Below are 115,343 nucleotides of genomic sequence, written 5' to 3' on the forward strand. Positions count from 1 at the left end.
TCAAAAGGAAAACCCCGCCGGAAATCCGACGGGGTTTGTCAGCGGTCTGAGGCCGTCCCCCGGGGCGGCCTTTCTTTGTCTCGCGCGATGCGGAATAATCCGGAAAAGAATTCAGGAACCGTCCATGTCCCCTTCCCTGCGCATCGCCCATTGTTCGGATATCCATCTCGATGGCGACAGCTACCGCGACGACATTCCGGGGGCCGAATGGTTTCGCGACGGTTTCGACCGCGCGCTGGCGGCGATCCGCGCCCACCGGCCCGACCTGATGCTGCTGGCGGGCGACCTGTTCGATTCGAATGCCGCGCCCGAAGACACGATCCGCTGGTCGATGGATATCCTTTCGGCGCAGCCCTTCCCCATCGTCATGATTCCCGGCAATCACGACTGCATGGCGGATGGCGCCATCTATCGCCGCTTCGATTTCAACGCCATCGGCAATGTGCGCATGCTCGCCGCCGAACGGGGCGAGATCGCCCGGCTCGACGATCTGGGCGTGGCGGTCTGGGGCAAGGGCATGGTCGAGCACGACCCGGCGTATTTCCCCCTCGCCGGCTGTCCCCCGCGCCCGGCGGGCTGCCGCTGGTATCTGGGCATGGGCCACGGCATCCATGTGCCGCATGCCGGCTCGACCGGCCGGTCCTCGCCGATCCACATGCGCGAGATCGAGGACAGCCCGTGCGACTACCTGGCGCTGGGGCACCACCACGCCGCGCTGGAGCTGCTGACCGACAGTACGGCTGCGGCCTATTGCGGCTCACCCACCGACACGGTGGGCCGGGGCGCGACCTATATCATCGCCGATTTACCGGAAAACGGCCGCGCCGCGGTACAGGTTCACCGGATCGACATCCCCGACTGACAATTGTCGCGGAAACCGGTTCAGCCCCCTGACCGGCGGGGATAATCGCTACGCCGCCGCCCGCGCCGGGCTTTCCTTCACGTCCTCCAGCACCATGGCGGCGCATTTCTCGCCGATCATGATGCAGGGACCGTTGGTGTTGCCCGACGTCAGGGTCGGCATGATCGAGCCGTCCGCCACCCGCAGCCCCGCGATGCCGTGCACGCGCAACCGGTCGTCGACCACCGCCATCGCGTCGCCGCCCATCTTGCAGGTGCCGACGGGGTGATAGGTGGTTTCCGCATTGTGCCGCACCCAGTCCAGCAGTTCGTCGTCGCCCTGCAAATCCGGGCCGGGCGCGATCTCGCCGCCGACGATCTCCGCCAGCGGCGACGCCGCCATCAGCTGCCGCCCGATCCGCATCGCCGCCAGCAGCCCGGTGCGGTCCATTTCGTCGGACAGGAAGTTGAAGCGGATCGCCGGCGCCTCGGCCGGGTCGGCGGATCTGATATGGATGCTGCCCCGGCTTTCCGGCCGCAGCACATTGGCGCTGAGCGTCACGCCGGGCGTCTTCGCGATGCGCCGCACCCGGTTCACCCGCTCGGTGATGAAGGGCATGACGGAAATCGTCGCATCCGGCGATTCCAGCCCCTCGCGGGTGCGGAAATACAGCCGGATCGGCACCGTCGTCTGGCCGATGAACCCCTTGCGGGTGAGCACGTACCGGATCGCCTCCCCGGCCAGCCCCAGCCCGCTGCCCTTGTCGCTGTAGACGGCGCCGCGGTCGGTGATGGCGTATTTCAGGCGCGGCGAATAATGGTCGCGCAGGTTCTCGCCGACCCCCGGCAGTTCGTGCGCCACCGCGATCCCGTGCCGGCGCAGCAGTTCCGGCTGGCCGATGCCGGACAGTTCCAGCAGCTTGGGCGAATTGATCGACCCGCCGCTGACGATCACCTCGCGCGCCGCATGGGCCTCGCGCGCCGCGCCGTCGACCGTGTAGCGGATGCCGGTGCAGCGCTTGCCCTCCAGGATCAGCGACCCCGCCATGGCGCCGGTCTCGATCGTCAGATTCGCCCGCGACCGCGCCGGGTCGAGATAGCAGTAGGCCGTGCTCTGCCGCCGTCCCTTCAGGATGGTCGCCTGCGTCATGGCGATGCCTTCCTGGCTGGCGCCGTTGTAATCGGGGTTGAAGGGAATGCCGATATTCTCCGATGCCCGGATCATCCGGTCGAACAGCGGCGTGATCCGGCCCGAATCCGTGACCTTCAGCAGCCCCTCGCGGCCGTGGAATTCATCCGCGCCGCCCTCGTAGCTTTCCATCATCCGGAACACCGGCAGCACATCCTGGTAGCTCCAGCCGCGATTGCCCAGCTGCGCCCAGTGGTCGTAATCCTGCGCCTGGCCGCGCACGAAGACCATGCCGTTGATCGAGCTGGACCCGCCCAGCATCCGCCCGCGCGGCACCTCGATATTGCGCTGGCCGCTGCTTTCCTCCGCCTCGGCGCTGTAGCACCAGTTGACCTTCGGATTGTCGATCAGCCTGGCGATCCCCGCCGGCACGCGAGACCAGAAGAAATTCGACCCCTCGGTCCCCGCCTCCAGGCACAGCACGCGGTATGCGCCGCTGGCGCTCAGCCGGTTGGCCACGACCGCCCCGGCCGACCCCGCGCCGACGACGATGTAATCATAGGTATCGGTAACCATGGCCCTGTCCGCCTCCCCTTGCGCGCCGGATCGATTGCGGAAAGGATAGGTGCGGACTGGAAACGTGTCAAAACAGGGAAGCAGGAATCAACCTATGCCGGATCGCCCCAACATCATCCTCATCACCTCCGACCAGCATCGCGGCGACTGCTTCGGCTTCGAGGGCCGGGCAATCAAGACGCCGCATCTGGACCTGATGGCGCGGCGGGGCACGCGGTTTTCCACCTGCATCACGCCGTCGGTGTTCTGCCAGCCGGCCCGCGCCTCGATCCTGACCGGGATGCTGCCCTATACCCATGGCGTCGCCGATAACGGCATCAACCTGGACCCGGCCGCCGGGGAAGCCGGGTTTGCCGGATCCCTCGCCCGCGCCGGCTACGACACCGGGTTTTTCGGCAAGGCGCATTTTTCCACCCGCGCGACCTACCAGCCGACCGACACCCCGGAATGCAAGACCGGCTCGCGATCCTATCCCGAAAACTGGAACGGCCCCTATATGGGCTTCGGCCATGTGGAGCTGATCGTGCACGGCCATCTCAGCAAGGCGCGGGCCAACCCGGCGCCGCCGGAAGGCCAGCATTACGAACGCTACCTCGCCAGCCGCCTGCCGAACGGCGAAGCCTACGGGATGTGGGCGAAGGAGCTGCCGCCGGTCACCGGCGCCGCGCAGACCTGGCATTCCGGCCTGCCGGTCAAATGGCACAGCAGCACCTGGATCGGCGACCGCGCCATCGACTGGCTGCGCAACCGGAAAAAGGACACGCCGTTCTGCACCTGGATTTCCTTCCCCGACCCGCATCACGCCTTCGACTGCCCCGAACCGTGGAGCCGCCTGCACGCGCCGGAAGCGGTCGACCTGCCCGATCACCGCACGATGGACCTCGACCGCCGCCCCTGGTGGCACCGCAAGTCGCTGGAGGGCGAACCCATCGTCGACGACCCGGAAATCCGCCAGTACCGGCTGAAGGGCCAGCGCGTGCCGCCGCAGACGGATACGCAACTGCGCGACATGACCGCGAATTACTACGGCATGATCTCGCTGATCGACCATACGGTCGGGCGGATCCTGGAAGCGCTGGCGGAAACCGGACAGGCGGAGAACACCATCGTCATCTTCACCTCCGATCACGGCGACATGCTGGGCGATCACGGGCTCTACCTGAAGGGGCCGGCCTTCTACGAAGGCGTGATGCGCGTCGGCATGATCGTGACGGGCCCCGGCATCCCCGCCGGCAAGGTCGTCGCCGACCCCGTCTCGACGCTGGACCTCGCCCCGACCTTCCACGAACTCGCCGGCCTTGCCGTGCCGCCGCATCTTCAGGGCGCGAGCCTCACCCCTTTGATCCATGGCGCTACTGGCGCGGCGCGCGAGGCCGCCTACAGCGAATGGTTCGTGCACAAGTCGCGCTTCGGCTTCGACCTGGATCTGCGCCTGGTGCGCACCGCCACCCATAAATGCACGTTCGAAATGCTGTCCGGCGCGGGGGAACTCTATGACCTGGTCAACGACCCGAAGGAGATGGACAATCTGTTCGACGATCCCGCCGGGAAGTCGGCCCGAAAGGAACTGACGGCGCTGATGCAGGCGCGACCGGGAAAAATCCTCGACTCCTTCCCGCCGCAGATCGGCATGGCGTAGCGGGACCAGCGCGATTCAGCCGGGCCGGGCTAGTTTCCGGTTGGCGCGGCGCTCGTCCAGGAACGCGCCGGCGATGCCGTAGACCACGGCGCAGAAGACGAACGCGACAAGTTCGATCGGCAGGGTGAAAACCGTGTTCAGGGCCAGTTGCGCCCCGGTCCAGCCAATGCGCGGCGCATCCAGTCCCAGCGACTCCAGCGTCATGACCGGCCAGTGCCCGTCCTGCAGCCAGGCGATGACGCGCAGGCCCAGCGGAAAGAAGCTCGAAAATACCGCGATTTTCGCGATAGACGCCACGGCGCCCGCCGCCGCTGCGCCGGCTTCATCCGCCGCCAGCCTTGCCACCGACGCCCGGAACTGCGTTGCTCGTTGTGTCAGTCTCATGTCGGCACCCTGCGGGTTTGTCGATGTCTCGAAACGAATTCCGGCGTTTCCTGTCCATCGCCACGAAGACAGGTAAACACCCATACAGGGTACAATAATACCCTGTTTTATTCTGTCAATTCTTGGTTATTTATCAGGTTTATATTTAAAATTACTGCAATAACCGTTCAAATACGGGTGGTTTTCATTATCAATTTTATCGTTACACCTGCCCGTCCCGATGCACCGCAATAACCGATTTGCCCCGCGCATGCCCCGCTTCCAGGCGGCGGATCGCCTCGGCCGTCTCGGCCAGCGGCCAGATCCGGTCGATGACCGGTGCGAACCGCCCCGCCTCGGCCAGCCCCATCAGGAACAGCAGGTCTTCCCGGCGCGCCGTCGCGATGAAGCTCTTCAGGTTCTGGCGGGTGAAGGGTGACCGGATCATCGCGCCGGCCTGCCGATGGACGCCGCCGGTCCAGCGGTCGCCGCCCGACCCGCCGACGATGACCAGCGTACCGTCCGGCGCCAGGGCGCGGCGCAGCTGCGCGACCGGCCGGTTGCCGGCGATATCGAGGATCACGTCGTAGCGCTGCGTCCCCTGCGTGAAGTCCTCGCGCGTATAGTCGATCGCATGGTCGGCGCCGAGGCCACGGACCATATCCTGTTTCGCCGGGCCGCAGACCCCGGTGACCGCCGCGCCGAATATCTTTGCCAGTTGCACCGCGAAATGGCCGACGCCGCCGGATGCGCCGGTGATCGCCACGCGCTGCCCCGCCCGGAGCCGCGCATGGTCGCGCAGCCCCTGCAGCGCGGTGCTGGCGGATACGGGGATGGCCGCCGCCTGTTCGAAGCCGAGGCCCGGCGGCAGGGGGGCGATGCGGTCCGCCCGGGCGACCGCGTATTCCGCCAGACTCCCTGTCGTGCAGGTCCCGAATACCGGATCGCCGACCCTGAAATCGCCGACCTCGGGACCGATCGCCTCGACCACTCCGGCGATATCCAGACCCGGCACCGGCGTCTTCGGCCGGCGGAGCCCGAAACCCGGCCGCACCAGCCACGGCAGCCCGGTCATCCGGCGCCGGACGCCCTGGTCCACCCCGGCGGCGTGCACGCGGATCAGCACCTCGTCCGGTTTCGGTTCGGGCCGTTCGATATCGCGGAGTTCGAGCACATCCGCCGAGCCGTAACTGTCCTGTGTAACGGCTTTCATCGGGTCACCCTGACGGGCGCGGGGCTGGAAACGACCATGCGCCGGGTCTAACCCGACAGGGCATCGAAGACAACGGGAGCGCCGCCGGTTTTTATTGCTTTTCTTACCGAAATATGTTATTATTCCTTTTTTGGATAATTAATCGGAACGGGACATGGACGCCAACACCGCACCGGAAACGCGCGAGGAGCGGTTCTGCCGCGCCTATGTGCGGCTGCCGCTGGCAATCGGGGCCGCCATCTTCGCCGGCTACGACCCCGACGAGGCGGAGGAAGCGGCGCACCGGCTGCTGACCCGCGAGGATATCCAGAACCGGATCGCCCTGCTGCGCCATGAGCAGGCCTGGCGGCAGTGCCATGACATGGATGCAATGCTGTCGAAGCTGCAGGCGCTCTACGAGAAGGCGTTGGAGGCGCAGCAATTTTCCACCGCGCTGCGCGCCCTGACGTGGCAGGCGCGGATCGCGGTGCTGGTGGACGACCGCGGTCGCGGCACGCAGCGGCGTCACGAACCGGTCGACTGCCGGGCGTGGGGCGACCTGGCGAAGCAGGTGGGCGCGGAGCCGCCGGCGCCCGACGACGCCACCGAATACGACCCCGATTCGGACGTATTCGAACCCGATCCGGAAGCCTTCGAAGTCGACGCGCGGGCATTCGAAAACCCTGTCGCACCCTGCCTCCGGGAAGGTGGGGATTTAAGTCACGAAGGATGGGAAGCGGATGATTTCCCCTCCCCCAGGATGAGGAGCGTATGCTCAGGATGTGGGACGCGGCGAAGGCCCGCAATGTTGCGGAACGCGGGACGCCGACAGAATTGCCGCCGGAGTCCCGGCCGATCCCGTTTCATGCCGGGGCCAGGACCGCATGGCCATCCGACAGCACCAGCGTATCGCGCGAAGCGACCCGTGTTTCGAAGAACACGTCGTTTCCCGCCACCCATAAACAGGTCGTCAGTTCCTCGCCGGGATAGACCGGCGCGGCGAATCCGGCGGAAAACCGTTTCAGCCGCCCGACATCGTAACCGCCCGCCGCCCGCAGCAGGACGTGACAGACATGCCCCCAGGTCGACAGCCCGTGCATGATCGGACCGTCGAACCCCTGCGCGCGCGCATCGGCGGGGGTGGAGTGGATTTTGGCCCTGCCGCCCAGCAGGCGGTAGATCAGCGCCACCTGCGGCGACGTCTTGAGCGCCACCACATGATCCGGTTTCCGGTCCGGCCGGGCCACGCGCGCCCGTGCGCCGCCGGCCGGCGCGCCCTCGATCCGGAAATCGCGCGCAAGAGAGGTCATCACGAGCCGCGCCAGGGTCCGCTCGCCGCCATCCTCGCGGATCAGCGTCTCGCTGGTCAGGATCGTGGCGTTCTGCTTCGGCTTGTCCACGGCGTCGATAATCCGGGAATCGGCCAGCAACCGGGCTTCCACGGGGAAGGCGCCGAAAAATTCCGCGCTTTGCGCCAGATGGATCAGCTTCGACCAGCCGATGCCCAGGTCCAGCAGAAACTCGATATCCCAGGTCGCCACCGTTGCGAATGTGGGAAACACCAGCAGGTCGTCTTCCAGGACAAACCGCAACTGCCGCTCATCCAGCGGCGCCATCCCCATCCCGATGCCCAGCGCATACAGGATCACCCGCTGCCGGTCGTAACGGTGCGGCTTGTCCCGCTGTTTATGGTTCAGCAGGTCCTGATAGGCAGGCGCCATGATCGTTCCCGGTTATGTGCACGATATCCGGGGCAAGCTTACGAAGCCGGAGGCCAAATGCCAATAAAAGCCGTGTGGCAGCGGTTGTGGAGATTTTCGAGTATGACGCAGCCCTCCTTGCATGTTTCCAGGACCGCATCATCTTTCTCCAATGAAGCGGTCCTGGAAACATGCAAGGTGGGGCGGCGCAGCCGGTTTCTTTGTCCCGGAAGCCAATCGAAACGCCCCGCTAGGGGAAATGATAACCGATGTTAACCGATGTTAATCCCCCCGCAAAATTTCGCCGCCGGGGCTGTGGCTGTATGTTCGGGCGGTATATAAAGGCGAACCGCAAAAACTATTCCGGCCGGCCGGGCCGGTGGAGCAGATGCCATGGATATCGAAGACCTGCCGACCCCCTCGCTGATCCTCGACCGCGCGGTCGTCACCCGCAATACGCAGCGCATGGCCGCGCGCATGGCGGAACGCGGCGTGGCGCTGCGGCCGCATTGCAAGACGGCGAAATCGGCGGCGGTGGCGAAGCTGGCGACCGCCGGGCACAGCGGCGCGATCACCGTGTCGACCCTGGCGGAGGCGGCGTATTTCCTGTCGCACGGCTTCACCGACATCGCCTATGCGGTCTGCCTGGCGCCGAACAAGGTCGCGGCGGCGGCGGCGCTGATCGCGAAGGGGGCGGATCTGACGGTGATCGTCGATTCCATCGACGCGGCGCAGGCCATCGCCGGGCATGCCGGGCCGGAGGTGTTCCGGGTGCTGGTGGAGATCGATTGCGGCGATGCCCGCACCGGGCTGCTGCCGGACGCGCCGGACCTGCTGGATATCGCGCGGATCGTCCACGATTCGCCGCGGGCGGAACTGCGCGGGGTGCTGACCCATGGCGGGCATTCCTACGGCGAGAAGGATATCGCCGGAATCCGGAAGATCGCGCGCGAGGAGCGCGAGGCGGTGACCCGCGCGGCGCGGCGGCTGCGCGATGCCGGGCTGCCCTGCCCGGTCGTCAGCGCCGGCTCCACGCCCACCGCCATGCATGGCGAAAGCTATGAGGGCATCACCGAGATGCGGCCGGGGGTGTATGTGTTCTTCGACCTGGACCAGTTGTCGCGGCAGGCCTGCGGGCCGGACGACCTGGCGCTGTCGGTGCTGGGCACGGTCATCGCCCACAACCGCCATACCGGGCAGATCGTCACCGATACCGGCGCGCTGGCCATGTCCAAGGATATCAGCGCCAATGCGCGCTGGCCCGATGCGGGCTACGGCGCCGTCTGCGACGCGCGGACGCTGGCGCCGATCGCGGGGCTGCATGTCGCCAAGGTCAGCCAGGAGCACGGCATCGTGCCGGTGACCGACCCGGCGCTCTACGACCTGCTGCCCATCGGCGCGAAAATCCGCGTGCTGCCCAACCATGCCTGCATCACGGCTTCCGCCTATCCCCATTACGAGGTGGTGGAGGGCACCGAGGTGGTGGACCGCTGGGAGCGGATCAGCGGGTGGACTCTTTCTTGACGCAAATGCGTCGTCGCAGGCACTTTGCGCCTGCTCGGGATTTGCTGTTTGTCTTACTATGTTACCGCGATAAGAGAGACCCTATTTCCACGACCAGAACTCGTTGCCCTCGGCCAGGTAGTTGCGGGCCAGCACCATCTTGTGGACCTCGGACGCGCCGTCGACCAGCCGCGCCTGCCTGGCGTAGCGGTAGATCCATTCCAGCACCGTGTCCTTGGAATAGCCGCGCGCGCCGTTCAGCTGGATCGCGGTATCGACCGCCTGGTGCAGCGTGTCGGCGACCTGAATCTTGGCCATGGAGACTTCCTTGCGGGCGAAGTCTCCCTCGTCGAGGCGCCTGGCCGCGCGCATGGTCAGCAGCCGGCCGACCTCGATGCCCATCGCGACCTCGCCCATCATCCACTGCACGCCCTCGTGCTGCGACAGTTTCATGCCGAAGCTCTCGCGCTGCTGCACATAGTCGCGGGCGATTTCCATGGCGCGCCGGGCGAGGCCGAGCCAGCGCATGCAATGGGTCAGCCGCGCGGTGCCGAGCCGGATCTGGGTCAGCTTGAGCCCGTCGCCGACCTCCATCAGGCGGTCCTCGTCGGGGATTTCGAGCCCGTCGAACTCGATCTCGCAATGGCCGCCATGTTCCTCCGGCCCCATGATCGGGATGCGGCGGACGATCCGCCAGCCGGGCTGGTCGGCATGGAACATGAAGGCGCTGAGGCCGCGGCGGTTGTCGTCGGAGGTGCGGGCGACGAGGATGAAATGCTTCGCGGCACCCGCCCCGGTGATGAACCATTTCGTACCGTGGACGACCCATTTGTCGCCCTGCTTCACGGCCTTGGTCAGCATGGCGGCGGGGTCGGAGCCGGAACCGGGCATCGGCTCGGTCATGACGAAGGAGGAGCGCACCTCGCCGCTGGCGATCGGGGCCAGCCATTTCGCCTTCTGGTCCGGCCGCGCGACCTGGCTGAGGATGCGCATGTTGCCGTCATCGGGGGCGGAGGCGTTGAAGCAGACCGGGCCGAAGATCGAGCGGTTCATCTCCTCGTAGCAGGCGGCGATATCGGTGACGCCGTAGCCCAGCCCGCCGTCCTCGACCGGCAGCGACAGCGACCACAGCCCCTCGGCCTTCGCCTTCGCCTTCAGCCGTTCCAGCGGGGCTTCGGCGATGTTTTCGTGGTCGTCGTAACTGGCCCGGTCGGATTCGAGCGGGATGATCTCGCGGTCGACGAAATCCCTGATCCGCAGGCGCATTTCCTCGACTTCGGGCGACAGGGTGAAATCCATGGGATCGTTCTCCGGTGGTGCGGGTTGGTCAGCCAGGCTGTCAGGCGATGGCGAGCGTGTGCCCGCCATCCACCGTGATGACGCTGCCGGTCATGAAGGCCGAACCGTCGCCGGCCAGCAGCAGCAGGACGCCGTCGAGGTCTTCCGGCTGGCCGAGCCGCCGCTGCGGGATCTTGCGGATCAGCGCCTTGCCGGCATCGGTTTCGAAATAGGCCTGGTTCAGCTCGGTCGCGATGTATCCGGGCGCCAGGGCGTTGACCCGGATATCGTGGCGGGCCAGCTCCAGCGCCAGCGCCCTTGTCATCTGCACCACGCCGGCCTTGCTGATGGCGTAGGTCGACAGCTGGTTCGTGACCCCCTCGCCCAGGATCGAGGCCATGTTGACGATGCTGCCGCCATGGCCCAGGCGGGTCATGTGGCGGGCGACTTCCCGGGCGACGCGCCAGGCGCCGGTCAGGTTGGTGCCGACGACCAGTTCCCAGTCGGCCTCGTCGATCTCCAGCGCCGGTTTGGCCTGCACCAGCCCCGCATTGTTGACGAGGATACCGATGGCGCCCAGTTCGACCTCGACCACCCGCACCGCCTCGGTGACGCTGGCCGGGTCGGTCACGTCGAGCGGTACCGGCAGGGCGTGGCCGTCGAACGCGGCGATCTCGGCGACGAGGCTTTCCAGCCGGTCGGTGCGCCGGGCGGCGACGGCGACCTTCGCGCCGGCCTTCGCCAGGGTGACGGCGAAATGCCGCCCGATCCCGCTCGACGCCCCGGTGACGAGGGCAACACGGTCCTGCAGGGGCTGGCTCATGACGTTCCTTTCGCGGTTTCGCGCAGGGTGAATTTCTGCACCTTGCCGGTCGATGTCTTCGGCAGCTCCCCGAATACGACACGGGTCGGGCATTTGAAATGCGCCAGATTGTCCCGGCAGTAGGCGATGACCGCCGCCTCGGTCAGCGCCGTGCCGCCGGGCTTCAGGGCAACGAAGGCGCAGGGCGTCTCGCCCCAGCGTTCATGGGGTGCGGCGACGACGGCGGCTTCCATGATGCCGGGATGCCGGTACAGCACCTCCTCCACCTCCAGGCTGGAGATGTTCTCGCCGCCGGAAATGATGATGTCCTTGGCCCGGTCCTTGATCTCGATATAACCGTCGGGATGCTTCACGGCCAGGTCGCCCGTATGCAGCCAGCCGCCGCGGAAGGCCGCTTCGGTGGCGACAGGGTTCTTCAGGTAGCCCTTCATCACCGTATTGCCGCGCAGCATCAGCTCGCCGATGGTCGCGCCGTCCGCCGGCACCGGGGACATGGTGTCGGGGTCGATGATGTCCTGCTCCTCCAGGGTCACGTAGTTCACGCCCTGGCGCGCCATCTTCGCCGCCCGTTCGCCCATCGGCAGGCCGTCCCAGTCCGGCTGCCAGGCGCAGACCGTGGACGGGCCGAAGCATTCGGTCATGCCGTACAGATGGGTCACCCGGAAGCCCAGGGCCTCCATCTGCTCGATCACCGCGCTGGGCGGCGCGGCGCCGCCGGTCGCGACCTCGACCCTGTGCCCGAAGCGGCGCTTCACCGCATCCGGCGCATGGATCAGCGCGGTCAGCACCACGGGCGCGCCGCACATATGGGTCACGCCGTGGTCTTCGATCATGGGGAAGATCAGCGCCGGGTCGACATCGCGCAGGCAGACATGGGTGCCGCCCACGGCCGTCACGCCCCAGGTATAGGTCCAGCCGTTGCAGTGGAACATCGGCAGGGTCCACAGGTAGCGCGACTCCGCGTTGACCCCGAAGGTCAGCGCGTTGCCGATGGCGTTCAGATAGGCGCCGCGATGATGGAAGACGACTCCCTTCGGATTGCCGGTCGTGCCGGAGGTGTAGTTCAGCGCGATGGAGTTCCATTCATCCGCCGGCCCTTGCCAGGGGAAGTCCGGATCGCCGCCGGCGATGAAGGTCTCGTAGTCGAGATCGCCGATCCTGCCGCCGCCTTTCGCCAGCGGGTCGTCGATATCGACCACCAGCGGCGGGCTGGCCATGCGGCCGAGCGCATCGGTGACGATGGGCGCGTACTGCCGGTCGGCGATGAAGACCTTCGCGCCGCCATGTTCCAGGATGAAGGCGACGGTCGCCGCGTCGAGCCGTGTATTGATGGTGTTCAGGACGGCGCCCAGCACCGGAACGCCGAAATGGCATTCCAGCATTTCGGGAATATTGGGCGCCATGACCGCCACGGTATCGCCGGCGCCGACGCCCCGGGCGGCGAGCGCCGATGCCAGTTGCCGGCTGCGCGTGTAAAACGCGGCGTAGCTTATCCGGCGATCGCCGTGGATTATCGCCGTTTTATGCGGATACACATGGGCGCTGCGCCGCAAAAAGCTCAACGGCGACAGCGGCGTGTAGTTTGCGGCGCCTTTTTCGAGCCCCTGTTCGAAAGGTGACGGGAAATCGTCCAATATTCACGCTCCAGTATGCATGGGTTCTTTTTGCTCGCGCAATTCCACAGGCCTCGGCTATGGTTTGTCGTGACGCCAAAAAGGTCAAGCCACGATCTAATCTGTTGGACAGGATGCCATGACCAGTATGACGAATGTTGTTGTCGCAGGCGGCGATGCGGACGCGGCTATTGCGCGTATCGAGAAGCTGACCCCTGCCGGTTATGCCGGGCTGGCCGTTTCCAACGGCCTGGATGTGTTTGAATACGTCGTCAACAGACAACCGGATCTGGTCCTGTTCGAGGGCGCGTTTTCCGATGTCGACGCCTTCGAAGTGGTCCGGAAACTCAAGCGGAGCATCGACACGCTGCATATACCGGCGATCATGCTGAACGCCGATACAACGCCTGAAATGCTCCAGGAGGGTCTCGAATCGGGACTTGGCGACATGATCGCCAGGGACACGCCGACCGATATCGTCACAGCCCGCCTGCAGCCCTTTGTCCGGCTGGCGACCATGCATGCCGAATGTATCCGCCGGGTCGCCACGGCGGAGAGTTTTCATATCCCGGTCGATCTGATGGGGATTCATAACGTCGATACGGCGGGTTGCCGGGTGCTGCTGGTCGGCGCCGAGAGTGCCGGAGTCGACAGGGTCTCGGACAACCTGCGCGATCAGGATATCAGCGTATCGCGGGAATCGAGCCAGTTCGCGGCCGGCGAACGGCTGGCGGCGGAAACCTTCGATGCGGCGATTATCGTGGCGGAAGCGCCGGCGGAAGTCGAAAAAGCCTATTTCCTTTGCGCCCATATTCGCAACAATTCCCGGTTGTTCAATCTTCCGGTCCTGCTGGCCTCGAACAGCGGCCTGGTGCCCGCGAGCGACCTGCCCTACCGCCAGGGGGCAAGCATCGCGGTTGCGCTGGACGGTAATCCCGACAATCTCGCCATATCGTTGAAATTTCTGGTTCTTCGCCAGCGCTTGCGCTGGAATCTCCACGCGCCGTTAACCGCGACGCTCACGGAAAGAACCGCCGATTCGCTGCGCGGCCTGTATTCGGGCTCCTTCCTTCGCTCCCACATGGCCCGCCAACTGGATTGGACCGGGCGCCGCCGCCGCAGCCTTTCGCTGGCCGTGTTTTCGATCCAGAACCTGGACAGCGCCGAAAGCATGTACGGCGCCGGCGCCGGCGGGCAACTGATGCAACAGGCGGCAAACTGGGTTTCCAGTCTTATCCGAATCGAGGACATGGCGGCCCGCCTGGCGCCGATAGAGATCTGCGCGGTGTTTCCGGATACCGAGGAACAGGATGCCCGACAGGCCGCCGACAGGATCGCGGGTGTCCTGCACCATTCCGAGTTCACGCTGACCGGCAGCCGGAATGCGACGACCCGCATGTGGACGCAAAGCGGCGTTGCGACGTCGGTTCCGGGCGACTCGGTCGAAGATCTCGTGGCCCGGGCGCGCGACAACCTGGCGTAAAGCCGCCACCGTATCGGCTATTGCGCTGCGACGATTGCCAGTTCCTGCAGGATCTTGCGGACTCCGGAAATCCGGGCCTTGGATAGTTGCCAGTCGGCGCCGCAAACGAGTTTGTGGTCCGGCCGGAGCTTGATTCTGGACGCGTGTTTCTGCAGATAGCCGATAAGGCCGGCCGGATTGGCAAATTCATTGTTGCGGAAGGACAGCGCCATACCCTTGGGGCCGGCATCCAGCTTATCGACGCCAGCCTGGCGGCAGAGCTGTTTTATCGTCATGATTTCCAGCAGGTTTTCGACTTCGACGGGCAGCGGTCCGAAACGGTCGACCAGTTCCGCGGCGAAGCGGTCGATTTCCGCCGGGTCGGCGCTAGTGGAAAGCCGTCGGTAAAGGCCCATCCGGACCGTCAGGTCCTCGACGTAGTTTTCCGGAATGAGCACCGATGTTCCGACGGATATCTGGGGGACCCACTCGCTTTCCGCCGCGTTGTCGCCACCCTTGGCCGAGACCACGGCCTCTTCCAGCATCCGCTGATAGAGCTCGATGCCGACCTCGCGGACATGACCGGACTGCTCCTCGCCCAGCAGATTGCCCGACCCCCTGATATCCAGGTCATGACTGGCCAGGGTGAACCCGGCGCCGAGTGTATCCAGGGTCTGCATGACCTCCAGCCGTCGCGTCGCGGCCGGCGTCAGCCGTCGGCCCGGCGGAATCGTGAAATAGCAATAGGCGCGGATCTTCGACCGGCCGACGCGTCCCCGCAACTGATACAACTGCGCCAGGCCGAACATGTCGGCCCGGTGCACGATCATCGTATTGACCCTGGGCAGGTCCAGCCCGGATTCGATGATCTGCGTGCAAAGCAGTATGTCAAACTCGCCGTCGGCAAAGGCCGTCATGACATCCTCGAGTTCCCCCGGCGACATCTGCCCGTGGGCGATCGTCACGCGTGCTTCCGGGACGATATTTTGCAGGGCCAGCCGCAACTGGCGAATATCGGACAGCCTGGGACAGACATAGAAGGTCTGACCGCCACGATGCCGTTCGCGCATGATCGCCTCGCGCAGCACCACGGGATCATGCGGCATGGTGAAGGTTCTGACCGCGAGCCTGTCCACCGGGGGCGTGGCGATTATGCTGAGTTCGCGCACCCCTGTCAGCGCCATCTGCAGCGTCCGCGGGATCGGCGTCGCCGTGAGGGTCAGCACATGGACATTTGATTTGAGCTGTTTCAGGCGTTCCTTCTGGGTCACGCCAAAGTGCTGTTCCTCATCGACGACGATCAGGCCAAGCCGGTCGAAGCGAACCGATTTGCTCAACAGCGCATGTGTCCCGACGACGATATCCAACGTGCCGTCCGCCAGCCCTTCGCGGGTCCGGTCGGCATCCTTGCCGGTAACGAAGCGCGACAATTGCCCGATCCGAACCGGCAGACCCGCGAAACGGTCCTTGAAGTTCTGGAAATGCTGGCGGGACAGCAGGGTTGTCGGCACCACAACCGCGACCTGATAGCCGCTCATGGTCGCGGCAAAGGCGGCGCGCAGGGCGATTTCCGTCTTGCCGAAGCCGACATCGCCACAGATCAACCGATCCATCGGACGGCCGGATTCCAGATCCGACAGCACGTCGTTTACGGCGCTCAATTGATCGTCGGTTTCCGCATAGGGGAAACGGGCGCAGAATTCATCGAAACTGGCCTGCTCCGCCTGGATCGTCTCGCCTTTGGAAAGCGTTCGTCCGGCGGCTATGGCGAGCAGTTCATGGGCGACCTCGCGGATATGCTCCTTGACCCGTGCCTTGCGGGCCTGCCAGGCCTGTCCGCCCAGCCGGTCGAGCTGGATATTCGATTCCTCCGACCCGTAACGGGCGAGGACTTCGATGTTTTCGACCGGAACATACAGTTTGGCCCCGCCGGCGTAGAGGACGCGCAGGCAATCATGGGATGCGGCGCCGGCCCTGACCGTTTCCAGCCCGTCGAAGCGACCGACGCCGTGATCGACATGAACGATGTAATCTCCTTCCGAAAGGCTCGATACTTCGGTCAGAAATTCCTCGCCGCGCCGCCGGCGGCGGGACGGGCGTGACAGGCGTTCGCCGAGGATATCCTGTTCGGTAATGACGACGACATCGCCGGTACTGAATCCCTTTTCGAGGTTCAGCGCCGCAAGCGAGATGGACCCCGAAGGCTGCGCCAGCAGTTCGGCCCAATCGTCAATGGTTCCGGCGGTTTCGATACCGTGCTGCTCCAGCAGCGTATTCAACCGGTCGCGTGTGCCGGCACTATGGCCCGAAATCAGTATCCGGCGCTTCTTCTCGCTCTCCAGTCGGTCGCGGACGGCATCGAACAGTCCGGCGGCATTTGCCTGTCGCGCCTGGGTGAAATCGACGATCTGGCGGGCGCCGGCATCAACGGTTGCCCCGGACTGTTCGGGCGCGGTGAATGGCGAGAATACGGCCACGATCCGTTCATTCAGGGTTTTCGACCAGCATGCCTGATCCATGAACATGCTGTCCGGCGGGACGGGCTTGTAGATCGCCGCGCCCTCCCCCGCCGCCTTTCCCCTGCCGCCGGCAGGCAGCATCGAACGGCGCGCGTCGTAGTAATCCGCGATCATCTCCATCCGTTCGGAAACGACGCTTTCCACCTCGTGATCCAGAACCACAACGGCGTCTGGCAGGTATTCGAACACCGTCTCCAGCCTGTCATGAAACAGCGGAAGCCAGTGTTCCATGCCGATATAGCGCCGTCCGGCGGTGATCGACTCGTAGAGCGGGTCCTCGCTGGAAGCGATGCCGAAAATGCTCCTGTATCCGGACCGGAAGCGCTGGATGCTGTCTTCATCCAGCAGCACTTCGCTGACGGGGCGCAGGCGGATGCCGTCCCGAACGTCTTCCGTGCGTTGCGTCATGGCGTCGAAGGCCCGGACGCCTTCCAGTTCGTCGCCAAAAAAATCCAGACGCAGCGGCGACGGCGCGCCGGGCGGATAAACGTCGACGATCCCGCCGCGAATGGCGTATTCCCCGGTTTCCCGGACGGTCGCGGCGCGGATATAGCCGTTCCGGGTAAAGTACTGCGTCAGTTCGCCGAGATCCAGGCGGTCGCCGGTATTCGCGGTCAGCGTCGATTCCCGGAATACGGCCCGTGCCGGTACGCTTTGAACGGCGGCGCTGACCGTCGTGAGCAGGATGAACGGCTGATTTATGTCGTCGCTTGCCATTCGGGTCAGCGCGTCCAGCCGCCGCGCGACGACGTCGCCGTTCGGCGAGACACGGTCATATGGCAGGCAGTCCCAGGCAGGCAGCACGAGAACATCGAGCGCCGGCGCGACAAAAGCCAGCATGTCGGACATAAGCGCCATGCCCGCATCGTCGCGCGCAATATGAATCACCTGCCGCGCGGATGCTTCACAGGCGAGTTCCGCCAGGGCGACAGCCGTGTAGCCTTCGGGCGCCCCGGCTATCGTGGTCCGACCGACCGAAAGTTTATGTTTCGAGATAACGTTCAATAGTTGCTTATGCTTAGAGTAAATTTTTTAAGAGAATTCATGAGGTCATGCTGCAGGGAACCAGGCAGGATACCGTCCTTTGCAATCCACTCATATATAACCGGGTCGTCATAGGTCAAAATTTCTTCCAGCTGGGCAAGTTCCCGATCTGAAAAGTCGTTGATACGCTGTTCGGCAAACTTGCCCAGCAGCATGTCCATTTCGCGCATACCGCGATGCCAGCATCGGAACAGAAGCTTCTTGCGGCGTGTATCCATTGAATCCGTATGCCCGGTGGGTAACGCATCGTTTCTTTCAAGGGTCGGGTATAGACTGCCGCGCAATCCCGGTAAATCAGAATGTCCGACCGCTGGCTACCGGCACGAGCACGTTTGTATTATATGGGGCGTTACCAGCGTCCGTCATCGTGACACCCCTTCAGGTCCCGGAGGACGATTTGCGTCCGGAAATTCTGTTCGATCTTTTTTCGCCGGTGACCAGCCTGCCCGGTATCGGTCCGCGCAGTGCACGGCTGGTTGAACGCCTCGCCGGACCGAATGCGGTTGACCTGCTCTGGCTGCTGCCCCGCGAGATTGTCGACCGGCGTTACAACCCAAAAATCGCAGCGGCCGTCCCGGGCCGGATCGCGACGCTGACAGTCCGCGTGGACTCCCATTTCGCGCCGCCCGTCAAAAGGCAGCCCTATCGCGTGATTTGTTCCGACGATAGCGGATATATCACCCTGATCTTTTTTCATGCGCGCGCGGACTACCTGACAAGGCAGTTGCCGGAAGGAGAGACACGGGTCATCAGCGGCCGGGTCGAGGCGTTCCGCGGTGAGATCCAGATGACCCATCCGGACCATATTACGGCGCCGGAGGATGTAGAGGCGATCATGCGCGTCGAACCGGTCTATCCCATGACGGCTAATCTGGCGCCGAAGATCCTGTCGCGGGCGATTGCCGCCATCCTTGAAAAGCTGCCTGATTTACCCGAATGGCTCGATCCCGCCTATCTGGACAGGCGGCAATGGCCCGGATGGCGCGACGCGGTGACCACGGTCCATCATCCGACGGACAGCGCGTCGCTTTCGCCGCAGACACCGGAGCGGATGCGCCTTGCCTATGACGAGTTGCTTGCCAACCAACTGGCGCTGTCGGTCATGCGGAATCGGCTGAAGCGGTCAGTTGGCCGTGCGCTGAAAGGCGACGGCGGGCTGAAGCGGAAAGTCTACCGGTCTCTCCCGTTCAAATTGACGGGCAGCCAGATTGCAGCCCTGAAAGAGATCGACGCCGACATGGCGGCGCCCGGCGCGATGCTGCGCCTGCTGCAGGGCGATGTCGGCAGCGGCAAGACGGTAGTGGCGCTTTTCGCGATGCTGAACGCTGTCGAATGCGGTGGCCAGGCAGCCATGATGGCGCCAACGGAAATCCTGGCCCGACAGCATTTCGAGACGCTGCGGGCAATGCTGGAGCCAGCCGGAGTCAGCGTTGCCCTCCTCACAGGACGCCATAAAGGCGCCGCGCGGCAGCGCATTCTGGATGCGGTCGCCACGGGGGAAACCCGGGTCATCGTCGGCACGCATGCGCTGTTCCAGGCGGATGTCGCGTTCAAGTCGCTGATGCTGGCGGTCATCGATGAGCAGCACCGGTTTGGCGTCCATCAGCGGCTAACCCTGGCGGACAAGGGGCGTGGCATCGACGTGCTGGTCATGACCGCGACACCGATCCCCCGGACGCTGACATTGACGGTTTATGGCGACATGGATGTATCGCGGTTGACAGAAAAGCCCGCCGGACGAAAACCCGTGGACACAAGGACCGTTCCGCTGTCGCGATTGCCGGAAACGATCGATGGCATCGCAAGAGCCCTGGAGCACGGCGCCAAGGTCTATTGGGTCTGTCCGCTCGTGGACGAAAGCGAGGTGCTCGACCTCGCGGCGGCGGAGGAACGCTATACGGAATTCCGGACAAGGTTCGGCGATATTGTTGCGCTGGTGCATGGCCGGATGAAACCCGTGGAAAAGGATGCGGCGATTGCCCGTTTCGTTGAAGGCGATGCGCGTATCCTGGTTGCCACGACAGTGATCGAAGTCGGCGTCGATGTTCCCGACGCGACCGTCATGGTCATCGAGCATGCCGAGCGTTTCGGTCTGGCGCAATTGCACCAGCTGCGCGGCAGAATTGGCCGTGGCGAGAAAGCATCGAATTGCCTGCTGCTCTACGGTCAGCCGGTCACGGAAACCGCGCGGTCGCGGCTGAAGATATTGCGGGAAACCGAGGATGGTTTCCGGATTGCGGAGGAGGACCTGCGGCTGCGGGGCGCCGGCGAAATGCTGGGAACGCGGCAAAGCGGCCTTCCGGAATTCAGGCTTGCGGATATTGCCCTGCATGGCGATCTTCTGGCTGCGGCCCGAGATGACGCGAACCTGATTCTGAACAGGGACCCGGATCTGAAAAGCGAACGCGGCAAGGCGCTTCGAAACCTGCTTTATCTGTTCGGGCGGGACGCGGCTATCGTCAATCTTCGATCTGGTTGAGCAGTTCCCGGCGATCCACCTTGCTTTGAAGCGACTCGATGTTTTCGTAGCGTCCCGCCGAAACAACCGGCATCGATTTTTCGCTTTCCGAGCGCCTGTCGGGCGGGGTCACGAGCCCGATGGAGATGACCATCTTCACCGCTTCCTCGACAGTCATGTGGAGAATCTGGATATCCTCGCGCGGCACATACAAAAGAAAACCGGAGGTCGGATTGGGAGTCGTCGGAATGTAGACGTTGACCACATCTTCCAGGATGAGGTTCTGGACCTCGCCTTCGGTCGTCCCCGTCAGGAACCCGATTGTCCAGACGCCGCGTCGCGGATACTCGACGAGAACCGCCTGCCGGAACGCGGTGGACTTGTCCTTGAACACCGTTTCCATGATCTGTTTGATGGCGCTGTATACCGTGCGGATGACGGGCATCCGGGCCAGTATCTGTTCGCCAAAATTGACGACCATGCGCCCCAGGAATCCCGCGGTCAGGGCGCCGATCAGGGTTATAAAAACCAGCAGGATCAGCAAGCCAAGGCCAGGCAGCCCGATACTGATACCCAACACGTCCTTAAAGTAGGTATCCGGATTCCAGCCTTGCGGAATCAGTGGAACGATATGATCGTCCACGGCGCCGACCAGCCACCATGCCAGCGCCAGCGTTACCGTCAGCGGCATTGTGACGAGAACGCCCGCGAAAAAATAGCTGCGAATTTTCGAAAGAATGCCGTAGCGACGTCTGTCCTGACGCATTTTAGCCGCTTTACGTCGGTCGGAATAGATCTTCACCACGAGTCTTTTACGTTCCTATCGAAGGTTGAATGTTCAGAGAATGGCAGTACATATGCGCCGGTAACCGAAGCATTGCAAGCATTTCAGGGATTTTCAGGCTGCTGCAACCAACGCCGCTATATTGCGGAAGCATCGCGTGCTATGACGCGCACGCATGCAGTCACACGGATCAATTCAACCGCGAATCAGGGCGGTAACCACGGCCGTGCCGCCTATCGTTCTGGATCAGGCGGATGTGGAGGCGCTGGGCCGCAGGATATTTACGGCGCGCGGCGCCACGTTCGAGCGCATGCGTCCCGTCTATGCCAATGCCGGCATCGACACGCGATATTCCTGCGTCGATCTGGACTGGTACACCCGGGAACACAGCTGGCAGGAGCGGAGCCTGCTTTATGTCGAGCATGCCCGAAAACTGGCGAAAATGGCAGCCGGCGAATGCCTGGACCGGGCGGGGCTGTCGCCGGAGGACATTGGCGGCATCGCCGTCGTATCGACAACCGGTGTCGCAACGCCGAGCCTGGATGCCCTGCTGATCGAGGACATGGCCCTGCGCCGGGACATCAGCCGGCTGCCGGTTTTCGGCCTTGGATGCGCCGGCGGAGTCATCGGCCTCAACCGGGTCGCCGAACTCGCCCGCGGGCAGCCGGGAAAAAAATGGCTGTTCATCGTGGTCGAGCTGTGCGGACTGACCTTTCGCCGCGCCGATGTGTCCAACAGCAACATCGTGGCGACCGCACTGTTCGGCGATGGCGTTGCGGCCATGGTTATCGATAGCGAAACCGATACAGGCCCCGCGGTTATCTGCGGCGGCGAGCATACCTGGCCGGAGTCGCTGGATGTCATGGGCTGGCAGATACAGGATGACGGCTTCGGCGTTCTGTTCAGCCGCGACATCCCGGATCTTGTCCGCACGGTATTCGGCGATGCACTGGCCGGCTTTCTGCGCGGTGCCGGCATGTCCCTGTCCGATTTCGCGGAAATCGTTCCCCACCCGGGCGGCGCCAAGGTTCTTACAGCGCTGGAGGAAACCATGCACCTGCCTGTCGGCAGCCTGGACTGTGCCCGGGACGTCCTGCGCGGCTACGGAAACATGTCCGCCGCCACGGTGTTTTTCGTATTGCAGCGCAGCCTGGAAAAAGCGCCGCATGGCCGACGGCTCCTGTCGGCACTCGGACCGGGATTCACGGCCGCGTTTTCGGTGCTGGAGCACTAATTACCATGTCGGGTGCGTTGGGCCTGGCGCAATGGATCGTGCTTGCGGTCGCTGTACAGCGCATTCTTGAACTGGCGCTGGCCCGCCGCAACACCGTCCGGCTGCTGGCCGCCGGCGGTATAGAGGCCGGTGCGGCGCACTATCCGGTAATCGTCCTGTTTCATGCGGCGTGGCTGGTCGCGAACTTCATTTTTCTGCCCGCGGATTCCGCGGCGAACGGGCTACTGCTCGCCGTGTTCTGTCTTCTCCAGGCCGGACGTGTCTGGGTCATCGCGAGTCTCGGGAGATACTGGACGACGCGCATCATTACGCTACCCGGTCAGCCGCTTGCGGCGCGGGGCCCCTACAGGCTGATGCGCCATCCCAACTACGCGATCGTCGCCCTGGAAATTGCCTGTTTGCCCCTGATATTCGGCGCATGGCATATCGCCATTCTCTTTACCGTCGCAAATCTGCTCATCCTGGCGTGGCGCATCCGTGTCGAGGACAGGACTTTGGCGCCGCGGCGCGGGGCGTGAATTGTTCAGGGGGCTTTTTTTGGCGCGCCGGCGCGCCACGACAATAGCCTCGCAATGTGTCCAACCGCGCGATAAAATCGGATATCTCACTTCCAGGAGTCTTCCATGACCGGCGAGCAGTTGAACACACTAGCAAAAGTCGGCTTGTTCAAAGACCTGCCCGAATCGACGCGTCAGGCACTGGAAAAGCGTTGCCGATGGCGAAACTATAGTGCGCATGAACAGATTATCGACCGACAAAGTGATACCCAGGATGTTTATTTCATCGTCCATGGCCGTGTACGGGTGGTCAATTATTCCATGTCCGGCCGCGAAATTGCGTTCGACGAGATAGAGTCCGGTTCGTATTTCGGTGAACTTGCCGCCATCGATGGCGAACCCCGTTCGGCGAACATTGTCGCCCTGGAAGCGACAACCGTGGCGATCCTGTCGAGCGAGGCATTCCGGGCGGCGCTGCAGGAAAACCCCGAACTGGCGCTGCAACTGATGTTGCGCATGTCCAGTATTATCCGGGCTTCGACGGAACGGATCATGGATCTGAGCACGCTGGGCGCGAATAACCGGATCTATGCCGAAATACTCAGACTGGCGAAAAGCGATGTCCGCGACGACAATACCGCGGTTATCACGCCGGTACCGATTCACGGCGATATCGCCAGCCGTGTCAGCACCACCCGCGAAACCGTTGCCCGCGTGTTGAGCGAATTATCCCGGCTTAATCTGGTCAAGCGGGAACGGGACAGGCTAGTCATTCTGGATCTTGAGCATCTCACGGAAATGGTCGAACAGTTTCAGGTCGAATAAGGCTTTTCTCTATGCCACGCGAATATTTTCCGTGGGAGATACCGGAATGGAACAGGCAGTATGCGTCCCAGGGTCGGCAATTCGGGAAGGTGTGGTAATCTGTCCGCTGATCCGCATCGCGCTTGCCGCTTTCGTTCTTCTTTTCACCGATATCGGGGTGGGGTCGGCGGATTCGCAGGAACAACTCGAGACGACGGCAGTCATTTCGGCCCTGGGTATCAGACCGATTGCTTCCGGTGCGCGCGTCAGGATCAGGCTCGCCGATGATTCCGATTTCAATCGCCAGCTTGCCATCGTTGCGGGCGAATCCCTGCGGGATGCGGGCTACGGCAATGACAGTACGGCGCCCCAAATCACGCTGCGGATCGAAACCAGAAATAACGCACCCGGGGTCACGGAGGACAATTCCATAGGTCGCCTGCACGCGGATAGCGGCGGCGATATCGACCTGAACGTCCGCTTGTGGTCATCCAACAGGAACAGCCTGTTGAAAAAGAACACCGGCGAAGCCGGGGGAGATCCCACTTACGTCATCCAAATGGAAGCGTATGACGAGGTCGCGGGTACGGTGGCCTGGCAGGCCGAGGCGCGTACCGACAAGGTTAACGCCAACAATATCGAAGCCGGCAGCGCCATGGTTCGACAGCTGATTGCCGTTTTCGGAAAGGCCTCTGAACCGGTATTTATTCCGTTGCCATAGGTGTTCGGGCGAATGCGGCGTTGACCTTTGCCTTAAGTCTTTCTATTTTCGCGCCGCCCAGCGGCTTTCGGGTTTGGCGGGCGCGTAGCTCAGTTGGTAGAGCATCTGACTTTTAATCAGACGGTCGTGGGTTCGAATCCCGCCGCGCTCACCAGTTAAATCAATAATTTAGACGATTCTAATAAATGCGGCGCAGCCTGTTATGGGACATTTTATGTGCAACGGCCAGTTATTCTACTTTCAAGGGTATTAATAAGTATCATTCCTGCATATAATATCCGTGCCGCAATTTAAGATAGAGGCAGCCCTGCGCATGTATCTTCCTGTGGAGACAGTTTCAGAGACCGCCGGTCTGGACGAGCAGCTTCGGGAACGCTATTCCACGAAGGCATTCCTGGAGCTTGAACAGGGAACGGTACTCGGCCGGTTCCACGATTTCTGGGCGTCGCTTCCGCAAGATGATAACGGTTTGCCAATTCTAACCGATGACATGCTGAAAGCCGGACTCCCCGGCGACGTGTTGCATTGGGTATCGCGGATAGACACCCGGCCGGAAAACCCGATGGAATATATCATGCAGGCGTGCAGCACGCGGCAGTTGCCGGAATATTGCGTCGGAGCCGCGGATACCCTGGTCATCGAAATTCCCTGTATTTTTCATGCCATACAACTGGCCATCGAGTGCCTGGCTTGCAAACATGACCGCAATGCCGCATATCATGTGATAAATCAGACGATTGGCGGCAAGCACAGCCATTATGGGCGACTTTTGCTTCCGGTTGGTGATGCCTCGGGGGGTGTTGTGGAAATTTTCCATGTCATTCGTCCTGTACAGGTGTCCCATAACGTCGAAGCCGTGGGATAATCTTCTGGATTCAATGGAATGTACGGTGTCTTAAGGCGACATGAAGAACAATCGGGAACTGATTATCAGGACCGTCTGTTTCTGTCATTCGACAAGATGTTCTCGCGCGAGAAGACGAGCGCGCTCGGCGAAATCTTCGATTACTGGAAGTTCCGGCGCAACGAACAGGTCGGCCTGCCGACAGTCGATACATTTCGCCCGAAAGATGAGATGCCATCGGGAAACTCCAGGGCCATTACCATGGTCGACGTCACCTATAGCGATCCGGCCAATTTTCTGTTTTTCAGCCACCCGCAATATACAAGGGGGTTTTTCGATCTTTCCCGGCGCCGCCTTGGAGACCACCCAAGCCTGATGAATGTGAAATCCTGCGCGGCGGATTACCTGTATTGCATGATTAGCCGCAAACCCATTTATCACGAAATTATCCAGACAATCGGGAACGCCAATCGCCACTACGTACGATTGGCGCTCCCTATTGCAGACAATTCGGGTCGGGTCGTCAATCTGGCTTATGCGATCCGCATGATAGGTTAAGGCGGACCGCTTTCAGCACGATTGGCTTCAGGCCGCGACTTCATTGGCGTGATGACGTTGCTCTTCCGATATCTGTTCGAGGATTTCCCGGCGGCATTCCCATAGCAGATCCATGTCCTGATCCGCTTCGCGACCGGGATATCGACCCTTGATAATTGCACATTTGTTGCGAAACCCGCATTCCACACCAAAATTGCGGCCCGTGGCCATGAAGGTGACGAAGTAGTCCGCAAGAAAATGTCGTACGGATAATGCACGCGCAAGGCGGCTCATGATTCCCCCCAGATTCTTGCCACGCCAGGCGGGATGGACCCAGGCGCCGCCCCCAAGGTTTACGCGGCCGCTGATCAGCGGATAGCGTTCTCCGAGGCGAACCGTGTAATGGTGAATAACGGGACGGAGATCGCCAAACAGGCGATGGGTCGCCACATAATCGCCGACGAAGTCTTCGGTGATCACAAGCCGGTCCGCCTGGCAAGCGACGATGTCGCCGGCACGATTCTTGGCGTAAAGCCAGAATGCGTTGCCGCTTTCCAGATTATTCAGTTCCGGGTCGAGGGCGCGCGAAACGCCAATCCCGCCCGGCGCGCTTTCCAGAAGTTTTCGCCAATTCCACATATTGGCGTCGGTTTCAAATGTAAGCCCGTGCATCTCCAGGCCGGTCAACATGTCGCCGACAAATGCCTGAATGTTTTCGAGATCCTGTATTCTGAGCGATGACATCTTTCTTCCCTTCTCGGTTAAATAGAATCGACGGAAAGAATCTTCGCTCTTGTGCGACAAAGACCAAGCGACAAATGGCACGTTTGGTTAATTTTTTTTAAGGTTGGAAAATAATACGCACGATACCGGCGCGATATTCTCCGCCGTAGAAGGCCGACCGGGAATTATTACAGGTGTTCCAGGACACGATACGTCTGTCGCAGCACCAGGTGCTGACAGGGTGCGTCGACCAGGCCCGCTCCGGGATACCGGCCATGGCGGACATCGGGCCGTAAATTTAAATCGGCACACGATACGGCGCCGGAAAGCCGATCCCGGGGAAGCGCCGGGACCGGTTTGGCATCCGCCGGCAAAGCTATTGAATCGTGCAGTCTTTCAGGATTTCCGGCTTGAATCGCAGGCCGTGACCCGGGGTTTCCGGCGCCGTAATCATGCCGTTTACGGGAGCCGCCCAGTCGACCCATAGGTCATCCATGAATTCCATGTTCTCGAGAATCAGTGCGTTTGGAATCGACGCCGCGACGTGAATCATCAGTTCGGGATACAGGTGCGGGGCGATGGTCATGCCCCAGGTATCGGCAATCGCCGCTGTCTTGCGCATGTCGGTCAGACCGCCGCGAACCACATCCGGCTGCAGGATCGGCAGGTTGGGGTTTTCGAAGAACGGTTTCAGATCGAATCGGGTGAAATGGCTCTCGCCGCCCACGACCCGCAGGTCCAGCTTATCGGCGATTCGGGCGTAGCCCGCAAAATCATCCGGAATTACCGGCTCTTCCAGCCAGTAAATTTCATACTCTTCCAGTTTTCGCCCCATCAGAATCGCCTTGTCTGCGGTCCAGGCCATGTTCACATCGACCATGATGTCGATTTCCGGTCCGACCGCGTCGCGCACCATTTTCACGTTGGCAACATCCTGCGCATCGGTCCAGATATGGCCGACCTGCATCTTGATCGCCTTGTAACCCTCCGAAACGAAACGCTTTGCTTTTTCCGCCATACCTTCGCCACCCATGCCGCGCCAGCAGCCAGAGCCGTATACCGGCACCTCGGTACGAAAGTTGCCCCAGAGACGATGCAGCGGCATTCCCGCCTTCTGGCCGACGAGGTCCCAGAGTGCGACATCGATAATCGAGAGGCCCAGAAGCGGTGCGCCGCCGCGGCCGTCGGCGAAGGTCGAGCGCCAGATATCGCGCCAGATACCTTCCACTTGCGTGGCGTCGCGGCCCAGTATCCGCGGCGTGATCAGTTCGGCGATGGCCGCGGCCGTGGTGCGGAATCCTTCGCGCAGGTAAAGCTGATAGCCCATGCCGACGAGGCCCGATTCGGTTTCGATCTCGACCACCAGAATCTGGCGCGGCCGGTTGAAACCGGCCTGCAGCGACGGCATCACCTTGAACGGCAGCTCCAGGAAAGTCGTGCGTACTTCCTTGATTTTCATTGTTTCCCCCTAAGGATTCTTATGTGTGGTACTCCCGCTCCGGGCGCTCCGCTCCATTACGATAAAACCGGAAGCGTCGATCCGCGCGTTGAAACTGGCGGAAACGAATGTGGATGTCTCATCTTCAGCGATTATTGCCGGGCCCGCAACGCGCATGCCGGGCGCCAGGACGTCGCGGCGGTATTGCGCGATATCGGCGAAGGTCTGGGTGACGGGGTCGAAGACCGGGCGGTAGCCGGATGGCGGCGGCGTATCGACATCCGGAGCGGTCGCGACCGGCGCCTGATCGGCCATAGCGGTGCTGATGGTCATTGCCCAGGTCAGCACCTCGATATCGCCTTCCGGGATCGTGCGGCCATACAGCGCCTCGTATTCCCGGTCGTAAATCTGTTTCAGCATGGCGGCATCATCTATCGTCAACGGGCGGTTGGGCAGCGGCACCACGATTTCATGTCCCTGCCCCATATAGCGCATGAAGGCGATCCGCTTTTCCGTTAACGCCGCATTACCGGCGCCGGAACGCACCACGCCGAGCGCTTCGCCCTGCATCGCATCCAGTAGGGTATTCGCCTGACCGGCATCGAAGTCGCGCAGGGTCATGTATCGGCTGCGCACCACTTCATAGGCGATGGGGGCCCGCAGAAACCCGACCGCCGATCCCACACCCGCATCGGTCGGCACGATGACCCGGTCAATGGCCAGCTTTTCCGCCAGTCGCGACGCATGCAGCGGGGCCGCCCCGCCAAAGGCGATGATGGTATGGTCGGCGATCACCTTGCCGCGCTCGATGGAATGCACGCGCGCCGCATTGGCCATGTTCTCATCGACCATCTCGATCACGCCGTAGCCGGCCAATTCGCCGCTGAGGCCCAGGGGGCCGCCGACCGTGGTCTCCAGCGCGGCAATCGATCTGTCCGGATACAGGGGCACTTTACCGCCGGCGAAGCTCGCCGGGTCGATTCTGCCCAGGGTCACGTCGCCGTCGGTCACGGTTGGCGCGATGCCGCCACGGCCATAGCAGGCGGGCCCCGGGTCCGATCCCGCGCTTTGCGGTCCGACCGCGATCTGCTGCAGCGAATCGATGCTGGCTATGGACCCGCCACCGGCGCCGATTTCCACCATCTCGATCACCGGGATACGTAGCGGCAGCCCGCTGCCTTTCTGGAATCGCGCCTGGCGGTCGACCTCGAAGCTGCGGCCGGCTTCGGGGGTATAATTCTCGATCAGGCAGATCTTGGCCGTGGTGCCGCCCATGTCGAAGGACAGCGCCTTGTCGACACCGGTTGCCCGTGCCACGCCGGTCGCCAGAATTGCGCCGCCCGCCGGTCCTGATTCGACCAGCCGGATCGGGAACCGCACTGCGGTTTCCAGCGTCGTCAGCCCGCCGCCGGACGTCATCATGAACAGCGCCCCCCGGAAACCGCGCGAATCCAGTTCCGAATTCAACTGTGTCAGGTAGCGCCCCATCAGCGGTTGGACATAGGCATTGGCCGTGGCGGTGGTGAAACGCTCGTATTCGCGGATTTCCGGACAGACCTCCGAGGACAGGGTAACGGTCCAGGCCGGTCGCCGCGCCGACAATATCTCGCGGACCCGCTGTTCATGGCGGTCATCGGCATAGGCATGCAGGAAGCCGACCGCGATACTGGTCACGCCTTCGGCGTCCAGTTTCGCTAACAGCGCTTCGACGGCGGATTCGTCCAGCGGTTTCAGCACGGTACCATTGACCGACAGGCGTTCGGGCACCGTAAAGCGCAGGTAGCGCGGCACCAGCGGATCGATCTTGTCGAGAAAGATATCGTACTGGTCGTAACGGGTTTCATAAGCGATATCGAGCACGTCACGGAACCCTTCGGTCGTGATCAGCGCCGTGACCGCGCCCTTGCGCTCAATGATGGCATTGGTCGCAAGCGTCGTGCCGTGAATCAGGATGCCGATATCCGCCATCGCCAGCGCCGCGGCCTCCAAGGCTGTCTCAATGCCCTCGAGCACGCCTTCCTCCGGTGCATGGCTGGTGGTCAGCACTTTCACCGTGGTGCGTTTTCCATCATGCTCCACGACCACATCGGTGAAGGTCCCGCCGACATCCACCGCCAGCCGCGCCGCTCCCTGTGCTTCCGCCATGCCCGTCCCGTTTCAGTTGGATATCGCCGCGCGATACTAGTCGATAGACTGCGGCCATGAAAACAGAAGCACACAGGGCCCGGTCCGGAGCCGCCATTCCGTGAGCATTCTTCTCGCACCGCTCGCCTGGCTGGGCCGACAGGGCACAACTGCGGTCGCCATTGTCGTCTTCCTGGCAATGGCGACGCCGCAGGTCGGCGCGCTGATGAAGGATTTCCTGACCGAGATCGTCGTTGCCCTGTTGTGCATCGCCTTTATCAGGGTCGATATCGGCGTGCTGCGGCGGCACCTGAGCCGCCCGTATGTCGTCATCGCGGCTACGGTCTGGACGGTCATCGGCATCCCGTTCCTGTTCGGTGGCGTCTGCCTGCTGTTCGGGATGCGAGAATACGCCCCCGACCTGTTTACAGGGCTTGTCATGCAGTTTTCCGCCTCTCCCATGATGGCGGCGCCGGCGCTGGTATTGCTGATGGGGCTGGATGCGACCCTGGTGCTGATCGTCCTGGTCGCCAGCACCGCCCTGATCCCGCTGACCGCACCCTTCTTTGCATGGCTGCTCATCGGGGCCGACTTGTCCTTACCGCCATTGGCCCTGGGGCTGAAACTGCTGGGGATTCTCGGCAGTGCGACCGTCATATCGGTCATCATCCGGCGGATTGCGGGCATGGACGGGATTCGCCGCTACGGGGCGGAAATCGACGGTATCAACATCATCGTGCTGTATATTTTTGCCGCCCCGGTCATGGAATTGTTCCTGCCATCGCTGATGCGCGACCCGTTGACCGTGTTGTGGGTGTCGCTGCTGGCGCTGGCACTGTTCGCCGCCTATTACGTCGTGACCTTCCTGCTGTTTATCCGGGCGGGACGCGAACAGGCGCGGGCGCTGGGCATCATGACATCACTGCGCAATCTCGGTCTACTGATCGCGGCCACCGGCGGCGCGGTCCCGGAATTGTCCTGGATCTATTTCGCCGCCAGCCAGATTCCCATCCACCTCGCCCCCGCCCTGCTGAAACGGCTCGCGGCGCGAAAGAGAGCCATTCTTCGGGATATGAACTGACGAAATTATGACCACGCCATGCTCAATACCCGATAGCCTTGATTTTTGTTTCTGCTATTGGGTATTCCAAATAACGCGGTAACCAGACCATAAGCCGGTTTTCCTGAAATATGGACAGCATTACGCAATTTGCCCTGGGAGCCTGCGTTGGCGTTGCCGTGCTCGGCCGCCGGATCGGCCCGAGGCGCGCAGCGTTGACCGGCGGCTTACTCGGCACGCTACCGGATATGGACGTCTTCCTCCGGCACAGCGATCCCGTCGACGCCTTTGTGAATCACCGCGGATGGAGCCATTCGCTCCTCGTCCACGCCGCCCTGACGCCCGTTTTGGGAGAAATCATAACGCGGTTCAGCAAAGCGCTATCCGGCGAACGTGCGATCGCCTATACCGCCGTATTCCTTTGCCTTGCAACGCATGCCCTGCTCGACGCCCTCACGATATATGGAACGCGCCTGTTCTGGCCAGTCTGGAACGAACCTGTCTCTGTGGGATCGATGTTCATCATCGATCCGCTTTACACGATACCGTTGCTCGTTGCCGTGGGCTGGGCGATGGCCTGCCGGTCTTGGACACCACGATACGGCAAAGTGCTCCTCGCCAGCCTCGGCTTCACGACCGCCTATCTGGCCTGGTCTCTGATTGCGCAGCAGATTGTGACCGGCAAAGCAAATGGATTGCTGGCTGATATCGGGGTGGCGCCCGACCGATTGATTGCCACCCCGACACCATTCAACACGGTGTTCTGGCGCGTAGTCGGTATCGACGGGGACATTAGTTTCAATCTCGACATCCCGGTATTCGGCCACACTGAAAATCCAGCATTATATACCTACCGGCGAAATCTGGGAATCAACGCGTGTTCAGCGAATGACGACCGTATCGCCAGGATCGCGGAGTTCAGTCATGGCTTTTACCGGATCATGGTGCAGGACGATGAGGTCATCGTGGCCGACATGCGGATGGGCCTGACACCGAATTATGCATTCCGGTTCATCCTGGGTCGTCTGGAGGCAGGAAAGCTGGTGCCTGCCCCCACCCGACGGATCGAAGGTCGCGGAAACCTCAGCGAGGACCTTGACTGGCTGATCGCGAACCTGACAGGAAATTATACGATCAGACCGGCAGAGGCCGCGGCAAGGACCGAATTGACGCATTACCCTGTCATCGCCAGGCTGGCCAGCCCCTCCCGCGACTGTTGAAAGTTTGCGGTTCCATTCAATCACATGAATCTGACCTGGTACGGGCCGCCCCGCGACCATTGCCGGCGCCGCAAAGCCATGCATGCGGAACAAGCCGTGCGATTCGCAGCCGTCGCGTTAAGCCGCCGTCATCACATCAGCGATGACAACGGCGTTTGTGTTGGATATACCGGCGCGGACCTCCGCCAGCGTCAGCCGGATCCGGTTTACCAGCTGTTACGCAATGTCCGCAGGTTGATGAATACAGTTTCCGGGTCCGGGTTTTCCGGCATGTCGGGGAACTCCTCGCGGAGCCGGGCGATGACGCTCGGACTGTGCAGACGGAAGAAGGTATTGATTTCCTTCTCCAGCGCCAGGGTCGATACCAGCGCATCGTTCAGGTCCTGCCCCTCGATCTCGTCCATCAGCTTCTTCGCCTTCTCGTTGTCCGGTTCGCGGTCGAGGGTGAAACCGAGATTGTTCGAGATATAGTCATGTCCCGGATAGATCAGCGTATTGTCCGGCAGCTTGGCCAGTTGGCCGGCGAAGGTTTCATACAGGTTATGCGGATGCCCGCTCTTGCAGTTGCCCGCACCCGCGTTGAACAGCGTGTCGCCGCAGAACAGCGCCGGCTGGTCGGTACGCGACATCAGGCAGATATGGCTCATCGTATGGCCGGGCGTGTCGAGGCATTCCAGTTCCACTGCCTTGCCGACCCTGATCACGTCGCCCGCGTCGAGGCCACGCGCCATGTTCGGGATTTTGGCCTGCGCGCCGTGATGCGCCAGAATCTTCGCGCCCGTCGCCGCGACCACCGCGTCGTTGCCGCCGATATGGTCATTATGTTCGTGGGTATTGAGGATCTGCGTTATCGTCCAGCCGTTTCGTTTGGCCGTCGCCAGGCATTTTTCGTGATCCAGCGGATCGACAGCCATCGCTTCGCCGGTGTCGGGACAGACAATCAGGTAGTTGAAGTTGCGGTACGAATTTCCGGTCCATATCTGTTCGACAATCATGGCGCGCTCCTCAATGGTTCAATTTTCATTACAATACCGTGCCCGGCTCGGACATTCGACCCTCGAGTTAGTATCCCATACCGTGTGCCGGGGAAACCGGTGCAAGGTGTCTGTCCAACCAGTATGGCTGATATGAAACGGTGCCTGTTCCTTTTTGCGATTCTGATTTCCCTGGCCACTTCCGCTGCCGCCTGGGCCGCCCCCAGGGCAGTGCTATGGGAGCGCTGGGCCGACTCCGACGATTCCGCCTCCCTGACCGTGGATCACTCCCTCTGGAGCGGGTTTCTGGCGACTTACGTAATCGCCGGCGATGACGGCATCAATCGGGTGCGTTACGGCAGGGTATCGGATTCGGACCGGGCAGCGCTGGAACGCTATCTGACCCTGCTGTCCGATACGCCGGTGGGCCGGTTGAGCCGACCGGAACAACTGGCCTTCTGGATAAACCTTTACAACGCCCTCACTGTGCGGATGGTCCTGGATAACTATCCCGTCGACTCAATTCGCGCAATCCGGTCGGGGATATTCAGTTCCGGTCCCTGGGGGCGCGCGCTGATTGCCGTGGAATCCGTCGAAATCACCCTGGATGATGTCGAACACCGGATACTGCGGCCCCTCTGGCGCGATCCGCGGCTGCATTATGCGCTGAATTGCGCCTCGCTCGGCTGTCCCAACCTGCAGAGGCAGGCGTTCACTGCGGGCAACGCCAATACACTGATGAATATGGCTGCCAGAGACTTCGTGAATCATCCGCGCGGCGTTCAGATAGACGGCGAAACCGCGATCGTATCCAGTATATACGACTGGTTCGCCAGCGACTTCGGCGGCGATATGAAATCAATCATCGCGCATCTGACCCAATATGCGGACGCGGATCTCGCTGCCGCCCTGAAACGGGTGACCGAATTTCGCTACGGGTATGACTGGGATTTGAACGACGCGGCTGATTAGGTATTAATGCGCCTGTCCCAGCACAGGCTCCCCATCTTCAAACCATCCGTCCATCCGGCCGCGGTAGAACGCGACATGGCCCTTGATATCAGCGACTTCATCATAAGGCGTTTCGTAGCCCCATACCGCGTTATCTTCCGTTCTGCCGGCAACGGACACTGTCCAGTAGGAGGCCTCGCCCTTGTAGGGGCAATGTGTCGCATGATCGGTTCGTTGCAGGTGCTTCAATGCCACGTCGGGTAGCGGAAAATAACACACAGGCGCGTGGTTCTGTTCGCGCATCAGCAGGACATTCTCGCTGTCGGCAATCGTCGCGCCGTTAAAAACGACACGGACCCGACGCGATGACCGCAACAGTTCGATAACGTATCCCGGGTTTTTCGAAAAACCGGGGCTGGCGTGAGAATTATCTGACATGGCTGTTCTCCCGTTGCCGCGAACCGGCTTTAATGTAGCGCTAGTCCGGCGATTGCATCCAACACAGCTTAAACACCCCGGTTCACGTTCATGTCACCCGCCATTACAGCCTGGGGAAAACAGCGGACAGACCGTCAACCGTCGCCGCTCCCCTTGGAAGCGCAACGACCGGCACACCGGAAACGAAGCGCCTTATGGCCCCAACGGTTTCCGCCAGGGGTACGGGGCTGGTTTCGGATTCACTGACAATGGCCGCCGCGACTGCGACACCCCTGCCCTGCAGGGCTGTTACTGTCGTCAGGGTATGGCTGATGGTTCCAAGATAACTGCCGGCGACAACCAGCGCCGGAACGTCCAGTGCGGCGATCCAGTCCGCGACCGTTTGCGTGCCGGTCAACGGTACCATGGCGCCGCCAACCCCTTCGATCAAGAGCACGTCCTCGCTGCCCGGCCGACAGAATGCGGTCAGCGCCGCGAAGTCAATGCCGCGGCCTTCGCGTTCGGCTGCCATGTCGGGCGACAGCGGAGCGCGAAAGCGCCAGGGAGAAATCGCCTCGATTTTCGCTTCTGTCGCAGGGATATCGAGCGCCTTCAGAATCCTGACGGTATCGCTTTCCGCACAATCGGCCGGGTCGAAGCCGCTGATAACCGGTTTCAGTGCGCGAACCGAATATCCGGCATCGCGCAACTGCCGGCACAGCAGCGTCGTCACGTAGGTCTTGCCGATTTCGGTGCCCGTGGCGGTGATAAAACAGGACCTCATGACGTCAGGCGGCAGCGATCAGCGGCTTGACGGCTTCGGCCAGCCGAAGGATGTCGTCGTTTTCATGAACGGCTGTAAACGTGAACCGCAACCGCGCGGTACCCGGCGGCACCGTTGGCGGACGGATGGCCGTCACCAGGTATCCCAGTTCTTCAAGCATTTTCGATGCCGCCAATGTCCTTTCAGGGTCGCCCAGGAGGACGGGGACGATACAACTCTGCGGTTCCGGCAATCCGGTAGCCGCGCAGAACAGGCGCGCCTTGACCAGGGGCAGAGCCGCGTAGTCCGGATACTGCGCGATGATATCCAGCGCGGCAATGCTGGCGGCCACCGACGCGGGCGGCAGGCCGGTGGAATAGATGAATGTGCGGGCGCGGGTCCGCATCAGGTCGATGACGGGCTGCGCCGCGCAAAGATATCCGCCATAGCCGCCGATGGCTTTCGACAACGTCCCCATCTGCAGCGGAACGACCGTCCTGGCGCCATTCATATGGCTGCTTCCGCTGCCGCCGCCCAGAACACCGACGCCATGCGCGTCATCGGTCATCAGCCAAGCATCGTAACCCTCCGCCAGCGCCGCCATGTCGGCAACCGGCGCGAGGTCGCCATCCATGCTGAAAACCCCGTCGGTTACGATCATCGTTCGCTGGAATTCGTGGCGTCTCCGGTCAAGTATTTCAATGAGATGCGCCAGGTCGTTATGACGAAACATGATCATTTCCGCCCGGCACAGGGCGCCGCCGGCCAGCAGGCAGGAATGGCTCAATTCATCAGCCAGCAGCAGATCGCCCGGGCCGATCAGCGCCGGGATGATGCCGAGATTCGCGAGATATCCGGAACCGAAGACACAGGCGTCGTCTGTTCCCTTCAGGGCGGCCAGCCGCGCCTCGAGTTCCCGGAAAAGCGGATGATTTCCCGTTACAAGGCGCGACGCGCCGGAACCGACGCCGTAGCGTTCGGTTGCGTCTATCGCGGCCTGTTTGACATCTGGATGCTGCGACAGGTTGAGGTAATCGTTGCAGGCAAAGGAAATCAGGCGTTTACCATTGCGAATCGCGATGGCACCCTCCTGCCGCTCGGTATCGAACAGCGTCCGGCGCAGTTGCTGCTGTTCCAGCGCCGCGAGCTTTCCCCGTGCGAAATCCACCAGGGACTGCACCATGCCTGTAAACCTCTCCATTTGCCGGTTGGCATCGTCTTGACGCGCTATCGTAACCGCCTATGCTGCCCCGCGAAAGCCGCGACACTTCAAGGGAATGCCTACGATGTCCATCGTTACCGAACCGCGTATCGCCAGCCACCCCGTTCCGATGGGGAGCGGCCCGCGACATGACTGGACACGTGCTGAAATCGCGGCAATTTTTGCGCAACCCCTGAACGACCTGATTTTCCAGGCCCAGACGGTACATAGACAGTATTTTGATCCCAATGAAGTGCAGATGTCGACGCTTCTCAGCGTCAAGACCGGCGGCTGCCCGGAGGATTGCGCATACTGTCCGCAAAGCGTTCACCATGAAACCGGCGTTCAGGCTGAAAAGCTGATGCAGGTCGATACCGTGCTGGCGCAGGCGCGGCAGGCGCGCGACGCTGGCGCGACGCGTTATTGCATGGGCGCCGCATGGCGAAGCCCGAAGGACCGGGACATGGACGCGATTTGCGAGATGGTTCGCGGCGTTCGGGAACTCGGTATGGAAACCTGCGTGACCCTCGGCATGCTGACGCCGGACCAGACGGAAAGGCTGCGCGATGCCGGGCTCGACTATTACAATCACAACCTCGATACCTCGGAAGAATTTTACGGCGAAATCATCACGACGCGGACCTATCAGGACCGGCTGGAAACGCTGGGCCATGTGCGCGATGCGGGAATCAATGTCTGTTGTGGCGGCATCGTCGGCATGGGCGAGCAGCGCGAGGACCGGGTCGGGATGCTGACGACGCTGGCGACCCTGCCGAAGCATCCCGAAAGCGTGCCGATCAATATGCTGGTCAAGGTCGAGGGTACGCCGGTGGACAGCGAAGCCGACATGGATCCACTGGAGTTTGTCCGCATGATCGCCACCGCGCGGATTGTAATGCCGAAATCCATGGTGAGGCTGTCCGCCGGTCGCGAGACGATGACCGATGAATTGCAGGCATTGTGCTTCCTTGCCGGCGCGAATTCGATATTCGTGGGACCGAAGCTGCTGACGACGGATAATCCCGGTCGCGACCGCGACGAAGCCCTGTTTGACCGGCTGGGCATTGCACCCATGCCGCTTTAGGTGTCAACCCTGAAGGATACGACCGGACAGCTCTGGCTGCCCTATACCCAGATGAAAACGGCGCTGCCGCCCTTGCAGGTGGCATCGACCGATGGCGTGCAAATAACCCTCGCCGACGGGCGCAGGCTGGTCGACGGCGTGTCTTCATGGTGGACTGCGTGCCATGGTTATAACCACCCCCATATCCGGGCGGCCGTGCAGCACCAACTGGCGGTCATGCCCCATGTCATGTTCGGCGGACTTGTCCATGAACCTGCCTGCCGGCTCGCCCATCGCCTTGCCGCCCTGCTGCCGGGTGACCTGAACCGGGTATTTTTTTCTGATTCGGGATCTGTGTCGGTCGAGATCGCCATGAAGATGGCGTTACAGTATTGGATAAACGGCGGCGAATCCGGTCGCCGCAAATTTATCGCCTTTGGCGGCGCCTATCACGGCGACACGATCGGCGCCATGTCTGTCTGCGACCCCGAAGAAGGCATGCATGCGCTGTTCCGCGGCCTCGTGCCGGAACAGCACGTTATTCCCCTGCCCCGGGCGGATTCGGATTTTGCCGCATTCGATTCCTTCCTCGTCCGGCATGCCGGCGAATGTGCGGCGATCATCATGGAACCGCTGGTACAGGGGGCGGGCGGCATGAAGTTCCATAGTCCCGAAATACTGGCGGCCATTTCCCGGCGCGCGCGGGATCACGACCTGCTGTTCATCCTGGACGAAATCATGACCGGATTCGGACGCACCGGTTCGATGTTCGCCTGCGAACAGGCGGATATCGTGCCGGATATCATGACCCTTTCCAAGGCTTTGACCGGCGGTACGATGGCGCTGGCGGCAACGGTGGCGACCGACCGGGTCTTCGACGCCTTTCTGTCGGATGATTCGGGGGCGGCGCTGATGCACGGGCCGACCTTTATGGCCAACCCGCTGGCCTGTGCGGCGGCAAATGCTTCGCTGGACCTGTTCGAAACCGAACCGCGACTGGCGCAGGTAGCCAAAATCGAGGCGCATCTGGAAACCGCGCTGGAACCCTGCCGGGGACTGCCGGGGGTAATCGACGTCCGCGTCAAGGGGGCTATTGGCGTGGTGCAACTGGAAGACCTGAAAGCCAATGACCGGTTGAAGGCGCGATTCGTCGAGGAGGGCGTCTGGATTCGGCCGTTCGGCGACATCGTCTACCTGATGCCGCCCTTCGTCATCGGCAAGGACGAACTGACGACGCTGACACGCGCCGTCGGCACCGTCCTGACGGAATGGTCGCAGCGGCGGTAAGGCCGCCGCGACCGTTCCGGTAATCAGAATTTCGGCTTGTTGGTCTTGTCCAGAACGTGTTCGCGATAGGCCGGGCGCTGGCACAGCCTTGCGTACCAGGCTTCCACATTAGGATGCGACGGACGCATCCCCTTCGGCGTCCAGGTCATCCAGCGATGGGTCAGCGCCCCCGCCGGGATATCGCCGATGGTGAGCTTGTCACCACAGACATAGTCGCGTCCCTGGAGATGTTTGTCGAGGATGTCGTACCAGGGCGTCGCATTTTTCACCGCTTCCTCAATCTTCCTGATGTCCCGCTGCTCTGCCGGCAGGCGGAAGAAGTAGTCGAGATAGGCGCCGTTGAAGCCGGCCATGTTCAGCGAACTCCAGTCCATCCACCGGTCCGCGTCGGCGCGGGCGCGCAGGTCTTCGGGATACAGATTGCCCATGCTGTATTTGGCGGAAAGGTAGCGGATGACCGCGCCTGATTCCCAGACGCACCAGCCGTCTTCTTCCTCTATCGTTGGCAGCCGGCCATTGGGGTTCTTGGCGCGGTATGCGGGGTCGTCATTACCGCCGAATTTGCCGCCCCAGTCGATACGGTCGTATTCGATGCCCAGTTCGCCGATGCACCACATTGCCTTGATGACATTGGAGCCATCGGGTCTTCCCCATACTTTTATCACTTCGCGCACCTCCCGGTATTCAGGTTGAAATCTGCGTACACCTTACCGTAAGCCGCCGACCGGCCAACCGGTTTTTATGCATTGCCGGGAAACCGCCCTTGTCGCCGATACCGTCGCGGCCTTAGTCTCCCGGGAGACGGACAATAATCGGGAGGCGCCGCCATGGCGGGTAACAAGGTCATTATTTCCTGCGCCGTGACAGGCGCGATCCATACGCCCACCATGTCGGAAGGGCTGCCTATCACGCCGGATGAAATCGCCGAACAGAGTATCGCCGCCTGGGAAGCGGGCGCCGCCATCCTGCACCTGCATGCGCGGGATCCCGAAACCGGCGAACCGACCCCCGATCCCGATGTCTTCATGAAATTCCTGCCGCGCATCAAGCAGAACACCGATGCCGTTATCAACATCACAACGGGCGGCGGGCTGAAAATGACGCTGGAGGACCGGCTGGCGGCCCCTATGCGGGCGAAGCCGGAAATGTGCTCGCTCAACATGGGGTCGATGAATTTCAATATCTCGCCGGCGGCGGACAAGTTCACTGACTGGAAATATGACTGGGAAGAACCCTATTTGCGGGGCACGGATGACCATATTTTCCGAAATACATTCAGAGATATAGAGTACATTCTAAAACATCTTGGTGAAGAACATGGCACCCGGTTCGAGCACGAATGCTATGACCTGGGACACTTATACAATGTTGCGCATTTCGTTGACCGCGGGTTGCTGAAGCCGCCCTTCTTTATCCAGTCAATTTTCGGCATTCTCGGCGGGATGGGCGCGGACCTCGACAATGTGCTGTTCATGAAGCGGACGGCCGACCGGCTGTTCGGCACGGATTATGTCTGGTCGGTGCTGGCGGCCGGACGCCATCAGATGAGCTTTGTCACCCAGGCTGCGATGCTGGGGGGCAGCGTGCGCGTCGGGCTGGAAGACAGCCTTTATCTGGCAAAAGGCCAGATGGCAAAGAACAATGCCGAACAGGTGGCGAAAATTCGCCGGATACTGGAGGATCTTTCGCTGGAAATCGCGACGCCGGATGAAGCCCGGAAAATGCTGCAACTCAAGGGCGGCGACGATGTCGGTTTCTGACAGGTCGCTGGAATGAAATAGCGGATTGTGAGCGACACGCGCCTCGACGATCCTGCCGAATTCTGGCGGATGCGGCTGACGATTGTCACCACCGCGCATGCTATCGGCACGCTTAACAGCGTTTCGGTACTGTCGCTGGCGCCGGTAATTCGCCCGGAACTGGGACTCAGTTTCAGCCAGTTCGGCCTGCTGATCAGTGCCTATAGCGCGGGACAGATTACAGGCACAATGCCGGCCGGAATTCTGGTGGATAAAATCGGCGTCGGCTGGGCCCTTGTCCTGGCCCATATGCTGCTGGCCCTTGCCACGGCGACGCTGACCCAGGCGAACGGGCTGTATACGGCGCTGGCGGCGATGCTGTTTATGGGATGGGCCTACGCTATCGTCAATCCGGCCACGGCGCGTGGCGTCCTGGAATGGTTTCCCCCGCGCCGGCGGGCAACCGCGATGGGTGTGAAGCAGGCCGGTGTCCCCGCCGGCGGCATTCTGGCCGCGGGCACGTTGTTTCTGACCGCGTGGCTGTCCTGGCAGGGAATCCTGTGGGTGATCGTCGGCCTGACCTGCCTGGGCGGCCTGATCTGTCTGCCGCTCGTTGAAGCGAAGCGTGCCCGTATCGGTCCTCTGGAGAGTCCGTTTGCCGGTATCCTGCGCGTGGCCAGGGATCGAAATTACGGCGCTCTGGTCGGTTCCTGCGCCTTCATGAACGCCGGTCAACATATTTTCTTTACCTATCTCACCCTGTTCATGCGCGAGGCGCTGCAATCCAGCCAGGGCGTCGCCAGTATCGCCATGGGACTGGCCCAGGGCGGCAGCGCCATCGGGCGCATCGGCTGGGGCGTGGTCAGCGATACCGTCTTCCGCGGACGCCGGAAGAAACTGACCGCGATGCTGTGTATCGCCGCCGTTGTGTTTTTTGGCCTTATGGCCGCTGTCGATACCTGGTGGGGAATCGGCGCGGGTCTGGCCGTCGCCGTCCTGTTGGGGCTGACCATCGCCTCCTGGGCCTCGCTGATCCAGACGCTGGCGGTGGAATCCGTTAACCGCGCCGATTCGGGTTCGGCCATCGGATTTCTGTCGCTCGGCACCGGCATGGGATCCATGGTCGGCCCGCCGCTGTTCGGCGCGGTCATCGACGCGACGGCGAGTTTCAGCCAGGGCTGGCTGGTCGCGGCCCTTGTCACCGGAGTAGGTGTCGTCATGTTCTGTGCGTTCTATCGCGAACGTTGACCCTATTTTCGGCCTGATGTCATGATCGACATCGTTGTAATCGCGGGTATGCATGGAGCCCGCAGGTGTGCAATTATCCGTCGTATAGGCGCCACGCTGGAATGTGGACGCCGCGACGTTTGAACGGGAGGAATATCATGCGCGCAATAACCAGACGTACGACCTTACTGACGACGGCTGCGATGGCCCTGGCCATCGCCGTTCCGTCTGCAATGGCCCAGGACGACAAGTTTCCGTCCAAGACGATTGAAATCGTAACCCACGCAAAATACGGCGGCGGCACGGACACGACCGCCCGGATGATGATGATCCGGACCCGACGCGAACTCGGCGTCGATATGGTCGTCAACAGCCAGCAGGGCGGCGGCGGCGCCGCGGCGATCGACTACGCCATGAAAAAGCCGAAAGACGGTTATACGGTTCTCGCGATGACGCAGACGCATCTGTACACGATAGCGCGCGGCAAGGCCGGCGTCGGCATCGATGACATCGTCGGCATTGCCCGGGCAATGGACGATCCCACATTCATCACCGTAAACGCCAAGGGCGATATCAAGTCGCTGGACGAGTTGATCGCCCGCTCGAAGGAAGAGCCGCTGAACTGGGGCATCGCCGAGATCGGCAATACCGAGCTGTCGGCCTGATCCAGTTCGCCAAGCAGACCGGCATCAAATACAAGGTCGTACCGTTCGGCAGCGGCGCCCAGATGGTGCAGGCGCTGATGTCCGGTGCGATCGATGCCACATTGCCCAATGTCAGCGAGGCATCGACGCAGGTTATCGACGGCACCTTCCGGGCGCTGGCCGTGATGGCGAAGAAGCGGCTGAAGGATTTTCCCGACGTTCCGACGACGTTCGAAAATGGTATTGAGGTCGCGACATCGACAACCCGCGGCTATTTCGTTCTCAAGGGTACGCCGCAGGACCGGATTGAGATGCTATCAGCGGCCATGGTCAAGGCAATGAGGCATTCGACTTTCGCTGAATACCTGAAAAGCTCCGGTCTCGATCCCGAAGCAAGTGTCGCGGGCTGGGAAGAATGGACCGAGAACATCAAGGCCGAATACGCGGTAGCCCGCGAAGCGCTGGTCGAATTGGGCCTCGCGAAATAACCTTCAGGGCTTTGATATGACCGATCCAAACCACGAGGATCAGGCCAAGGCTGCGACGGCGCGGAGCGATACCGCGTCGTCGTCCCTTGTACATCGAACCGATCTGCTGCTGACTCTGGCGCTCTTTGCGTTCTGCGGTTTCGCCTGGTATGCGACGACCCAGTTCGAGGAACCGTCGGCGCTGTTTCAGGACAATATCCAGCCCGCCTTTTTCCCGCGGATCATGATCTGGACGATCCTGCTGCTGTCGATCCTGTTGCCGTTCGAACATCGTGCGATCTCGAAACGCGGCGAAGATATTGACGCGGAACGAAACAGCCGCATCCAGCCGATGGCCTATATCACCTTCGGCGTGCTTGTCATTCTGCTGCTGATTGCGCCCTGGCTGGGAACGTTGCTGACCGTCATTACCGCGTCATTCGTATTGCCCCTGCTTTGGGGCGAGCGGCGACTGAAGCTGATAATTCCATTTGCGATCCTGTTTCCGATCGCGGTGATGGTTCTGTTTTCCAAGGTGCTGCAGGTCTATTTCGAACCCGGACTGTTGGGTGAGACCGTCGGCTCCTGGGTCCAGTAAGCTTTTAATTTCAGGAAATCGTCATGGACGACATGCTCCTCGGCCTTTCGCTACTGGCCGACCCATACACCCTCATTCTCATTGTCATCGGCGTGCTGATCGGCGTCACCATCGGCGCCCTGCCCGGTCTCAGTTCCTCCATGGCCGTGGCCCTGCTGCTGCCGTTCACGATTTCGCTCGAACCGGTGCCGGCGATCGCAATGATGGCGTCGCTCTACTGTGCCGGCACCTTCGGCGGATCGATCACCGCGATCCTGATAAACACGCCGGGCGCGCCCCCCGCGGCCGCAACCGCAATTGACGGTTATCCCATGGCGCAGCGCGGCGAAGCCGGCCGGGCCTTGGGCATGGCCGCTGTCAGCAGCGTGATCGGCGGCATATTCAGCCTCATTGTGTTTCTCTTCACGGCGCCATTGCTGGCCGCGATCGCACTCGAATTCCGTCCGCAGGAATACTTCGCGCTGGCGGTTTTCGGCCTGTCAATGCTGGCCACTATTTCCGGGAAATCGTCGATTCGCAACCTTATCGCGGGAGCCGTCGGCGTGCTGATCAGCACCGTCGGCATCCATCTGACAACGGGCGTCGAGCGATTCACCTTCGGCATACCGCATCTGACCGAAGGGATCGGCTTCCTGCCGGTGCTGATCGGGTTGTTCGCCATGGGTGAGATGCTCAACCAGAGCCAGGCCCTCGATGTCGTGTATAAGCGCGTGACCTCCGTTGCGATCAAACTGCCGTCCATTGCCGATTACATAAAGGTCAAGGGGGCGATCATAAGGTCCTGTTTCATTGGCACATTTATCGGCATCCTTCCGGCGGAAGGAACCACCGTGGCCGCGATCATGGGCTATAACGAAGCCAAACGGTGGTCCAAGCACAAGGAGGAATTCGGCAAGGGCGCGCTGGAAGGTATCGCCGGGCCGGAAACCGCCAACAACGCGGCGACCGGCGGCGCCATGGTCCCCACACTCGCGCTTGGAATTCCCGGCAGCGCGACGACAGCCATCATCCTCGCGGCACTGATCATGCACGGCTTTCGGCCGGGACCGAATCTCGTGCGGGAAACCCCGGAATTCGTCTACGCAATTTTCGGCTCGATGCTGATTGCCAATTTCGTCTTTCTGATCGTCGGGTTGGGTGGCGCGAAGCTGTTTTCCCGCGTCACACTGATCCCGAGGACAATTCTATGGCCGGCGGTGTTTGTGTTTTCGATGATCGGCTCCTATGCCTATGGACAATCGGTATTCGATGTCTGGGTCATGCTGGGTTCCGGATTGATCGGCTTTCTGATGCTGCGCCACGGCTTCGGCCCGGCGCCGCTGGTGATGGGGCTGATTCTCGGCCAACTCGTCGAGGAAAACCTGTCACAGGCAATGATCATCCTCGACAATAACCCGCTCCGGATGCTGGAAAGCCCGATCGTTGTCGGTTTCCTCATCCTGACCCTAATCAGCCTGTTCTGGACGCCTATTTTAAGTCTGGTCACGCGCCTCAGGAACTGAGTACGACCATTGCGTATCGAACCGTTCGAACCGTGATGGGATGCGCTGGATATCCTGAATGACGTCCGGCGTCAGCCCCGGATCGGCGTCCGGCGCGTGAATGGCGTCCACAACATCGCCAAGCCCGCCGAAGCGCGTCTCGATGGCTGTGGCGATAGTGTCATGGGTGCCGACGGCGGCGAACAGGTGAACCACGTCGTCGGAAATTTCCCGTGCCATCAGGTCCCACTGCCCGGCCCGGACCATCGCATTCAGTTTCTGGCCCAGGTCATGCAGACCATGCATTTCGAAGACCGGCCAGTAGGCGCGGGTCGACCCGTAGAAGGCTACGCGGAAGCGGACATATTCGAATATCTTCGCAACGGTTTCCTCATCCGGACCCGTGACAACAAAGCCGCCGCCTGAAATCTCGAAATTTTCGCGGGATATGCCGCTTTTTACCCAGCCCTCCGCCAGCTTCGGCAACACGGCATCCTCGACATATTTGCGGGTGCAGAACGGGTGCAACTGCACCCCGTCGCAATGCGAACCCGCCAGACGCAGCATTGCCGGCCCGACGGCGGCGACCGTGACCGGCGTCATCGGTAAATTGGTAACCTCGGGCACGAAATGCGGCGTCATCAGGGTGAACCGGTAATGGTCGCCGGTATAATCGGCCGGGGCCCCCTTCTCCCAGCAACGCCAGATCGCGCGCAGTACCTCGATATACTCACGCATGCGCGGAGCGGGCGGCGTCCATGGAACGCTGAACCGGCGTTCGTTGTGCCCCTTGACCTGGGTTCCGAGGCCCAGCTTGAAACGCCCGCCGGAGGCCAGTTGCAGGTCATGCGACATCCCGGCCACCGCCATCGGCGTGCGGGCAAAGGCAATGGCGATGCCGGTCATCAGTTCGACCCGTTCGGTCACCGTCGCCGCCACGGCAAGCGACAGGAAGGGATTGTTGGAATTTTCCATCATGCGGATCGAATCGAACCCGGATGATTCCACATGTCGCGCCGCGTCCGGCACCAGTTTCAGGTTGTTCTTGGGCACCGTTGTGGCAACGCGCATGGGATATTCCTTTCCGCGACAAATCTTGCAAACGCGGTGCGCCGCATGTGACAGCGGCGCATCCGCGGGCTAACTTACCGGCAAATATCCATAAAGAGGAGAGCACACGTAATGACGGCAATTCAGTTCGGTCTCATGCTGCGCGGCCAGTTCCCGCAGGAGGACGACATGACGCAGCGATTCAATGAACTGATGCAACAGGCCAAACTCGCCGACAGGCTGGGCTTTTCCTGCGTCACGAAAGGGTCGCATTACGCCGGTTATCCTCTGCAGGACGTACAGCAGATTCCGTTCCTGGCCGCACTGGCGCGCGAGGCGCCGAATGTACGCCTGAACGCCGGCATAGTGTTGCTGTCCCTGCACAAGCCGCTGGATATCGCCGAACAGCTTGCCTCCATCGACGTTATTTCCGGCGGCCGGCTGATTTTCGGTATTGCGCTCGGCTACCGCGAGGTCGAATTCAAGGCCTTCGGCACGACACAGAAGGAGCGGGTCCCCCGGTTCGAGGAAAACCTGATCGCGATCAAGCGGTTGTGGACGGAAAACAGCGTCAATATGAAGGGGTCGCATTTCGAACTCGAGAACGCTTCGGTTTCGCTGAAACCCGTGCAGAAGCCGAACCCGCCGATCTGGGTCGGCGCCAATGCGGATCCGGCCATACGGCGCGCCGCGAAAATCGGCGATTGCTGGTACATGAATCCGCATAACCGGATCGACACCATTGCGCGCCAGGTCGATGTCTACAAGGCGGCGCTGGAGGAATTCAACAAGCCAATGCCGAAAGAGTTCCCGATACGACGCGAGGTCTTCGTCGCCAGAACGCGCAAAGAGGCGTTGCGCCTGTGCGGCGAAACGCTCGCGGTGAAATACAAGGTTTATCACGAATGGGGGCAGGACAAGGCGATGCCCAAGGGGGACGACAATCTGGGGCTCGAATTCGACGAACTGGCCCGTGACCGTTTCCTGATCGGCTCGCCCGACGAAGTCACGGACCAGGTGGTGGACCTGCACCGGCGCACCGGCGCGAACCATATTATCGCCAGCATGCAATGGCCCGGCACGCCTTTGCGCGCAACGACCGATTCGATGCAGATGCTGGCCGAAGAAGTGTTCCCGCGCGTGGCGCAGGCCCTTTGAAACAGTCGAACGTGAAGTCGAGAGGAAAACGAGATGACCAGGACAATGCGGTACGGCATCGGCATGCGCACGCAATACGCGGCCGGCTTCGACATGCAGCAGGGGTTCCAGGAACATGTTGAGCAGGCGCGGCTAGCCGAAAAACTCGGTTTCGATTCGCTGATGAAAAACTCGCATTTCGCGGGTTACCCGTTACAGGAATTCCAGCAGTTGCCATTCCTGTCCCGGATCATGACCGAAGCTCCCAGCCTGCGTCTGCTGACGGGCATTGTCTTGTTATCGTTGCAGAAACCGCTCGATCTGGCGGAGCAGCTTGCGTCGATCGACGTCATGTCCGGCGGCAAGCTGATATTCGGCTGCGGGCTCGGCTATCGCGAGGTCGAGTTCAAGGGATTCGGCACGACGCAGAAGGACCGTGTCCCGCGATTCATCGAAAACCTGAAGGCGGTCAAACGCCTGTGGACGGAGGATCATGTGTCCATGAAGGGATCGCATTTCGAACTGGTCGATGCAACCCTTTCGATGAAGCCGTTGCAGAAGCCGACGCCGGCCATCTGGATGGGCGCCAATGCCGATGTCGCCATAGAACGCGCCGCGGAACTGGCGGATGTGTGGTTCATGAATCCCCATCAGCGTATGGAAACCATCCAGCGCCAGACGGAGGTCTACAAACGGGCGCTGGACAGGCTCAACAAGCCGTTTCCGGACGAAGTGCCGATTGCGCGAGAGATATTTGTGGCCAATTCCCGCGAAGAGGCCATCAGCACCGCCAAGCCGTTTCTGGAAGAAAAATACAAAATCTATCACCAGTGGGGGCAGGACAAGGTCATGCCCAAAGGCGACGATAATCTGGCGCTGGACTACGACGAGCTTCTGGAAGACCGTTTCATGCTGGGTTCGCCGGAGGAAATCGCCGAGCAGATCATCGCGCAGAACCGGATGTGCGGGATCAATCATCTGGTACTGCAATTCCACTGGGTCGGGATTCCGCACAGCCTGGTGATGGAATCCATGACCCGCTTTGCGGAGGAGGTCCGGCCACTGGTGGAACAGGGTTTGTGATTGATGCGATACGGTTACGGGCTGATCTGCCTTGCCGGCTTTGTGGCGTTTTCGGGCATCGTGACGTCCGGAACGTTACGGGCCGGTGAAAAATTCGACGTTCCCATTCCGAATGACTTTATGCAGTCGGTCAGCCGCGACGGGAACAACCATGCGATAGGCCATTTCATTCCGAAAAGCGAAACGGAGGAGAACTGGACGCGCAAGATCATCGTCCAGATATTCAAGGGATTGACGATGGATGCAGCCAGTTACATGGCGCAGATGCAGGATCGGAAAATCGGCGGCTGTTCCCAGTACGATGCCCGGGACCTTGTCACCGATACCCATAACGGTTATCCGTCCGCGCGGATTACGCTGGCCTGCAGCTATAATGTGGAAAACGACAAGGGATCCGTGGCCATGGTCCGGGTCTATTCCGGCGACGAGAATTTCTACTATGTTCAGCGGGCCTGGCGCGGGGCGCCATTCGATCTCAGGGCATTACCGGTATCGGAAGCGTTACAGAAGGAATGGACCGCGTTTCTTGACTCGGTAAAGCTCTGCAACACGGATAGCGCCGCACATCCCTGCCAGTAGAAATTTTTTGAAAATCCGGGCTATTCCGCCGCGCCAACGAGTCCCGGCCGGTGCAGCATAGGCTTGACGTCCCGTTCATAACGGCGGGCCGGCGTATTGACCACATCGCCCAGCGGCGCGGCGCCGAATGAGGTCCGGACCTGGTCTTCCGGCGGTACGCCATAGAACGTCGTCCGCTGCACCGGTACACGGCCGATTTCGTGGATCATTGCCTCCATCTTTTCCGGCGGCATTTCCTGGCCGTGGGATGCGCCGGCCGCACGGGTGATCGTCTCGTTCATCAGCGTGCCGCCCAGGTCGTTCGCCCCGGCATTCAGACAGGCCTTCACGCCTTCCGGCCCCATTTTTACCCAGGATGTCTGGATATTGGCGATATGCGGGTGCAGCGCCAGCCGCGCCACCGCATGCATCAATACGGCCTCCCGGAAAGTCGGCCCGCGGCGTGCGTTGCCTTTCAGGTAAATCGGCGCTTCCTCGGCGACAAAGGGCAGCGGCACGAATTCCGTGAAGCCGCCTGTTTTCTTCTGCAGGCTCCGCAACCGCAACAGATGACGCGCCCCGTGAACCGGCCGTTCGACATGCCCGTACATGATGGTCGAGGTTGTGCGGAGGCCGGCATTATGCGCGGCCTCCATTACCTCGAGCCATTGCGCCGTATTGACCTTGTCCGGGCACAGGATGGCGCGGACTTCATCGTCCAGAACCTCGGCCGCGGTGCCCGGCAGGGATCCAAGGCCCGCATCGCGTAACCGGGCAAGGAAATCGGCCGTTTCGATCCCCAGCGTCTTCGCGCCCTGCCAGACTTCCAGTGGCGAAAAGGCATGCACATGCATTCCCGGCACGGCGGCTTTCACCGCGCGGCAGATCTCCAGATAGGTCTCGCCGGTATATTCCGGGTGAATGCCGCCCTGCATGCAGACTTCCGTCGCGCCCCGCTCCCAGGCTTCGACGACCCGGCGAACGATCTCGTTCATATCCAGGTCGTAGGGCTGCCCGCGCAGGTTCTCGCTCATCTTGCCTTTGGAAAAGGCGCAGAACTGGCATTTGAAATAACAGACATTGGTGTAGTTGATGTTTCGCGTCACGACATAGCTGACGGTATCGCCGTTCATCGCACGGCGCAGGTCATCGGCCGCTTCGCAGACCGCCGCGACCTCGCCGCCGCGCGCGCGGAACAGCCGCGTGATATCGGACTCGGAAAGGTCAGCGCCGTCCCTCGCCCTGGCAATGATATCGGCGAAGGCCGGACTGACCGCTGCCAGCGAACCGGCCCACAACGGCGGCGGTGCGGAAGGCGTGCCCGTCATCCACCCGTCGGTACGGGGCAGGCCGTCGCCATCGACGAGGCGAAGCACGGGCGTTCGGAACGTCCGGTCGAGCCATTTCGCGCCGTTCAGGGCATAATCCGGATAGATCGCCAGGCGTTCGACGAGTGTCCTGCCGGCGGCGGCCGTCTGTCGCGCCAGTTCGTCCAGATGCGGCCACGGGGCTTCCGGGTTGACATGATCCGGTGTCACCGGGGATACGCCGCCCCAATCGTTCAGCCCGGCGGCAACCAGCCGGTCCAGCATGCCGGGGCTGAGATTTGGCGGCGCCTGGATTGTCACCTCCGGCGCGAAGAGAAGTCGCGCCATGGCAATGGTCCAGAGCAGTTCCCCGTTTGACGGTTCGGGCGCATCCGCCATCCTGGTACCCGCCTTCGCCCGGAAATTCTGGACGATGACTTCCTGGATATGGCCGAATTCGTCATGCAGGTCCCGCAGCGCCAGAAGCGATTCAACCCGCTCGGCACGCGTTTCGCCAATCCCGATCAGGATGCCGGTGGTAAACGGCACATTCAGTTGCCCGGCAATCCGAATGGTATCCAAACGGGTTGCGGGATCCTTGTCGGGGGAACCATAATGCGGACCGCCCTTCTCCAGCAGCCGTGGCGAGATGGATTCAAGCATCAACCCCTGGCTGACGGATACGCCCCGCAGCATCGCCATGTCTTCGGCGCCCATGACGCCGGCGTTCACATGGGGGAGGATGCCGGTCTCGCGAAACACGAGTTCGCAGACCTCGGCCAGATAGGACAGCGTCGTTTCATGGCCGAGCGACGCCAACTCGTCACGGGCCACGCGGTAACGCAGTTCCGGCTTGTCTCCCAGCGTGAACAGGGCTTCCTTGCAGCCGGCGGCGGCGCCCGCGCGCGCCACGTTGAGGATTTCCTCGTGCGTCATATAGGCCCGCTGCCCGCGGCGCGGCGGGTGCGCGAATGTGCAATAGTGGCAGACATCGCGACACAGCTGCGTCAGTGGAATGAAAACCTTGCGTGAATAACTGACCGTGCCCGCATATGTGGCATCGCGCATGGCCGCCGCCTGCGCCATTAGCGCGCCGGGGTCGCTATCCCGCGCCAGCGCCAGTGCGGTATTCCTGTCAATCATGCCGCAGAATCCCCCGCCGCGAGGCGTTCGGCAATCCTGTTTTCCCGCAACCAGCATTGCGCGAGGGTTTCGCCGGGAGCCGCCATCAGTTCCGCGAGGTCGTCCGGGCGGTCGATATCCAGGCCGAGGCCCGGAAGCGGCAGGATTTTTGGCACAACGCCCCTGTCCGCGGCCTCCTGTAAATGCGGCCTGAAACTGTCGTTGCCAAAGCGGAAGGGAATCAGTCCCGGCGGTGAACAGGCGATGCAATTCGAGCCGCGTTCATCCTGCGCCGGCACGATCGTCATTGCTGGCGCCGCACCATGCGCCGCCAGAACCTGTTCCAACTCGGCCGCCGAAACCAGCGGCACATCACCGGGAACGGCGATCATGCCATCCACGCCCTTGGCCGCCAGCCATTCCGCCGCGGCCTGTACCGCCGCCGTCTGTCCCCGGTTCTCCGGTTCCTCCAGGATTTCGGCGTCATGGCGTGCCGCAATTGCTATGGCGGACGGGTCGCGGGTGACGACCAGCACACCATCAAGCCCCGGCACGCTGACCAGCGTCGAAAGGACATCTTCAAACATCGCCGCGAACAGCGATGTCCGTTCATCCGCATTCAAAACACCGCCAAGCCGCTGCTTTGCATCCGTAAAGTTCTTGGCTGGTATGACGGCCCACATAACCTGGGGCTCCCCCTGACTAGTGTAACTCCTGCGCGAAGGCGACCACATCGCGCGCCAACGATACACGATCCTGTATGGATTTCATCACCGTATTCGTGATCCGGACCTGACTTCCCAGTTCACTTATCGCGTCTGCTGACCCGGCGTCGGCGGTATCGATGATAAAGCCATCGATCAAACCGCGATAGTGTTCAGCAATCGCGAGGGCGGAAGAGGGCCGCCTCAGTTCTGCCAGCATTTTCGCCGTCGGCCCCTTGATGGCCCGTCCACCGACTATCGGCGAGACAGCGATAACAGGCGCCGGGCAATCGGTCAGCATCTCGCGCACCGTGGGGATTGCGAGGATCGGATCGATACTGATGAACGGGTTCGATGGACAGATGACCACCATCTTCAGCGCAGCGCTGGTTAGCGCAGCCTTCAACGTCGGGCCCGGCCTGGCCGAATCCGCGCCGTCGAAACGGAATCCCGTGACTGCGGGGCGGCACTGGTCGCGCACGAAGTAATGCTGGAAGGCAAGCGGCCCGTTCGGAGTCTCCACAATGGTGCGGACTGGATCGTCGCTCATCGGCGCGATACGGCATGATATAGCCAGTCGTGTCGCGATGGCGTCGGTGATCGCGCTGAGAGATTCCCCGTCGCCCAGGCGCCGCGTGCGTTCGACATGCAGCGCAAGATCGCGATCGCCAAGGCGAAACCAGGTCTCGCCCCCCAGGCTCTCCAGCGTTTCCATGAAGGACCAGCTTTCATCTTTCCGGCCCCAGCCTGTCGAAGGATTGGCCAGTCCCGACAAGGTATAGGTCACCGTATCGATGTCGGGGCAGATGCGCAGGCCGAGGTGATCGAAATCGTCGCCCGTATTGGCCACGATAAGCAGTTTGGCCGGATCCATGGCGTGGCTGAGGCCGAGAGCCAGTTTTGCGCCGCCGACGCCGCCCGAAAGCGCCAGACAGGTCGTGCTGCTCAACGAAAAAGATCCTCGGCAATGTTCCGGATCAGGCCGCGGGCCGGGATTTCGGGGCCCGCATAGTCAAATCCGCGGACCAGCACCGCCGGCAAGCCTTCCGCCGCCTGTCCCTGCAGCATCGAGGCAGCCGCGGCGAGTTCGTCCGCCAGGCCGACGATGGACGATTGCAAGGGACGACCGAACATATCGTCCTGCCCGCGCAGGTCGAGCAGTGAGGGAAACCCGGCAGCCCCGATGGCAATGCCCACTGTGCCGCTGCGCCAGGCCCGACCGACACTGTCGTTCATGATGACCGCGACGGAAACGCCACGACGCGCCAGGATTTCACCGCGCAGATGCGCGCAATCGCCATCCGGGTCGAGCGGCAGCAACAGCACGCGCTCGCCGCCGTCCTCCGCGGGTTCGACATTGGAGGCGTCGATTCCGGCATTGGCCATGACCATGCCGAGGCGGTGAACAACGATGATTACGCCGGGCCGTTTGCGCAGCACTTCACTGGACTCCGACAGGATCAGTTCGACCACCCGGGGATCCTTTTCGGTTTCCACCGCGAGAACCTCTGCTGCGGCGGATGGCGTGATCGTGTTCAGCACCGCGTAGCGGTTCTGCGCCTTGGAAAAAATTTTCTGTGCAATAACAAGGACATCGCCGTCACGCAGATCGTCGCCAACGGCATCAAGCAACAGCGTGGCCAGGTCGTCGCCCGGCCTGACTCGCGGGATCCCGTCCAGCGTGCGAAGCGTCAGGGTTCTGGCTGTCACGCGGTCCCGCCCGGCGTGCCGGTGATCCGAATGCCGGCGCCGTCGATCTTGTAGTTACGATTGATATGAATGAGCATCGCCGTCAGCGCCTCCCCGACCACCGAATTGTCGATCGGTCCCCCGTGCCAGCCTTTCATGCCGGCGGCCTCCACAAGCTTCAGGACTTCGTCGCGCGCGGCCTTCTTGTCGCCGAACACCAGCACATCGCTGTCGATTGCGTGCTCCATATCCTGAAGATGCGCCGCCGCGATATTATGAAAGGCCGAGGTCACTTGCACGTTCTCGCCCAGGCGTATCTGGGAGGTTTTCGCGGCGGACCCTTCCGGCGGGATATGCACCCGCGAAACACGCGGCGGCACAAGCGGCACCGTCACATCGACGAATATCTTGCCCTGCACGGCTTCCTTTACCGCATCGATTGTCGGGCCATGGTTTTCCCATGGTACGGTCATAACGACAATATCGCCCCTCGCTGCGGCTTCGGCGTTATCATACCCGGAGACTGTTGAATTCGGCACGCGTTGCGCCAGCGCCTTTGCGGCATCGACGGCACGGTCCGCGGCGCGCGACCCGATTATGACCGGATACCCCGCCGACGCCCAGCGCAATGCCAGCCCCGCGCCAAGCGCCCCGGTGCCGCCAAGTATTGTAATGGAAGGCTTGCCGTCGGCCATCAATATGCTCCTGAACTGTTCTCGTTCTTGCACCGGATAAATTATCGTCTCACGAAAGACGGAGATACTGAATTTCTCCCGGGTTCTATTCAATGACTATCTGTAGTCATCATGGAGTGCAACCAAGCTGCTATAGATATTCTCCAAAATTTTTCGATGCCGAGCGATTCGGTTTGAGGGACTATATGATAGTAGACTTTGCCATCACTTTGCCCGTTTTGCTTCCGGCCGAAGATGCGCTACGGTTGTCTTCCCTGAAATCCCGGGAGGAAACAGATGACTGACATTCAGGCAGCACCATACAGCCGCGGGACAGGCATTCCCTATCCGTTCGATATACGCGCACTGACCGAAACCGGCGGCGCGGAGATATTCGGGCTGGACCTTGCAGCGCCTTTGGACGGTGCGATGCGCGACGCGATCATGCGGGCGTTTCTCGAATTCCATATCCTGGTATTCCGGGGTCAGTCCCTGACCAAGGACCAGCAGGCCGCGTTCAGCAGGAATTTCGGCGAACTGGAGCATCATGTCGGGCGACTGCCGGATGGGTCCCCCTACCCCATTGTCCATACGGTGACCAACCTGGATAGCGATGGCAAACCGACGCCGGGAGCGGTCGCGCTGGGCAATTACTTCTTTCATACGGACAAATCCTATCACGAAATTCCGTCGCTGATGACCATGCTGCACGCAATTGAATTGCCTCCCAAGGGCGGCGACACCCAGTTCGCCAATACGGAACTCGCCTATGACGCGCTCTCGCCGGAGATGAAGGAACGGATTGCGGGGCTGAAGGCGGAACACAGCTGGGAAGCCAGCCGCCGCAACTGCGGCGCGCCGCCGGCGACGGAGGAACAGAAACGCGAACGGCCGCCGGTCGTTCACCCCATCGTCCGAACCCATCCGGATACGGGCCGGAAGAGCATTTATCTTGGCAATCATGCCTCGCATATCGTCGGCCTGCCAGCGGCAGAGAGCGATGCGTTGATTACCCAACTGATGGAACATGTGGGGCAGCCGCAATTCACCTACACCCACCAATGGCGCGACGGCGATTACGTCATGTGGGACAACCGCTGCCTGTTGCACCGGGCCCTGCGGAATTACGAAATGGCGACGCAACGGCGCGTGCTGCACCGGACGGTGATTATCGGAACGGCGCCGTATTAACCGTTCATTCGGCGGCGAAGATTGAAGGGCGGCACGCGTGACAGGGCAGCTTGAAGGTAAAACGGCAATAATCACAGGCGCCGCGCGCGGACTGGGCAGGGAATACGCGATCCGTCTTGCGGGGGAAGGCGCGGCTGTCGTGGCGGGCGATGTCCGGAACTGCGCGGAAACCGTGGATGCGATCACGGCGTCCGGCGGGCGCGCCGTGAGCGTTTCGCTGGACGTAACGGATATGGCGCATTGCCATCACGCCGCAATGACAGCCATCGAGTCTTTTGGGGCCATCGATATACTGATCAACAATGCCGCGCTGTATGGCGGTCTCAACAGCGGGCGGTTCGAAACGCTCGATCCGGATGAATGGAACCGTGTGCTGAGTGTCAACGTCACCGGTGTTTGGAATTGCTGCAAGGCCGTTATCGAACCGATGCGTGCGGCAAAACAGGGCAGCATCATCAATATCAGCTCTCTGGCCGCGATCTACGGCCTGCCCTATTCGCTGCATTACGCAATGTCCAAGGCAGCCGTGATCGGTATAACCCGCAGTCTGGCCCGGGAACTGGGCAGGGACTGGATCCGCGTCAACGCGATTGCCCCCAGCGCGGTACTGACGGAAGGCACGGACGAGTTTTTCGGCGACAAGCTGGAAAGGGCCAAGGAAGTTATCGCCGGCAATCAGAGCCTCAAGCGCAATCTGGAAGTCGGCGACCTTGCCGGAACGGTTATCTATCTCGCCAGCGACGCCAGCAAATTCGTAACCGGACAGACCCTGATGGTGGATGGCGGAACGGTCTATCTGTAATCGCTCTGCGATGTCAGGCCGGCGAGGAACTACTCGATATCCGATCCTGACCGATAGCCACTGATCTCGGTAATCAGGCGCTCTTCACTGTCTTCGTTCAGGTCGAATGCCATGGCAAATCCATCGTCAAGAATTCGAACCACACTGCCCGTCAGGATACCGAAATCTTCCATATCCATTTCAATGTCCTGATCCGAATCGAAATAAAAATCGTCGTCGTCAAGATTTACCGCGGCGCCACTTAATGAAATATCCACCAGGGTACCATCGTGCGTTCCCGCGCCATCACGCACAGTAACGGCGCGATCCAGCTTGACGCGTTCATGCTTGCGTCTTTCCAGGCCAGCCATACCACCCTCCGCCGAGAGAACAATGAGCCATGGAAAAAATCTAAGGGATAACAGGTAAACAAGAGTTTAATAGGTATTCCTGCGATCCGGCACTTTCACGCGCAGCTTAGCGGTGTTTAATCTGTATCCTGGGGCTGGGCGATTTTGATTGAACTGTTATTACTTGCGACGCCAAACCGTCTGGCCGGACTTGTCTTCCAGCACAACACCCGCTTCCTGCAGCACGTCCCGAATACGGTCGGATTCAGCAAAATTCCTTGCCATCCGCGCCGCCGCGCGCTCCGCGACAAGTGTATCGATGGCGGTATCGTCCAGGGCGTCATCGCTTCTGGCGCGCCAGCGAAACCACTGTTCCGGATCCTGCTGCAACAGTCCCAGAACAGCACCACCGGCCCGCACCGCTGAAAGCGCCGCTGATTTTTCTACCGGCGACCCTGCGGCATTCAACGCAGCGACAGCCTCATGCAACGCGGTAATAGCCAGGGGCGTATTCAGGTCATCTTCAAGCGCGGCGACCATGGCGGGCGGCGGATCGCTCGCGACCGCCGGTTCCGCCGACAACCCGCGAAGCGCGCCATACCAGCGGTCCAGCACGGCTTTCGCCTGGCGTACCCCGTCCTTGCTGAAATCAAGCGGCGCGCGGTAATGGGTTTGCAGCAGGGTCAGACGCAGCGCCTCGCCGGGGAATTCGTCGAGCAGTTCACGGGCTGAATAGAAATTCCCCAGCGACTTCGACATTTTTTCGCCTTCGCTCATCAGGTAGCCGTTATGCACCCAGTATCTGGCGAAATGGGAGCCCGGGTTGCCGCAGCAGCTTTGCGCTATTTCATTTTCATGATGCGGAAAAATCAGGTCCTGCCCACCGCCATGAATATCGAAATCCTCGCCAAGGTGTTTCTGGCTCATCGCCGAGCATTCCACATGCCAGCCCGGTCGCCCCCGGCCCCAGGGACTCGGCCACCCGGGCAGGTTATCCGGGCTTGGCTTCCACAGGACAAAATCCGCCGGATCGCGTTTATACGGTGCGACATCGACACGGGCGCCCGAAATCAGCGCATCCCTGCTGTGACGCGACAGCCTTCCGTAATCCGGCATGGCGGGGACGTCGAACAGGACGTGCCCTTCCGCCGCATAGGCATGCCCCGAACCGATCAACCGCTCGATCAGGGCGATCATTTCCGGAATATGCTCTGTCGCGCGCGGTTCGACATCCGGAGGCAGCGTATTCAGGGCCGCAGCATCGTCGTGAAACTGTTCGGCTGTGCGCTCCGTCAAGACGCGGATATCCTCGCCGGTTTCCTGCGCCCGCGCATTGATCTTGTCGTCCACATCCGTGATGTTCCGGACATAGGTTACCTTCGGGTACATCCGCAGAAGAACCCGGTACAACACATCGAACACAACGAGCGGCCGGGCATTTCCGATATGGATATTGTCATAGACGGTCGGGCCGCAGACATACATCCGCACATTGTCCGGGTCGATCGGGACGAAATCCTGCTTCTCTCTGGCGAATGTATTGTGCAGCTTCAACGGCACCGGCAGCATCCTCTATCTGGATCAGGTCAGGCGATAACGCCGTCTTGTTTAAAGCGGTCGATTTCCGCGTCGTCATAACCCGCGGTACGCAAGACCTCAACCGTGTGTTCCCCCTGCTCCGGCGCCAGTGTCGGCGTTTCCTTCTCGACGCCGGCAACCTGGATCGGGCTGTCGACAATATAGGCTGCGCCGGCCCTCGGATCGGGCATGGGGCGCAATGCGCCGCTATCCTTCATCTGCTGGTCCAGGGCGACATCGCCGACAGAAGCGACCTCGCCGAACGTGAAGCCATTTTGCGACAACAGATCGCGCCAGCTTTGCCGGTCCTTGCGACGGAACACCGTGTCGAGCGCATGGATGAGGCTCTTCGCGTTTTCGTCACGCGCCGCGACCGTCGCGTAGCGGGGATCGTCCGCCAGTTCCGCCGCACCGGCCAGGCGTGCGAAATCGGCCCACCGATGCTCCTGATGCATCATGACAAGATGCAGCCAATAGCCATCCGATGTCTGGTAGAGATTGTTGAACGCGTTGTCCGCGTCCTCGCGTGCGGGCCTGGGTTCCACGACGCCGCCGCTGAGCTGCGCCTGTACCATGATGGCGTTGGACCACAATCCGTTGCTCATCAGCGACGTGGATACCATGCTGCCCTTGCCCGTGCGTTCGCGCCGGTACAGCCCGGTCGCAATGGCGCCGAACATCGCCACGGCCGTCGGGTGGTCGCCCATTCCGGGCATGGAGCGGGCCGGTGCGGAGTCGGGCGACGGCTTCACCAGATCCATGAGACCGGTTCGGGCCCACCAGGCAGTACTGTCAAATCCCGTACGTCCGGCCTCGGCCCCCGTTTCGCCATACGCCGTGAGCGAGGCATAGATGATCCGCTCGTTCAGCGGCTCAATATCCTCATAGCGGATTTTCAGGCGTTTCCGGGGGGCCAGCGGCATGTTCGTGACGAAGACATCGGCGTCGCGCACAAGGCGATACAGGATTTCGCGGCCGGCATCGGCTTTCAGGTCCAGCGTAATTCCCTTTTTGTTACGGTTATCGACGATCCACTGATGCGGCACGGGACTGGAAGGATAGCGCTTGCCCCGGTTCACGCCGCGATAGGGATCCCCGTCGCCAGGGGCTTCAACCTTGATCACCTCGGCGCCGAAATCGGCCATGATCGTCGCCGCAGCGGGCGCTGCAATGAAACTGCCGACATCGAGCACCTTCAGGCCGCTGAAAATCCCCTCACCCATCATTCGCTACTCCTTGCCGGTTTCGCCGCGCGCTTCCGCCAGCACCCAGTCGACAAATTTATCTGTATGCGCGTCAGAAACATGTGTTGCAGGTTGGCTGATGTAATAGGACTGGCCGTCCGGTGCAAACCCAAAGGGTGCGATGAGGCGACCGTTCGCGAGGTCGCCGGCGACGAGCACCCGCGGGCAAACCGCAAATCCCAGCCCGGAAACGGCGGATTCGATCAGAAAGTAATAATGCTCGAAATACTGTCCGGCGAGCGGATCGACTTCCGGAATACCCTGAGACTCAAGCCAGTGCGGCCAGGCCAATGGACGCGTATGGGTGTGCAGCCGCTCGAATTGCGACAGGTCGGGGCGATCATCCGCGCCGTTTGGCGACCACAATACGGGGCTGCATACGGGACCAACCTGCTCCGCCAGCAATGGCGTTGTCTTTGTGCCGGGCGACCATGGAGGCCTGCCGACGCGGATGGCCACGTCGATCCCGTCCGCCCCGAAATCGAACGGTTGATCGGATGCCGACAGCCGGACCTCGACATCGCTGTGCAGGTTTTGAAACCGGTACAGTCTCGGGATCAGCCAACGCATGGTAAAGGTTGCAAGGCAGGAAACGATGACCGTACGGCTTCGCGATGCGGCTTTTACTTGGGCCGTTCCCGCTGCTATCAGGTCGAGCGCCGCGGATACGGAGGTAAGCAGCGCTTCACCGGCTTCGGTCAGGACCACGCGGCGATGCGCGCGCCGAAACAGCGCCGTCCCCAGATACTCCTCCAACGCCCTCACCTGGCGGCTGATGGCGCCATGCGTGACAAATAACTCCCCGGCGGCACGCGAGAAACTGCTGTGTCGCGCGGCGGCCTCGAAACTGCGCAATGCGTTCAATGGCGGTAGCTGTCGCATTTGTCTGTGAGTTTTTCTAACCTGACGATTCCGAATACTCGTTTGCACGACGTCGAAGTTGTCCATAAGACATTCCGACCGACAATAAATAACCGAAGAATTATCGTATCCAAAATGGAACCGTTCGCAACAGCCCTTGTCCTGACCTCCGCCGTGATGCACGCCTCCTGGAATGCGTTACTGAAAGGCACAGGAGACGGGCTGATCCTTATTGCCGTTATCAGCGCCGCCAGCGCCGTAATCGGCATTGCCGGCATAATGATATTTCCGGTGCCGCTGCGGGAGGCATGGCCGTTCATCGCCGCCTCCGCCCTGCTGCATACCGGGTACAAGATTTTTCTGATCCGGGCTTACCGGTATGGCGACCTCAGCCAGGCCTACCCCATCGCCCGCGGAACGGCCCCGGTCATCGTTCTGATCATCGCCAGCCTGTTTCTCGGCGAAAATATCGGTCCCGGGAATGCCGTTGCGATCCTGATCATCGCGGCAGGCATTGGCGGATTGGCGCTGGGTTCACGAACGGCGTCGTCGCTCGAGGCGGTGTCAATATTCTACGCTTTTGCAACGGCGGGGTTTATTGCCTCCTATACGATGGTCGATGCGGTGGGCGCGCGCCTCGCCATGACGCCGCATGGCTACACTGCCTGGCTGTTCGCGATCGAGGGATTGTATTTCCCGCTGATTGTTCTCTACCGGCGGGGCCCGGGAGCCCTGGGCGCCATGCGGACCTGCCTGCGGTCGGGCGCCATTGGCGGTGCGCTTTCAACCGGCGCGTACTGGCTTGTCATATGGGCGCTGACCCTCGGGCCGACGGCGCCCGTTGCGGCGCTTCGTGAAACCAGTATCGTTATCGGTGCACTGATCGGTGTCGTATTCCTCAAGGAACGCATGGGGCCGCATCGCATCATAGCCGCATGTATCGTCGCCGTCGGTGTCATTCTCCTGCAACTGTGACGGACTGCCCGGATACGGCAAACCCTGCCGGCGCTTCGCCGGCCACATGGCGCCGCCACATTTCCCGATAGGCGCATTCCAGTTCACGCGTATGTCCGATGCCGTCCAGAAGACGTTCTTCCGACAGGCTTCGCAATGTTGCGCGCAGATACGCCAGCCGCTCCGTATCGAGCGCCAACCCGCTCGCTATCGCGACGTATTCCTCCGCCGATTGCGCCACAAGATCGCCGAGCCCCAGCCTGCTGAGATACGCCAGCCCCTGGCGGTTCATGAAGGTTTCGCCCGACATGGAAATCACCGGCACGCCCATCCACAATGCCTCGCAGCTGGTCGTGCCGCCATTGCAGGGAAACGGGTCCAGCGCGATGTCGACCATCCGGTAGCGCTCGAGATGACCGGCCAGGTCGCTGTCCCCCTGCATCAGCACGAGACGCTCGCCCCCGATTCCGTGCCTGGCAAAAAGACTTTCGAAATACTGGCGCGTCCCGGAATCCGCGAAACGGTACGAACTTTTCATCACCAGCCGGGATTCGGGGACAGCATTAATAATTTTTGACCATACCGCGACTGTTTCCGGCGTCACCTTGCCCGGGTTATTAAAGCTGCAAAAGGTAATCCGCCCCGCCGCAAAACATGGGGGGGTGACCGACGGCGCTATCGGCGCCGGCGGCTTATACACATTGGCGCGGCTCAGTTGCACCAGCTTTTCAACATACCAGGCAGGATCGTCGGTCAGCGCTTCGGTAACCTTGTAGTCGACCGCGGCAAGCCCCGTTGTCGAGACCATGTTGTTGTAACAGACCTGCACCGGCGCGGGACGGTACGCCATGACAACCCGGCTTTCCGCGCGATAGGAGGTGCAGAGCACCAGAATATCGATGGCGTCGCGCCGGATCGCGCCTGCCGCTTCCGCGTCACTCAGCCCCGAGAGGTTTCGCCATGTATCGCCATGGCCTGACAGCAATTCGGTTGCGTCATCGCTTTCGGCGTTGCGGGCATAACAGAAAATTTCAAACGCATCGCGATCGTGATGGGCGAGGACCGATTCCATGAAGCGCGAGGTGACGCCCTGGCGAAATTCGTCCGAAAGATAGCCGAGCCTGATTCGCGCTCCCGTCCGGACGGGCCGGGTAACGTCCAGAACCCTGTCGACCGACTCCACGTGCCGGCCCCAGTCACGGTTCAGGTCAAAAATCCGCTTTGCGTCAAATCGGGGGTCAAATGCGATATGAAAGAGATACTTGGAAATGGCGACGTGGTTATAGGGCGCGATGGCCAGCGATTTTTCGAAACAGTCTATTGCCGCGGTCGTTTTTCCCTGCTCGATCAGCGCCTCGCCGAGAAAGCACCAGGCTTCAAAATAATCGGGGTCCAATGCCACGGCCTGCTCCAGCGCCGGAATGGCATCCGTGTAACGACGGACGGCGCCGTAACACGCCCCCAGACCGGCATGGCCTTCGGCTGAATCCGGAAAATGCGCCAGTATCGCGTCGTACATCGGCGCGGCGATATCGTATCGGCCGGTGCGGCGAAGGATTCGCGCCGTAAGCAGCATTGCTTCCGAATCGTCCGGCGATTCGGCCAGCGCGGCGCGCGCCGCCCTTATCGCGTCATTGAGCCTGCCTGCCTGAAGATGCGCCCTTGCCTGTTCCAGCAGTCCCGTGGCCATGGCGCGGCGCTCAAAGGATTGTAGTGAACGCGTTGGTAATCGGATAACGGCGGTCGCGACCGAACGCCCGGCTGGTCAGCTTTACGCCGGGCGGGGCCTGGCGGCGCTTGTATTCCGCCCGGTCCAGCATGCGCCACACCCGCTGCACCGTCTGCGGATCGTGCCCATGCTTGCAGATATCGTCGACACTGAGTTCCTTTTCGATCAGGCAGGCCAGGATATCATCGAGGACCTCATAAGGTGGAAGCGAGTCCTGATCCGTCTGATCGGGGCGCAATTCCGCCGAGGGCGGCTTTGTTATAACCCGTTCCGGCATTGCCCGGCCCGATGGACCCAGCGCGCGTTCCGGGACGTTCTGGTTGCGCCAGTGCGACAACGCAAAGACATCCATCTTGTAGACATCCTTGAGAACGGAAAAGCCGCCGCACATATCGCCGTAGAGCGTGGCGTAGCCAACGGACATTTCGGACTTGTTGCCTGTCGTCAGCACCATGTAACCGAGTTTGTTGGATATCGCCATCAGGGTCAGGCCACGGCTGCGGGCCTGGACGTTTTCTTCGGTGATATCGGGCGGGCTGTCGCCGAATATCGGTTTCAGCATTTCAGAGAATGCCGCCATGGCCGGTTCGATATTCACCTCGTCCAGTTTCACGCCGAGCAACCGCGCTACTTCGCTCGCATCCTCAAGGCTCTCCCGGCTCGTATACGGGGACGGCATCATTACGCAGTGTACCCGGTCCGGCCCCAGGGCATCGACGGCAACCACGGCGGACAACGCGGAATCGATGCCGCCGGACAAACCGAGAATAATGCCCGGAAATCCGTTCTTGTTGACGTAGTCGGCAAGCCCCAGCACCATCGCCTGGTAAATTGCCGCGTGACCTTCCGGATGCGGCTCCCGTGCCGCCACGTCGCAAACCCATCCCCTGCCGCCGTCCCGGCGCCAATACGTCAGCGTTACGGCATCCGTGAAAGCCGGAAGGCGTGCCGCGAGGCTGCAATCCGAGTTCAGAACGAATGACGCACCATCGAACACAAGTTCGTCCTGGCCGCCGACCTGGTTCACGTAAATCAGGGGCAGTTTCGTCTCCGTGACGCGCTGAACGGCATGCTGCAGGCGAACATCGCACTTGTCCGATTCGAATGGCGATCCATTTGCGACAATGAGGATTTCGGCCCCGCTTTCGACGAGACATTCCGTCACTTCCGACGACCAGATATCCTCGCAAATCGGCACGCCGATACGGACATCGCGAAAATTAATCGGTCCCGGCATCGGCCCTGACTTGAAAACCCGTTTCTCGTCAAAGACGCCATAATTCGGAAGGTCGTACTTAAAGCGGACCCCGGTAATTTTTCCGGCATCCAGCAGAAGAACCGCATTATAGAGGCTGCCCTCTGACCGCCAGGGCGCGCCTACCAGCATTGCCGGACCGCCGTCATTTGTCGCTTCGGCCAGCCGGTTGATTTCGACTTCGACCTTGTCCTGAAAAAAAGGTTTTAGCACGAGGTCTTCCGGCGGATAACCGCACAGCACCAGTTCGGAAAAAATGACCAGATCGGCTTCTTTTGCCAGGTTCCGCGCCGCAAGGATACGCTCCGCATTACGCCGGATATCGCCGACAGTTGGGTCAATCTGGGCTAACGCGATGGACAGTTTATCGGTCATTCACAAGCGCTTCCTGTTGGGCGGACTGGTCAACCAGAAGTAAGCGGACTATCCTTCCGCCGACAAAAAATCAAGCCTTCACGTCGTCCGGTCACCGGCTATCGGCGGGATAGCTGAACAAATCGGGACAAACCATGGAATCGGGACCAGCCCATATTCGAGATGCCGTGCAACGTGTTCTCGAAAGTTTCGCGGAAATGCTGAAGGATCGCGCGAATGAAACGGATGGAAAGGTCTCTGTCGCCACAATTCAAAAGCACCTGGAAGCCTTCCGGAACGCGGACGCCTCCGAGATGCAACAGATTTACACGGATGCCTGGCTCGCCTGCCAGGCGATTGCCGAGTCAGCGCACTGGGCCAAGGCCCGGCGGTCGCATTTCGAGCGGATCATGGTGAAATGCTTCGCGGATCTGCTGCCGCGATCCAAGGAGCCGCCGGTCTCCGGCCGTCACCTCTCCCGCCGGATCGTTCCCGGATTCATCAATGCATTGCAGCAAATGATGGGACAGGAAATCTACAACCGGCATAGCGACCGTGTGGATTCCCTGGTTGAAACCATGCGCGCCGTGCACGGCGAAGCATTTTCCTGGGAGGACGTTTACTCGGACCCGATTTGCCTGACCGTCGTGGAGGATGTTCTGATCGGCGTCGCCCATCATTTCTCCGACATGGCAAAGCGCCGGAACTGGATGATCGACCTGATTTCCGCACATATGCCCGCCACGGGTAACGAGATCGAAAAGGCGTGGTATTTTGGCGATGGCGCCTTCCATACCCTGATGAATTCGTTATACGGCGATCTGCGCGACCGCTCGCTGTCCCACCGGGACAGAGAAGGTCTGATAGAGCGGTATGGCGAAGAAGAGATTGCAAATCTGTCGGCGCTGTTCGCGGGACTGGCAGCGGATCACGCCGACCTTCAACAGGCAGGAAGGATATAGCAACCATGGATTTGCCAAAACATGGCCGATACGATTATTCGCCGATTATCGAACGCACTGATTATAACTGGCCCGGCGGAAAGCGCCTTGCCTTCTATATCGCAGTGAACGTTGAGCATTTTGCCTTTGGTGAAGGCCGTGGCCACACGCCGACGGCGGATCTTCCACAGCCGGACCAGCGCAATTACGCATGGCGCGATTACGGGTTGCGCGTTGGTATCTGGCGGATATTCGACCTGCTGGAAGAATTGGGCCTGCCGGCCTGCCACCTCCTGAACAGCGAGGTCATCAAACACGCGCCGCAGATTGCCGAAAGGATCGCCGCGCGCGGCGACGAACTCGTTGGCCATGGCCGCACCAATTCCGAGGCGCAGGGTCAATTGGGTGAAGAGGAGGAAGCGGCCCTGATCCGGGAAGCCACCGAAGGCCTGCGCAGCCGCTTTCCCGATGCACCGCCGCGGGGCTGGATGGGACCCTGGATTTCGGAAAGCACCGTCACGCCGGACCTCCTGAAGGAAGCCGGCTATACGCATGTCATGGACTGGCCGTGCGACGATCAACCCATCTGGATGCGCACCCGATCCGGTCCAATCCTTTCCGTTCCCTATCCGGTGGAAATCAACGATTCCCCGGCCATGCTGGTCCGGCGGCACACCGCGATGGAATTTGCCGACATGGCGATCGATCAATTCGATCAAATGATAAAAGATTCAGAAAAACATCCGCTTGTATGTGGATTTTCAACTCATACATTCGTTATTGGCCAGCCCTACCGCCTGCCGCATCTGCGGCGGATGCTGGAACATGTCGTCAATCATCCGAACGCCGACAAGGTCTGGTTCACAACGCCCGGCCGCATTGCCAACCATGTGATCGGGCTCGACAAGGGCATTGTACCGGGAAGTTAAGCGGCCTGCGGAATAAGGCCGCATATGACAGCGGCGGCTGGCGGAAGCTTGCCAGCCCATGACCGTCAGCTTCGCTTCTTGCGTCCTCCGGCAGCGTGCGTTCGCGCCGTCTTCAGGATGCAGCCGCCAGGGCCCCTGAATTGCCGCTACGCTGTTTCTTCAGGAATTCCGCGATCAGGAAGGACAGTTCCAGCGACTGGCTGGCATTCAGGCGCGGATCGCAATGGGTATGGTACCGCTCCGACAGCGCGGCATCGCTGATCGCCTGGGCGCCGCCCATGCATTCGGTGACGTCCTGTCCGGTCATTTCGATATGGACGCCGCCGGCATAGGTTCCCTCGGCCTCATGCACTTCGAAGAAGCGGCGCACTTCGGTCAGGATCCGGTCAAAGGGCCGGGTCTTGTAGCCACTATCCGCCTTTATCGTGTTGCCGTGCATGGGATCGCTGGACCATACAACGGTGCGGCCCTCACGTTCGACCGCGCGGATCAGGCCCGGCAGGTGTTCGTGAACCTTGTCATGTCCCATCCGGACCACCAGGGTCATCCGGCCGGCTTCGTTGTCCGGGTTCAGGGTATCGAGCAATTGCAGCAGTTCATCCGGATTGGATGTCGGGCCGCATTTGACGCCGATCGGATTCCTGACGCCCCGCAAAAACTCGACATGGGCGCCGTCCGGCTGGCGCGTCCGGTCGCCGATCCAGAGCATATGCGCCGAACAGTCGTACCATTCGTCCGTCAGACTGTCCTGCCGCGTCAGGGCTTCCTCGTACCACAGCAACAGCGCTTCGTGGCTGGTATAGAATTCGGTTTCGCGCATCTGCGGCACGACATCGCCTGTGAGGCCGCAGGCCTCCATAAAGGACAAGGTTTCGTTAATACGGCCGGCCAGTTCGGTATATTGCGCGCCTTGCGGGCTGTCGGCGACAAAATCGAGATTCCACCGGTTGACCTGGTGCAGGTCAGCGAATCCGCCCTGTGCGAAGGCGCGCAGGAGGTTCAGTGTTGCTGCAGCCTGATTATACGCCTGTAACAGCCGATCCGGATCGGGGACGCGCTTTTCTGTCTCAAACTCGATGCCGTTGATGATGTCGCCCCGGTAACTCGGCAGTTCGACGCCATCGATGATTTCGCTCGGCGCGGATCGCGGCTTGGCGAACTGTCCCGCCATGCGGCCGACTTTGACGATCGGGCATGACCCCGCGAATGTCAGCACCGTCGCCATCTGCAAAAGCACCTTGAAGGTGTCGCGAATGTTGTTGGCGCTGAATTCGGCGAAACTTTCGGCGCAATCGCCGCCTTGCAGCAGGAAGGCGCGACCATTGGCGACATTGGCCAGGCGGCTTTTCAGGCTGCGCGCTTCGCCGGCAAATACAAGCGGCGGAAACCGGCGCAGCGTCGCTTCCGCATTGTGCAGCTTCGCTTTGTCAGGATAGTCCGGAACCTGCAAGACAGGCTTTTCTCTCCAGCTATCGACGCTCCATTTCGCGCCCATTATATTAATCCCTATCGTTTAATCCGGTTCGAATCAGATGTGCTATACCGTTCCCGGCACAGGTTTTCCACCGCTTTTTCGTCCAAATCCGGTGCGCGGGCATGTGCTTTGCCCTACAATTGCGATCGAGCGTGTCATTTGATGGTGTTTGAACAATGATACAATTGGACGTCGAACTGGAGCAGTTCCAGTCCCTTTTGGACGAAAGCAGGCGCGCCGTCGTCTTTACCGGCGCCGGAATCAGCACGGAATCCGGCATCCCGGATTTTCGCAGTCCCGGCGGGATCTGGACCAAAAACCAGCCAATCGAATTTCAGGATTTCATGTCGTTCGAGGCGATGCGACGGGAAACCTGGCGACGGAAGCTCAATACCGATCCCGGAATCCGCAGCGCCGAGCCCAACCGGGGGCATCGTGCGGTCGAAAAACTCGTTCGCAACGGCAAGGTATCGACGATCATCACCCAGAATATTGACGGTTTGCATCAGCGCTCCGGGGTCGAGCCAGAGAAAATCATCGAATTGCACGGCAATTCAACCTATGCCACCTGCCTGGAATGCGGGGAACGGCATGAACTCGATGAAATCATGCCGCGATTCGAAGCCGATGAGACGCTGCCGCTCTGCAAGACCTGCGCCAGCCCCTATGTAAAACCGGCGACGATTTCCTTTGGACAGTCCATGCCCGAAAAACCGATGCGCGATGCACAGCGCGCGGTCGAGGCCTGCGATCTCCTTATTTCCGTTGGATCGTCACTCGTTGTCTATCCGGCGGCGGGCTTCCCCGTCATGGCGAAACGCAATGGCGCGCGGCTGGTCATCATCAACCGCGACCCGACGGAACTGGACGCCGCCGCCGACCTGGTCCTGCACCGGGAAATCGGCCCGACGCTCGGCGATGTCGTGGGCGTCAACTGACGATGGATCTGGCGTAACGCGGCGGTTCCGTTACCCGGCAGAAAATACGGAAAAGCTGATCGAATCCGTGGAGCGGATCGAGCATCTTCCGGACGTCAGGGCGCTGCTCCACTTTCTCGTTGCTTAAAGCCCCAGTAGTTTATCGATATTGGCCGGTTCCAGATCCGCGCCATGCAGCAACGTGTCGCCGACCTGCAGGATCGGCGATGTGCGGATATTCTTGTCATCGATGAATTCCGCCGCGTCTTCGTCCATCATCAGGTCCTTGGCCGTGAAATCCACGCCCAGATCCGTCAGATAGCGTTTCAACTGCTCACACGGCTGACACATCGGCGTGGAATAGACGATTATTTCCGCCACTTTCAGACTTTCCCTTCTGCCTTGAGCTGGCGGTAAAGTTCCTTCTTTGCCAGCCATTCCTTTTCCGATTCCTCGTCTTTCCAGGGCTGTTCCTGGGTGAAAATAGTTCTCTTCCAATCCTCGCCGCGCCACCAGGTGAAGGGCGCCTGTACTGTCGCGCGGGGGCCTGTCGCCTGTTCCAGCAGGTCCAGCGCCATATTCACAATGCTGCGCTGCAATTCCGGTTCATGCGGTTGTCCGCAGGGGCTGCCAAGCGGAAAGTCCGTAAACAGGAGACGCGGCACGCCGCAATGTTCGACAATGTCCCGGGCGTTCCCAATGATGACCGTCGGAATACCATTAGCTTCGAGATGACGGGCAACCAGACTCACGGTCTGGTGGCACACGGGTCAGACGGGTGTCAGGACAACAACGTCAACCGCTTCCGCCTGCAGTTTCGCCAGAACGTCCGGCGCGTCGATTTCCCTCGTCTTGCGCTGACTATAGGCGTTGTAAACACCGTGCATCGTCCGAGCCAGGGAACCGATCCGGCCTGCCGCCTGCAATTCCTTCAACCGCGTCAGGGGAAAGAACGCATTCACGTCTTCCAGTGTGGTAGCGAAGCGGTCGAAGCTCTTGGACTGGCTATAGATATCCTCTTCCGGCGTGTCCGACGGAATCGGGTAGACATTGCCGGTTTCGCCTTTTTCAAGCGGCGTCCGCTGATCTTCCCATGTCCGCAAAGCGATTTCGCTGGTCGAAACAAGCGCCAGGCGCGACTCCGAAAGCGGCTTCTTCAGGGGCGTAAACGGCACATCCTCAAAATGCGCCCAGCGGTAAGGCTTCTCGTAGCCCTGTGCTTTATAATATTCACGCGTCTTGTCGATATAGCGGACATGAGGCATTTCGACACGTCTCCTTTTTCGAATATGACAATGGAAACGTGCCACAACGTACCGCGAAGTACAAATACGATACGCCTGACGACGGCGAATTAATCGGCGGCCTGCCTGTCGGCGTCATCGGGCACCTTTTCCCGCATGGTCACAAATTCTTCCGCCGCCGTGGGATGAATGCCGATCGTCGCATCGAATTGCGCCTTGGTGGCGCCGCATTTCAGCGCAATACCGACCCCCTGGGTCGTTTCGCCGGCATCCGGTCCGACCATATGAAACCCGACGACCCTGTCACTGGCGCGATCGACGACCAGTTTCATGAATGTCTTTTCCTCTGAACCTGACAGCGTGTGCTTCATGGGCCGGAACGAGGACACGTAAATATCCACGGCGCTGTATTTTTCGCGCGCCTGTGCCTCGGTCAATCCGACGGTGCCGATATTGGGCTGGCTGAACACGGCCGTCGGAATGTCCTCGTAATCCGCCATGCGCGACTGGTTCTTGAACAGATTCCCCGCCAGCACCATGCCTTCCGCAATGGCGACCGGCGTCAGCGCGACACGGTCGATGACATCGCCCAGAGCGTAAATCGAATCGACCGAGGTCTTGAAATAGTCATCGACCTTGACGGCTCCATTCGGCGCCAGTTCGACTCCGGCCTCCTCGAGCCCGATCCCGCGGGATTTCACCACCCGACCCGTGGCGTACATGATCAGATCCGTTTCGATTTCCGTGCCATCCTCCAGTGCCGCCAGATAGACATCCCCCTTCTTGACGATCCGGGCGATATTGGCATTGAAGCGCAGGTCGACGCCCTTCTTGCGCATTTCATCGGCCAGAAAGCTGCGGACATCGTCGTCAAATCCGCGCAGGAAATGTGGCCCGCGATACAACTGGGTCACATTGCAACCGAGGCCGTTGAAAATGCCTGCGAATTCTACCGCAATATAACCGCCTCCTGCGATGAGAACCCGTTCGGGAAGCGATTCCAGAAAAAATGCCTCATTCGACGTGATCGCGTGTTCCTTGCCCGGGATATCGGGCACAACCGGCCAACCGCCGGTCGCAACCAGAATATATTTTGCGGAAACCGTCTTGCCGTTGATCGAAACCGTATGCGGATCGACAACGGTCGCGGTGCCCCTGAAAATCTCGACGCCGGCATTGCTCAACAGGCGCTCATAGATTCCGTTCAGACGCTCGATTTCCCGATTCTTGTTCTCGATCAGTTTCGACCAGTTAAAACTGCGCGCGCCAACGGTCCAGCCGAACCCCGCGGCGTCCTCGAAATCCTCGGAAAAATGCGAGGCATAGACCAGCAGCTTTTTCGGCACGCAACCCACATTGACACAGGTGCCGCCCAGGTAGCGCTCCTCGGCAATGGCGACGCGGGCGCCGTAACTCGCCGATATCCGGCTCGCCCGAACGCCCCCCGATCCCGCGCCTATCGTGAAAAGATCGTAGTCATACTCGGACATGGCTTGCCACCCTTAGCTGCTTTGATTCTGCGTCTCCAGATATAAGGTCCGGGAAAGGAAAAGGGAATGGACGGTACAGAACCGGACGCAGGGACGGCAGGCGGCAAATGCGGCGGGCCAGAAGACCCGCCGCTACGGGTTCGACCGCTACCGCGCCACATCTCCCATACAGACATATTTAATTTCCAGGAAATCCTCGATACCGTATTTCGAACCTTCCCGGCCCAGCCCCGATTCCTTCACACCACCGAACGGCGCGACTTCTGTAGAGATAATGCCGGTATTCGCGCCGACGATTCCGTATTCCAGCCCCTCGGATACGCGCCATACGCGGCCGATATCCCGACTATAGAAATAGGACGCGAGGCCGAATTCCGTATCATTCGCCATCCGGATCGCCTCTTCCTCGGTTTTAAAGCGGAACAGGGGTGCGACGGGTCCGAAGGTTTCCTCGCGTGTCACCGCCATATCGGTGGTGACTTCCGACAGGACCGTCGGCTCGAAAAACGTACCTCCCATCGCATGCCGCTTGCCACCGATGACGACGCGGGCACCTTTTCCGACCGCATCGGCGATATGCGCTTCCACCTTTTCGACCGCCGCCATGTCAATCATCGGCCCTTGGTTGATACCGGAGTCCATGCCATTGCCGACCTTTAAACCGCTCACAGCCTGCGACAGCTTTTCGGCAAATTCCTCATAGACGCTGTCCTGCACCAGCATCCGATTGGCGCAAACGCAGGTCTGCCCGGCATTCCGGTATTTAGAGGCAATGGCGCCTTCAACGGCGGCATCCAGATCGGCGTCATCGAAGACAATGAAGGGGGCATTGCCGCCCAGTTCCATGCTGAGCTTCTTCATGGTCCCGGCGCATTGTTCCGCCAGCAGCTTGCCGATTTCGGTCGATCCGGTGAATGTCAGTTTGCGAACAATCGGATTGGAGGTCATTTCGCCGCCGATGGCCGACGACGACCCGGTGAGCACGCTGAACACGCCCGCCGGCACGCCAGCGCGCGCCGCAAGGTCGGCCATGGCCAATGCGGAATACGGGGTTGCGGTGGCGGGTTTACAAACCATCGTGCAACCGGCGGCCAGTGCGGGTCCCACCTTGCGCGCAATCATGGCTGACGGAAAATTCCATGGCGTGATGGCGGCGCAAACGCCGATGGGCTCCTTGGAAACGACAATGCGCCAGTTGGCGTTCGGCGTCGGAATTATATCGCCGTAAATACGTTTCCCTTCCTCGGCGAACCATTCGATAAAGGAAGCCGAATACAGAACTTCGCCGCGCGCTTCCGCAAGAGGTTTCCCCTGCTCCAGCGTCATCAGGACAGCCAGGTCCTCCTGGTTTTCCAGCATCAGGTTGTACCATTTGCGCAGGATGACGGCCCTTTCCTTGGCCGTTTTGGCGCGCCATGCCGGCATAGCCGCATTGGCGGCATCGATCGCGCGGGCGGTTTCAGCGGCGCCCATCTTCGGTACGGTACCCAGGATTTCGCCCGTTGCCGGGTTATTCACCGGGATGGACTCCCCGCCATCGGCGTCAATCCACTGCCCGTCAATATAGCATTTTTCGTGAAACAGACTTTTGTCCTGAAGATCCATGTTCCGGCTCCGGCGTTGGTGAATGCATAGCTTATTATGTGGTGTGATTCGCCACGGGAAAAAGGTGCGGATTGTCGTGTTGGCGTATCATAGATCCGATTGACGGCGGCATTGCGCATTTTGCGAACGTCGTTATCACGTTTAGGTGGTGTAACGGACAGGATCAGGCATGAAAGACAGCAACGGAGCGGGGCAGCGCAGAATAAATATCTGCGTCAATTTTCGCGCAGGCAACATTCTGCCATCCTGCGGCGCACGCGGTAGCCGGGAACTGGCCGATGCCCTGGAGGCAGGCATTGCGAAACGCGGGCTGCCATATGAATTCAACCGCCTGCACTGCATGGGAAAATGCCATATCGGGCCGACAATGCGTATTTCCCCGGGCGGATCCTTTATCATGGGTGCGCAGGAACACGATGTCCCACGCATACTCGACCTGCTACAGGCAGAGGACCTGGAGGGGCTCGCCATTGCCTATCCCCTGCCCGAGCAGGACCGGAACATAGAAGACTAAGCGGCCTTAAAGTTCGGGAGAACGGATCACGAGCATCTTCTCGAACTGCATGTCGTGCATCGTGTGGTGGATCCCGCCAACGTTATAGCCGGATTGCTTCAGTCCTGCGAACGGCATCCAGTCGACCCGGAATGCCGTGTGATCGTTGACCATGACTGCGCTGGCCTCGAGCCGCCGGAAACAACGCATCGCCATATCCAGATTTTGCGTACAGACCGCCGACTGAAAGGCAAAAGGCAGGGAATTCGCCCGCGCGATGGCATCGTCGATATCCGAATAGGGATAAACGCAGACGACCGGCCCGAATATTTCCTGCGTACTCACCAGCGCATCAGCAGGCGGGTCATACAGAACCGTCGCCTCATGGCAGCTTGCCGAAATCTTGTTGCCGCCCAGGATGATCTCGGCGCCAGCGGCAACCGCCTCCTGCACCCATTCATTGATCCGATCGTTTTCCTTGGTCCTGATAAGCGGGCCGATCTCTGTCGTTGCCAGTGTGGGGTCGCCGACAGGCATCCTGGCGCCTTCGGCCGCGATACCCTCCGCGACAGTCCGGGCAATGGACTCATGCGCGAACACACGCTGCACCGAAACGCAGACCTGCCCGGCATGATAGAATCCGCCCTTGGCCAGAAGGGGAATCACACGCGCCAGATCGGCATCCTCGGCAACGATTACCGGCGCGGCGCCGCCGTGTTCCAGGGCGCAGCGCGTGCCCGGCGCCAGATTGGCGCGCAACATCCAGCCGACTTTTGCCGACCCGATAAAACTGAAAAACCCGACGCGCGGATCGGTGACCAGTTTCTGGGATACCTCGCGGCCTCCCGTAACAGTAACCTGACACCATTCCTCTGGAAGCCCCGCCTCCCGCAAAATTTCAACAAACCGGATGCAGGATAACGGCGTCACTTCGGCCGGTTTCACGATACAGGGACAGCCAACGGCTACCGCTGGCGCCACCTGGTGGACAATCAGGTTCAGCGGATGATTGAAGGCGCTGACGGCGACGACGACGCCGATGGGCTCATGGGTCGTCATCGCCAGGCGGTTCATCGACGCGGCGTTCAGGCCCATCGGTATTTCGATGCCATGCTGGGTTCGTAACGATTCGATGCAGAGTTTCACACCGTCAATTGCGCGGGCGACTTCGACGCGGCTGTCTGGCAGCGGCTTGCCACCTTCCCGCGCCGCTTCGACGGCAAGATACTCGAAGCGTCCCCTCATGATCTCGGCGGTTTTTTCCAGAATGTCGATGCGCTTGTCGACAGGCAGCCAGCCATCGCGGTCCCGGAACAGGCGGGCGGCTGTCTCCAGTGCGGTTTCCACCGTCGCCAGATCGGAAACCGCAACGGTTGCTATCTCCGCCCCGTCCCAGGGCGCCCACACGGTCACGTCGCGATCCGAGGTTGCTCCCGGAACCATCAGAGGATAGCGTTGCACCATGTCTGTCTCCCCCTCCGCAATTAGCTGAAAATATTCTCAGGACAGACTAACCCGACCCGGCGGCAAACGGTAGCGTGACGGCCACCCCCTGCCCAAGATTATACGGAAAGGTTGTCGTTGCTCGTGGAAAGATAATAATAGGGGGGTTAATTTTCTCTGATACTCAGGAGCGCCATCCCGTGACCCAGAATCACCTGCCGTTATCCCGCTTCACCGTTTTGGACCTGACAGCGCATCGCGCGGGGCCGACTGCCGTCCGGCAGCTTGCGGATTGGGGCGCCAATGTCATTAAAATCGAAGCGCCGTCCGCGATCAACAAGGACAAGGGCGGATTGACCGGTTCGCGCCATGGCTTCGATTTTCAGAACCTGCACCGAAACAAACGCAGCCTTACGATCAATCTGAAGGATCCCGAAGGCAAGGCGATCTTCATGAAGCTCGCCGAAAATGCCGACGTCATCGTCGAAAACATGCGGTCCGCCGTGAAATACAGGCTCGGCATCGATTATGACGAAGTGAAGAAGGTCAATCCGCGCATCATTTACGGCAGCATCGCCGGTTTCGGACAGGATGGCCCCTATGGCAAACGACCGGGCGTCGACCAGATCGCGCAGGGTATGGGCGGGCTGATGTCGATCACCGGCATTCCCGGACAGGGTCCGGTGCGGGTCGGCATTCCGATCTGCGACCTGACGTCCGGCATGTTCCTGGCCCAGGGTATCCTGATCGCGCTCCTGAACCGGGAAGTGACCGGCGAGGGCCAATGGGTCCATACGTCGCTACTGGAATCGATCATCCAGATGCTCGACTTCCAGGCCTCTCGCTGGACCATGGGCCATGAAGTCGCACCGCAGGCCGGTAACAACCATCCCACCAGCATCCCCACAGGGGTCTATCCCACAGCGGACGGCCACATCAACATCGCCGCGTCGGGTGCGGAATTGTACAAGCGCTTCTGCAAAGCGATCGGCGCCAACGAGTTGCTGGAAAATCCGGAATACCAGTCGTTCGAAGGCCGCTCGAAGAACCGCGACGAACTGAATGAAAAGATTGCCAATATCACCAAGTCGCGCAAAAGCCAGGAATGGATCGACTTGCTGAACGAGGCCGGCGTGCCCTGCGGACCGATCTATTCCATCGACCAGGTCTTCGCCGATCCGCAGGTCAAGCATCTGAAAATGGCGCAGCCGGCGCAGCATGCTACGCTGGGTGAAATCAATATAATCCGGCAAGCCGTAAACCTGACAGGGACACCGGCCCCCGACCACATTGTGCGGGCAACGCCAGAACTGGGCGAACACACAGAGGAAGTGCTGAAGGAAGCGGGATATGACGACTCCGCCATCAAGGCGTTCCGTGAAGCCGGCGTGATCTGAAGGAAGGACGATACAGTGATGAAATTGAACACAGACAAGATGCTGGCCGAAAAATCCGACGGAATCGGCTGGATGACCTTCAACAACCCGGCGCGGCGCAACGCAACCTCGCTGGAAATGTGGGAGGCCATTGACGTCATCCTGAAGGATTTCGAAGCCGACGATAAGGTCCGCGTCATCGTCATGAAAGGCGCCGGCGGCAAGGCCTTCGTGGCCGGGGCGGATATTTCCGAGTTCAAGGAAAAACGCAACGACGCGGAAGCAGCCGAGCGTTATGCACAGGCGTCAGACGGTGCAAAAGCGCTGTTAGCGAACCTGAAGAAACCGTTGATTGCGATGATCAATGGCTACTGCCTTGGCGGTGGGCTGGCCGTGGCCATGAGCGCTGACATGCGTTTTGCGTCGGACGATGCCCAGCTTGGCGTTCCCGCCGGCCGCCTGGGTATCGCCTATAATTTCGATTCCTTGCGCAGAATGGTGCAGCTGGTTGGTCCGGCAATGGCGAATGAGATCATGTTCACCGCACGGCGCCTGAACGCTACGGAAGCCCTGCATGCCGGGCTGTTGAACCGTGTCGTTCCCGTTGATCAGTTGGAATCGACGGTAACGGAGGTCGCCAGGACAATCAGCCGCAACGCCCCGCTTTCGGTCAATGCCTCCAAGGTAACGATCAAGGAGGTTCTGAAAGACGAAAGCCAGCGCGACATGGCCATGCTCGCCAAAATATCGGAAGACTGCTTCAACAGCGCCGATTACCAGGAGGGGCGCCAGGCCTTCATGGAAAAGCGGGAGCCCGTCTTCATCGGCCGTTGAGGCCTATTCGACGGTCACGCTCTTGGCCAGGTTTCGCGGCTGATCCACATCCGTACCCTTCAGGACAGCCGTGAAATAGGCCAGTAGCTGCACGGGAATCGCGTAAAGGATAGGGGCGACAAAGGGATCGACTTCCGGGAGCATCAGGCAGGCCTTCGGCTTCGCCTGGCTTTCCATTTTGGCGATCCCTTCCTTGTCCGACAGGAAGATCACGATACCGCCGCGGGCGATGACTTCCTGCACATTGCCCATGGTCTTGTCGAACAGCGGATCATTCCCCGGCGCAATACAGATGACGGGAACATTTTCGTCGATAAGCGCGATAGGGCCGTGCTTCATTTCGCCGGCAGCATAGCCTTCCGCGTGGATGTAAGAAATTTCCTTCAGCTTCAGCGCGCCTTCCAGAGCGATCGGATAAGCGGTGCCGCGACCGAGATACAGCACGTCCCGCGCATCCACCAGGATATGGGCTATTCTTTCGTATTCGCTCAGATTGTTCAGAACCTCCGCCAGCCGGCCCGGGACTTCCGCCAGGGCATTTGCCAGGTTACTGACCTGTCGCCCATCCAATGCGCCGCGCATCCGGGCAGCTTCCAGTGCAATACAGGCAAGCACCGTGAGCTGAGTCGTGAATGCCTTTGTCGACGCGACGCCGATTTCAGGCCCGGCGAAGGTTGGCAAGACCGTATCGCTTTCACGCGCGATGCTGGATTCCGGAACATTGACTACGGACATGATGTGCTGCCCCGCCGCCTTACAGTAACGCAGCGCCGCCAGCGTATCCATCGTTTCGCCAGACTGGCTTACAAACAGCGACAGCCCGCCATCCGGGAGCGGCGCATTGCGGTAACGGAATTCGGAGGCGACATCGATTTCGACGGGGACCCGGGCATATTTTTCAAACCAGTATTTAGCAACCAGGCCGGCATAATAGGCGGTGCCGCAGGCGCTTATGGTGATCCGAGGTACAGAAGCCAGATCGCAGTTCGTCGGCGGCAGGGTGATTTTTCGGGTCGCCGGGTTGAGCACGGCATGCAGCGTATCGCCAATAACCGCCGGCTGTTCATGAATCTCCTTCAACATGAAATGGCGGTAATTTCCCTTGCCGATCAGGGCGCCGGACAGCGCCGTTTCGACGGTCTTTCGTTCGACAGGTTTATTGTTATCGTCAAAGACTCGCGCGCCCTTGCGGGATACAACGGCCCAGTCGCCTTCCTCCAGATAACAGATTTGCTGGGTCAGCGGCGCCAGGGCCAGTGCATCCGACCCGAAATACATCTCGCCGTTGCCGTAGCCGATCGCAAGGGGACTGCCGCGCCGGGCGCCAATCATCAAATCCTCGTTGCCACTGAAAATCATGACCAGTGCAAAGGCGCCTTCCAGTTGCGGCAACGTCTTTGCGACAGCCTCCTCCGCGCTCAGCCCTTCTTCAAGGAGGCTGGTCAGCAGATGCGCAACCGCTTCCGTGTCCGTTTCGCTTTCGAAAACCCGGCCCTGCCCCTTGAGCGTATTACGCAGCGTCTGAAAATTTTCGATGATCCCGTTATGGACCAGGGCCACACGCTTGGTGGCGTGCGGATGGGCATTCTGTTCTGTCGGCAAACCATGGGTTGCCCAACGCGTATGGCCAATCCCGATTTTGCCCGACAAGGGCGATTTGTCCAAAACGGACTGAAGGTTGACAATTTTCCCCTCGGCACGCCGGCGAGTGATATGGCCATCGACCAGCGTTGCGACCCCGGCGGAATCATAACCGCGGTATTCCAGACGTTTCAGCCCTTCGACGAGAAGCGGCGCCGCGGACCGCTCGCCGATTATTCCGATAATTCCACACATGTTCCGGTCAATCCTTGCCGTGCTTCAAACGATCTTTCTTTTCCTGCTGCTCCGTTCGAAACGCCAGAGCCCAGCCAGGCTTTTCCGCCTGCTTTCCCCGCCCCAGCGCAAGGGCGCTGCTCGAAACATCGTCCGTGATAACGCTGCCGGCCGCGATAATCGCGCCGTCCCCGATATTTACCGGGGACACCAGCGCGGAATTGGATCCGATGAAGGCGCCCTTGCCGATCGTCGTGCGGTATTTGAAGAATCCGTCGTAATTGCAGGTAATCGTCCCGGCGCCGATATTGGCATTTTCACCCACATCGGTATCACCGATATAGGACAGATGGCTCGCCTTGGCGCCAGTCCCCATGACCGCATTTTTGACCTCGACGAAATTGCCGACAAACGCGCCGTTTTCCAGAACTGCTCCGGGACGCAGTCGCGCGAAGGGTCCTACCGTGACTCCTTCGCCCACTGTTGCTCCCTCAAGATGGCTGAACGCCTTTATTTCAGAATCGCGTCCGACAGTTACGCCCGGGCCGAAAACCACATTGGGTCCGATGGTTACGTCCGCTTCGAGCACCGTGTCGTAACTGAAATATACCGTGGCGGGATCAAGGAGAGTCACGCCGTTCTCCATCGCTTCCGCCCGCCGCAACTGTTGCCAGTAGCCTTCCGCGACAGCCAGATCCGAACGGCTGTTTATCCCCTGTAATTCATCGGCTTCGGCTTCAACCACAGTGCAGGTCGCATTTTCACGACGCGCCAGCGCGACGATGTCGGTCAGGTAGAATTCACCTTTTTCGTTGTTGTCACGCACCTGATCGATCAGCGGGAACAATCGGGCGGCATCGACCGCAAGGACACCCGAATTGCAAAGACCCACCGCCTTTTCCGTATCATCCGCCTCCCGAAATTCGACAATCCGTTCAAGCAACTGTCCCTGCCCCAGAATCAGCCGCCCGTATTCGGCCGGATCGTCTGGACGAAAGCCGAGAACGACGATATCCGAACCGGCGGCCCGTTCTTTCAGCATGGATAATAATGTTTCTTTCCGGATAAACGGTGTATCGCCATAGAGAATGAATACAGTGCCTTCGGCAAAATCCGCAAGCGCTTCCCTGGCGGGTTTGACGGCATCGGCTGTACCGCGCTGCATGTGCTGCACGACAACCGGATGCGGCGCAGCAACGGCGGCAACGGCGGGCATATCAGGACCCACGACGACAATGATTTTTTCCGGGTTTAGCGCCGCCGCGGTGCTGAGGACATGCCCCAGCAGCGGATGCTGGCCAATCTTGTGCAAGACTTTTGAACGGGCGGAACGCATGCGCGTGCCCTTTCCCGCCGCCAGAATAACGACGGCGGTATTTTCACAGTACACCGTGGTTTCTCCAAGCCTGTTTGCGTGTTGACTGTTTCCGGGACGCAACCTGAGACATTTCCTGCCTTAAGCCAAGTAACGATATGTTACCATTCTTTTCACGCCTGCACCTGCTGAAACCTGTTGCGCGGCGTATTTTAAAAATCAAAAGATCACCTACTTTCCAAACCGAACTACTGTAACCGCCGTCACGCTTCGTGACAGTCCGGCCGTGCCAACCGGCACGAGGATCCTCCTCGAGTTTCTTGCCCCACAGGATGAAATCGATGCGGTTTCATATTTTGTGGTATTCGCGGAACCACGCAATGAATTTCGGAATGCCCGTCTCGATCGATGTGGTTGGGGAAAATCCGTAGTCGCGCTTTATATCGCTGATATCGGCAAAAGTTGCCTTTACATCACCAGGCTGCATTGGCTGTAAATCCAGTTCCGCCTTACGACCCAGCGATTTTTCCAATTGGGCAATAAAACCCAAAAGCGGTTCGGACTGGTTATTCCCGATATTGTAGACGCGGTGCGGTGCGGCGGTCCTCCCTTTCGGCGGGCCATCGGCAACGGCAATCACTCCAGCTACGATATCGTCTATATAAGTAAAATCCCGTTGCATTTTGCCAAAATTGAACACGGGAATCGGACGGCCTTCGGATATTGCCTTCGCGAAAATATACGCCGCCATGTCGGGACGACCCCATGGTCCGTAAACGGTAAAAAACCGCAATCCCGTGGCCGGTACCCTGAACAGATGGCTGTAGCAGTGCGACATCAGTTCATCGGCCTTTTTCGTCGCGGCATACAGGGACGACGGCGTATCCGTCGGATCGCCGACCGCAAAGGGCAGTTTTGTATTTCCGCCATATACCGACGACGAACTCGCATATACGAAATGATCCAGCCGGTCCAAATTACGGCACAATTCGAGCATTACAAAGTGACCGACGATGTTTGTCTGGATATAGGCGGCCGGATTCTGCAGGGAGTAGCGCACGCCGGCCTGCGCGGCGAGGTGAATTATGCAGGTGATGTCCTTGTGTCGGGACAGGATTTCAAGCATTGCGTCTCGATCGGAAATATCCGCCTTGTGGAAGGTGAACCCACGCCGCGCAGTCAGCCGTTCACAGCGGGCTTTCTTGAGCGACACGGCGTAATAATCATTAATGTTGTCGACGCCGATCACAGACTCGCCACGCGTGAGGAGGGCTTTGGAGACATGGAAGCCGATGAATCCGGCCGCGCCGGTAACAAGTATGGACATGGTCTGCTAAATCCCCCGTAAGCAACTGGGTTGGTATAGCGGGCTAAACTACAGAAATCACACACTTTGTCTGCAATTATCGAAATACCTGAAGTCCAGACTACCCCACCCGTACCGGCGGCTGCATTCGGGGCTTAGTTTACCGGGATCTCAATCGTCATACTCGTCCGCATATCGGAGATCCGGTGAACCGGAGTCTTCTCGGCATCCAGATTCGCCAATCGCGCCCGGTGGGCGTTCTTCAGCATGAATTTGGCGTGACGTATAAGATACTCCCGGGAACCGGGCGTTAGGGAGGTATCGCCGACGACGGCTTTATACCTGTCGAGCATGACGGCGCTTTTGAGCGATCCGCCAAAATAGAACCTTGCCGTATCGAAGACCGGCGCAAATTCGACGATGACGGCGACGCCATTTTTCTGCAGGCCCCGTAGTTCGCCGGCAGATGTGTATATCAGCATTGTTCCGCCGGGCCGGATGCGCATCCGCAGGTAATGGTAATATCGTGGTAATTCCACGCATTCCACCCAATTGAGGTCGCAAAACACCAGGTCGAACATTCCGGCATCAAGCGGAATATTGGTTTTTAAAAAATCCAGCGGCGTCATTTTTACATATGTGCCGGGGATCGTGTCGAATATCTGCGAGACCGGACCGTTGACCTGCGTCAGAATAAAACTATGAGGCTTTTTGCCGGCAACAGCCTTGTCAATCCGATCCACAACCGTATGCAGTTCGGCCCAATACGGATGCCATTTTGTCACGCGTGGCACCTGCCCGAAAAGTTTCAGGTACAGTGTTCCCGCCAGGGTCTTCGCAAATGAATTTTTTGCCCGCTTGCTGTCTTCGCGCACCGTCACAATCGTCGCGCCGGTCTCGCCGGACAACGGCGTCGACTGCACGCCGGCGATCAGATCGGCCCGATACCTGGTCGCGACCTGGACCCTTCGAACCTCGGCAACGGCTGCGGCATGGTCGCGCACCTGCCCGAGCCAGAACCGGTGATTGATATAGCTGACCGGCTCTTTGGGAATGCGCCGGTAGACGTCGTCCATATAGGCATTAAACTTTGCCAGTTCGGAGTCGTAGCATTCCGGCAGGTCCCGGTCGTGTAGCACAAGACCATAATGACCCATCTCGAACTGGTCAGCTGTCATGTAATTGCCAAGTCCTTCGGCAATCTCCGCCGGTGTCGTCTGTCCGATCGTCATCAGTTCCTGGAACGTTCCTTCATCGCGAAGCTCAATCATCAGGAAGTCGTCTGAATCGCCAAGAACACAGCGATTTGACGTCGGGCACAGCAGGGAAATTGTCGAATAGTCCCAAAAGCACAACGGCTCGGTCACCACATTTTGCGGTTTCATGCACACGATGGCGATTGGCAGTTGCCGCCCCAACCGCGTGTGTTGATCGATATTCCAGTAGAACTGGTCCGTAACATGCATATGGAACATCTGCTGGTTGATGGTCTTTGCCCGGACGGTATTGTGGCGATAGGCTAGGGCAATGCGCGCCATGTCGCGCTTTTCAAACGCAATGACACTACTTTCCTGATCTTTCTTCGCTGACAGCATCGGAAGCACCTGGCCGGCATTAACGCAATAGCTTGGCGCGAAAATCAGCTCTTCGCCGGCTGCCATATGTTCCGCCAAAACCCGGTAACTGTCATCGGCCAGAATGAAGTCCGCATTGAAAAATATCAGGAAATAATCCTTCATCGCGTCACCAAGGTCGTCGAAGCCGCGGTGAAGCGCATAGGTAAGCGACATGCCGTAACCTGCGTTTCCCTCAATCAGGTCATCAATCGCCACATATCGAATATTGCAGTATTTTTTTACCGCCAAACCGGCGGCGCTATTGTCGATACGTTCGTACAAGCGCTTTTCGGTGACGATGACCAGTTCGCAACTGAATTTTTCGACCAGTGTCGGCAGGTTTCCAGGAGCCAGAATCGACGGAAGCGTAATATTCACAATGCGGTCGCAATATTCATCGCCCCAGACAATTGTAATCAGGCGAACCGGAGAACTTTCCTTCATTACTACTTCTACCCCTGTATTTAACCGATGATGCGATTGCCGCGCCCGGGACAATGCAAATGAATTTATTCCCCGACTTCACGCAACGAAGCCGCAACGAGGTCGCGAAGTGTAACGCATTCAACGTTCCGCTGGTCCAGAAGCTGCAACAGGTCATGCAACACCTGCCCACTACCCTTCCCCGCATTTCGAAACGCGGCGGATTCTTCCATTGTACAACAGGATAAGTTGGGAATAGCGGCCTGAAACGCGGTTTTCTGATCGGTTCGTTCGCAGTTCAGATACACGTTCAACGGATGGAAATTAAGGATTTTCATCCCCGGCGAATCCAGGTCGATACTGTCCACCGATGAGGGAAAATCGCCGTCGACCGAGAAACCGTCCTCCCAGCAATAGCTCAGCAGCGTCATACGGATATCCGCATGCCATGCCGGCAACAGGTAGGGACAATTGAACCGTAACGAGGATACGTCATACAGGAAACCGTGGCGCGACAGCACCATCAGGTCGCGGTAGGAATGCCCCAAAAGATGAAACCGCGTTCCGACAGCCTGCGGGAACGCGCGCCTTAGCCCCGTTGCAATTTCTTCAATATTGCGACCCTGGGTCGATCCCGCGGCGAGGTTGGGATGGAGCGCGATTTCATGCCCGGCGGCCGCTGCACGCCCGGACAGGACATCGGACGGCCCGGTGGCGAGAAACGTCGCCTTTGCAGCGTAACGATCGAGGAGATCCAGGATTTCGGTGACCATAAAATCAGGCGCCCAATCCTGATCGAATGTCAGGCAGACAGTTCGCAATCCGTCCCAATTCGCGAATTCACGGCGGAATGACGTCCCCATTGCCGCCGGGTTATTGACCTTATTGACTATCCTGGAATCTGCCATGCCCGAACACACCCCTGAGGTTAGGGTTCATCCCTTTGCCCTGGCGTTACCGTATAGGCGTGCGGCTTCCTGCGCAGAACACTCATGGTACGCTTGCGTCTGGTCTGAATTATCGCGAGCGCCCAATACAGTTCATATTCGTTGAATATCTGCTCAATGAGTGTCATGGAGCGGTGGAACGGCGACCACAGTGGAATGGGATCAATAAACCGGTCCATATACCGAAGTGTTTTCGCGACGACCCGAAGAACGAAGCGTCTGGGATATCGGAATGGCTCCCACCAGACAAAGCGACCGCCCCTGTCCGCGACATTACAGACGGTACGATAAAAAATCCGGTATTCCTGCGAAATCGTCGATTTGGTCCGCCGTTTCCATTGCACCAACTTGCTGTCGATATAGGCATCGGGCTCCAGTTTGAGCGGTTTTGACGGTTCCGGATCCACGCGGGTGTTCAGATACAGCTGATCCATCTTTCGAGCGGCTTTCTTCAGGCGCATCAGGAACACAAAATACACCCGGGACTGGATATCCGCCGGCGCTTCTTCTTCTGACATTATCGTCTCGGCATGGGCCAGAACCCCCATGCCGTATTCCGTGAAGCCGAACACAATTGCTATGAACGCCAGCTTTAGTGACATCACATAGTGATGTTCGTCGTTCTCGGCCAAATCCTTCAACGTTTCAACCTTGCGCAGGAACAGCGCATCGCCGAACGCCAGGAATGACCTGCCGCGCAAGCCGACCGGGGACCGGTATGGCGAAATTTCATCGCTGGTATGCAGAAATCCGGCAAAGTGGAAACCCAGTTCCCTAGCCTGCCGCAGGATATCGTCGATCAGCGGCTGTTCGCTGTATATCGGGTGGAATTCTATTTCCGTTGCCAGGGCAAGGACACCGCGCCGGATCGTTTTTTTCGCGCCGCGAATGATATCGCTTTCACTGCCCTGGGTATCGAGCGACAGGATATCAGGAGGTGCAGCCACGGGCACAAGCCCATCATCAAACAGGCTGTCCAGGCTGACGATATCGACATCGACGACCTTCTCGGTACGGCACCATTCACCAAAAATGGCGTCATAGACGTCGTCGCCAGGATAAACTTCGCCGTAATAAGACGCATATTCTTTATTCGGCACATATACGGAACTGCCGTATGGATTGACGGTGACGTTCAGGGTTCCGCGGCGATTTTCGCCGCCAATACAATACGGAAGCACGTATCGATTCGTCTTATTGTCGGACTTACGCATCTGTTCGGCGCAATCTGCGTCTGCTTCATATAGAATCTGGACAATGTCAGCGTCGAAGCGTGGAGGGCACCCGAATGGCGCGGCAAACCCGCGCGCACCGACATGATGCGCGTAAATTTTCGCATCAACACTAGTTGGCATAATAATTTCCTGAAATTATGACATTAATACATGTAATTATTTGATTCCAGGTAGCCGCGAAAGAAAAACCGCACTATTCGGATTTCAATACCACATCCAATTGGAGCGCCAACTTGAATAAACAAAAAAATAATGTAGTATGACTAAGCAGAGAACTATAGAGAAACGAAACATAATGCTATACGATCTTGATCAAGTCGTAAATACGACAAGCAGGAAACGCAATAAATAAAGTTCCCAATACTAAACGGAATGCTCTACCAACGCATTACTCAATCCGGCGCAACAAAATAAAACGCCTTGTGTCCGTCCAGAGTTCAAGTTATATTAAAAATAAAAACTGCTTATTGCTGCTTATTTCCTGTTTGTCTAATGCTACTTAACAGGCAGAGAAGACTTGGGTGAATATGACCAAGCCAACGCATTGCATATTTGTCCATGCGCCAGATCCAGTATACGCGAAAACTCAAACCTATGGCGCAACATTTGGGCCGCTATGGGCGTATACACTTGCATCATATATTCCCAAAAATGGCGAATATACGCTAAAATTGTATGACAATCGATTTGATTCAAAAGAAGGCATAAAATCTGCCGACGTTTTCCTTTATAGCGGTATTAATCAAGATTGCGGTATCCTGAATGAACTTTGCGAATATTACAGAAAAAAGTTCCCGGATGCGCAGCATATTATCGGTGGTCCGATCTGTATGTCTTTCGATCTCGCCGGGAAACTGGACCAACTCGCGGCCTTCGACACTATATGCATAGGTGACGGCGAAGAATTAATTACGGAAATTGTCCGTGCCGTTCGTGAAAGGCGCGATATTCCTCCCATACTTCGCGCCATGCACCGCTTTCCCGTCATGAAAGCGCGAATGATAGACGAAGCTTTCGTTCAACCGACGCTGTCACGCTATTATGGTGGTGTCGTTGAAATATCAAGGGGATGTCCTTTTCTTTGTGAATTCTGTGATATTCGAACTCTCCCGGACAACAACAGAACACATATCAAGAGCACTGAACTCATCATTGCTGAAATGGATTTTTTATGCCGGAACGGCGTAAGAAATTTTCTTATGGCCTGCGATAATTTTATTGGTGACATCCGTGCCGCCGAACATTTACTCGATGAAATTATAAAATGGCAAGACCGCACCGGATTTAGGCCAGGGCTTTATACATGGCTGACGATCAACGTCTACAAGATGCCAAATATACTCAAAAAAATGCGGAGATGCGGATTTGATTTGCTCTTCATAGGTATCGAAAGCTTTGATACAAACTCGTTGCTGGAAACGGCAAAAGTTCAAAATATTGCTGCGGGCTTGGCGGAAGCCGTCTGCCAGATACAGTCATACGGCTTTATTGTCGTCGCGGGCTTAATTCAAGGATTTGACTCTGACAGTCCCCAAAGCTTTGAAGCGACGTTAAAAGGTTTGGATGATTCGAGATTGCTTTCGGGCGACCCTTCCCTGCTTGTCGCCTTGCCAGGAACGCCGTTGTACAGACGTATGAAGTTATCCGGACGATTACGCGATATCCATTTCGGGCTCGGGGGATATAAGTACCAGTCCAATATAAAATATCTAATGCCAAAAGAGCATTTGGTTAATGGATTTAAGACGTTTGTCACTGAGTTTACCAAGGGAGATTATCAGTACCGAAGATTAAAAAACTATTTTGAACTTCTGGAAAGTGGAAACTTCATTCCTTTGGAGGGGAACGCCGGTTTTGGAAATATCAAAGATTACCTCAGGGCGTTAGCAAAAGACCCTACCGCGTCCCTGCAAATGTTGGCCCGGCTATTAAAACTGCTACAACGGCCCAACTGTTTCTATTATGCCTGCAAGGGATTTAGTCTTATTTTACGGCGACCTCATATCAAGGGGCGATTGAATTATTTTCAGTTCTGGTTATTTGCGTGGACCAATGCGATCATTAAGTACTCAGACCTTAAGGATGAAGATTTTGATATAGAAAGCGTCGAAGAAGGTTTCGATGTAAGAAATATCTTACCCGAAAACTATGGCTCTACAGCAAATGAACCTATCCCTCAAAATAAAATCGACGCGCAACTCAGGGCAACATCTGGCCAACTGCAGAGCGTAATTAATAAATATCAAGAACAATTGAGTAGTGAGTGAATCTGCTCTACCTCACGTGATAGAACATTAACGTGGTGCATAAATCGGAAATCTTCGAAATATTTATTTTTCGCCATCGGAAAAGCCTAATTCCTCCGCAACTATGAATTGCGGCCGCCCTTTTACTTCCAGCAAAATTCGACCAATATACTCGCCAAAAATACCCAGTGAAAGCATTTGAATGCCGCCGAATAATATTATGAGAAAAATAGTCGTGATATAACCAGGTTGCTTGATTCCATAAAAAAGCACTTCAACGATAACGATCACAGCATAAATTGCGCAAATTAATAAAACAGATAATCCAATAAGAAACCATATTCTGATCGGCGCAATACTGAAGGAAACAACACTACTAATTGAATAAATCATTAGTTTTAATAAATTAAATTTCGCACTCCCGGCATGCCTGGTTTCTACATCAAACACCACGGTTTCCGGATTAAAACCAATCCACGAAAAGAGTCCCTTTGAAAACCGGGCGCGTTCCGGCATATTGTTCAGTATTTGTACTATTCTCTGATCAAGCAGTCGAAAATCTCCGGCCGACTTATTTAGCTTTACCTCGCCAATAAGATTGAATATCCAATAAAAAAAAGCACTTCCCCGCCGTCGAATAAAATTGTCTTTCGTTCGGTCCCGCCTGACCGCCGTTACCATTTTGGCTCCCGATACCCATTTCGATACCATTTCAGGTATTATTTCTGGAGGATGTTGGAGATCAGCATCAATTAATATTGACGCCCGGCCAGTAGCGTATTGCAACCCGGCCGAAAGCGCGAGTTCTTTGCCAAAATTCCGCGAAAGAATCAGCCCCTTTATATTTGAATTCTCTACACTTAGTTCATTAATCTTGGAAGCAGTATTGTCTGTACTTCCATCATCGATGAATATTATTTCATAACTTTCGACACATTTCTGCAATACTGGTAATAATCGATCATATAAGGGAGAAAGATTTTTCTCTTCATTATAACAAGGGATAATGACCGATAATTCTTTTTGCTCTGTTCTATGTGTCATGACCGATCCTTACGGCAGCCTTTCAAAATCTCAATACTAAGATGTATTGAGCTATGAAACCTTTCTTGTTCGCAAGTATTCCATAGCGCCGCAAACGCTGTAAATGCCAGCGCCGCATTACGTTTGCTTCAACGCGCTGAGTATGTGTCGGGTACTTAATCCATGCGCTTCCAGCAATCCCTCATAAGATCCATAGTAATGAATGAATTCGTCCTTCAGGGCGAAACACTTCAGGTCGCACGGCGCTTTGATATCCCAGGCAATTTCCTTGATTCGGGAACCCAGACCGCCATGCGGCGCATTTTCTTCAAGAACAACCACCCTTTTATGATTGCGCAGTGTCCGGACAACCCCTTCCCGATCCAGCGGTTTTATCGTATGAGCTGATATTACCGATACAGTTTCGCCTTCGGCGCGCAACTGATTGGCAATTTCAAAGGCCATGCTGGTAATCGGCCCGTAAGAAATCACGCAGGTATCGCTTCCCTTCTGGATGTAACGAAGTTTTCCGAATTCAAAGGGCTCTTCGGCATTCCCGGTGAGCACGGGTTCGCCAGCCTTGCCGAGTTTCAGATATACCGGGCCTTTTTTTTGCGTCGCGCAGTGTATCGTCGCGAGGCGCGCCTCAAGGGGATCGCAGGGAGCAAGGATCTGCATGTTGGGAATCGCGCTGGCGATCGCGACGTCCTCCTGGGTGTGGTGCGTTCCGCCAAGGGTCGAATACACCACGCTCGTGCCCATTCCGACGACGGTCACGGGCAGGTTCTGGTAACAGAGATCGTCGCGGACCATTTCGAACGGCCGGTAGAGCGTGAACGTCGCGATGGTATAGGCGAAGGCCTGATTTCCCTTCAACGCCAGTCCCGCACAAATACCGATCATGGATTGTTCGGCGACACCGACATTGAGGAACCGTTCCGGGTACTCATCGCGAAATTTCATCATGCTGCCGGCTGGCGAGATATCGGCAACGACGATATAGATGCTGGGGTCCTTCGTTGCGCATTCATAAAGCGTTTCAGAAAATACGTTCCTCATGACGACGCCCCGGCCAACTCTTCCAAGGCGGTCTGATATTCCTCCGGGCTGGGCGAACGGTAGTGCCAGATCGGAACATTTTCCATATAGCTGACGCCCTTCCCCTTTGTGGTCTTGCACACCGCCATAAACGGTTTGTCGCCGCGCCGCGAATTAACGGCATCGAAAATCGCCAGTGATTCATGCCCGTCGACTTCCGCGCATTCCCAGCCGAACGCCTCAAATTTTTCCCTGACCGGATAAAAACTCGGATGCGTCTCGCTCGTCCGGCCCAGGCTCTGGAAATCATTATTGTCGATGAACGCGACCAGGTTATTCACGCCGAACGAAGACGCCATCATGGTCGCCTCCCAGGTCGATCCCTCCTGGACTTCGCCGTCGCTCAGCACGCAATAGACGAGGCCGTTTTCCCTGGCCACCTTCGTCGCATAGGCCATGCCCACCGCCATCGACAATCCATGCCCCAGCGATCCGGTCGACGCCTCGATTCCCGGGTTTCCGTAGTCGGGGTGACAGCCGAGAATGCCTTCGGCCGTGCAATATTCGTCCATGTCCTTTCGACTCAAAATCCCCAGATCTTCAAGTATGGCATACTGGATCATGCAGCCATGTCCCTTGGACATCAGGAACCGGTCATTGGTCGTACCGTCGGCTCCGCGGTTCATGAGACCGTAATAGACGCAATCGACAATTTCCGTGCAGGAGTATGCGGAACCGATATGCAGCGCGGTGACCTGCTGCGACACTTCCAGGATGCGCCGGCGAAAGGCCAGGCAACGGCGCTTCGCGGCGTCCGGGTCAAAACTGTTCCGTGATGTCGTTTCATCCATCGTCGGCCGATCGCTCCTAGATAAAGGTCCAATAGTAATCGCCGGTATATCCGGCCTCGTCGAAAATCCGTTTCCATCCTTCGGGATAGTCGTGAGTATACGCAGTCAATACCCAGGACTCGAAAATCTCTTTTTCTTCCACCGTCCGGTAACTGTCCACCTGCAGAAACGCGCCCTTCGTCGACAGGCGGGTCATCTCCTTCAGGGCTACGATGAGTTGCGGCTTTTTCAGGTTGTGCAGGGTGTTAATGGCGAGCACGACATCAAAGCTGTTATCCGGAAACGGCAAATGTTCGGCGCTGCCGAGGTGAAGGCGGCCAACCGCTTCCGGTTCGCAATGCATCAGGGCATATTCCGATACGTCCACACCGTAAGAATCGATTCCCTCCGCCAGCAGGTCCTTGACCAGAAATCCCTTGGCGCAACCGATGTCGAGTACCCGGTCGCCCGGCTGCAGGCCGTAATGGGCGACGATATCTTTTGCTACCGGTACCCAGCGGCCGTCATACCGGTATCCGCCATATCCAACGTCGCGGGATCCATCGAAGTAATCCTTGCCGTACTGTCGGGAGAGGTCGATGAGGTCCTGCGTCTTGGCGGTTTCGCGCTGACTGATATTCCGTTTGCTTTTCGGCAAACTGCGAAGCAGGTCAAGTTCCGGCAATTTCCTGTCCTTTTGATCTGTCATGCGTCACGGCGATGCCTTCCGCCAGCGGCGTATAGCGAAAATCCGGGAAAGCCGCCTTGCAGGCCCTGATGTCGAACGGCCTATAGCCATCATGCGGCATGGGCCCGCTACGCGGTCTGCCGACAATTCGCGGCGGCTTTTCGAAATGTCCCGCGACCAGTTCCGCAATGTCACGAAACGAGGCGACCGATCCCGTGGCGACATTCAGCGCCCCGGCGCTGCGCCGAAGCAATACATTCAGGATAATCGCCGCCACATCGTCAATCAGGACGTGGTCACGCCGCTCTTCGCCTTCGCCAAACAGAACGATGTCTTCACCGGCCTGTCCGCGCCGCCGGAACTGATTCGGGCCATATCCGTTATGGGGGTCATCCACGCCATATAGCAGGCTTGGGCGAAGCGCCGCAAACGGCGTATCGCCGACAACACTGCGAAGCATCAGTTCCCGCGCCGCATGCATCATGCCGTGCAGGGAATCCGGCTGAATGCGCGACTCTTCGGTCAGGGGATTCGTATCATCGGCGTATACGGCGTCGGAACTGATATAAGCCACATGCGCGACCGGCGCTTTTTCCAGCGCAAGACAGACGCTCTCCATCATGCGGATATTGTCGGAGAGCATCGAAACCGTCTTGCATGGGGCTATCGCCGAAACCACGACAAGGGCATCATCCGGCTTCAATAACGCGATCAGTTTCCCGATGGCGTCAGACGTCAGCAGATCGACCGAATCGCGCCCGATCCGAAGCGTCGGGATATTCTGCGCTTCCAGCATGGCGGCGGAAGCGCCGCCGACGAAACCGCCTGCCCCGATAATGACGACGCGAACGGGCTTTAACGGTATGGCGTTTCGATGTTCAAGCATCAGTCTTCCATTCTGTTTCCGGCCCCGCTGGCGACGCCGAGCGTGTAATATTCCAGTCCCGCCGATGTGGCAGCCGCACGATCCAGCACCTTGTAGGGATCGAGAACGATCCGGCCGCGCATCACCGCCGCCAGGTCCTGTGGCGAGATTTCCCGAAATGCGGCCCAGGGCGTCATGATCACCAGTACATCCGCATCTCTGGCCGCCTCTATCGCATCTTTCCTGCCTTCGACTCCCGGTGCGACAGTGGCCGGCACCACAGGATCGTACACGGTGACGCGGCAATCCCGGATATTTTCCAGCAGGGCGAGCGCGGGTGAATTCTTCGTACTGTGGGTATCCGCCTTATATGCGAGGCCAAGCACCGCGACATGCGCATCGCGATGGCGATCGAGGATGACACGACGCAGAGTCCGGTATGGCCAGGATTTGCGGTGGGCGCTGTTTGCGACCCAGGAAGAGACAACCCCGGCATCCGTACCATGTTCGGCCGCCAGTGCCATGACCGTCGCCAGGTCGCGTTCCAGGTTGCCGCCGGCGATGCCCAGCCCCGGCGCCAGATACGCGTATTGTCCGATGCGTTTGTCCAGCTTCAGCGCCGGGACGATCTCCGACCAGTCCGCACCCGTTTCCTCGCAAAGTTCGGCCAGCGTATTCGCAACGCTGATGGACGCAACCAGACAGCAATTTATGGATATCTTTGCCAGTTCCGCGCTTTCGTAACACATCTTCAATACCGGACAGGAAAAAAGCTCCAGAAACGCCTGATAGGCTGACGGCAATTCGGCAACGGGGTCGGCCGCCCCGATAATGTAGCGCTCCGGGTAAAGCGCCCGCTCCATCGCGCGACCGAATATCAGCGTTTCCACCTGGTAAAATAAAATGCCGTGGACCGCGCATCGCGCCCGCGTAAACCCGGGCGGAACCTGACTCAGGACAACCAGAACCGCGTCGGGCCGGATACTGGTGGCCGCCGCATTGAGCAATGCATCGATGACGGACAAATCGCTGCGACCTTCCTCATCCGTCGCGACATCGGGGGCGACGTACACCAGATCGCAGCGCTGCAGCGTTGTGAGGTCGCTGGAGAAAACGATGGAGTCATTATTCTTTGCCAGGAGTTCCGCGAATTGCGGCTCCGCGATGGGCAAATAGCCGGTCCGCAGCTGGTCGATCAGGGAACAATCGACGTCGACACATATGACAGACACGCCCTTTTCCGCCGCCGCAACAGCCGAATTCAGTCCCAGATGCGTCATGCCGACAAAGCCGACAGTGGGTAACGTCATTTCCCTGCCATTTCCATCGCGCTTGCGCCAAGGCGTCCAAGCATCCGGTTCAGCCACCTGTCCCTGGCGAAGTCAGTCCGCGCGGCACGGGTGCACAACTCCCTGAAATGATCGTATTCGAGCGCCCAAGTCGGATCGTCGCAAACCAGAGTCACCGATTCTTCCGGCGGCCGTCCCGATGGCCGCACGCGCTTGCGATGCGTGAAGGTGCTGGGGCCCCATTTGCATAGCGATTCGATATGCGCCGAACCGTTCTCCGCAAGGACATCGCAAGTGAAATGGTTGCGCCACATGAGCAACGTCATTTCCAACTCAAGCTTCGGCTTTGTGGTATCGGATGCGATAACCACATGGTCCGGCGCCGCATTCTCGTGGCGGCTCGCCGAGACGACCCGGAAATCATCGCCCAGGTCGCCGAACCAGAACGACGCGGTATCGAGCAGGTGCGACCCTAGATCCGGCAAAACGCCCGCGCCCTTATCGCGCCATTCGGAATCCCGGACCAGTTGCGCCGTTCCGTTCCCGTAGAACATCCGGCAACGGTAGATTTCGCCCAGTTCCCCTGAAACGATAAGGTTCCGCATGCTTTGAAAATGCGGCTCGAATCTGTGGTTATAGGCGGTATAGCAAACCACTCCATTCGATATGGCGGCCGATTCGAGCGCCTCGAAACGTGCCGCATCCTGTATCCATAGCGGCTTTTCGACGAGAATGTGTTTGCCGTGTCTTACAAGGTAGCTCAGCAATTCCAGCTTTTCGTCATCCGGCACGCAGACAAGTGCGGCGTCATACGCTGACAGCGGCACTTCCGTCACGTCCAAATATTCCGCATCCCTGTTTACGGGATCAACGGAAGCGACAAAATCCTCAGCCGCAAAATGTTTGCGTTTATGTCCCTGTACACCAAGGCCGATGACGATAACTTTCATGGTTTCCGTTTCGGCAAAGCGTCAGCAGTTGCCGCCAAAGGTTGCCTTGCGTTCGATGAGATCGATCTTGTTGCGGATATCCTCGGCGGTAACCGGAACGTTACCATCCCGTTCGCACTCGACGGCGCCGGCTATTGCGCCAACAACCGTTGCGACCACTTCATTGCCATGCGAGAGGTGAGCCAATGTCGCGTATGCCAATAGCGCATCGCCGGAACCTACGGCATCCACGACCTGACCCGCGAAACTGTCGACGGCAAAGAAGGAACGCACGTCCAGTTCCAGCTGGTTGCGGGACCGGTATGCGATCAGGCCGCGTTCGCCAAGCGTCAGGATCAGGTTCCGGCACTTTGCTGCCTGGTACAGTTTCAGCGCCAGGGGCCGGATAACGGAGTCCTGATCGCCAAGCGAAAAGCGCGCCTCGCGCTCATTGGGTGTAATGAGGTCGAACTCCTTGAAATCGCAGATATTCCCCCACCGGCTGGCAACCTGGCTATCCGCCACCCGAAACGCGCCCTTGGGAATACTCTCGATAAAGGTCGGAATGGTGGTCGCGTTGAAGACGCCATGCCTGAAATCGCTGAAGACCACGGCGTCGGCACGGCTCGATCGCAGGCTTCCGCTCATTTCTTCAAGCACGCGCTCGCTGATCGGCCGGTTGTCGAGCGTATCGATCTTCAGAAGACGATAACCGCCGCATACAATCGCGTTCTTGTTGGTCGTGGGTCTGCCGTTGGAAACGACAGCGCGGAGTTCCACGCCGGCCTTGCCCAAATCGTCCTCAACCAGCTTCTGCCAACGATCATTGCCGAGGACCGTTGTAAAAATCACATTGGCGCCCGCCGCCCGTATATGCTTCGCGACAACACCCGCACCACCGACAAAATCGACCTGCTCTTCGAACCGCACCGACATGGTGGGCGTTTTTGCCTGTCCGCCGATCATTGTCGTATAGGTATAACTGTCCACGATCGTATCGCCGACGACATGGACCGTTAATTTGTCAAATCCCTCAAGCGAGTCCCGAAGATCCTGAAACGACAGGCCTTCTGCTTCCAGCAATGTGTATAGCTTGTCGGACGCGATGTCCGGAGGCATCGTTTCGATTATCTTCGAGGACGAATAAACAATATCGCCCGGCGTGAAAATAAACTCACCGCCATAGGAATCCAGTACGCGTTTTTCGTCCCGCGTCGATGCCGGCATTCCGTTTTCCACGTACTCATAGCCTTTGGCGAAGAAATCGGGCTGGATTTCCGACAAATTAATCAGCGGCGTCGGCATCGTATCGATGACGACATAGTCGACCATATCGAGGGCGGCAAGATTCAGCGCCCGGAGGGCTTCCGGCACGAAAGGCCGAAAATTGGCCTTTGCGATATGCGCATCGCAAGTCAGGCTCGCGACCAGAATATCCGCGGTCCCCTTGGCATACATCAGATGGCGGATATGGCCCGGATGAACGACGTCGAACGTCCCATGGCACATGACGACCTTCTTTTCGCGCGGGCGCGGCCCGATTATGTCACGGAGAGTCGCCACGGTCTTGATTTTGGCCTTGTATTTTTCATCAACCATTCGTGCGCGCCTCACGTGCAGAGAGCATTTCGAACCAGGTCCTGGTAGCGGCTGCAATGGATTCGCTATCCCAAAGCGGCGCGTTTTTCCAGTAATCTATATTCTCCAGGATCCGTTGAACGCCGTTTTCGAACGACACCTTCTGCTTCCAGCCAAGCTCCGTAGAAATGCGCGTAATATCGGCCCAGGTACAGTCCGGCTCGCCGGGGCGTTTGGGAATATACACGACGTCACCGCCCAGCAATTCGACCAGCCTGTTGACCGACTGCGGATTTCCCGCGCCCAGATTGTAAATTCGGCCCTTGTGCGGCGAACATGCTGCCAGGAAAAAGGCTTCCGCGACATCGCTGGCATAAACGAAATCCCGGCTCTGGGTGCCGTCGCCGACAACGGTGAACGGTTTCCCCGCGAGTTTCTGTTTCAGGAAGACGCCGAATACCGCCCCGTAGGCGCCGGACGTCCGCGACCGGGTACCGTAGGCATTGAAAATACGGATAGAATTGACCGGCAGGCCGTATGCCTCAAGCCAGTGAAATGCGCTTTGTTCGCCCAGATTCTTGCTTAGAGCGTACGGGTACTGCGGATCGATCGGATGCGTTTCATCCGTCGGCGTTTTCGCCAGGCCATAACAGGAGGACGACGCGGCATATACGAGTTTTTCGACACCCGCCGACCTGGCAGCTTCGAGCACATGCACCGTCCCCAACACGTTGGCGGACATGTAAGCCGTTGGATGGTCCATCGAGGGGACGATGTCGCCGATCCCCGCAAAGTGAAACACATACTTCGCATCGCGGAAGAAAGAGTCATTTTCCGAAAGCTGCCGGATATCGCGTTTGTCCAGCGCGACGCTGCCAGTCGACGCGTGGGCGGCAAGGTTTTCCTCACGCCCGCCTATCAGGCTGTCGATAACGCGAACCGCGAACCCGCGTTCCACCAGCAGATCCACCATATGGCTGCCGATAAAACCGGCGCCGCCGGTCACGACCGCGATTGGCTGAGACGTCATCTCGCGCCAATCGCCTGCATTGTCCTGACGTTGTAATACCAGTCGTTTTCAAAGCTCGCCGGCAGCTTGCCTTCCTTGAAAGCAGTACACAAACTGCGGACTGCATCTTCGATGCTGTGCTGCGGCTTGAAACCCAGCACCCGGAATATCTTGTCCGAATTTATGTGATAGGACCGGTTGTCGTCGCTTTCCGTTACAATGATCGGAATGTCGCCCTTCTCCGGGAATTCCTCTTCAACGACTTTTTTTACAAACTGCGCAATTTCCATGATTGTGTAGTTCTGATAGCCGGCATTGAAGACCTCACCCTGGATTTTCTCCGCCGGCGCCTCCAGCATCAGTTTGTAAACCGCACACATATCCTGAATGTGCAGATTGGGCCGCTTCTGTGTGCCGCCGAAGACTGTTATTTTTCCTTTGTTGACCGCATGGTTGGTCAGGATATTGACCGATAGGTCCAGCCGGCAACGCGGTCCGTATCCGCACACCGTCGCCGGGCGAATGGTTACGCAGGTAAAGTCGTCCGACTGATGCCTGAACAGCAAGGGTTCGCACATTCCCTTGAATTTATTGTATAAAGTCAAGGGAACAAGGGGATGGTCCTCGGTGACTTCCGGGGCGTCGGACACGCCGTATACGGAGCTGGAGGAACAATACACAAACCGTTTAAGACCCGCCTCCTTCGCCGCCAGAACGATCGGCTCGAACGCATTCAGGTTGATGGTCGTACTCAGGTTTTCGTCGAGTTCGAAGCTTGCGTCATTGGAGATACATGCCAGGTGAAGTATTGCTTCTTTTCCTGTCAGCGCTTCCTTCAGTTTTGCAATATCGCGGATATCGCCGTCAATCACCGTCAAATTCGGGTGCTCCAGCGGCAGGTGGTCTTTCCGAAAATACGGAACGTCATAAACGGTAATCTCATATCCGTCATTCAGGAGTTTGGGCACCAAAACACTGCCGACGTATCCGGCACCACCGGTAATCACAACCTTTTTAAACAACTGTCCCACTGCCCTCTCGTTTTCCTGTTAATCGGCGGCCTGGATTCCTGCGGCCTCCGACGCCCCTGTATCGATCATATATCCGGCGGATCTTGCATCGTCGTAAAACATGCGCACCGTTTCCAGTGAGTAGCTGTCGAGATCCTTTCCGATGATCGGCAGCTTGTTCAGAACATCATGCGTCACGGTGATAATGTGACACCCGATTGAATCGGCATGGAAAATATTCAACAGTTCCCGCGGGCTCGCCCAAAGCAATTCCGCCTTCGGTCGCGCCTTCAGTATGCCCACGGCGGACGCCATGATCGGCAACGGATCGACACCAGTGTCCGCGACCCGGCCGGCGAACACGGAAACAATCGCCGGCGTGTCCGCATACAGTGCATTTGCAACATCCCGGACCTGATCAAGCGTGAATATCGCGGTAATATTCAACTGCACCCCTTCGCCAGACAGTTCCTCGATAATTGGAACGCAGCTTTCGCCCTTTGAATTCGTGATTGGAATTTTTACATTCACATTCGCACCCCAACGGGCAATTTCCCGCGCTTGCGACGCCATTTCCGGCAGGTCGTCGGCAAACACTTCGAACGAGATGGGGCGATCCGGAACGGCCGCGATCAATTCGCGGGCAAACCCGCTGTAATCGGTTATGCCTGCCTTCCGCATCAATGTCGGGTTCGTGGTAAACCCCTTGATCAATGGGTTTGCCGCCAGCTTCAAGATACTGTCCAGTTCCGCCCCATCGGCATATATTTTGACGGTCAAGCCGTCCACGCCCGTGCCCAATGCTGTATTTGTCACTGATCGCAACCCTTCAATTGCCGGGAATGTCGCAGAATGATTGCTACTGACTGCGGCAGGCTCGAGGCCCTTGCATCAGGTGCTTCGTCCACTTTTTCCAAATACCCCCTATCGACGAAGACAGTATAACAGCCGGCCCGCCGCCCCGATACAATATCCGATTCGCGGTCGCCTACGAAGTAGCTCGCCGAAAGGTCCAGGCCCCATTCCTCTGCAGCTTCCAGAAGCAGCGAAATTCCCGGCTTCCGGCACTCACAGCCACTGCGTTGCGAATGCGGGCACATCTTGACATCGTCGACACCGACCCGCGAGCGCACGATCCGGTTCATTGCATCGACTGTTGACCGGGACACCAATCCGTTGCCGATATCCGGCTGATTCGTGACGACAATGACCCGAAAGCCCGCTTCCTTCAGGCGCGCCACCGCTGAACGAACACCGGGAAGCAATCGAAAGCGGGACAGTTCGCGCGGTGCATATGGCTTGCCATCCACGACTTCGCTGCGGTTTATGACGCCATCTCTGTCCAGGAAAACCGCCCGGACCTTTCCGGATGACGGGAGACGCCCGTCATCCGGCAGCATGTTGCTCGAAATCGTGATTCATCTTGTGATAAACGTCGAACACATGGCCGACCTCGCCATAGGCGACGAGCCTCCCCTGCTCCAGCAACAGCGCCTTGTTGCACATATCGGCGATAATGCCTTCGGAATGGCTGGCAATGACCAGTATCTTGGCGCGCTGCAACAAACCGTTGATCCGTTCCTGCGCCCGTTTGGCGAAACGGGCGTCCCCCGCGCCCAACCCCTCATCCAGCAGCAATATATCGGGATTAATGATCGTCACCACGGCGAAGGCAAGCCGGAGCATCATACCCGAAGAATAGGTTCGAATTGGTAGCGCCAGGTATTGCCCCAGCTCCGTAAATTCGGCAATTTCGTCCTTGCGGCTCAGGATCTCCTTCATCGTCAATCCCAGCATCACACCGATATTGACGATATTTTCGAAGCCGGAATCCTCCATCGCCATACCGAGACCGGGACTCAGCAGGGCGGAAATTTTACCTTCGACTTCGATGGACCCTGCAGTGGGTTCGTATACGCCGGCGAGAACCCGCAGCAATGTCGATTTGCCCGCACCGTTATGGCCGACGATACCGACCCGGTCGCCCTCTTCTATCGTCAGTGAAATATTTTCGAGCGCCCGCACCACGACTTTATTGTCGAGCGAAATATTGCCCCCGGTCCGTCGCCTGAAAACGACCTGACGCAGCAATCGGCTGTCCGCATCGAAAATCGGCAGATGCAGCGAGAGGTCTTTGATCCGGATAGATGACATGGCGCTAATTCACACTAAACAGGTTACATCCACAGAATTATCCTGTGACGATATCGGTTGTAGCAAATTATCGCAAAAAGCCAGCCGACGACCGTAATTCCGCCGACAACATACCAGCTAACCATCTCGGGGGCCTTGCCAAGCATTGGCGAGCGCAGGATATCGATGAAGTGATAGACGGGATTGAAGTCAACAAAGACCGTTTTGACCCGCCCCGCCTGTCCTGGAAACCAGAAGATCGGCGTCAGGAAGAACGTCATCTGGACAATCGTGGCAAGCAGAGGCTGCAGGTCCCTGTATCGCGTGCACAGAATTGAAATCACGCTGCCAATCCAGATCGCATTGATGCAGAAGAGCAGGAGGGCGGGCGCGATCAACAGGGTGTTCATATTCACGTCGACGCGGAAAACGATCGCCACGAAGACGAAAACCTGAACGTTGTGCAGGAATACAATGAAATTCCGGACGAGCGCCGCCCAGACAAAAACCGTATACGGCAGGTTGGTCTGCTTGATGATCCCTTCGACCGCGACGAACGTACCGGAACTTTCCGTTATCATCGCCGCAAGCGGGATCCAGACTGTGAACCCCGACGACAGATAGGGTAGATAAGCGTGCAATTCCTGGTTGAAGATGCCAGCGTACAGGAAACCCATCGTGCCGATAAATGCCGCCGTGCTCAACGTTCCCCAGAACGGGCCGATCTTGGTACGCCGGTAGCGACGGATGATATCCATCCAGCCCATGCGCGCCCACAATCGCCACATGGCGATCCCGTCTCTTACATCCCGTATACCGGCACTGACTGCCATAGCGATCACAAAACTCCATTGATGGCACTATTACATTTTGTAACGCAATATACTGAAACGATGCCTTGGCAAACAGTTTTACATCGGCATTACTTGCCGACCATCCCGGTAGTATTGTCGGTCGACAATCCTTCGATGCGTCATGCGGATCGCACGGGTCAATACTGTTGATCGCCGGCAACTTTCGGTAACCCGCACACTTTCATCGTTTTCTCAATCATTGCATCTGGAGAAAAATTTGCAGCGACATGCCGCGGCCCCGCTATTCTGGCGCGCTCCCGCCACGCCTTGTCCCGCAATACCCGCATTACAGCCGTTGCCAGTACGGCAGGCTCGGGTCGATTAACGACAATTGCCGTAACGTCCGGTTGGACAGCTTCACTGTTTCCGCCGGCATCGGCACAGACCACCGGTACGCCGGCGCACTGCGCCTCCAGCAGCACGTTGGCCACTCCCTCCGCTTGGGAGGCAAGCAGGAACACATCGAAAATGGCGTAAAGTTCCGAAACCGCCGGCACGTTGCCCAATAAATGAAACCGGCCGCCAAGATTCTGCGCGGCCGCGTACCGCAGAATATCCTCCCGCATAGTCCCTTCGCCCGCTATCACAAAATGGGCGTCTGAAAGCGATCCGCCCAATACCGCGGCGGCATGAACCCACAGCAGCGGCCGCTTCTGCGGAAGCAATCGGAAAATCCCACCGATTACCGGCGCCTGTTCCGGTATCCCCAGCCTCGCACGCCAATCGGCGGGATATGCGGAACGGCGATTGGTTGTATCCACGGCGTTGTAGATGACCGGGATCGAATCCGCGTCGACACCGAGCCAGTGCGCGTAGGAATTCGCGCCGGCATGGCTGTTGTTGGTCAGGATGACGCCGGGCATTCGGAGTATGGCAACATAGGCCGCGCGAAAATGCGGCTGATTTGTCGGCAAAGTCACCGGGCAAACATTGCGCCCGCAAAGCACCGTCCTGGGAATCCCCGCAATCGCCGCCGCGATGGCAACCCTGATTGACGTTGCATCCTGCCAGGCCTGCACCACCTGTGGCCGTCTGCGGTCAAATTCTTCGGCCAGGGAAAGGATATCCGTCAGAATATCGGGCGGCAATTGCGACAATGCCGCCGCCAGCCGTTTCGGCAGACGACGGAGCACCGATGGAACCGGCGCTTTCACTATTGCTTCATAAGGAATGGCATTCGCGTCCAGAGCGCAGACATAGGGCGGAAAATCATCTATGGCATCCTTGTATTCACCCAGTAATGCGACGTCGCAAAATCCGCGGCGCTTGAGACCCGCCAGCGTCAGGCAGATCTGCCGTTCGGCGCCGCCAGCGGCTAACCCCGCATTTACGTGCAGTATGCGACCCGGAACGAATGCCGCCGGTTGGGCTATTTCGCTCTCGAGCGCCGTCACAATTTCCTGAAACAGCGTTTCACCATCATTGTTGTCCGGTGCCGGTCTTCCAACTGTCACATGGCCCGCAATCTTTGCGCTGCGCCAAAGCCGCCGCAAAACCGCAACCTTCCGGCATCGCTTCACGATTCTGACAAGGGGGTGCAACTCCGGCATTCGCCGCAACCGCCAAGTAATGTCGTTTATCCAGTGGCCCAGAATGAGGCGGTAAATCCTGCAATGGCGATAGCGACCCTCGATACGGCAGATAATTGACCACCGGCCGGACAGCATGCCGGTGAGCAGGTCCGACACCGGGAACATCGACGGGCCACCGAGAAAAATCGCAACTCCGCTCCGCTCCGCCAGCGGCGCCGAATAACCGTTACGTGACGTATCGACGAGGCGCTGGCTGTCGTCGATCCTGCGAACGTTCGGCAGTGGTGCGGGCGTGTGCACCTGGATGCGGCGATCCTCGAGAAGCGCAAGTGCTTCCATCTCTTCTAAGGGAAATGGTGCAATTACGGTTATCCGACCCGCATCCAAATCCGCAACATACGTCAGGGCGGTTGTAACCGACGAATTCATGGGAACAGCGTCCCTGCGCAGCGTTTCGAGTCGTCCCCGTGACTGAAAAGGCGTGGCTTCAGGAAAGTAAAGCAATTAGCCTGACACGCCATATAGTATCCTTGGCACAGAAAGCCGACCGAGCAATCGATCCGCAGGCAATTGGCTCGCGACAGGTATAACAAATGGCCCTTGAACGTCCCCTTTTCTGGAGACATCACCTTGTTAGAGATGGACAACGGGCAGGCGTAAGCGGATGGGTATTGTTATCGACGGATTCGGAATATGTCGCCAATCAAATATTCCTGACGCGGTCTGGCGAAAAGGCACCCCTGCCCCTGCAGAGGCAGGGCGACGGACGTTTTTCAAGGATGGTCCGACTGGAAAATTCCGGCGCGTTGCTGGAAATCGCATCACCGGATGATAACACATCGGGTGCGCTTCAGTTCCATCTTTGGGCCTTCGGCGGATTGCTGGCGTATCCTATCATCTGCGCGCGGGCGGTCCGGCAGGTTCTGGACAGTCGCCGCAATGCCTGGCGCAGCGCAGGAACCGCGATCAGGCTTCTCCTCTCGGCACAGTTCCTGGAAGTCGGTAAACGCGTCCTTAGGAAAAGCGGCAACCTCAGCCCGGCACGGAATAACGCGGCCCAGCGAGCGGAAATGGCAATCCGCTCGCGGCGGAATCATCGCCGGTGCGATGGTCCGCTTCGCACCGTCGTTTTTACGCACTCATTGAACCTCGACGGCGCCCCGATCAGTCAGTTCGAACTGACCGTCGCACTGTCAAAGCAGGGGGTCATTGTCCCGATCGTCGTTGCGCCAAAAGACGGTCCCCTGCGCCGCCTCTATGAAGCCGAAAGTGTTGAAGTCCGGATACAAGATGCTGGCCCGAACACCACCGACCGTAAAACGGCTTACGACCGCGCTGTTTCGGAATGCGCCACGTTTTTCAGCAGCCTGTCTCCCGACTTTCTGTACGCAAATAGCGCGGCGTCCTTTTTTGCCGTCGATGCCGCCGACGCGCAACACCTGCCCTGCATCTGGAACCTGCGCGAAAGCGACCCGCCGGAAACCCAATTCGGCGATTATTCGCAAAGCGCCCGGAAACGCGCCTTAGAATGTCTTTCGCTTGCCGACCAGATCGTTTTCGTATCGGAAGCATCCAGAAAAGTCTGGCAACCCCTGCCTGAAAACTGCCGCGCGATGGTCATTCCCAATGCGCTTGATCCGGACCGGCTGACAGAATCGATGTCCCGATGGACCCGCGAGGCGGCGCGCGAGTCGCTCGGCATTGCGCCGAATGAAATTTCCATCATCTGCGTCGGAACCCTGTGCGAAAGAAAGGGACAGAACGACATCGTCGGTGCCATCGAACGTCTTCCCGGAGACTTGAACCGGCGCCTTCGGATAGACCTGATCGGCCGTTGCGGCGACCGCTACGGTCATGACATCAGGGAAACGATAGACGCCATGCCGCCTCGACATAAGGGCCGCATTAGAATTTTCGACGCGACCGTGGACGTCGCACGACACTACCAGGCGGCGGACATCTTTATCTGTTCCTCGCGGGCGGAAAGCTATCCCAGGGTTATCCTGGAGGCCATGGCGTTCAGGCTGGCGATTGCCACGACGCCCGTATTTGGAATCAGCGAACAATTGACCGATGGCGAAACCGCCCTGTTTTATGCGCCCGGCGATACCGCCCAACTCGCACGACATATTCATCGGTTTGCAAATGACGAAACATGCCGCAGGCAATTCGGGACACAGGCACACGCGTCTCTCGACCGGTTGATGCGCTTCCCGGATATGGTCAATCGCTACGCGGACATCTTTCGGGAAATCTGCGTCGGTGATAGCATCCAGCCATGAGTGCACGGGTCGGCGGCAACGCTTCTTTCGTAATGCCCTATCCAGATCTGGCTTGCTGAGCGATGTGCGGGATCGTCGGTATTCTGCCGCCCCATCCCCCCGGCGATACGGAAAAATATCGCCATTGCCTGATCGCCATGACGAATATGGTGCGACACCGCGGCCCGGACCAGCAGGACGTATGGACCGACGGAACGGCGTTTCTGGGAGCGACCCGTCTCGCAATACAGGGCATTGGGACAGCCGGGGATCAGCCCATGGGCGATTCAAGCAACCGCGTCCGGGTCGTCTTCAACGGCGAAATTTACAATCATCGTGAATTGCGGCGGGAACTGGAAGTTTGCGGACATGTCTTCCGCGGCAATAGCGATACGGAAGTCATCGTTCATGGATTTCTGGAATGGGGCACCGGGCTGCTCAACAAGCTGCGCGGTATGTTCGCCCTGTGCATATGGGACCGAAACCGGCAGAAAATGATCCTGGCGCGCGACCGGACAGGCAAGAAGCCGCTCTTTTTTTCGGAGCAGCACGGGACCCTGATCTGCGCTTCGGAAATAAAGGCGATCCTGAACTGGCCCGGCATCCGCCGGCAACCTGATCTGGAAGCCATCCATCATTTTCTTTCGTTTCAATACGTACCGGGTGCGCTTACGGCGTTCGAGGGCATCTTCAGGCTTGCGCCGGGCCATATGATCGAGGTTCAGCCCGGCGGCGTAATTCGACCCGTCGCATTTGCGGGACTTCCGGCGCCAACCGACGCTCGCCATAATTCAGCAAGTGACGCCAGGGAAGAGCTTGTGGCGCTGCTTGATAACGCCGTTCGGGTCCGCATGTCGGCCGATGTTCCGGTCGGCGCCCTGCTTTCCGGCGGTCTCGATTCTTCGGCAGTCGTTGCGTTTATGCGGCGGCACGCGGCCACCGGCACAATCAAGACCTTCAGTCTCGGCTTTGCCGAGCAGACCCATGACGAACGGCAATATGCCGCGACGGTGGCCCGGCACTTCGAAACCGAACATCACGACATGGAGATGTCAGGCGATCTGACCGGCCTGCTGGAAAAGGTATCCTGGTATTTCGACGAGCCGTTCGCCGACGCTTCGGCCTTGCCAACAATGTGTGTGGCGGCGCTGGCGCGACAGCATGTTGCGGTCGTTCTGACCGGCGATGGCGGTGACGAGGCGTTTCTCGGTTATCGGCGTTATGCTGCCTGCCACGATGACGAATGGATCCGAAAATTGCCACGCTCGCTGCGCCGGACAGCCGCCGCCCTGGCGTCCGCTTTACCCAAGGATGGCGAGGGCACACGCGTTCGGCGCGCGCTCGGCCGATTGCTGGCAAGGATCGGCGACAGGGAATCCCGTCGTTACGCCGGAAGCATGGCCTCTTTTCAGGACCATCACAAACAGAGCGGCTATGGCGACGCCCTGGCGCCCTATCTCAACAGTTCCAGCTTCGACCGCCTCAACAGATATTTCGACAACGCGCCCACAATTCTGAGCGGCGCGGCCTGGGCGGATATCAATACCTACCTCCCGGATGACCTGCTCGTTAAAACGGATATCGCGACGATGGCGAACGGGCTGGAGGCGCGCAGCCCCTTCCTGGATCAGGAGTTATTCGACTGGGCGCTGCGCCTGCCGGAAAACGTTCGATATTCGGCGTCGAGGACCAAGGATCTCCTCAAGGCGGCGGTCGCGCCAATGCTGCCGGATGCCATCATCGCCCGACCCAAAAAGGGGTTTGGAATCCCGTTGCAACAATGGCTCTCGGGCGACCTGTTGCCCCTCGCGCGCGAATTGCTTCTGTCGCAGCAAACGCTGGACCGGAGACTCGTCAGGCGCGAATTTGCTGAAAAACTGCTGAGCGATCACTGTTCAGGAAGATTCTTTCATCATCCGAGAATATGGGCGTTGATGATGCTCGAATTATGGTTTCGGACATGGATCGACCCGGCGAAAATACCACAATCGCCGCCGCATTAGTGCAAGCAGCTATCCCTTTGCATGCGCCTCCAGAATACCGCACCACATTTCCGCATGGACCGTCAGGCCGCGTCCCGAAAAATGGCAACCGTCAAAACGGTAGTCGTTTCCCAGAATACCCGTGTCCGGAACCGGGAAAATATTGTGGAACGGTTCAGGCAAACTTCGTTGCGCGGCGCGGATTGCCGCGTCGCCGTCATTGCCGCAGCGTGATGCCACAGCAGATGCGTGGGATTCAGGCCAGTATCCCGCAGAGGCGCGCTGAGCACTGCTTTCCATTCAATTGCGCTATTTTACAAGTTCAGGTAACAACATGGGCAAAGGAGCACAAGTTATGGACCAGTCCAGCAATCATCTGCCCGTTCCCGAATTGCCGCCACGGGTGATCATGGATTTGCGGACCGATTGCAACCTGAAGTGTCCGATGTGCATTGTCCATGGCGATCCTGACAACCCGTTATTGAAGGATTTCCTGCGGCGCGACATGCCCGTGGAAATGTCGGAAAAAATTCTCGACGACCTCACGGACGTCAATCCGATGATCATGCCCAGCCTGTGGAGCGAACCTTTGTTGTCGCGCAAGTTTCGCGATCACGCGCGGGCGATAAAAAGCCGTGGATTTACGCTTGCGATGAATACGAACGGATTGTTGCTGCGTGAGGAACTGGCGGAATTCTTTGTCGAAATTCAGGTGGACGCCGTATCCATCAGTATCGATTCCGTAACTCGGGAAACCCTGAAGAAGGTGCGCGGAATCGATCGCCTGGACAAGCTTCACGCCGCAGTTGAGACCATGCTGCGCGTGCGGGGCGACCAGGAACTGCCGCGGGTCGGCGTTTCCTTTACGGTACAGAAAACCAACGAGCACGAACGCGAGGCGTTCATTGAACAATGGGCGCACCGTGTCGATTTCGTCAGGGTTGGCGAGTTATTCGTCGACGGCAAGTTTCCCAACGTCAAGGTAGAAGGACCGCGGCAGCCTTGTCCCGCGCTTTATTCGACGATTGCAATTCACGCCAACGGCAATGTTTCATACTGCTGCCTGGACGGGTTCGGCGAGACCAATGTCGGCAATGTCTTTGAGAAAAGCGTCAAGGACGTCTGGAACGGCGAAGAACTCAATAAAGTCCGCTATTTCCATGAAACCGGCCAGTGGGACAAGGTCCCCTTCTGCAAAAGCTGCGAACGCTGGGCGTCATATGGCTTTGAAGAAACGATTGAAAACGGGCTGCTGATCCGGCGCTCACCGGAATACACCTATTACAACAATCTGGAGCGCCTCAACAATTGGTCGGGCGGCCTCCTTGGAACGCACAAGGACCCGAAGATTTCACTTGAGGAATTGTCTGTAAAAAACTGATAATAATGTATTGTCAGACAGCCTATATTCCCTAAGACTTCATGCTGTGTGATTAGCGGATGAGATGAAATACAAGATCAGGCAAATAGACGAATTCGAAAATACCGGGCGGGATCCTGCTTTTATCGATGGTGAAATCAAACTGAATGCCGGCGCCAAAATCGTCAGGTCGCAGTTCGAAGGACCCGGCTTTCTAAACAAGAATGCACAGGTTGGCCCGGATGCCGTAATTGGCCGCTATTTCGGGACCAATGAAAACAGCTATATCGCCCGGTCGACTGTCGGGAACTTTTGCTCCTTCGGTGCGCGAACGGCAATCAATCCCTTCAATCATCCCGTCGACTGGCTCAGCATCAACGAATTCCAGTATCACCCGAAGTCTTTCGACTGGATCGATGAATATAACGACATGGAACGGCTTTCACGCGCCGGCGATATGTTCCCCAGGGTCGAAATCGGCAGCGACGTCTGGATTGGCCACAATGTCAACGTCATGGCAGGCGTCACCGTAGGACACGGCGCGATCATCGCCGCGGGAGCGGTCGTTACGAAAGACGTGCCGCCCTACGCTATCGTCGCCGGCGTTCCCGCTGAAATAAAACGGTTCCGGTTTGCCGAAGCGACCATTGAGCGGCTGTTGACGTCCGAATGGTGGACCCTTTCCCTCACACAGTTGAGCGGGCTGCCATTTCGGAATGTTGAAGCGTGTCTCGATGAAGTAGATGCCATCAAAGCCAATGCATAAGGTTGGTGCGGCGGTAACGGAAAAGGACGCCGTTCGCAGGATTCTGGATGGTTTCGGTCTCGCATCGAATGGCGTGCTGATCGTCCACAGCGCATTTCGGCATTTCAGCCGGTATGGGTTCAGGGCGGAAGCCTTTATCGAAGCGCTCATGGACGAACTTTCGCACGGGACCCTGCTGATGCCCGTCATGACGTGGCGTACCGTAACGATTGAAAACCCGAAATTCGACGAATTGGCCACGCGGTCGGAAACGGGCGTCTTAAGCGAAATTTTCCGGACGAAATACGCGACCACGCGCAGCATTCATCCAACCCACAGCACTGCCGCCTGGGGCCGGCATTCGGCGTTTTTCACGAAGGACCATCAAATCGGCGTTACGCCCTGCCCGCCCCATAGCCCGTTCGGAAAATTATGCGAATTTGACGGCCATATTCTCATGCTAGGCGTTGGCCTGGAGACCTGCACGGCAATCCATTGCTGGGAAGAACAGGTCGCTCCAGATTACTATATACGCCCGCTGAGCGAGGCCGTTATCTATGATTGCCGGGACCGGCACGGATATGTTCACAGGGTCAGGGCAAGGCGCCATCAGCGACTGAATCGGGATTTTCCGAAATTTGCAGCGACGCTGCGCCAGGAAGGAAAATACCGGGAAGGCGCTTTCGGCGACGGCGCATGGCAGCAATGTAGAGTCGTCGACCTGCAGGAAACTGTCATGGCCGCACTGGCGAAGAACCCCGCGGCGACTGTCAGCGACATGGTATGACTCTGGAAACGCCGGAACGTTCAAGCCGAAAATTGAACGAGCACGACGAGCAAGATATGTCGAAACGCGAAGGCCGCGCCCTTCTTCCCCTGACCGACGCAAAGGCGGCAAAGCCGCGACCGTTTTTTTTCATTGCGACATTCTGGGGAAAACAGTTCCGGGACTGGTTCTGCCTGTACGCTGTTTCATCGCTGCTGGCGAAAAACAACATTCCCAGTGTAAATGCCGACAGATTCTCCAGATTTCTGATTTGCACGACGCGGGAAGATTGGGATGCGCTGCAACGGGAGACCATTTTCCGGAAATTGCGGGAAGCAATAGATGTCGTATTTATTGAAAACGACGCACTCTTTCCCGGCGAACACAAATATCACCGGATGTCCCGCGGTCACGCCATGCTGGCGAATGAATGTTTTAAATATTCCGCTGTCGCCATCAATATCAACCCGGACTCTATTTATCCCGATGGTTGCGTGCGCGAAGCGAAGCGGCTGCTGGAGGCAGGAAAGAACGTTGTTCTCTGTACGGCCGTCCGCTTCGAACTGGAAGGTGTAAGAGACGAGTTAGGAAAGCGCGGCCTGTTAAAATGGGGCCACGCACTGACCCTGCCGATGCGTGAGGCCGTCGAAATCGGATTGTCGCATCTGCACTCGGAAACCAGAGCCAGTGACTGGGCCGCCGACAATTTCGGCCGTCTCGCCCCCGAACACGAACGGACTCACCTGCTGACCTGCTGCTTCTGGCGCGCGCCTCGCGACGCGGGCTGCATTATCATCACCCATAATTGGGCGCCTTTCCTGATCAACTATGCGTCCCTGCCGGAACACAGCACGGACAGTCTGGACGGAAGGGCAATCGACGGAAACTATATCTACGATAACTTCCGCCACGAGATGGGAACCGGGAAAATCCATGTTGTGACGGACTCCGATGATATTTTCCTGCTTGGCCTCTCGCCGAAGCATGAAATGGTCCCCCCGCAGGATACCGTCTGGTGGAAGGCATGGCCGGTTCTCGGGCATATGAGTCGCGGATACATCCTGAATCAGACCGTGTTCGATCCTGCCATGGATCCATTAAAGCGGATTTTGTATCGGACGAAAGTGCGCTGGCATAAAGCCGACCTCTCGTCGGCCTGGGATTCCGTCGATGCCTTCGCACAGCAATGCATGAACCGTTACACGACGTGTAATCTGAATGTCGACAATCGGCAGACAGATATGTACGCCGATGACTCGCCCGTTTCGGCAAGGGCCGGCGGTCGGTTTCACGACAGAATTTGGTTCAGGCTGATCGGCCGGGATGCGTTTCGTCCATACGGTTCGCCGACCCGCTTACAGTTCGTGCAAAATAAAATCAGGGAAAAAATCAGGAGCAAGAAGGCTTTTCTTTATTTCAGGGCCACGCTTCTTGCCCTGAAAGGCGACACTGTCGCCCGGCGGCATTTTACAACCCGCTGGCACGACATTCGGCGCCCCGCCAGACGTGTTGCAGTTCGCACCGCATCAGTCTTCTCCTTTTTTGTGGTCGGGTTTCTCCTGGCCAATATCATTGCCTATGCCCTGATACAGTTCAGTTATATTGAGGATTTCAACGATTCAAAATCCGACAAAATCATGGCGCAATCGGTTCTCCTGCGGATGGAATCCCAACATCTGACGCAGGAACAGCGCGATGCCGTTGATCGTATGGTGCCGGATATTTCGAAAAACGTGACGTTTATCATCGGCGATATGGGGACAGGGCATGGCGAGATAAATACTGACAGTGGCAGTGCATCGATAATTCGCGGCATTACCCGCGACAGCGGCAAAACCTACCTCGCGCTGGATACAATAGACGACAGGATCACGCTGCAACTGCAGTCACTTCTGGCCGTCCTGGAGAACGGATTACGGCCAGAGGAAGTCATCGTCTTGTTCAACCTGGATGAAATCGCAGACGCGATTTTCCAAAGCCTGAAAGAAAATAACAAGATTACAGAACCATCCTGGGCTGCCTCGTTTCTCGATTTCCTGCCGCTTGTCCGATTCTCGGGCAAACGCTTTTTCGATAAACAGTACGAAACAGACCCGCATCCGGGATATGAAGAGTATTCCCTTGCAGAAGAACGCATGATTCAGGAACTGGATGAAATCGCGTTTACAGAATCCTACAGAACCCGTCTCAGGTTTATTGAGCAACTCTCCGCAGGATTTGGATTCGATGTCCGGGCCTATTATCTTCCATCAGGCCTGATGGACCCTCACAACCAGCATATTTCTCCCTCTTTCAGGGAAAGCCGGTTCAGGCAGTTTCTGACCAGATTGCATGAGCGCATACGGACAGATATTTCAAATGGCACAATTCGCATGCAGGATATGAGCCAGGTTTTTGCCGGTATGACGACCTCGTCATATCGCCCCGACGGCAATTTTTCACCGGAAGGAATCCGGCGTATCGCAAAGGTGATCGCGACCGAAACCTATCCGGCTCAGCGATAAAAAATTACATCCCCAGAATATACCGCAGCAACAGCGCAGCCAGTATTATCAGAATTGTAATTACGACGAACAGTTTGATCATTTTTTTGTTTCAATATGTGAAAACCGGGCACTACCACTTCGTCGCGTTTACCTTCAAACTCGGATGCGATACCACACAATGCCAGACAACGGCCTGGAACGCTTCTGAATGCGGCGTGACCAGATCCGGGGCGATGACCGGAACCAGAACGACATTGTGGCCGACTTTCCTGGTGTAGCCGCCGTCGCGCCCAACGATACCGAACACGCTGGCATTTCGATCGGACGCAAGTTTCAGGGCTTCAACAAGGTTCGGACTGATATTGCGTTCCATATCGCCGCCGCCGACCGAAAATACAAGTATGCCATCCTTGTCGCTCAACCGGCTGACCTGAAGCCAGGCGGCAAAGACAGTGGGCCATCCCTCATCATTCGTGCGTGCAGTCAGTTCCGAGACATTGTCAGTCGGGGCATAGGCCTCGACATTACAAAGCTTGCGAAAATCGTTCACTGCGTGAGACGCGTTGGCTGCACTGCCGCCAACGCCAAGGATGAACAAGCGCCCGCCCCGATCCCTTACGGCTCTTATCCCTTCCGCCAGGGCGTCGATTGCGTCCGTATCGATCTGTTCCGCAATGTCCCTGACCTGGGCAAAATAATCACCGGCAAAGCTCATACCGTTCGCTCCCGCGTTTCCTTCATTTCCGGTTCGGCCCAACGGGCGAAACCATATGCACGACCTCGCCCTGTTTAAACAGGTTGGCAAGGTTCAGCCAGACTGTTCCGGGCGGGATTCGTGCGTCTCAATCTCTGTCCGCATTGCCGCAAATTCACGCTTTATGACCGAAAGCGTGTCATCTTCCCAGACCCAGCGCTGAAATCTGGTTGAAAATGGCGGCGACTTGCCGATTTCAAACCCCAGGAAGGTCATGTATTCGCGCGTCGTCTGGGGGGCGGATTCCGTCAGTATCTTGAACATGATGTACCGGCAACGTTCGTTGAACATGCATAATCCATGCGGCCCGTTATTCACCATAAGGTTCAGATAGGCGGCCTCGTAAAGGGCCATTCTGATTCCGACGTTCCAGGCAGCCGCGGCCGCCACATGGTATCCGGACAGCGCCGTCGGAACGGGATCCATCGCGGTCTCGGTATCCGGAACAAAGACTACCGCAAACTCCGTCGCATCGAGAGTCCCCGCGAAGCGGGCCCAGGCATCGATATTGCTGTTTCGTTCAGCCATGTAGCGATAATTGCGGAGGGTGATAACGATCAGTTTTCGCGCGCCGAACCGGTTCGCTGCGCGCCATTGATCTATATAACGTACAGCGTGGGGCTGCGCCCTCAGCGGTAAAGCCACAGCCTTACCGGCCCGTGCCCGGTCGAGAACATGGCGCGGTTTATGCGCTACCGGAAGCCTTGGCCAATAGGACGGCGGATACACATGGCGGTCATGCAGAATTCGTAAAAGAGTTGCGCTTGACCGGTTCGGGCAAATCGTAAATCCCGTAACCTCGGGCAGGAACTGCAGCATGGGGAGAAGTATCTGGGACATTCTCCAGCGACGGGCCGCCCGATCCACCACCGCCTCATAATCCGGCGATTCATTGCGAAAGCCATCGTGAAATCCGGGTACGAAAACAAAATGGATGTCATCCAGCCCCTGCTCCCGGCGGATATTCTCCGCGGCCGTGATCGACCAGCAGATATCGAAAGTGACCGGAGAAACCTGAAGGTCGTAAAAAACATACAAGGTCGATCGATGCGTAAATGGACGCAACGCGATCCCGATGCCGCTCAACCCGCCGGCATAGCCAATCACAATAACGGATCGCCAGATCTTTCCCGGCAACCGCATCGGATGGCGCAACTCCTCCCAGACTCGCCGCAACAACCATGCCGCCCCATTTGTGCGAATTTTTCCGGCGACGCCGAGGAGCCGGCGCAGCGTCGAAGAATCAGGCGGGGCCGGTAACATGCGCTTCTACAATCCGGCCAAGCGAAGATTCATAACCGATATTCCTCGAATTATAGTCTGCATCAACGACCCGCCTCGAAACGCTTACCGGACTTCAACTTCTATCGTGATGGATGTGCATGATTCCGGGACCTCATAGGCCGGTTGAGCGGCCGCCGCCCGGTTCGCCCGATAGCTTTTCGAAGAAAGTCGGGTCATCAGGGCAGCGACGGCAACGTTTCGACCCCGATTCTTCGACGCCAGTCGCTGCAATCCGTTCTTGTATGAATCGATTACGGTGGCCACTTGTGGCGATCCGCTGAAATGCAGGTTCGTTATGCCGTTTACGGGCGCCAGTGCGACAATTTCGCGGACGCTCTTGTCCGTGAGTGACCGGAGTATATCGCTGGCATGAAACGCAACAACCCTGCTGCCCGGCTTCATTCGGGTCATCAGACGCTCATACATCGGGACAAATTTGTTCATGTCCAGCCAGGAGATATCCATGAAGCAGAAATCGAATTTTTCATTGAACCTTACATGATCGCCATGTTGCAGCTTATACGCGGAAATGGTTTCGACCTCGGAATCCGACTCCAGTACACGTTTGTAGGCGACCCTTTCCTCGTAATCCGACTCGACCAGCAGCACATGGGGTTTTCGATGCGGAGCCGATTGCAATTCCCTGTCCAAAATTGAAAGCACATGCTGAAAATCCGCCCAACGCGGGTGCAGCATCGTAACCCTGGGCAGGGAACCGAA

Annotated in this window: 103 protein-coding genes and 1 tRNA gene (1 of these 104 running past the window's edge); 42 read left to right on the forward strand and 62 right to left on the reverse strand. The window is 58.9% G+C overall.

The genetic code is table 11. The annotated features are described in order from the left end of the window. The first annotated feature begins 124 nt into the window (after positions 1 to 124). Positions 125 to 862 (forward strand): metallophosphoesterase, encoded by a 738-nt coding sequence (locus WD767_06885; GenBank protein ID MEX2615803.1) that lies wholly within the window; start codon positions 125 to 127, stop codon positions 860 to 862. Between the two features lie 48 nt (positions 863 to 910). On the opposite strand, the gene WD767_06890 is transcribed toward WD767_06885, so the two are convergent. Then, positions 911 to 2,545: a GMC family oxidoreductase N-terminal domain-containing protein gene (locus WD767_06890; GenBank protein MEX2615804.1), complete on the reverse strand. Its 1,635-nt coding sequence runs from the start codon at positions 2,543 to 2,545 to the stop codon at positions 911 to 913. 94 nt (positions 2,546 to 2,639) lie between these two features. On the opposite strand from WD767_06890, the gene WD767_06895 reads away from it, so the two are divergent. Then, positions 2,640 to 4,184 (forward strand): sulfatase-like hydrolase/transferase, encoded by a 1,545-nt coding sequence (locus WD767_06895; GenBank protein ID MEX2615805.1) that lies wholly within the window; start codon positions 2,640 to 2,642, stop codon positions 4,182 to 4,184. A 15-nt stretch (positions 4,185 to 4,199) separates the two neighbouring features. Here the strand turns inward: WD767_06895 and WD767_06900 are convergent, their stop codons facing one another. From WD767_06900 to WD767_06915, 4 genes are all read right to left on the reverse strand, one after another. Beyond that, the gene (locus WD767_06900) at positions 4,200 to 4,568 is read right to left on the reverse strand and encodes a hypothetical protein (GenBank protein ID MEX2615806.1); all 369 of its coding nucleotides are present in this window, start codon (positions 4,566 to 4,568) and stop codon (positions 4,200 to 4,202) included. A 202-nt stretch (positions 4,569 to 4,770) separates the two neighbouring features. Next, positions 4,771 to 5,760 carry an NAD(P)-dependent alcohol dehydrogenase gene (locus WD767_06905; protein ID MEX2615807.1) on the reverse strand — a complete coding sequence of 330 codons (990 nt, stop codon included), beginning with the start codon at positions 5,758 to 5,760 and terminating at the stop codon, positions 4,771 to 4,773. Positions 5,761 to 5,863: 103 nt separating this feature from the next. Continuing rightward, a complete protein-coding gene (locus tag WD767_06910; GenBank protein ID MEX2615808.1) occupies positions 5,864 to 6,268 on the reverse strand; it encodes a hypothetical protein in 405 nt (134 codons plus the stop codon). A 334-nt stretch (positions 6,269 to 6,602) separates the two neighbouring features. Continuing rightward, on the reverse strand, positions 6,603 to 7,460 hold the full coding sequence (locus WD767_06915) for a MaoC/PaaZ C-terminal domain-containing protein (protein MEX2615809.1): 858 nt from the start codon (positions 7,458 to 7,460) through the stop codon (positions 6,603 to 6,605). Positions 7,461 to 7,832: 372 nt separating this feature from the next. Here WD767_06915 and WD767_06920 point away from each other — a divergent pair, with 372 nt between their 5' ends. Continuing rightward, positions 7,833 to 8,963: an alanine racemase gene (locus tag WD767_06920; GenBank protein ID MEX2615810.1), complete on the forward strand. Its 1,131-nt coding sequence runs from the start codon at positions 7,833 to 7,835 to the stop codon at positions 8,961 to 8,963. Positions 8,964 to 9,044: 81 nt separating this feature from the next. On the opposite strand, the gene WD767_06925 is transcribed toward WD767_06920, so the two are convergent. The 3 genes from WD767_06925 to WD767_06935 are packed head-to-tail and all read right to left on the reverse strand — an operon-like array spanning position 9,045 to position 12,677. After that, the gene (locus tag WD767_06925; GenBank protein MEX2615811.1) at positions 9,045 to 10,241 is read right to left on the reverse strand and encodes an acyl-CoA dehydrogenase family protein; all 1,197 of its coding nucleotides are present in this window, start codon (positions 10,239 to 10,241) and stop codon (positions 9,045 to 9,047) included. Positions 10,242 to 10,281: 40 nt separating this feature from the next. Continuing rightward, positions 10,282 to 11,043 (reverse strand): glucose 1-dehydrogenase, encoded by a 762-nt coding sequence (locus tag WD767_06930; protein ID MEX2615812.1) that lies wholly within the window; start codon positions 11,041 to 11,043, stop codon positions 10,282 to 10,284. Next, on the reverse strand, positions 11,040 to 12,677 hold the full coding sequence (locus WD767_06935) for an acyl-CoA synthetase (protein ID MEX2615813.1): 1,638 nt from the start codon (positions 12,675 to 12,677) through the stop codon (positions 11,040 to 11,042). The genes WD767_06930 and WD767_06935 overlap by 4 nt, the downstream gene beginning before the upstream one ends. A 118-nt stretch (positions 12,678 to 12,795) precedes the next feature. On the opposite strand from WD767_06935, the gene WD767_06940 reads away from it, so the two are divergent. Continuing rightward, positions 12,796 to 14,139: a diguanylate cyclase gene (locus tag WD767_06940; protein ID MEX2615814.1), complete on the forward strand. Its 1,344-nt coding sequence runs from the start codon at positions 12,796 to 12,798 to the stop codon at positions 14,137 to 14,139. 17 nt (positions 14,140 to 14,156) lie between these two features. On the opposite strand, the gene mfd is transcribed toward WD767_06940, so the two are convergent. Further along, complete coding sequence (mfd, locus tag WD767_06945) at positions 14,157 to 17,642, reverse strand: transcription-repair coupling factor (protein ID MEX2615815.1); 3,486 nt, start codon at positions 17,640 to 17,642, stop codon at positions 14,157 to 14,159. Next, positions 17,639 to 17,899, reverse strand: a complete 261-nt coding sequence (locus WD767_06950) for a succinate dehydrogenase assembly factor 2 (protein MEX2615816.1) — start codon at positions 17,897 to 17,899, stop codon at positions 17,639 to 17,641. The genes mfd and WD767_06950 overlap by 4 nt, the downstream gene beginning before the upstream one ends. A gap of 179 nt (positions 17,900 to 18,078) precedes the next feature. On the opposite strand from WD767_06950, the gene recG reads away from it, so the two are divergent. Further along, positions 18,079 to 20,160, forward strand: coding sequence for an ATP-dependent DNA helicase RecG (gene recG, locus WD767_06955; protein ID MEX2615817.1), 2,082 nt, complete (start codon positions 18,079 to 18,081; stop codon positions 20,158 to 20,160). On the opposite strand, the gene WD767_06960 is transcribed toward recG, so the two are convergent. Next, positions 20,141 to 20,905: a DUF502 domain-containing protein gene (locus tag WD767_06960; protein ID MEX2615818.1), complete on the reverse strand. Its 765-nt coding sequence runs from the start codon at positions 20,903 to 20,905 to the stop codon at positions 20,141 to 20,143. The two genes, recG and WD767_06960, sit on opposite strands and share 20 nt — an antisense overlap. A 193-nt stretch (positions 20,906 to 21,098) precedes the next feature. On the opposite strand from WD767_06960, the gene WD767_06965 reads away from it, so the two are divergent. From WD767_06965 to WD767_06995, 7 genes are all read left to right on the forward strand, one after another. Beyond that, on the forward strand, positions 21,099 to 22,157 hold the full coding sequence (locus WD767_06965) for a 3-oxoacyl-[acyl-carrier-protein] synthase III C-terminal domain-containing protein (protein MEX2615819.1): 1,059 nt from the start codon (positions 21,099 to 21,101) through the stop codon (positions 22,155 to 22,157). 5 nt (positions 22,158 to 22,162) lie between these two features. After that, positions 22,163 to 22,675, forward strand: coding sequence for an isoprenylcysteine carboxylmethyltransferase family protein (locus tag WD767_06970; GenBank protein ID MEX2615820.1), 513 nt, complete (start codon positions 22,163 to 22,165; stop codon positions 22,673 to 22,675). A gap of 105 nt (positions 22,676 to 22,780) precedes the next feature. Continuing rightward, the gene (locus tag WD767_06975; GenBank protein MEX2615821.1) at positions 22,781 to 23,479 is read left to right on the forward strand and encodes a Crp/Fnr family transcriptional regulator; all 699 of its coding nucleotides are present in this window, start codon (positions 22,781 to 22,783) and stop codon (positions 23,477 to 23,479) included. Between the two features lie 46 nt (positions 23,480 to 23,525). Next, entirely contained in the window at positions 23,526 to 24,179 is a 654-nt protein-coding gene (locus tag WD767_06980; GenBank protein MEX2615822.1) for a hypothetical protein, read from the forward strand. A 78-nt stretch (positions 24,180 to 24,257) separates the two neighbouring features. Next, positions 24,258 to 24,333 (forward strand) — tRNA-Lys (locus WD767_06985). 126 nt (positions 24,334 to 24,459) lie between these two features. Continuing rightward, positions 24,460 to 25,044, forward strand: a complete 585-nt coding sequence (locus tag WD767_06990) for a hypothetical protein (protein MEX2615823.1) — start codon at positions 24,460 to 24,462, stop codon at positions 25,042 to 25,044. A gap of 18 nt (positions 25,045 to 25,062) precedes the next feature. Continuing rightward, on the forward strand, positions 25,063 to 25,581 hold the full coding sequence (locus WD767_06995; protein ID MEX2615824.1) for a hypothetical protein: 519 nt from the start codon (positions 25,063 to 25,065) through the stop codon (positions 25,579 to 25,581). Positions 25,582 to 25,608: 27 nt separating this feature from the next. On the opposite strand, the gene WD767_07000 is transcribed toward WD767_06995, so the two are convergent. The 3 genes from WD767_07000 to WD767_07010 all read right to left on the reverse strand — a co-directional run bounded on the left by WD767_07000 (position 25,609) and on the right by WD767_07010 (position 29,866). Beyond that, entirely contained in the window at positions 25,609 to 26,385 is a 777-nt protein-coding gene (locus tag WD767_07000) for a hypothetical protein (GenBank protein ID MEX2615825.1), read from the reverse strand. Between the two features lie 274 nt (positions 26,386 to 26,659). After that, positions 26,660 to 27,742 carry a mandelate racemase/muconate lactonizing enzyme family protein gene (locus WD767_07005; GenBank protein MEX2615826.1) on the reverse strand — a complete coding sequence of 361 codons (1,083 nt, stop codon included), beginning with the start codon at positions 27,740 to 27,742 and terminating at the stop codon, positions 26,660 to 26,662. Positions 27,743 to 27,751: 9 nt separating this feature from the next. Continuing rightward, positions 27,752 to 29,866 (reverse strand): hydantoinase/oxoprolinase family protein, encoded by a 2,115-nt coding sequence (locus WD767_07010; protein ID MEX2615827.1) that lies wholly within the window; start codon positions 29,864 to 29,866, stop codon positions 27,752 to 27,754. A gap of 100 nt (positions 29,867 to 29,966) precedes the next feature. Between WD767_07010 and WD767_07015 the strand changes: the two genes are divergently transcribed. Together WD767_07015 and WD767_07020 are read left to right on the forward strand one after the other, a co-directional pair. After that, positions 29,967 to 30,926, forward strand: a complete 960-nt coding sequence (locus WD767_07015) for a Na+-dependent transporter (protein MEX2615828.1) — start codon at positions 29,967 to 29,969, stop codon at positions 30,924 to 30,926. Positions 30,927 to 31,036: 110 nt separating this feature from the next. Further along, on the forward strand, positions 31,037 to 32,125 hold the full coding sequence (locus tag WD767_07020; protein ID MEX2615829.1) for a metal-dependent hydrolase: 1,089 nt from the start codon (positions 31,037 to 31,039) through the stop codon (positions 32,123 to 32,125). 206 nt (positions 32,126 to 32,331) lie between these two features. On the opposite strand, the gene WD767_07025 is transcribed toward WD767_07020, so the two are convergent. After that, on the reverse strand, positions 32,332 to 33,120 hold the full coding sequence (locus WD767_07025) for a hydroxyacylglutathione hydrolase C-terminal domain-containing protein (GenBank protein ID MEX2615830.1): 789 nt from the start codon (positions 33,118 to 33,120) through the stop codon (positions 32,332 to 32,334). 123 nt (positions 33,121 to 33,243) lie between these two features. Between WD767_07025 and WD767_07030 the strand changes: the two genes are divergently transcribed. Then, positions 33,244 to 34,071, forward strand: coding sequence for a DUF547 domain-containing protein (locus tag WD767_07030; GenBank protein MEX2615831.1), 828 nt, complete (start codon positions 33,244 to 33,246; stop codon positions 34,069 to 34,071). A gap of 3 nt (positions 34,072 to 34,074) precedes the next feature. Here WD767_07030 and WD767_07035 read toward each other — a convergent pair whose 3' ends face one another. From WD767_07035 to bioF, 3 genes are all read right to left on the reverse strand, one after another. Next, on the reverse strand, positions 34,075 to 34,488 hold the full coding sequence (locus WD767_07035; protein MEX2615832.1) for a DUF427 domain-containing protein: 414 nt from the start codon (positions 34,486 to 34,488) through the stop codon (positions 34,075 to 34,077). Positions 34,489 to 34,591: 103 nt separating this feature from the next. Continuing rightward, positions 34,592 to 35,251 carry a dethiobiotin synthase gene (gene bioD / locus WD767_07040; GenBank protein ID MEX2615833.1) on the reverse strand — a complete coding sequence of 220 codons (660 nt, stop codon included), beginning with the start codon at positions 35,249 to 35,251 and terminating at the stop codon, positions 34,592 to 34,594. Between the two features lie 4 nt (positions 35,252 to 35,255). Then, complete coding sequence (gene bioF / locus WD767_07045; protein ID MEX2615834.1) at positions 35,256 to 36,410, reverse strand: 8-amino-7-oxononanoate synthase; 1,155 nt, start codon at positions 36,408 to 36,410, stop codon at positions 35,256 to 35,258. Between the two features lie 106 nt (positions 36,411 to 36,516). Here bioF and bioB point away from each other — a divergent pair, with 106 nt between their 5' ends. Continuing rightward, positions 36,517 to 37,515 (forward strand): biotin synthase BioB, encoded by a 999-nt coding sequence (gene bioB / locus WD767_07050; GenBank protein MEX2615835.1) that lies wholly within the window; start codon positions 36,517 to 36,519, stop codon positions 37,513 to 37,515. Between the two features lie 51 nt (positions 37,516 to 37,566). Next, positions 37,567 to 38,781, forward strand: a complete 1,215-nt coding sequence (locus WD767_07055) for an adenosylmethionine--8-amino-7-oxononanoate transaminase (protein ID MEX2615836.1) — start codon at positions 37,567 to 37,569, stop codon at positions 38,779 to 38,781. Between the two features lie 23 nt (positions 38,782 to 38,804). On the opposite strand, the gene WD767_07060 is transcribed toward WD767_07055, so the two are convergent. Beyond that, the gene (locus WD767_07060) at positions 38,805 to 39,446 is read right to left on the reverse strand and encodes a glutathione S-transferase family protein (protein MEX2615837.1); all 642 of its coding nucleotides are present in this window, start codon (positions 39,444 to 39,446) and stop codon (positions 38,805 to 38,807) included. 162 nt (positions 39,447 to 39,608) lie between these two features. Here WD767_07060 and WD767_07065 point away from each other — a divergent pair, with 162 nt between their 5' ends. The 6 genes from WD767_07065 (at position 39,609) to WD767_07090 (ending at position 44,958) form a co-directional block, all read left to right on the forward strand. Then, positions 39,609 to 40,541 (forward strand): 3-keto-5-aminohexanoate cleavage protein, encoded by a 933-nt coding sequence (locus WD767_07065; GenBank protein MEX2615838.1) that lies wholly within the window; start codon positions 39,609 to 39,611, stop codon positions 40,539 to 40,541. A 27-nt stretch (positions 40,542 to 40,568) separates the two neighbouring features. Beyond that, positions 40,569 to 41,768, forward strand: a complete 1,200-nt coding sequence (locus WD767_07070) for an MFS transporter (protein MEX2615839.1) — start codon at positions 40,569 to 40,571, stop codon at positions 41,766 to 41,768. A 137-nt stretch (positions 41,769 to 41,905) separates the two neighbouring features. Next, a complete protein-coding gene (locus WD767_07075) occupies positions 41,906 to 42,412 on the forward strand; it encodes a tripartite tricarboxylate transporter substrate-binding protein (protein ID MEX2615840.1) in 507 nt (168 codons plus the stop codon). Positions 42,413 to 42,474: 62 nt separating this feature from the next. Continuing rightward, the gene (locus WD767_07080; GenBank protein MEX2615841.1) at positions 42,475 to 42,879 is read left to right on the forward strand and encodes a tripartite tricarboxylate transporter substrate-binding protein; all 405 of its coding nucleotides are present in this window, start codon (positions 42,475 to 42,477) and stop codon (positions 42,877 to 42,879) included. Positions 42,880 to 42,895: 16 nt separating this feature from the next. Next, entirely contained in the window at positions 42,896 to 43,456 is a 561-nt protein-coding gene (locus WD767_07085) for a tripartite tricarboxylate transporter TctB family protein (GenBank protein ID MEX2615842.1), read from the forward strand. Positions 43,457 to 43,479: 23 nt separating this feature from the next. Continuing rightward, positions 43,480 to 44,958, forward strand: coding sequence for a tripartite tricarboxylate transporter permease (locus WD767_07090; protein MEX2615843.1), 1,479 nt, complete (start codon positions 43,480 to 43,482; stop codon positions 44,956 to 44,958). On the opposite strand, the gene WD767_07095 is transcribed toward WD767_07090, so the two are convergent. After that, positions 44,929 to 46,008, reverse strand: coding sequence for a TIGR03617 family F420-dependent LLM class oxidoreductase (locus tag WD767_07095; protein MEX2615844.1), 1,080 nt, complete (start codon positions 46,006 to 46,008; stop codon positions 44,929 to 44,931). The genes WD767_07090 and WD767_07095 overlap by 30 nt on opposite strands. A 111-nt stretch (positions 46,009 to 46,119) precedes the next feature. Here WD767_07095 and WD767_07100 point away from each other — a divergent pair, with 111 nt between their 5' ends. From WD767_07100 to WD767_07110, 3 genes are read left to right on the forward strand one after another with little or no spacing between them, the layout of a single operon-like run. Then, positions 46,120 to 47,145 carry an LLM class flavin-dependent oxidoreductase gene (locus WD767_07100; GenBank protein ID MEX2615845.1) on the forward strand — a complete coding sequence of 342 codons (1,026 nt, stop codon included), beginning with the start codon at positions 46,120 to 46,122 and terminating at the stop codon, positions 47,143 to 47,145. Between the two features lie 33 nt (positions 47,146 to 47,178). Further along, on the forward strand, positions 47,179 to 48,207 hold the full coding sequence (locus WD767_07105) for an LLM class flavin-dependent oxidoreductase (GenBank protein ID MEX2615846.1): 1,029 nt from the start codon (positions 47,179 to 47,181) through the stop codon (positions 48,205 to 48,207). 3 nt (positions 48,208 to 48,210) lie between these two features. Continuing rightward, positions 48,211 to 48,786, forward strand: coding sequence for a hypothetical protein (locus WD767_07110; protein ID MEX2615847.1), 576 nt, complete (start codon positions 48,211 to 48,213; stop codon positions 48,784 to 48,786). A gap of 20 nt (positions 48,787 to 48,806) precedes the next feature. Here the strand turns inward: WD767_07110 and cofH are convergent, their stop codons facing one another. Genes cofH through npdG form a run of 5 tightly spaced genes read right to left on the reverse strand, consistent with a single transcriptional unit; the run spans position 48,807 to position 54,282 of the window. Next, entirely contained in the window at positions 48,807 to 51,215 is a 2,409-nt protein-coding gene (gene cofH, locus WD767_07115) for a 5-amino-6-(D-ribitylamino)uracil--L-tyrosine 4-hydroxyphenyl transferase CofH (protein ID MEX2615848.1), read from the reverse strand. After that, complete coding sequence (cofC, locus tag WD767_07120; protein ID MEX2615849.1) at positions 51,212 to 51,877, reverse strand: 2-phospho-L-lactate guanylyltransferase; 666 nt, start codon at positions 51,875 to 51,877, stop codon at positions 51,212 to 51,214. The genes cofH and cofC overlap by 4 nt, the downstream gene beginning before the upstream one ends. Positions 51,878 to 51,896: 19 nt before the next feature. Continuing rightward, a complete protein-coding gene (cofD, locus tag WD767_07125) occupies positions 51,897 to 52,847 on the reverse strand; it encodes a 2-phospho-L-lactate transferase (protein ID MEX2615850.1) in 951 nt (316 codons plus the stop codon). Then, entirely contained in the window at positions 52,844 to 53,608 is a 765-nt protein-coding gene (cofE, locus tag WD767_07130; protein MEX2615851.1) for a coenzyme F420-0:L-glutamate ligase, read from the reverse strand. The genes cofD and cofE overlap by 4 nt, the downstream gene beginning before the upstream one ends. Further along, complete coding sequence (npdG, locus tag WD767_07135; protein ID MEX2615852.1) at positions 53,605 to 54,282, reverse strand: NADPH-dependent F420 reductase; 678 nt, start codon at positions 54,280 to 54,282, stop codon at positions 53,605 to 53,607. The genes cofE and npdG overlap by 4 nt, the downstream gene beginning before the upstream one ends. A gap of 276 nt (positions 54,283 to 54,558) precedes the next feature. On the opposite strand from npdG, the gene WD767_07140 reads away from it, so the two are divergent. Together WD767_07140 and WD767_07145 are read left to right on the forward strand one after the other, a co-directional pair. Beyond that, complete coding sequence (locus WD767_07140; GenBank protein MEX2615853.1) at positions 54,559 to 55,452, forward strand: TauD/TfdA family dioxygenase; 894 nt, start codon at positions 54,559 to 54,561, stop codon at positions 55,450 to 55,452. A gap of 37 nt (positions 55,453 to 55,489) precedes the next feature. Beyond that, a complete protein-coding gene (locus tag WD767_07145) occupies positions 55,490 to 56,254 on the forward strand; it encodes a glucose 1-dehydrogenase (GenBank protein ID MEX2615854.1) in 765 nt (254 codons plus the stop codon). 29 nt (positions 56,255 to 56,283) lie between these two features. Here the strand turns inward: WD767_07145 and WD767_07150 are convergent, their stop codons facing one another. The 4 genes from WD767_07150 to gcvA all read right to left on the reverse strand — a co-directional run bounded on the left by WD767_07150 (position 56,284) and on the right by gcvA (position 60,287). Further along, positions 56,284 to 56,604: a PilZ domain-containing protein gene (locus tag WD767_07150; GenBank protein MEX2615855.1), complete on the reverse strand. Its 321-nt coding sequence runs from the start codon at positions 56,602 to 56,604 to the stop codon at positions 56,284 to 56,286. Between the two features lie 159 nt (positions 56,605 to 56,763). Further along, the gene (cysS, locus tag WD767_07155; GenBank protein MEX2615856.1) at positions 56,764 to 58,143 is read right to left on the reverse strand and encodes a cysteine--tRNA ligase; all 1,380 of its coding nucleotides are present in this window, start codon (positions 58,141 to 58,143) and stop codon (positions 56,764 to 56,766) included. 26 nt (positions 58,144 to 58,169) lie between these two features. Further along, a complete protein-coding gene (locus WD767_07160) occupies positions 58,170 to 59,387 on the reverse strand; it encodes a CoA transferase (GenBank protein ID MEX2615857.1) in 1,218 nt (405 codons plus the stop codon). A 3-nt stretch (positions 59,388 to 59,390) separates the two neighbouring features. Continuing rightward, positions 59,391 to 60,287 carry a transcriptional regulator GcvA gene (gene gcvA / locus WD767_07165; GenBank protein ID MEX2615858.1) on the reverse strand — a complete coding sequence of 299 codons (897 nt, stop codon included), beginning with the start codon at positions 60,285 to 60,287 and terminating at the stop codon, positions 59,391 to 59,393. 114 nt (positions 60,288 to 60,401) lie between these two features. Between gcvA and WD767_07170 the strand changes: the two genes are divergently transcribed. Next, entirely contained in the window at positions 60,402 to 61,241 is an 840-nt protein-coding gene (locus WD767_07170; GenBank protein ID MEX2615859.1) for an EamA family transporter, read from the forward strand. Here WD767_07170 and WD767_07175 read toward each other — a convergent pair. Both WD767_07175 and WD767_07180 read right to left on the reverse strand, forming a co-directional pair. Continuing rightward, the gene (locus WD767_07175; protein MEX2615860.1) at positions 61,222 to 62,910 is read right to left on the reverse strand and encodes a tetratricopeptide repeat protein; all 1,689 of its coding nucleotides are present in this window, start codon (positions 62,908 to 62,910) and stop codon (positions 61,222 to 61,224) included. The genes WD767_07170 and WD767_07175 overlap by 20 nt on opposite strands. Before the next feature lie 10 nt (positions 62,911 to 62,920). After that, entirely contained in the window at positions 62,921 to 64,579 is a 1,659-nt protein-coding gene (locus tag WD767_07180) for an NAD+ synthase (protein ID MEX2615861.1), read from the reverse strand. A 134-nt stretch (positions 64,580 to 64,713) separates the two neighbouring features. Here WD767_07180 and WD767_07185 point away from each other — a divergent pair, with 134 nt between their 5' ends. After that, positions 64,714 to 65,520: a hypothetical protein gene (locus tag WD767_07185; GenBank protein MEX2615862.1), complete on the forward strand. Its 807-nt coding sequence runs from the start codon at positions 64,714 to 64,716 to the stop codon at positions 65,518 to 65,520. A 5-nt stretch (positions 65,521 to 65,525) separates the two neighbouring features. Next, complete coding sequence (locus WD767_07190) at positions 65,526 to 66,428, forward strand: polysaccharide deacetylase family protein (GenBank protein MEX2615863.1); 903 nt, start codon at positions 65,526 to 65,528, stop codon at positions 66,426 to 66,428. 112 nt (positions 66,429 to 66,540) lie between these two features. Here the strand turns inward: WD767_07190 and WD767_07195 are convergent, their stop codons facing one another. Then, a complete protein-coding gene (locus WD767_07195; GenBank protein ID MEX2615864.1) occupies positions 66,541 to 67,923 on the reverse strand; it encodes a 3-deoxy-7-phosphoheptulonate synthase class II in 1,383 nt (460 codons plus the stop codon). Positions 67,924 to 68,078: 155 nt separating this feature from the next. Between WD767_07195 and WD767_07200 the strand changes: the two genes are divergently transcribed. Further along, positions 68,079 to 68,840 carry a Sir2 family NAD-dependent protein deacetylase gene (locus WD767_07200; GenBank protein MEX2615865.1) on the forward strand — a complete coding sequence of 254 codons (762 nt, stop codon included), beginning with the start codon at positions 68,079 to 68,081 and terminating at the stop codon, positions 68,838 to 68,840. A gap of 123 nt (positions 68,841 to 68,963) precedes the next feature. Here WD767_07200 and WD767_07205 read toward each other — a convergent pair whose 3' ends face one another. The 5 genes from WD767_07205 to gabD form a co-directional block, all read right to left on the reverse strand. Next, entirely contained in the window at positions 68,964 to 69,200 is a 237-nt protein-coding gene (locus WD767_07205) for a glutaredoxin family protein (protein ID MEX2615866.1), read from the reverse strand. Positions 69,201 to 69,202: 2 nt separating this feature from the next. Further along, positions 69,203 to 69,571: a hypothetical protein gene (locus tag WD767_07210; GenBank protein ID MEX2615867.1), complete on the reverse strand. Its 369-nt coding sequence runs from the start codon at positions 69,569 to 69,571 to the stop codon at positions 69,203 to 69,205. An 18-nt stretch (positions 69,572 to 69,589) separates the two neighbouring features. Continuing rightward, on the reverse strand, positions 69,590 to 70,084 hold the full coding sequence (locus tag WD767_07215; protein MEX2615868.1) for a glycine/sarcosine/betaine reductase selenoprotein B family protein: 495 nt from the start codon (positions 70,082 to 70,084) through the stop codon (positions 69,590 to 69,592). An 89-nt stretch (positions 70,085 to 70,173) separates the two neighbouring features. Next, entirely contained in the window at positions 70,174 to 71,553 is a 1,380-nt protein-coding gene (gene gor, locus WD767_07220; GenBank protein MEX2615869.1) for a glutathione-disulfide reductase, read from the reverse strand. A gap of 147 nt (positions 71,554 to 71,700) precedes the next feature. Then, entirely contained in the window at positions 71,701 to 73,158 is a 1,458-nt protein-coding gene (gene gabD, locus WD767_07225) for an NADP-dependent succinate-semialdehyde dehydrogenase (protein ID MEX2615870.1), read from the reverse strand. Between the two features lie 169 nt (positions 73,159 to 73,327). Between gabD and WD767_07230 the strand changes: the two genes are divergently transcribed. Beyond that, the gene (locus WD767_07230) at positions 73,328 to 73,672 is read left to right on the forward strand and encodes a (2Fe-2S) ferredoxin domain-containing protein (protein ID MEX2615871.1); all 345 of its coding nucleotides are present in this window, start codon (positions 73,328 to 73,330) and stop codon (positions 73,670 to 73,672) included. Between the two features lie 6 nt (positions 73,673 to 73,678). On the opposite strand, the gene WD767_07235 is transcribed toward WD767_07230, so the two are convergent. Next, entirely contained in the window at positions 73,679 to 75,115 is a 1,437-nt protein-coding gene (locus WD767_07235) for an aldehyde dehydrogenase family protein (GenBank protein MEX2615872.1), read from the reverse strand. A 179-nt stretch (positions 75,116 to 75,294) separates the two neighbouring features. Between WD767_07235 and WD767_07240 the strand changes: the two genes are divergently transcribed. Continuing rightward, complete coding sequence (locus WD767_07240) at positions 75,295 to 76,491, forward strand: CoA transferase (protein ID MEX2615873.1); 1,197 nt, start codon at positions 75,295 to 75,297, stop codon at positions 76,489 to 76,491. 18 nt (positions 76,492 to 76,509) lie between these two features. Continuing rightward, positions 76,510 to 77,304 carry an enoyl-CoA hydratase gene (locus WD767_07245; protein MEX2615874.1) on the forward strand — a complete coding sequence of 265 codons (795 nt, stop codon included), beginning with the start codon at positions 76,510 to 76,512 and terminating at the stop codon, positions 77,302 to 77,304. 3 nt (positions 77,305 to 77,307) lie between these two features. On the opposite strand, the gene glmS is transcribed toward WD767_07245, so the two are convergent. The 6 genes from glmS to WD767_07275 all read right to left on the reverse strand — a co-directional run bounded on the left by glmS (position 77,308) and on the right by WD767_07275 (position 86,081). Continuing rightward, entirely contained in the window at positions 77,308 to 79,140 is a 1,833-nt protein-coding gene (glmS, locus tag WD767_07250; protein ID MEX2615875.1) for a glutamine--fructose-6-phosphate transaminase (isomerizing), read from the reverse strand. 7 nt (positions 79,141 to 79,147) lie between these two features. Beyond that, positions 79,148 to 80,509 carry a bifunctional UDP-N-acetylglucosamine diphosphorylase/glucosamine-1-phosphate N-acetyltransferase GlmU gene (glmU, locus tag WD767_07255; protein ID MEX2615876.1) on the reverse strand — a complete coding sequence of 454 codons (1,362 nt, stop codon included), beginning with the start codon at positions 80,507 to 80,509 and terminating at the stop codon, positions 79,148 to 79,150. A gap of 274 nt (positions 80,510 to 80,783) precedes the next feature. Beyond that, positions 80,784 to 81,761, reverse strand: coding sequence for an SDR family NAD(P)-dependent oxidoreductase (locus WD767_07260; GenBank protein MEX2615877.1), 978 nt, complete (start codon positions 81,759 to 81,761; stop codon positions 80,784 to 80,786). A 134-nt stretch (positions 81,762 to 81,895) separates the two neighbouring features. Beyond that, the gene (locus tag WD767_07265; GenBank protein MEX2615878.1) at positions 81,896 to 83,854 is read right to left on the reverse strand and encodes a hypothetical protein; all 1,959 of its coding nucleotides are present in this window, start codon (positions 83,852 to 83,854) and stop codon (positions 81,896 to 81,898) included. Positions 83,855 to 83,865: 11 nt separating this feature from the next. After that, positions 83,866 to 84,687, reverse strand: coding sequence for a polysaccharide deacetylase family protein (locus WD767_07270; GenBank protein MEX2615879.1), 822 nt, complete (start codon positions 84,685 to 84,687; stop codon positions 83,866 to 83,868). Positions 84,688 to 84,707: 20 nt separating this feature from the next. Then, positions 84,708 to 86,081 (reverse strand): FkbM family methyltransferase, encoded by a 1,374-nt coding sequence (locus WD767_07275; protein MEX2615880.1) that lies wholly within the window; start codon positions 86,079 to 86,081, stop codon positions 84,708 to 84,710. Positions 86,082 to 86,488: 407 nt separating this feature from the next. On the opposite strand from WD767_07275, the gene WD767_07280 reads away from it, so the two are divergent. After that, positions 86,489 to 88,228 carry a radical SAM protein gene (locus WD767_07280; protein ID MEX2615881.1) on the forward strand — a complete coding sequence of 580 codons (1,740 nt, stop codon included), beginning with the start codon at positions 86,489 to 86,491 and terminating at the stop codon, positions 88,226 to 88,228. Between the two features lie 63 nt (positions 88,229 to 88,291). Here the strand turns inward: WD767_07280 and WD767_07285 are convergent, their stop codons facing one another. The 15 genes from WD767_07285 to WD767_07355 form a co-directional block, all read right to left on the reverse strand. Then, complete coding sequence (locus tag WD767_07285) at positions 88,292 to 89,251, reverse strand: glycosyltransferase family 2 protein (protein ID MEX2615882.1); 960 nt, start codon at positions 89,249 to 89,251, stop codon at positions 88,292 to 88,294. A 117-nt stretch (positions 89,252 to 89,368) separates the two neighbouring features. Beyond that, positions 89,369 to 90,289, reverse strand: a complete 921-nt coding sequence (locus tag WD767_07290) for a transketolase C-terminal domain-containing protein (protein MEX2615883.1) — start codon at positions 90,287 to 90,289, stop codon at positions 89,369 to 89,371. Beyond that, the gene (locus WD767_07295) at positions 90,286 to 91,119 is read right to left on the reverse strand and encodes a transketolase (protein MEX2615884.1); all 834 of its coding nucleotides are present in this window, start codon (positions 91,117 to 91,119) and stop codon (positions 90,286 to 90,288) included. The genes WD767_07290 and WD767_07295 overlap by 4 nt, the downstream gene beginning before the upstream one ends. Before the next feature lie 16 nt (positions 91,120 to 91,135). After that, complete coding sequence (locus WD767_07300) at positions 91,136 to 91,783, reverse strand: class I SAM-dependent methyltransferase (protein ID MEX2615885.1); 648 nt, start codon at positions 91,781 to 91,783, stop codon at positions 91,136 to 91,138. Then, positions 91,770 to 92,672, reverse strand: a complete 903-nt coding sequence (locus tag WD767_07305; protein MEX2615886.1) for an NAD(P)-dependent oxidoreductase — start codon at positions 92,670 to 92,672, stop codon at positions 91,770 to 91,772. Before WD767_07305 ends, WD767_07300 begins: the two co-directional genes overlap by 14 nt. After that, entirely contained in the window at positions 92,672 to 93,961 is a 1,290-nt protein-coding gene (locus WD767_07310; GenBank protein ID MEX2615887.1) for a nucleotide sugar dehydrogenase, read from the reverse strand. Before WD767_07310 ends, WD767_07305 begins: the two co-directional genes overlap by 1 nt. Further along, the gene (locus WD767_07315) at positions 93,958 to 94,890 is read right to left on the reverse strand and encodes a Gfo/Idh/MocA family oxidoreductase (GenBank protein MEX2615888.1); all 933 of its coding nucleotides are present in this window, start codon (positions 94,888 to 94,890) and stop codon (positions 93,958 to 93,960) included. Before WD767_07315 ends, WD767_07310 begins: the two co-directional genes overlap by 4 nt. 21 nt (positions 94,891 to 94,911) lie before the next feature. Continuing rightward, the gene (locus tag WD767_07320) at positions 94,912 to 96,468 is read right to left on the reverse strand and encodes a PfkB family carbohydrate kinase (GenBank protein MEX2615889.1); all 1,557 of its coding nucleotides are present in this window, start codon (positions 96,466 to 96,468) and stop codon (positions 94,912 to 94,914) included. Beyond that, a complete protein-coding gene (locus WD767_07325; GenBank protein MEX2615890.1) occupies positions 96,461 to 97,477 on the reverse strand; it encodes an NAD-dependent epimerase/dehydratase family protein in 1,017 nt (338 codons plus the stop codon). The genes WD767_07320 and WD767_07325 overlap by 8 nt, the downstream gene beginning before the upstream one ends. Beyond that, positions 97,474 to 98,487, reverse strand: a complete 1,014-nt coding sequence (locus WD767_07330) for an SDR family oxidoreductase (GenBank protein ID MEX2615891.1) — start codon at positions 98,485 to 98,487, stop codon at positions 97,474 to 97,476. The genes WD767_07325 and WD767_07330 overlap by 4 nt, the downstream gene beginning before the upstream one ends. 18 nt (positions 98,488 to 98,505) lie before the next feature. After that, the gene (locus WD767_07335) at positions 98,506 to 99,255 is read right to left on the reverse strand and encodes a transaldolase (GenBank protein MEX2615892.1); all 750 of its coding nucleotides are present in this window, start codon (positions 99,253 to 99,255) and stop codon (positions 98,506 to 98,508) included. A 23-nt stretch (positions 99,256 to 99,278) separates the two neighbouring features. Further along, complete coding sequence (locus WD767_07340) at positions 99,279 to 99,866, reverse strand: HAD family hydrolase (GenBank protein ID MEX2615893.1); 588 nt, start codon at positions 99,864 to 99,866, stop codon at positions 99,279 to 99,281. Continuing rightward, positions 99,853 to 100,620 (reverse strand): ABC transporter ATP-binding protein, encoded by a 768-nt coding sequence (locus WD767_07345; GenBank protein ID MEX2615894.1) that lies wholly within the window; start codon positions 100,618 to 100,620, stop codon positions 99,853 to 99,855. Before WD767_07345 ends, WD767_07340 begins: the two co-directional genes overlap by 14 nt. A 23-nt stretch (positions 100,621 to 100,643) precedes the next feature. Next, positions 100,644 to 101,432: an ABC transporter permease gene (locus WD767_07350; protein MEX2615895.1), complete on the reverse strand. Its 789-nt coding sequence runs from the start codon at positions 101,430 to 101,432 to the stop codon at positions 100,644 to 100,646. Between the two features lie 158 nt (positions 101,433 to 101,590). Then, on the reverse strand, positions 101,591 to 103,414 hold the full coding sequence (locus WD767_07355) for a glycosyltransferase (protein MEX2615896.1): 1,824 nt from the start codon (positions 103,412 to 103,414) through the stop codon (positions 101,591 to 101,593). A gap of 350 nt (positions 103,415 to 103,764) precedes the next feature. Between WD767_07355 and WD767_07360 the strand changes: the two genes are divergently transcribed. The 6 genes from WD767_07360 (at position 103,765) to WD767_07385 (ending at position 112,603) form a co-directional block, all read left to right on the forward strand. Continuing rightward, positions 103,765 to 105,267: a glycosyltransferase family 4 protein gene (locus WD767_07360; protein ID MEX2615897.1), complete on the forward strand. Its 1,503-nt coding sequence runs from the start codon at positions 103,765 to 103,767 to the stop codon at positions 105,265 to 105,267. 62 nt (positions 105,268 to 105,329) lie between these two features. Then, positions 105,330 to 107,249: an asparagine synthase (glutamine-hydrolyzing) gene (gene asnB / locus WD767_07365; GenBank protein MEX2615898.1), complete on the forward strand. Its 1,920-nt coding sequence runs from the start codon at positions 105,330 to 105,332 to the stop codon at positions 107,247 to 107,249. A gap of 334 nt (positions 107,250 to 107,583) precedes the next feature. Next, positions 107,584 to 108,609, forward strand: coding sequence for a radical SAM protein (locus WD767_07370; GenBank protein ID MEX2615899.1), 1,026 nt, complete (start codon positions 107,584 to 107,586; stop codon positions 108,607 to 108,609). A 64-nt stretch (positions 108,610 to 108,673) separates the two neighbouring features. Beyond that, complete coding sequence (locus WD767_07375; protein ID MEX2615900.1) at positions 108,674 to 109,354, forward strand: CatB-related O-acetyltransferase; 681 nt, start codon at positions 108,674 to 108,676, stop codon at positions 109,352 to 109,354. Further along, positions 109,347 to 110,120, forward strand: a complete 774-nt coding sequence (locus WD767_07380; GenBank protein MEX2615901.1) for an AAC(3) family N-acetyltransferase — start codon at positions 109,347 to 109,349, stop codon at positions 110,118 to 110,120. Before WD767_07375 ends, WD767_07380 begins: the two co-directional genes overlap by 8 nt. Further along, the gene (locus tag WD767_07385; GenBank protein MEX2615902.1) at positions 110,117 to 112,603 is read left to right on the forward strand and encodes a hypothetical protein; all 2,487 of its coding nucleotides are present in this window, start codon (positions 110,117 to 110,119) and stop codon (positions 112,601 to 112,603) included. Before WD767_07380 ends, WD767_07385 begins: the two co-directional genes overlap by 4 nt. Before the next feature lie 112 nt (positions 112,604 to 112,715). Here the strand turns inward: WD767_07385 and WD767_07390 are convergent, their stop codons facing one another. The 3 genes from WD767_07390 to WD767_07400 form a co-directional block, all read right to left on the reverse strand. Further along, the gene (locus WD767_07390) at positions 112,716 to 113,300 is read right to left on the reverse strand and encodes an SIS domain-containing protein (GenBank protein MEX2615903.1); all 585 of its coding nucleotides are present in this window, start codon (positions 113,298 to 113,300) and stop codon (positions 112,716 to 112,718) included. A 93-nt stretch (positions 113,301 to 113,393) separates the two neighbouring features. Then, entirely contained in the window at positions 113,394 to 114,425 is a 1,032-nt protein-coding gene (locus WD767_07395; GenBank protein ID MEX2615904.1) for a hypothetical protein, read from the reverse strand. Between the two features lie 261 nt (positions 114,426 to 114,686). Continuing rightward, positions 114,687 to 115,343: the 3' portion of a hypothetical protein gene (locus tag WD767_07400; protein MEX2615905.1), read on the reverse strand. The gene runs 1,236 nt beyond the window's last position; 657 of the gene's 1,893 nt are visible here — the last part of the coding sequence; its start codon lies beyond the right edge, outside the window; its stop codon occupies positions 114,687 to 114,689.

Source organism: Alphaproteobacteria bacterium, assembly GCA_040905865.1.
In the GTDB taxonomy this organism is placed as follows: Bacteria; Pseudomonadota; Alphaproteobacteria; order UBA8366.

Excerpts from the sequence above, each read along its gene's own strand:
- WD767_06885 (MEX2615803.1), top strand. The coding sequence starts at position 125 with ATGTCCCCTTCCCTGCGCATCGCCCATTGTTCGGATATCCATCTCGAT.
- WD767_06890 (MEX2615804.1), bottom strand. The coding sequence starts at position 2,545 with ATGGTTACCGATACCTATGATTACATCGTCGTCGGCGCGGGGTCGGCC.
- WD767_06895 (MEX2615805.1), top strand. The coding sequence starts at position 2,640 with ATGCCGGATCGCCCCAACATCATCCTCATCACCTCCGACCAGCATCGC.
- WD767_06900 (MEX2615806.1), bottom strand. The coding sequence starts at position 4,568 with ATGAGACTGACACAACGAGCAACGCAGTTCCGGGCGTCGGTGGCAAGG.
- WD767_06905 (MEX2615807.1), bottom strand. The coding sequence starts at position 5,760 with ATGAAAGCCGTTACACAGGACAGTTACGGCTCGGCGGATGTGCTCGAA.
- WD767_06915 (MEX2615809.1), bottom strand. The coding sequence starts at position 7,460 with ATGGCGCCTGCCTATCAGGACCTGCTGAACCATAAACAGCGGGACAAG.
- WD767_06920 (MEX2615810.1), top strand. The coding sequence starts at position 7,833 with ATGGATATCGAAGACCTGCCGACCCCCTCGCTGATCCTCGACCGCGCG.
- WD767_06925 (MEX2615811.1), bottom strand. The coding sequence starts at position 10,241 with ATGGATTTCACCCTGTCGCCCGAAGTCGAGGAAATGCGCCTGCGGATC.
- WD767_06930 (MEX2615812.1), bottom strand. The coding sequence starts at position 11,043 with ATGAGCCAGCCCCTGCAGGACCGTGTTGCCCTCGTCACCGGGGCGTCG.
- WD767_06940 (MEX2615814.1), top strand. The coding sequence starts at position 12,796 with ATGACCAGTATGACGAATGTTGTTGTCGCAGGCGGCGATGCGGACGCG.
- WD767_06950 (MEX2615816.1), bottom strand. The coding sequence starts at position 17,899 with ATGGATACACGCCGCAAGAAGCTTCTGTTCCGATGCTGGCATCGCGGT.
- WD767_06960 (MEX2615818.1), bottom strand. The coding sequence starts at position 20,905 with ATGCGTCAGGACAGACGTCGCTACGGCATTCTTTCGAAAATTCGCAGC.
- WD767_06965 (MEX2615819.1), top strand. The coding sequence starts at position 21,099 with ATGCAGTCACACGGATCAATTCAACCGCGAATCAGGGCGGTAACCACG.
- WD767_06970 (MEX2615820.1), top strand. The coding sequence starts at position 22,163 with ATGTCGGGTGCGTTGGGCCTGGCGCAATGGATCGTGCTTGCGGTCGCT.
- WD767_06975 (MEX2615821.1), top strand. The coding sequence starts at position 22,781 with ATGACCGGCGAGCAGTTGAACACACTAGCAAAAGTCGGCTTGTTCAAA.
- WD767_06980 (MEX2615822.1), top strand. The coding sequence starts at position 23,526 with ATGGAACAGGCAGTATGCGTCCCAGGGTCGGCAATTCGGGAAGGTGTG.
- WD767_06995 (MEX2615824.1), top strand. The coding sequence starts at position 25,063 with ATGTACGGTGTCTTAAGGCGACATGAAGAACAATCGGGAACTGATTAT.
- WD767_07005 (MEX2615826.1), bottom strand. The coding sequence starts at position 27,742 with ATGAAAATCAAGGAAGTACGCACGACTTTCCTGGAGCTGCCGTTCAAG.
- WD767_07010 (MEX2615827.1), bottom strand. The coding sequence starts at position 29,866 with ATGGCGGAAGCACAGGGAGCGGCGCGGCTGGCGGTGGATGTCGGCGGG.
- WD767_07020 (MEX2615829.1), top strand. The coding sequence starts at position 31,037 with ATGGACAGCATTACGCAATTTGCCCTGGGAGCCTGCGTTGGCGTTGCC.
- WD767_07025 (MEX2615830.1), bottom strand. The coding sequence starts at position 33,120 with ATGATTGTCGAACAGATATGGACCGGAAATTCGTACCGCAACTTCAAC.
- WD767_07030 (MEX2615831.1), top strand. The coding sequence starts at position 33,244 with ATGGCTGATATGAAACGGTGCCTGTTCCTTTTTGCGATTCTGATTTCC.
- WD767_07035 (MEX2615832.1), bottom strand. The coding sequence starts at position 34,488 with ATGTCAGATAATTCTCACGCCAGCCCCGGTTTTTCGAAAAACCCGGGA.
- bioD (MEX2615833.1), bottom strand. The coding sequence starts at position 35,251 with ATGAGGTCCTGTTTTATCACCGCCACGGGCACCGAAATCGGCAAGACC.
- bioB (MEX2615835.1), top strand. The coding sequence starts at position 36,517 with ATGTCCATCGTTACCGAACCGCGTATCGCCAGCCACCCCGTTCCGATG.
- WD767_07055 (MEX2615836.1), top strand. The coding sequence starts at position 37,567 with ATGAAAACGGCGCTGCCGCCCTTGCAGGTGGCATCGACCGATGGCGTG.
- WD767_07065 (MEX2615838.1), top strand. The coding sequence starts at position 39,609 with ATGGCGGGTAACAAGGTCATTATTTCCTGCGCCGTGACAGGCGCGATC.
- WD767_07075 (MEX2615840.1), top strand. The coding sequence starts at position 41,906 with ATGCGCGCAATAACCAGACGTACGACCTTACTGACGACGGCTGCGATG.
- WD767_07080 (MEX2615841.1), top strand. The coding sequence starts at position 42,475 with ATGGTGCAGGCGCTGATGTCCGGTGCGATCGATGCCACATTGCCCAAT.
- WD767_07085 (MEX2615842.1), top strand. The coding sequence starts at position 42,896 with ATGACCGATCCAAACCACGAGGATCAGGCCAAGGCTGCGACGGCGCGG.
- WD767_07090 (MEX2615843.1), top strand. The coding sequence starts at position 43,480 with ATGGACGACATGCTCCTCGGCCTTTCGCTACTGGCCGACCCATACACC.
- WD767_07095 (MEX2615844.1), bottom strand. The coding sequence starts at position 46,008 with ATGCGCGTTGCCACAACGGTGCCCAAGAACAACCTGAAACTGGTGCCG.
- WD767_07100 (MEX2615845.1), top strand. The coding sequence starts at position 46,120 with ATGACGGCAATTCAGTTCGGTCTCATGCTGCGCGGCCAGTTCCCGCAG.
- WD767_07105 (MEX2615846.1), top strand. The coding sequence starts at position 47,179 with ATGACCAGGACAATGCGGTACGGCATCGGCATGCGCACGCAATACGCG.
- WD767_07110 (MEX2615847.1), top strand. The coding sequence starts at position 48,211 with ATGCGATACGGTTACGGGCTGATCTGCCTTGCCGGCTTTGTGGCGTTT.
- cofH (MEX2615848.1), bottom strand. The coding sequence starts at position 51,215 with ATGATTGACAGGAATACCGCACTGGCGCTGGCGCGGGATAGCGACCCC.
- cofC (MEX2615849.1), bottom strand. The coding sequence starts at position 51,877 with ATGTGGGCCGTCATACCAGCCAAGAACTTTACGGATGCAAAGCAGCGG.
- npdG (MEX2615852.1), bottom strand. The coding sequence starts at position 54,282 with ATGGCCGACGGCAAGCCTTCCATTACAATACTTGGCGGCACCGGGGCG.
- WD767_07140 (MEX2615853.1), top strand. The coding sequence starts at position 54,559 with ATGACTGACATTCAGGCAGCACCATACAGCCGCGGGACAGGCATTCCC.
- WD767_07150 (MEX2615855.1), bottom strand. The coding sequence starts at position 56,604 with ATGGCTGGCCTGGAAAGACGCAAGCATGAACGCGTCAAGCTGGATCGC.
- WD767_07160 (MEX2615857.1), bottom strand. The coding sequence starts at position 59,387 with ATGATGGGTGAGGGGATTTTCAGCGGCCTGAAGGTGCTCGATGTCGGC.
- gcvA (MEX2615858.1), bottom strand. The coding sequence starts at position 60,287 with ATGCGACAGCTACCGCCATTGAACGCATTGCGCAGTTTCGAGGCCGCC.
- WD767_07170 (MEX2615859.1), top strand. The coding sequence starts at position 60,402 with ATGGAACCGTTCGCAACAGCCCTTGTCCTGACCTCCGCCGTGATGCAC.
- WD767_07175 (MEX2615860.1), bottom strand. The coding sequence starts at position 62,910 with ATGGCCACGGGACTGCTGGAACAGGCAAGGGCGCATCTTCAGGCAGGC.
- WD767_07180 (MEX2615861.1), bottom strand. The coding sequence starts at position 64,579 with ATGACCGATAAACTGTCCATCGCGTTAGCCCAGATTGACCCAACTGTC.
- WD767_07185 (MEX2615862.1), top strand. The coding sequence starts at position 64,714 with ATGGAATCGGGACCAGCCCATATTCGAGATGCCGTGCAACGTGTTCTC.
- WD767_07190 (MEX2615863.1), top strand. The coding sequence starts at position 65,526 with ATGGATTTGCCAAAACATGGCCGATACGATTATTCGCCGATTATCGAA.
- WD767_07195 (MEX2615864.1), bottom strand. The coding sequence starts at position 67,923 with ATGGGCGCGAAATGGAGCGTCGATAGCTGGAGAGAAAAGCCTGTCTTG.
- WD767_07200 (MEX2615865.1), top strand. The coding sequence starts at position 68,079 with ATGATACAATTGGACGTCGAACTGGAGCAGTTCCAGTCCCTTTTGGAC.
- WD767_07215 (MEX2615868.1), bottom strand. The coding sequence starts at position 70,084 with ATGCCTCATGTCCGCTATATCGACAAGACGCGTGAATATTATAAAGCA.
- gor (MEX2615869.1), bottom strand. The coding sequence starts at position 71,553 with ATGTCCGAGTATGACTACGATCTTTTCACGATAGGCGCGGGATCGGGG.
- gabD (MEX2615870.1), bottom strand. The coding sequence starts at position 73,158 with ATGGATCTTCAGGACAAAAGTCTGTTTCACGAAAAATGCTATATTGAC.
- WD767_07230 (MEX2615871.1), top strand. The coding sequence starts at position 73,328 with ATGAAAGACAGCAACGGAGCGGGGCAGCGCAGAATAAATATCTGCGTC.
- WD767_07235 (MEX2615872.1), bottom strand. The coding sequence starts at position 75,115 with ATGGTGCAACGCTATCCTCTGATGGTTCCGGGAGCAACCTCGGATCGC.
- WD767_07245 (MEX2615874.1), top strand. The coding sequence starts at position 76,510 with ATGAAATTGAACACAGACAAGATGCTGGCCGAAAAATCCGACGGAATC.
- glmS (MEX2615875.1), bottom strand. The coding sequence starts at position 79,140 with ATGTGTGGAATTATCGGAATAATCGGCGAGCGGTCCGCGGCGCCGCTT.
- WD767_07260 (MEX2615877.1), bottom strand. The coding sequence starts at position 81,761 with ATGTCCATACTTGTTACCGGCGCGGCCGGATTCATCGGCTTCCATGTC.
- WD767_07270 (MEX2615879.1), bottom strand. The coding sequence starts at position 84,687 with ATGGCAGATTCCAGGATAGTCAATAAGGTCAATAACCCGGCGGCAATG.
- WD767_07275 (MEX2615880.1), bottom strand. The coding sequence starts at position 86,081 with ATGCCAACTAGTGTTGATGCGAAAATTTACGCGCATCATGTCGGTGCG.
- WD767_07280 (MEX2615881.1), top strand. The coding sequence starts at position 86,489 with ATGACCAAGCCAACGCATTGCATATTTGTCCATGCGCCAGATCCAGTA.
- WD767_07285 (MEX2615882.1), bottom strand. The coding sequence starts at position 89,251 with ATGACACATAGAACAGAGCAAAAAGAATTATCGGTCATTATCCCTTGT.
- WD767_07290 (MEX2615883.1), bottom strand. The coding sequence starts at position 90,289 with ATGAGGAACGTATTTTCTGAAACGCTTTATGAATGCGCAACGAAGGAC.
- WD767_07295 (MEX2615884.1), bottom strand. The coding sequence starts at position 91,119 with ATGGATGAAACGACATCACGGAACAGTTTTGACCCGGACGCCGCGAAG.
- WD767_07305 (MEX2615886.1), bottom strand. The coding sequence starts at position 92,672 with ATGCTTGAACATCGAAACGCCATACCGTTAAAGCCCGTTCGCGTCGTC.
- WD767_07310 (MEX2615887.1), bottom strand. The coding sequence starts at position 93,961 with ATGACGTTACCCACTGTCGGCTTTGTCGGCATGACGCATCTGGGACTG.
- WD767_07315 (MEX2615888.1), bottom strand. The coding sequence starts at position 94,890 with ATGAAAGTTATCGTCATCGGCCTTGGTGTACAGGGACATAAACGCAAA.
- WD767_07320 (MEX2615889.1), bottom strand. The coding sequence starts at position 96,468 with ATGGTTGATGAAAAATACAAGGCCAAAATCAAGACCGTGGCGACTCTC.
- WD767_07325 (MEX2615890.1), bottom strand. The coding sequence starts at position 97,477 with ATGACGTCTCAGCCAATCGCGGTCGTGACCGGCGGCGCCGGTTTTATC.
- WD767_07340 (MEX2615893.1), bottom strand. The coding sequence starts at position 99,866 with ATGCTGCCGGATGACGGGCGTCTCCCGTCATCCGGAAAGGTCCGGGCG.
- WD767_07345 (MEX2615894.1), bottom strand. The coding sequence starts at position 100,620 with ATGTCATCTATCCGGATCAAAGACCTCTCGCTGCATCTGCCGATTTTC.
- WD767_07350 (MEX2615895.1), bottom strand. The coding sequence starts at position 101,432 with ATGGCAGTCAGTGCCGGTATACGGGATGTAAGAGACGGGATCGCCATG.
- WD767_07355 (MEX2615896.1), bottom strand. The coding sequence starts at position 103,414 with ATGAATTCGTCGGTTACAACCGCCCTGACGTATGTTGCGGATTTGGAT.
- WD767_07360 (MEX2615897.1), top strand. The coding sequence starts at position 103,765 with ATGGTCCGACTGGAAAATTCCGGCGCGTTGCTGGAAATCGCATCACCG.
- asnB (MEX2615898.1), top strand. The coding sequence starts at position 105,330 with ATGTGCGGGATCGTCGGTATTCTGCCGCCCCATCCCCCCGGCGATACG.
- WD767_07370 (MEX2615899.1), top strand. The coding sequence starts at position 107,584 with ATGGACCAGTCCAGCAATCATCTGCCCGTTCCCGAATTGCCGCCACGG.
- WD767_07375 (MEX2615900.1), top strand. The coding sequence starts at position 108,674 with ATGAAATACAAGATCAGGCAAATAGACGAATTCGAAAATACCGGGCGG.
- WD767_07380 (MEX2615901.1), top strand. The coding sequence starts at position 109,347 with ATGCATAAGGTTGGTGCGGCGGTAACGGAAAAGGACGCCGTTCGCAGG.
- WD767_07385 (MEX2615902.1), top strand. The coding sequence starts at position 110,117 with ATGACTCTGGAAACGCCGGAACGTTCAAGCCGAAAATTGAACGAGCAC.
- WD767_07390 (MEX2615903.1), bottom strand. The coding sequence starts at position 113,300 with ATGAGCTTTGCCGGTGATTATTTTGCCCAGGTCAGGGACATTGCGGAA.